Origin of the sequence: Chryseomicrobium aureum (genome assembly GCF_016909155.1) — a bacterium.
GTDB classification, from domain to species: domain Bacteria; phylum Bacillota; class Bacilli; order Bacillales_A; family Planococcaceae; genus Chryseomicrobium; species Chryseomicrobium aureum.
Genome location: NZ_JAFBFG010000001.1, coordinates 114835 through 230177 on the forward strand (window position 1 = coordinate 114835; position 115343 = coordinate 230177).

The following is a 115343-nucleotide window of genomic DNA, read 5'->3' on the forward strand; positions in this document are numbered from 1 at the left end:
ATAAACTATTCGATGCACTTACGTATCGAGACGAGTTATCTATGCGCTTACGCATCCTCTACACATACGCGCACATGCGTCATGATGAGGACACAGCAAACAACTCATCACAGGCTATGGAGAGCCGTATTAAATCGCTATATGTAAAAGTATTGACAGCACTCTCTTATTTTGTTCCTGAGCTTCTTGAATTGTCCGATGAAAAAGTGGCGCAGTATTTGCAAGAACACGAAGAGTTGCAGCTATACAAACAGCTACTTGATGAAATTGCAAAGCAACGTCCACATGTTTTATCGAAAGAACAAGAAGAGCTAGTTTCAAAATTTGCAGAAGTTAGTGCTGCCTCGGCAGATACTTTTGGGAAGCTAAACAATGCCGACCTCGAATTCCCAGTGGTCAAAGATGAAAACGGTAAGGAAGTTCAACTGACACATGGTCGCTACATGCGCTTTTTAGAAAGTAAAGATCAACGAGTGCGTGAAGAGGCGTTTAAAGCGATGTATGCCACTTATGGCCAGTTCAAAAATACATTTGCTTCAATCCTTTCAGGCAACATTAAAGGCGATAACGTTCAAGCGTCTATTCGAAATTATAAAAATGCTCGCGCTGCTGCTATGGCAAGTAATCATATTCCAGAGACTGTTTATGACAATTTAGTATCGACAATCAATGACAATGTGCATTTGTTGCACCGCTATGTAAAACTTCGCAAGCAAGTAATGGGGTTAGACGAGTTGCATATGTATGACCTGTTTGCACCTCTTGTAAAAGAAGTTGAAATGGAGTACAGCTATGAAGAAGCCGCACAAACGATGGTAGAGAGTTTTGCGCCACTTGGTGAGGACTATGTGTCTATCGTCAAACAAGGTCTTAAAGATCGCTGGGTGGACGTAGAAGAGACAAAAGGAAAGCGGTCTGGTGCATACTCATCAGGTGCATATGGGACGAACCCTTACATTTTGATGAACTGGCAAAATAACGTGAATAACCTGTTCACACTTGCGCATGAGTTTGGGCATAGCATGCATTCCTATTACTCACGTCAAGAGCAACCTTATGCATATGGAGATTATTCTATCTTTGTGGCAGAAGTGGCTTCTACAACTAATGAAGCACTATTGAATGATTACTTATTAAAGACAATAGATGATCCGAAGAAAAAGATTTACTTGTTGAACCACTGGTTGGAAGGATTCCGTGGGACAATCTTCCGTCAAACGATGTTTGCTGAATTCGAGCACCTTATCCATGAGTTGGATCAACAGGGCGTTCCGTTAACAGCGGAGAAACTGACAGAAGAGTATTATGCCCTTAACAAGAAATATTTTGGAGACGATATGGTGGTAGATGAAGAAATCGGCTTAGAATGGGCTAGAATTCCTCATTTCTACTACAACTATTATGTTTACCAGTACGCGACAGGCCTTAGTGCTGCAACTGCACTGAGCAAGCAAATTCTTGAAGAAGGCCAACCCGCAGTCGATCGTTATATCAATAACTTCTTAAAAGCTGGATCATCAGATTATCCAATTGAAGTATTAAAAGCTGCTGGAGTAGATATGACTAGTTCAAAAGCTGTTGAAGATGCATGTAAAGTATTTGAAGAAAAATTAAGTGAGCTTGAAAAATTGCTTGCAAATCAGTAAAAAAGAGACCCTTTCTACAAGAAAGGGTTTTCATTTTGACGATATTGTGAAATACCCTTCACATCGATTGAAATGTACGGACAACCATGATAAATTAAGGATGTGAAATAATTCACATAAAACATACACCCCTTTGTTTAACGTGAACATTTCTCCCATCCCCTTTGTAAGTAGAAAAAGACCTTGTCAACGGTAGGTTGAACAAGGTCTTTTTCCTATTTTAATGATTTCCACTTCGTAATACCTCCAACTACTACACGATCGACTTCACGTTGAAGATATTTCTTTTTCATCTCATATTCTACTTGTTTCTCATGCATATTGTAATATATAGCAATCTCTTTAGAAGATAGCGATATAAATTGGTCTAATAAGTTTTCTACTTCTGGAGGATCTTGTTTGGTAATAGAATCTCCTACAAGTTCCGATAAGATGTGCTCATAAATTTCATAGGAATAAGTGCCGGAAATTTTAATGCCTTCGTCTTCGATGTTTTCATTAAAGACAACAATGGATGGAAATTGATCGATTTCCATTTCACAAGAGATGGAAAGATCACTTTGAAACGATTTTGCACATTCAGTAGACCGAATATCTTGTAAAAATTCTTTTACATCAATTGCAGAGTCTTGTGCAATTCCTTTTAGCGTAGTTAGCGAATTTACATTTTGTCTGTATACAAAATAAGCTTCTTGTAAGTTCGATAAAAATCGGTTAGCTACACGTTTTCCCTGAAATTCTGCAGCTTTTACAGCAATGCTTGGAAGAACAGGATGTTCAATTTCCATGATTGGCTGGTCAGATTGGATAGGGGCCGTGCAAACATTTCCTGAATTCAGCTTCGATAGATTGGTGCTTAAAATCACACGAAGACTAAAATAATGACCATAATCAATTTGTAAACGTTTGAGCGTCAATTGAAAACGCCAGGAATCTGGGCACAAAGGATCGAGAAATGCATAAATTTCAAGCGGGCGTTGCATACAACTTGTAGCAGTCTGCTCGAAATTTGGCTGAGATTTTGTCACAGCACATCCTCCTTATCACTTGGTGTATTGACCATATGATGTGCAGTCAAAACGAGTCTCTTATAATATTGGTCACGAAAAGGTCCTTCAAGGCCGACATCATCCATTGCTCTCTCCATACACAGTAGCCATGCTTCAGCACGTTCAGGTGTAATCGGGAATGGATTGTGGCGCATACGCATCATAGGGTGTCCATGCTCGTTTGTATATAAATCTGGGCCACCAAGGTATTGGGTCATAAATTGTTTTTGTTTTCTTGCCGTCTCAGTCAGATCATCTGGAAAAATGGGTTTCAATAATGGATGTTGACCGACATATCCATAAAAAACATCAATCAGTTGAGACAATTTTTCAGCCCCAATTTGGTCATAGGGAAGTATCGGTTTGTTGGTCATTGGTGAAACTCCTTTTATTAGTACTGTCTGTCTATTCTACCAACCTAGTACTGTTTTCTCAAACATTAGACCCTAGTCATAGCTTCTTTCATGCGAACTAGCTTCTTTTTTGCAGGTCGATAAGGAATAGAATGTTCTTGTAAAAACGCATGAAATTCACGCTCTCCGTCTTGAATGACAGGCACTTCAAATTCAAGCTCATAATCGTGTGTATGTAGAAATTTGGAAAAGTCGACCATGATGACGCCACTCTTATAAGGCATTTCATGGCGCAGTGTCTCCATAGATCCGATTGATTGTAACGGTTCTGAAAATTGTTCGTGAAGATACGATAAGTCTCCTGTCTGCTTAAATTCTTCGTATTGCTTTTTAGATAGGGACCAGTTCTGTTCGAGTGTTTCGAGTTCAGTAGTTGGCGTTTTTACAGTTACTTCATACTGACCATTTTTTGTCCGGATACGGAGGCCCTTTTTTTGCTTTGAAAAGCTGCCGGTTGTTGTGTCCAAATAGTCATTGAATTGAGTGTAAGATGTGAACGAATAAGAGCTAAGTAAATGCGTATACTCCTGTTCCGTCAGCATCGTTTTAAATTCAATTTCGTTATGCATTTCCATTTGATCACCTCTTACAACCATTATACCGCTAGTTTCATAGAGTATGCTAAAATAAGCCTATAGTAAGCAGAAAGGGTGTTTGAATTGGAAACACTAAACGTATTAGCAGTTATGCATGAACAATCTAAATGGACAGTAACTACCGATTATTTAACTGCGAGCCATTCAGCAAGTGGGCGCATGATAACAGATACAGATCGTATGAGTTTTGTATACTTATTAGAAGCAGGGGACGAATACTGCTATTTGCACTTCGACCATAAAGACTGGGGAGCGCTAAGTTTAGTCAGCAAAGAACCCGCTCCTGTTTTTGTAACCAATGGAGAGTTTACAATAGAGCTCACTCACTTTTTTGAAGAGCTGACATCTCTCTTGTATTCAATTGAAGGAAATGAAAATTATGGTCATCGCTTTGTAGAGGAAGTTGAAAAGACATTTCAACAATTTTACGTACAACAAAACTAGAGGGGGGTGTGACGCGTGGGACAATGGGAGCAATTTCTAGACCCTTATAAACAAGCGGTTAATGAATTGAAGGTAAAATTAAAAGGAATACGCGCACATTATACGGTACATAATGCCACCTCACCAATCGAATTTGTGACAGGTCGCTTGAAACCGCTCGCAAGTATATATGACAAAACATTAGAAAAGCGCATCCCGTTTGTTCCGTCCGAGCAACTTGCGGCTGAGATCCCAGACATTGCAGGTGTTCGGTTAATGTGTCAATTCGTAGATGACATTGAACATGTTGTAGAATTGATTAGTAAACGACATGACATGCGAGTCGTAGAAGAACGGGATTATATTTCAAACAAAAAGCAAAGTGGGTACAGATCCTATCACCTGATTGTTGAATATCCTGTTCAAACAATGCATGGAGAACAAAAGATACTTGCAGAGATTCAAATTCGAACTCTTGCTATGAACTTTTGGGCATCTATAGAGCATTCATTAAACTACAAATACAAAGGGGACTTCCCTGAAAATATAAAAAGTCGTCTTCAATCGGCAGCAGAAGCGGCATTTCGATTAGATGAAGAAATGTCCTTGATACGAAATGAAATTCAAGAGGCGCAAGTTTACTTTACAGAATACAAAGAACAGTCCACGCTAGGCTGGAAAGAGCGGAAGAGGGAGGAGTCAGAATGAAGTTTGCCATACAGTCAAGAGGCGACGCTTTGTCAAACGAACTACGTGACACGGCCATGCGCTACTTGAAAAGCTTTGAACTAGAGTATGATGAAAATCAACCAGATATCGTGTTATCCATTGGTGGAGATGGTACATTGCTTCACGCTTTCCATAAATACCGCTCTAGCTCATCACAAGTCGCCTTCGTTGGGCTTCACACAGGACATCTTGGCTTTTATGCAGATTGGAAGCCTACAGAAATTGAAAAGCTGGTTATCAGTATCGCAAAAGAAGAATTTAAATTTATCGAATACCCCCTTCTTGAAGTGACGGTCGACTACCAGTCCAGTGAAGACCCTGCCACGTATTTGGCATTAAACGAGTCCACTGTGAAATCACCAGATGTGACGCTAGTGATGGATGTGTTTTTAAACGAAATGCACTTTGAGACATTCCGCGGAGATGGTCTTTGTATGTCCACACCATCCGGTTCTACTGCATACAATAAAGCTTTAGGGGGAGCCATTGTGCATCCCTCTTTAGAAGCGATTCAGTTATCGGAAATTGCTTCGATTAACAACCGAGTGTTCCGTACAGTCGGCTCACCGCTCGTCTTGCCAAAACACCATACATGCACACTTAAACCAGTGAAAGCCGTTGATTTCATGGTGACTGTTGACCATCTTCAATTGCTTCATAAAGACGTATCTTCTATCAGTTACCGTGTGGCAGACGAGAAAGTACGTTTCGCCCGTTTCCGTCCTTTCCCGTTTTGGAAGAGAGTCCACGATTCCTTTATCGATGCGGATCATGAAGACTAATTTTAGCTATCAGTTCCTCCACGCAGGCGAAGATACCTACTTGCGGGAAGTAATAAAAATGCACGGCATTTCAAAACGTGCTTTGACTGCCATCAAATATAGTGGAGGAAAGCTAGTAGTGAATGGCGAAGAGAAAACAGTGCGAACAATCATCCGTGATGGTGATCAAATTGAAGTCATTTTCCCTGAAGAAGAGCTGAGCGACGGACTCATTCCGGTACAAAAAGAGCTTACCATTCTTTACGAGGATGATCACATTTTGATTGTAAACAAGCCATCCGGTTTACCCGCCATTCCTTCAAAAGATCATCCAAACGATTCACTGGCGAATCGTATTGCGGGGTATTACAAACAACAAAATTACAAAACTACAGTCCATATGGTCACTCGTCTAGATAAAGATACGACGGGTCTTGTGCTAATCGCCAAGCATCGTCATGCCCATCATCTGTTGAGTGAGGCAATGCAGCGTGGAGCTATTCAAAAACGCTATCGCGCAGTAGTGGAAGGAATTCCTATTCCACTTTCAGGAGAGATTACGGCTAAGATTGGGCGAGAAGATCACTCCATCATTAAGCGCTGTATTTCAGATGATGGAAAAACAGCACGTACAAGCTATGATTTCATTCGTACATTTCGAGTTGAAACTCAAGATTATGCGTATGTAGAACTCTATTTGTGGACCGGGAGAACGCACCAGATTCGCGTTCATATGGCCCATATTGGATGTCCTCTAGCTGGTGATGATTTGTATGGAGGGTCCCTACGGCTCATTCCGCGCCATGCTCTTCATGCTCACTCACTATCGTTTACACATCCAATAACGAGAACTGATTTCGTCATCGAATGTCCTCTGCCCGATGACTTTACCCACATACTCGAAAGGGGACATGTGTTATGAATGAAGAAACAAAAGAACAAGTGCTAGAACTTCAACAACAACGGCTACTCGATTACTTACAAAACGATCAGATTGATTTATTTCGCGATGAATTTATGGATTTGCACCCCTATGACCAATCTGTATTTTTTGATAAAGTCGATCCAGAAATTCGCAAACAAATTTTTCATTTTCTATCACCAGAAGAAGTAGCAGAAATTTTCGAGGCCAACAATTTTGATGATGACGACTATCAAGAGTTGCTTGAAGAGATGGAACCTTCCTATGCTGCTGACATGCTGTCTCACATGTATGCCGATAATGCCGTTGACGTGTTAAATGAACTGGATAAAGAGCAAGTTGTAAGCTATTTAAGTATGATGGATGCGGAATCCGCACAAGAAATTAAAGATTTACTCCACTACGATGAATATACGGCCGGTTCTATCATGACAACGGAATACGTTGCGATTCCTGAATCGTCTACCGTCCGATCGGCCATGACAATCTTACGAAGAGAAGCTCCAGACGCTGAGACGATTTATTACTTGTTCGTCGTGAATGATGACCATTTTTTAACGGGAGTTATTTCGCTACGTGATTTGATTATTTCAGATGAAGATACGTTAATCAAAGACATTGCCAACGAACGAGTTGTAAGTGTGCCGGTCACAGAAGACCAAGAAGAAGTCGCGCGAATGATGAAAGATTATGACTTCCTTGCACTACCAGTCGTCGATCATCGTGGTTACTTATTAGGAATTATCACAGTCGATGATATTATTGATGTTTTAGATGAAGAAGCATCGGATGACTACTCGAAGTTAGCGGCTGTTTCAGATATGGACACGTTTGATAAAAATCCATTACAAGCTGCCAAAAAACGCTTACCTTGGCTTATAATTCTTTTGTTTTTAGGGATGTTTACTGCAAATATTATCGGTATGTTTGAAGCGACTTTAGATCAAGTTGCCCTGCTTGCTGTTTTTATTCCATTAATTGCTGGAATGGCTGGTAATAGTGGGACACAAGCTCTGGCCGTTGCGGTTCGAGGTATTGCGACAGGTGATATTGAAGAACAATCAAAATTAAAGTTGTTATTCCGGGAAGCGGGGACTGGCTTGATTACGGGTGTAATCAGTGGAATTGTTGTCGTGTTGTTAGTGTATTTCTGGAAAGGGGATATTTTGATTGGGCTACTTGTAGGAGCAGCAATCTCATCTTCAATCTTAGTTGCTACAATCGCAGGCTCTTTTATTCCGCTGTTGATTCACCGCATGAAGATTGACCCAGCCGTTGCCTCTGGTCCATTCATTACAACAATCAATGATATTATTAGTATTTTAATATATTTGGGTCTAGCAACGACATTTATTCCAGGACTATAAAAAAAGGCTCCTGCGGGATCTCACGGCAGACTTTGATCCCACTGGAGTCAACCCCTCCATTCCACTCAACTTTACTTTAAGATGTGGAGCCGACTGTTCAGAAATAGTGCAAGATGACAGCGTGGCCCGTGAAGCGCTCTCTGCTTCATGGGTTGCGATGGCTTCTTGCGGGATTTCTAGGAGGCGCAACTCGATTTCTTTTTAGATGTGGAGAACGCCGGCATACACCAATTTGGGTGTATGCCGGTTTTTTGTTTGCGAACTGAGCGGTCGTTCTTCTACCGAAAACATACTTTCTTCTACCGAAACTGAGATTTATTCTACCCAAATCCATATTTGTTCTACCGAAGTTATATTATGGAAACTATTTTCAAATTTAGCACACAAAAAAGTAGGCGCTCACTCGAAATAACCGAGGAGTACCTACTTTTTTTAATCGATTTCTTTTATCATCGTTTTGTGGGGAATACCGGCATCCATAAATTCTGGAGATGAAATGGTATAGTGGCGTTTTTCATAGAAAGGAATCGCAGAAGTCTGAGAGTTCAACTTTAACTGACGGCACCCTTGCAATTTCGCTTCTTTTTCAATTTCATCCATTAGCGAATTCCCGATATGTTTCCCGCGATAGTCTGGCAATACGCATATGCGTTCAACTTTCGCGATAGCATCTGGTAATAAACGAAATCTACCTGCACCTATAGGGCGCAATTCATCATAAGCCACAAAATGAACAGCACTGTCTTCGAACTCATCTACTTCTAAATCCGGCGGAACAGCTTGCTCTTCGATAAAAACTGTTCTACGCACAGAAAGTGCATCTTCATAGTGTTTTTTTGACTGAACTTTGTGAGCAACAATCATGAATTATTCTCCACTTAAGCGGAAAGTTTCGTGAACCGTCCAAGAACCATCATCCAATTGATACAACAAATGAATTCGATCAATGACTTCTTCAAACTTTGCACCAATCATTTTAAGTTGTGGATAGATATCGTCATGTTCACTAGACGTCATTTTTTGAGCAATTGTAATATGAGGCACAAAAGCATATTGCTCAGAATCTTGGTAGTCCACTTCCGTTAATTTCTTATGCAACGATACTAATTCTTCCGTTGGTTCCACTTTGAAATAGATGGCGTTGGTTACAGGAGCGAAAGAGCTGATACCCGTAGTATTTAATTTAAATGGTTTTTGAGAAGCAGCCACCTTAGCCACTTTAGCTGCAATTGTTTTAATTTCTTGATCATCTGCTTCAAATACGCCTTTTAAAGTCATATGCGGTGTGATCAACGCATAATGTGGGTCATATCGCTTTCGATATGAATTCGCAAAATCTTGAACTGCTTTTGATGGAAATGCAACGATACCGAATTTCATAGTCGATCCCTCCATATCTTATGGTTCTTTTATTAGTATACCAAATAATTTGTCTATTTCGTATAATTCATCAAGATTGCCCGATTCATATCTTTTTGCCATGTCTTCCATGTATGTCCACCAGATTGTTCTTCATAACGATAGGTGAATCCTTTGTCTTCAAATAGTGTTGATAATTCGCGGTTGTCTTCTAAAAAGTTCTTTTCGACACCATCACCTGTAGCAACAGCTGTTTCATCAAGACCGATTACATGATCAATGCTGAAATGAGTCGCCGAAGTATTTTTCACAGTTTCTAAAACAGCATCGTTTACATAAGGAGAGTGCAGAATTACTTTTCCGAATGTATGGGGATATGAACATGCCGTCATTAAGGAGACCGTTGCTGCTAATGAATCACCAATTAATCCTCTACCCATGCCAATTTGATAGGTTGGAAACTGTTCATCCAAATAAGGTACAAGCTCCTGTGCCAGAAATCTCATGTAAGCTTTGTTTTGATCACCATTTGGATGGTATTTCGACCGTCGATCTTTTACGTTTTCATAAGGAACGCCTACAACAATCAAGTTTTCAATTTCTTCTTCATGCAATAATTCATCGACTACACGAGAAATACGGCCTAGCTGAAAGTAATCTTTCCCGTCTGAAGCTATCAATAGTGAATATTTATATAAAGGTGAATAAGTAGCTGGAAGATAGACTAGTAGCGACACTTCTTGTTGGAGTGCTTCGCTATATAGTGATCTTTCTTCGATTTTTCCTCTTTCCATCGTCTCACTCCATTCGTACGTTGTATTCAAATTGTATCAAATCCTCACAAAATAGTATAATGGATGAACAATTAGGAGGTTAGAATTATGGATTCAAATTCACAACGCACACGTGTCCATTCCGACACGGTCTACCAAGCAACGAAAGATGCATTAAATCGTCGAGGCGTGACAATTGAGGATATTGCGAAAATCGTCTATGAAATGCAACTCCCATATAATGATGGATTTACTATGGAACACTGCGAAGAATCGGTCAAATCGGTTTTAAAAAAGCGTGAAATGCAACATGCCATTTTAGTAGGGATTGAATTGGACGAACTAGCGGAAAAGAAAATGTTGTCTGAACCGCTACAATCAATCGTCGAAAGCGATGAAGGGTTGTTTGGAGTAGATGAAACGATTGCTCTAGGTTCTGTCTTCACATACGGAAGTATCGCTGTAACGACTTTCGGCCATTTGGATAAAAATAAAATTGGAATCATCTCTCAGCTTGATACAAAAGCAGGGGAGCAAGTTCACACATTTTTAGACGATTTAGCAGCAGGTGTAGCAGCAAGCGCGGCTTCTCGAATTGCACATAGAACGCGTGATCTTGAGGAACAAAATGAGACGTTCCGTGATATCACACCAGAAGAGACAGCGCCAGAATCAAAAATTGATGGGGCTACAACTTAGATTTAGATGTGGAGCCGACTGTTCAGAAATAGTGCAAAGTGAGACGTTGAGCTCCACTACGGGGCTGCTTTCCGTGGGCGCTGCGAGAGCTTCCTCGTCGCGGGCTCCTGCGGGATCTCACGACAGACTGGAATCCCACTGGAGTCAACCCCTCCATTCCACTCAACTTTACTTTAAGATGTGGAGCCGACTGTTCAGAAATAGTGTAAAGTGAGACGTTGAGCTCCACTACGGGGCTGCTTTCCGTGGGCGCTGCGAGAGCTTCCTCGTCGCGGGCTCCTGCGGGATCTCACGACAGACTGGAATCCCACTGGAGTCAACCCCTTCATTCCTCTCAACTTTACTTTTAGATATGGAGAGCGCAACTCTATAGTAAACCTAGATAAAAGGAGTTTCTCAAAATTCGAGAAACTCCTTTTTTGGATGTAATCCGCTAGTTTATTGTTGAGATTTTCGGAAACCAGCATCTCGGGCTTCTTGCTCAGAACAAAACCATTCTTCAGGATTCGTCTGTGAATAAAATCGTCCATCAGGCACATGATAGATTTTTTCACCTTGACGATTAATGTTTCCTTTAATCATGCATTCTGAACCTTGCTGGTCATAACTTGCTGCATCAAAACCACGATCCGTTACATAATAATCGTACTCCCAAATACCAATGCCTTGTTCTCTAGCTTCTTGTTGCTCTGCTTCAAGTGCATCTAAGTGTCGAGTGCTTGGCGGGTAGACATAGGCTACACGTGCTAGTCCGGCAGCAATTAAGGCATCTTGTACGCGCTCGCCATCTGCATACACATAGGCGAGCAGCCGCCCATAATCATCGTATTGATTCCCAATATCTAGCTCTATAGTCAGCTCTTTTCCCTCTAAGAGTTCCGCATTGAGCAACTTTGCTTCTTCACCAAAAGGCTGTTTTCCCAATCGAGGATGATTGGTTTCAGGGGTATCCACTAACAAATAACGTACCGTTTCTTCTTTACCATTCCATATAATGCGAATCGTATCTCCATCGACGACCTCTACCAGTTCCGCTGAGGATTGTTCGACTGGCTCATCAAAAAATGTGCACCCACTAACAAATAGGGTCACTAAGAGCAAAAAGCCATATTTCCAAATTAGTTTCATAGTTATCACCTGCTCAAGAATACCATACGATTAAAACAAAAAGACACCCTTAGGAGTGTCTTTGTAAATCATCTGATTCGTCTAGTTGCGAAAAGTAGATAAATTGCTCTTCTTCAAGTTCTAACATGCGATCTTTATTTAGTCCAAGTGAAATAGGACCTGTAAATACTTCTTCCCACCAGTTTCTCGTTTCGTTCATCGTATTTCCTCCTATTCATACATCTATTTTATATCTTGTTATTGGTATATGTAGTTGTCTGAAAATTACCCCTAAAAGTTACAAATTAAACGCTGAATGCTTAAAAATAAGTCCAAAGACTTAGGAGTGAATGTTGATTCATTGTATGCAATGAAAATTACTCGTATACTAAAAATAAGACCAAGACGGGAGGAATACGATGAATTTCACAGAACAACAAGTGAGCCAGTGGATCAAAGAACAGCAATTCAAAGTATACAAAGGTGAGACGAAACCAGTAGAATTTCGATTAGAACAGCTTGATTTATTAAAAAGTGCTATTAAGAAATTTGAATCTTCCATAGTAGAAGCGCTCTATAAAGATTTACGAAAGGGAGAGTTTGAGGCATACATAACAGAAATCGGTATTATATATGAATCTATTTCGTATATGAAGAAAAACTTAGCAGAATGGGTAAAGCCTCAAGCGGTTAAAACACCAACAGTGTTACAGCCTGCGAAAAGTTATACCGTACGTGAACCATATGGAAGTTGCTTAATCATCGCCCCGTTTAACTATCCGTTCCAACTTGTCATGGAGCCTTTGATTGGTGCTATTGTTGGGGGGAACACTGCGATTGTGAAGCCTTCCGAAGCCACTCCTCATGTTGCAGAAGTGGTTAAACTATTAATAGAAGACACGTTTTCACCGGATTATATTCGTGTAGTTGAAGGTGAAAAAGAGGAAACTTCCGTTTTGATTCATGCTCCCTTTGATTTAATCTTTTTCACGGGAAGTGTGCAAGTAGGAAAAGTGGTTATGAAAGCAGCAGCTGAGAGATTGACGCCTGTAGTTCTTGAGCTAGGTGGAAAATCACCTGCAATTGTAGACCATACTGCTAATCTTGATGTTGCAGCTAAGCGCATAGTGTGGGGTAAGTTCATGAATTCAGGTCAGACCTGTGTGGCACCGGATTATCTGGTCATTCATGAGAATGTGAAAGAGGCGTTCATTCAAAAAGTGAAAGAGACGATTGCCACTTTCTATGGAGACAATGTACAAACTAGTCAAGACTTCAGTCGGATCGTCAATACAAAACAGTTTGATCGTTTAGAAGCATTACTAGAAAAATCTCGTGAAGATTTGATTCATGGAGGAGCTACAGATCGAGAAGATCTTTATATCGAGCCTTCATTGTTTGAAGTGGACAGTTTTGAACACGCGTTGATGGAAGATGAGTTGTTTGGTCCATTACTGCCAATTTTGACGTATTCAGATTTAAGCAGAGCCATCTACGACATTCGCAAACTACCTAAACCTCTTGCTGCTTACTTCTTTAGTGAGCATGAGCGGGCTCAAGATTATTTTGTCGAAGCATTCCCGTTTGGTGGAGGCTGTATCAACGATACGATTTCCCATGTAGGGAGCGTCAGTCTTCCATTTGGAGGAGTAGGCACATCTGGAATGGGTGCGTATCACGGAAAAGCAAGCTTTGATCAATTTACACATCAAAAGTCTATTTTCAAAAAGAGCACGAAACTTCCTATGAATTTGTTGTATCCACCATACAGATCGAAAGTTAAATTAGTGCGCTCAGTTTTGAAATAACAAAAAGCTAGTCCGAAATTCATTCGGACTAGCTTTCTTCATTTTCAGGAGGGGATACTTTTTTGAAGTGTAGGAAGAAGGTCGTTCCTTTTCCTAATACAGAATCCACTTCAATTTTCCCGTTTACATCTGCCATGATCTTTTCACTGATTAACATGCCAAGGCCCGTTCCTTCCGCCTTAGTCGTATAAAACGGATTGTAGAGATTTTCTAAAACTTCCTCCGTCATTCCTGTGCCCGTATCTCGAATCACGACGATATAATCTTCATGATTCTTTGAATAGCTATAAATATGAATCTCACCAGAACTTTCAATAGATTCAATAGCATTTTTAATAATATTTATAAATACTTGTTTAACATGGGATTCATCTCCCCGTAACCACATGTGATGCGCGTTCCACTTATGGTGGAGTTTGATTGATGAAGAATCTAAGTTTGGTCCAAATAAACTTACTACATCGTTTAATACAGATCTTAAAAAGAATCGTTCATTTAACGAAGGAGAGGGTTTAGAGAGTTGTAAAAATTCACTCACGATGTATTCGATCCGCTTGATTTCACTTTCAATCAATTTCGTATAGCGGTAACTGGGTGAGTTTTTATCTGAATTCATCATTTGAATGAAGCCAGATATAACTGTCATCGGGTTCCGAATTTCATGGGCAACACCCGCCGCAATTTCACCAGCTAATTGCAGTTTTTCTGTTTGCAATTTCAATTTTTCAGTCTCTTTTTTAAAACTAATGTCTCTGGAAATTACAGACATTGCAATGATTTTGCCGCGTTTATCATGAATTGGAGACAGTGTGAGCAGGACGTCAATCATTTTGCCATCTTTTCTCATATCTGTTGTTTCAAAATGAAAGACATTTCCTTGACGAATCTTTTCAGTCCGTTCTCTAGCGGCAGCCTCAGATTCTTGTGACACAAAAAAGATTTCGCGACCGAGAAGTTCTTCTCTTGAGTAGCCATACAATTCTTCGAAAGCAGGGTTCAAGTCGATTAAACGGTTTGAAAGGTCGAACACGGCAATGCCGTCTTTTGCAGTATCAAAAAATAATCGTAAATAGCCATCTTGACTCAATAGCTGATTTTTCATCAAACTGTTTTGAGAATTGATAGACTGAAGAATCTTTCTCTCGACCCACATATAGAGGATCGTTGTACTCAACAACATGAAGAAAAAGAACAATACCAGTTCAACATCATGCCGTGACAGTTGATTGGAGAAATTGCTTGAAAGCTGAGTAAAGATAAAAAATAGTTCTACATATGTAACCGCGATAACAAGGAAAATGACAGGGAAGACTTGAAAAAATGTCGCGATGAATATCGGATACGCTAGAAAAATCACATAAGAATATGTCATTTCAGTTGTATACTCGAGCATGATGTAACAATTCAGTGTCAAAATAAACAAATACGGGGCCCAGTTGGGTAATTTCTTTAATCGAATCAGTGCGACTAAAAAACAAACGTAAATAATAGAATAAATATAAAAATAAATGGAATGTATTTGAGAATGAAAAAGTGCAAATATCGTATGAATGATAACAAATATACAAATTAGACTCGCAAAATAGCGAATGCGAAGCTGTAGTTGACGCTGTTTATCCATAGTAGCCTCCTTTCAGAGTAGTAGAATGATGCTACAAGAAGTGTAGCAGGAATTATATCGGTTGACTATACGTTCTGGTATGATTGGAGAAGCAACGAATGGAGGGTACGTCATGAAAAAAGTATATGTATTACTTGAAGAATTAGTTACAATTCCAAGTCCAACGGGTTATACAAATAAAATCATGGGATGGGTTACTACCTATTTGAAGGAATTAGACTATGAAATTGAACATACAAATAAAGGATCCTTATTAATCAAACTTCCTGGAGAAAATACAACACAGGCGCGTCTACTTACGGCTCATGTAGATACTTTAGGGGCGATGGTGAAAGAAGTGAAGTCTGATGGACGTTTGAAACTCACTAAGGTGGGTGGCTTTATATGGAACTCTGTTGAAAACGAAACATGTACCATTCATACTCGGGACGGTAAAGAATATTCTGGAACGATTTTAATGCATCAATCATCCGTTCATGTTTATACAAAATCGGGTCAAACCGAACGTTCGGATGACACTATAGAAGTGCGTCTGGATGAAGTCGTGACTTCTCGTCAAGATACTGAAAATCTTGGAATAGCTGTAGGCGATTTCGTCAGTTTTGCACCACGCTTCACGAAGACAGCCTCTGGATTCATTAAATCACGTCATCTAGACGATAAAGTGAGTGTTGCATTACTCCTCACATTAGCTGAAACGTTACAAGGCAAAAAGCTACCGGTCGATACCTATTTTTATATATCTACAAATGAGGAAATCGGCTACGGCGGTAACTCGTCAATCCCTGCTAAAGTACAGGAATATCTTGCTGTAGACATGGGGGCACTTGGAGATGGTCAATCTTCAGATGAGTATACGGTCTCGATCTGTGCAAAAGACGGCTCTGGTCCCTATCATTACGAATTCACTTCTCACCTCATTAATTTGGCAAAAGAAAACGACATACCTTATAAAGTAGATATCTATCCTTATTATGCTTCTGATGCCTCTGCTGCTGTGTCTGCAGGTGTGGACGTGAAGCATGCATTGTGTGGTGCAGGTATTGAATCTTCACATGCGTATGAACGAACTCATGAAAAATCTATCACAGCAACGTATCAACTCCTAGAAAAGTATTGTCTCTCACCATTAGTGTAACTTGCTATATACGGCAAAAATACGTATGATTAGATAGGCAAAAATGAAGGAGAATATACAATGAATACAAAAGAAGAAATACAAAGAAGACGGACATTTGCCATCATCTCTCACCCGGATGCTGGAAAAACGACGATGACTGAAAAACTACTTTATTTTGGTGGAGCGATTCGTGACGCGGGTACAGTCAAAGGAAAGAAGACTGGAAAGTTTGCGACATCCGACTGGATGGAAATTGAAAAGCAACGTGGGATTTCTGTTACTTCATCCGTGATGCAGTTCGATTACCGCTCGAACCGAATTAACATACTGGATACACCGGGTCACCAAGATTTCTCGGAAGATACGTACCGCACGTTGATGGCTGTCGATAGCGCAGTGATGATTGTCGACGCCGCAAAAGGAATCGAGGCACAGACACTAAAACTATTTAAAGTGTGTCGTATGCGTGGAATTCCAATCTTTACATTTATCAATAAGCTCGATCGACAGGGAAAAGAACCATTAGAGTTAATGGAGGAAATCGAAGAAGTCCTAGAAATTGATTCATATGCAATGAATTGGCCAATCGGGATGGGGAAAGAATTCTTAGGAATTTACGACCGCTACAACAATCGAATTGAACAGTTCAGAACGGATGAACAAGACCGCTTTTTAGAAGTAGATCAAGAGGGAGAGCTCGTAAATGCTCATCCAATGAAAGAAACTTCTTATTATAAGCAAGCAATGGAAGATATTCAGCTTTTAGCTGAGGCCGGAAATGACTTCGATGAAGAGCGCGTTAGAAGAGGAGAACTTACACCGGTATTCTTCGGAAGTGCTTTAACAAACTTTGGTGTTCAGACATTTTTAGAGACCTATCTAGATTTTGCACCAAAACCACAAGCGCGTTTAACAAATGATGGAGAAGTTGTTGAGCCAGACTCAACTGATTTTGCTGGTTTTGTGTTTAAAATTCAAGCCAATATGAATCCTGCACACCGTGACCGAATTGCGTTCGTACGAATCGTATCTGGAGAATTCACGCGTGGCATGAACGTGACATTAGCTCGAACTGGAAAATCTTTTAAAGTTTCATCGTCTACTCAGTTTTTGGCAGATGACCGTGAAACGGTGGATTCAGCAGTTGCTGGAGACATCATCGGTTTGTATGATGTGGGGAACTACCAGATTGGGGACACCGTAGTCGGTGGGAAGAAAGCTTTTGAATTTGAGAAGCTTCCACAGTTCACACCTGAGCTCTTTATGAAAGTCACAGCTAAAAACGTAATGAAATCTAAACACTTCCATAAAGGGATTCTTCAGTTAGTACAAGAAGGGGCTATCCAGTACTACAAAACGTTGCATACGGAAGATGTAATTCTTGGAGCGGTAGGCCAACTACAGTTCGAGGTATTTGAGCATCGCATGAAGAATGAATACAATGTTGAAGTGCGGATGGAACCAATTGGTTCAAAAGTAGCCCGGTGGATTGAAAATGAAGAAGAAGTAAAAGAGTCAATGACAGGTCCGCGGAGTATGTTAGTGCGCGATCGTTTTGACCGTTACGTATTCTTGTTTGAAAATGATTTTGCTATGCGCTGGTTCCAAGATAAATACGAACATTTAAAGTTATACAACTTATTATAAGAAATGCGAACAACTTTTGACGAAGTTGTTCGTTTTTTTTTCTCTTTCAAGTACTCCAATTTGTAATCTTCCCGTAATAAATCTATGATTAAAGTAATGCACTTGGAAGGAGTCCGTTTTATGAACCTTAGTAAATTTTCAATTCGAAGACCAGTCTTTACATTGGTAACGATGCTGGTCATTCTCATACTGGGAGGTGTGTCTTTAACACGCATACCCGTCACGTTAATCCCAAACCTTAATCCACCAATCGGTGTAGTCGTTACAAATTATTCAGGTGCTTCACCTATTGAGGTGAATGAAAAATTAACAAGACCGCTTGAATCCCAATTCAGTACGCTTCCAGGTATTGAAACGGTAAGTAGCACCTCACAAGAAGGTGCAAACTTTATCCTGCTTCAGTTTGACTGGTCTACAAATATTGACGATGTGCAACTCGATATATTACAACGGATTGATTTAGTCCCTTTACCTGAAGGTGCACAGCAACCACGTTTTTTAAAGTTTGATCCAGCACAATTTCCTGTCATTCAACTTGCCATCAATTCGACAGGAGAAGAAAATATTGCAGACCTTGCAGATGAAATCGAACAGCAACTTTTACGAACGGAAGGAGTTGCAAGTGTAAGTATTTCAGGGACTGTAGTGGAAGATATCTTAATTGATACAGATCCTGCTCTATTAGAAGAACAAGGGCTGACTTTGCAAGACGTTGTACAAGCGATTCAAGTATCCAATGTCTCGTTACCAGGGGAACCCATTCAAACAGAAGATAACCAAAGTTTAACGACACGCGTTGTTTCAAGTGTGACTTCTGCTGAAGATGTGGCTGCTCTAGCGATTACTGTGAATCCACTAGATGGTGAATCAATTACAGTCGATGATGTAGCGGACGTCCGAATTGGTGAGCGAAATCAATCAACAATCACTCGAGCGAATGACGAGCCAGCGATTTTAGTATCGGTCTTCCAAGAATCCAGTGCGAATACAGCGAGTGTTTCAACGAACTTCCAAGAAAATTTAGATGATCTATTGAGTCAACCAGAGTATGAAAATGTTCAAGCCAATATACTTTTTGATCAAGGAGATTATGTAAAATTAGCGATTAATAATATCGGTCAGTCTCTCCTATTTGGTGCAGTCTTTGCGATGTTAGTATTGTTTGCCTTCTTAAGAGGTATACGGAGTCCTATCATAGTAGGTGCTGCTATTCCGTACTCTGTCGTCGTAACGTTTGTATTGATGTACTTTACCGGCTTCTCTTTGAATATCATGACACTCGGAGCACTCGCACTAGGAATTGGAATGCTTGTGGATAACTCTATTGTCGTTATTGAAAATATCGAACGCCATATGGGTCTAGGAAAAGATAGAAAAGAAGCAGCACTTGAAGGTACAAAGGAGATGGCTGGAGCGATTACAGCGTCTACTTTAACAACTATTGCAGTATTCGTACCAGTGATTTTCTTGTCTGGACTAATTGGCCAGTTGTTTACAGAGTTTGCTTTAACGATATCCTTTAGTTTATTTGCATCTTTAGTAGTCGCATTAACTATTATTCCAATGGCGGCAAGTCTTCTATTGAAAAAACCTAAAGGTAATATAGAAGCAAAAAGAAGACGCTCGCGCACATACAATAATTATGAAAAATCAATTAAATGGGCACTACGAAATCGTTTTGTGTTAGTAGGAGTTACGACAATTCTAATTGCTCTCTCTGTATTTGGCTTATTCCGTGTAGGAACAGAGTTCTTACCTGCTACAGATGAAGGATTTGTGACCGTCCAAGTAGAACTTCCGAACGGAGCTTCTGTGGATGCTACGGAAGAGGTTGTCACTGAGATAGAAGAATTATTTAAACAGCAAGAGGATGTAGAAGTCTATACTTCTTTAATCGGCAGCACGCAACAAGGTCAATCTCAAGGATCAGGCTCACAAAATGAAGCCGAGATTTATGTGAAATTAACAGAACTTGATCAGAGAGATCGCTCTGTCTTTGCTTTTGTTGATGAAGTGCAACCGGTTGTAGAGGAACAAATAGGAGAGCGTGCTGAAGTAGAATTTGCACTTCAGACAGCAGCAGGATCAACACCGAACTCATTAACGTTTACAATGACTTCGTCGGATAATCAAGCTTTAGAAGCAGCCGTAGCACAAGTAGAGTCTGACATCCGAGAGGATGAATTTGTGACGGAAGTTTCAAGTGATTTATCTGAAACTGTAGATGAAGTAGTAATTTCAATTGATCGAGACCAAGCTCTCGATTATGGATTTGTACCTGCGCAAGTTGCACAGACCGTTACAGATGCAACTCGTGGTGTATTTGCCACGCAAATTGTCACCGAGCAAGATGATGTGTTTAGTGTCTTTGCTCAGTATCCAGACAATACGTACGAGTCAGCAGGAGAACTTGCAAACTTTAATTTGCGTGCGCCATCTGGTGGATTCGTAGCACTTGATGAACTAGCAGATATTTCAACTGTGTCTTCACCTGTTTCAATTCGTCAAGTCGATCAACAACGCGCTGTAACTGTCAATTTAACGTATGCATCTAGTCAAACATTAGGCGATATGTCTGCACGTGTAGATCAAATTATTGCAGACGCAGAACTACCTGAGTCTGTCGAAGTCACGTTTGGTGGAGATCGTGAGTTGTTGGAAGATGCAGCGGCAGACATGATAATGGCGATTATTTTGGCAGTTGTTTTAGTGTACTTGGTTATGGCAGCTCAATTCGAATCGTTTAAGTATCCATTTGTCATATTATTTACTGTTCCATTAATCATTATAGGTATTGGGATAGGATTATTTGTTACATCAACACCACTTAGCATTCCGGCAGTAATTGGTGTGTTAATACTCGTCGGAATAGTTGTAAATAATGGAATTGTATTAGTAGACACGATTAACTCAAGAAAAGCGCAAGGCATTCCTTCTTATGAAGCAATTGTCTCAAGTTCTAAAGATCGTATTCGTCCAATATTGATGACCGCATTAACAACAATTCTCGGTCTTGTACCATTAGCTCTGGGTATTGGCGAAGGAACGGAGATTAACCAACCGATGGCAATAGCTGTAATCGGAGGTCTCGCATCGAGCACATTCTTTACACTTTATATCGTCCCAATCATCTATAGTTTCTTAGATACCGAGACGAGAAGAAAGTCTAACCATCCTGTATAATTTTTGTTTACAAAAAAAGTGGATATGCTATACTATTCCCATAACAAAATAGACCTTGACTCTTTGTCAAAGGGGAGTAGCTTTAGGGGAGACCCTAATTCATAGTCGTCATCTCGTGGCTTGTGCCATTGGTTATGAATGGTAGATTACATCTGCTTAGCAAGACCTTTGCCTTTTATTAGGCATAGGTCTTTTTTGTTTCAAAAAATAAGGACTGAGCGAGATGGAAATACTATTAGAATATGGATGGGTACTTCTTGTACTAATCTTGTTAGAAGGTCTTTTAGCTGCTGATAACGCAGTCGTGATGGCCGTAATGGTAAAGCATTTACCACGAGAGCAACAAAAGAAAGCTTTGTTTTATGGATTAATGGGAGCTTTTATCTTCCGATTCGCTGCATTATTCCTAATCACATTCTTAGTGAATATCTGGCAGGTGCAAGCACTTGGAGCAGCTTATTTACTTTTCATTTCCATAAAACATATATGGGATCAAAGAAGGCACAAGGAAGAATTAGCGGACACGCATAAACTTGAAACAAAAGGCTCAGGATTCTGGATGACTGTATTAAAAGTAGAACTGGCCGATATCGCTTTTGCAATCGATTCGATGCTGGCAGCTGTAGCGATTGCTGTTACACTTCCTGAAGTCGGCAATAGTGTAATTGGTGGGATCAACGGTGGCCAATTTGCTGTTATGTTCTTCGGTGGGATAGTCGGATTAATTATTATGCGTTTTGCTGCACATAAGTTTGTTCAGCTACTTGCAAAGTTTCCTTCCCTTGAAACTGCTGCTTTCTTGATTGTCGGCTGGGTAGGAGTGAAACTATTGGTTCTTACACTGTCACATCCGGATATTCAAATTCTTGATGAGCACTTCCCACACTCGACAGAATGGAAACTTATCTTCTGGTCTGTACTAGTAGTGATTGCAGTTGGTGGTTATTTGCTTGGTGTTCGACAAAACCGAAAAGTAGAAGCGTAAAAGAAAAAAATAGGAGAATTCCTATCTTTTTTTTCATCAGTTTTCTATACTAGGAGAAAGGAGACATAAGCATGAAACAAGTACCTATTCCATCTACTAAAAGTTTTACTCCTGCACAAATCATTGTTTCCTATTACTTTATAGCGATTGCGATTTCTGTAGGACTGCTCTCTTTACCGGGAGTAAAAGAAGTAGACGCAAGTTTATCGTTTATTGACAAAGTATTTGTAGCAGTTAGCGCAGTCAGCGTGACAGGCCTTTCACCAGTAAATATTGCAGATACTTTCACTTCATTTGGTTACGTCATTATTATGATGATTCTTCAGCTTGGTGGTATTGGTATTATGTCAATCGGTACGTTTATCTGGTTGCTTGCAGGAAAAAAAATCGGATTACGTGAACGACAGTTAATTATGATTGACCATAACCAACCAACATTAGCTGGAGTCGTCAAGTTGATTCGAGAAATTGTGAAAATTCTTCTTCTCATTCAATTGGTTGGAGCTATTATTCTATCGCTTTATTTTATGCAATTTTATGACGATACACGTTTTGCCATATTAAATGGTGTGTTTTCTACTATTTCAGCAACTACAAACGGTGGATTTGATATAAATGGAGATTCACTTCAAGCCTTTCGCAGTGATTACTTTGTGCAAACTATCCATATGCTCTTGATTATTTTAGGCGCCATTGGTTTCCCTGTTTTAATCGAAGTAAAAGAGTTTTTATCAAATAAAAATAAGACGTTCCGCTTTTCTCTTTTTACTAAAATCACTACAGTTACATATGGTGCATTGTTGATAATCGGAGCCATCGGAATTTTTATCATCGAATATTTTAATACATTCCGCTATTTAAGTTGGCATGATGCAGTTTTTGGTGCACTCTTTCATTCTGTTTCTGCGCGTTCAGGTGGACTCACAACGATGAATGTGGAATTATTCAATCAAGGAACAAACTTTTTTATGTCTTTCTTAATGTTTATCGGAGCTTCTCCTAGCTCTGTGGGTGGAGGAATACGAACAACAACATTTGCGATTGCCTTACTTTTTTTAATTAACTTTTCACGAGGGAAGAACCAAATTCAAATCTTTGGTCGAGAAATTCATTTAATTGATGTTTTCCGATCCTATGCAGTGATATTGCTTGCGGCAATGATGGTGATTTTTGCTACAATTCTTTTAACAATTACAGAACCAACTATTCCAATACCCGCGCTGATCTTTGAAATTACAAGTGCGTTTGGAACGTGTGGAATGTCACTCGGGGTTACCGATGAGTTATCGACCGTAGGAAAAGTGACAATCATGTTGCTAATGTTTATAGGGCGAGTCGGCATTATCTCGTTCCTTTTCACTCTAGGAGGTAAATCGAATTCAACCAAATTCCATTATCCAAAAGAGCGCGTAATTATTGGCTAATAAAAAACCAGATTCCTTTTTAGGAAACTGGTTTTTTTTCTGTTCGGGCTTCAAAATGTACATGTGGTGTATCAAAAAAGTATAGAATTGGAGCTATCCCATCATTTGTCATCATTTCTGTAACAAACGCTTTTTTGAAAAGTTCACGCTCGAATATCTGATTGGTGAGGAGGTAATCATAGTTTTCCCGACTTCGTAAAACCTCATGTAACAATTCTGAACGTTGTTGCTGATTGATTGTCTCGTTCCACCAAACACTGCGAGGAATAAACTTTTGATGGGCGAGATAGTCGAATTTCATTTCAGACAAAATCGCATCGTCCCATAGATTTTCTGATAGTAGAAAGCTTTGCAACCGAGTAAACAAGTCATCGAACTGATGACCAATTCTAGACCAATTATGACCTTCCCAATATCCGCCAAATTTTTGGAAGAAATCAAATGGAGATTCAAAACTATGCGTTACAAGATACTCGATTGTTCGCTGGAACTTTTGACTATTCCAATACTTTTCTAAAATATCTTCTACTTGTTTAATTTTTATAATTTCATCAAAGGATAATACAGAATTCCCTACAATTTCGTAAGGCGCCTGATCTACATACTGATAGCCATATTTTTCAGCATCAATTCGTAATCCGGTTCCTCGCAATAATTTCAGAAACCCTAATTGTAATTCTTCTGGACGAAGTGCAAACACATCATTAAACGTTTTACGGAAAGAATTGTAGTCTTCTTCCGGCAGACCAGCGATTAAATCAAGGTGTTGATCAATTTTGCCACCATCTCGAACCATCGTTACAGTACGCGTTAACTTTTCGAAATTTTGACGACGTTTCACCAAATCATTCGTGTGATCATTTGTTGATTGCACGCCGATTTCAAAACGGAATAAACCCTTAGGTGCATGATCATTCAAATATTGAATTACTTCGGGACGCATAATGTCTGCTGTAATCTCAAACTGGAACACTACACCTGGTTGATGTTCTGTAATGAGGAACTCGAACATCTCCATAGCATAGCTTCGAGAGATGTTAAAAGTCCGGTCGACAAATTTAATTACTTTAGCGCCATTTTTCATCAAGTAGCGGATATCCTCTTTGACATGCTCACGTGCAAAGTAACGAACGCCTACTTCAATGGATGATAGGCAGAATTGACATGAAAATGGACATCCACGGCTAGTCTCGATATAAGTCACACGTTTGCCTAACTCTGCAATATCGGCTGGGTCACGGTAAGGAGATGGGGAAGTACGAAGATCTAATTTAGCAGGTAGAGCGTGCATCTTAAATCTGCCATCCACCATATAGGCAATGCCTGCAACTTCTTCAAGTTCGCGAGTACCCGACTGATACTGGAGAAATTGTTTAAATGTCTCTTCTCCTTCTCCAACTACAATGTAATCTACTTCAGGATGATTTTTTAGCCAATGATTTGTGTCATAGGAGACTTCAGGACCACCCAATATGATTGTAGTCTGCGGAGAAATCAACTTATACATAGCCACAACTTTTAGCGTTTCTTCGATATTCCAAATATAGCAACTAAATCCGAGAACATCAGGCTTGTATTGATGAATCTCACTTACAATAGCGAGTGTAGGGTCCTTGATAGTAAATTCTTTTAACTGAATCGAAAACTCATCTTCAGAATAAGCCTTAAGGTGTCGAATGGCTAAGTTTGTATGAATATATTTTGCATTTAATGTCGTTAATAATATGTTCATGGAATCTTCCTTTCATCCTTATTATTCTATCAGGCAGACCCTGTCGACAATATAGGAAAATAATACTATGCGCATTCAGACGCAGAGATAAGTATTCATGACCCAGGGAACTGGGATAGATTTAGAGAACTTACAGCAATACTTCCATCCATTCTTCACGACTAAGAAGAGTGGTACAGGTTTGGGGCTTGCCCATGCTGCACGCGTAATGGAAGAAATGAAGGGGAGAATCGAAGTAGCCAACAACTTAGCTGGAGGCGCAAGTTTTTATTTCTATTTTCCTAGTGTAGTAAAGAACTGATTTTGACATCTTATTCCTTACCCTCTATAATTGTACTCAGCGTAAATGGAGATGGGTGGGACAAATTATGGTATCTGAAAATGAGCGTTTAGAAGCTCTCAAGTTATTTATTGTACTTTCTAGATCTCACAAAGTACTTCATGAATCTACAAATCAATTTTTTCAAGATAATGGTCTGAATCCAACAGAATTTGCAGTGTTGGAGCTGCTGTATCACAAGGGGAGACAAGCATTACAAAAAATTGGAAGTGAGATATTGTTAGCGAGTGGATCGATTACGTATGTAGTGGATAAGTTGGAGCGTAGAGGACTCATTAATCGAATTGCGAGTGAGGAAGATCGTCGTGTAACATACGCTGAAATTTCACCACAAGGAAGAGCCTTTATGGAAGAGCTATTCCCTAAACACGAGATTCAACTTGTTGAGTTGCTAAATGTTTTAACCTCTGAAGAAAAGCAAACATTAACAACATTATTGAGAAAGCTAGGACTTTCCATAAAAAATCTTTCAGAATAAAATGCACCCAACCGGTTTTAAACCGGAGGGTGCTTTTCTTTTAGTTTGATTGAAGTGTTGAGAGCATTTCGAGATAATCACCGGTCTTCATAACATCACTTACATCATAAATGATAACACGAACCATATGTGCTTCTGTCTCAAACACATAACCCGTCACCTTCCCATTTTCTACCGCTATTTCATATCCAATAGGCATATCGACATTTGGGAGCTTCGCAGGAGTAGAAATCTCCATTAAAGTGGCAGTACTATCGGAAGCTTGGACAGTTTGCTTTAGTGTGTCAACAAGTGCTGTTCGGTCAGCTTCTTCTTTCGCAAATGTTTCAATCCGCATAAACACGGAATCATTCTCATCAAAGAATAGTACATCACGATTCGGCTCTTCAGCAGTCAATGTGTACCCTTCCATTACTTCGATAGAGAATGGTTGATTATCACTACTGACTCGCTCACCAATTGTCACTTCTTCCGTACCTTCAACTTCCGTTGCTTCCTCTTCTTCAGTAGATCCTTCTTCAGAATCCGTTGAAGTTTCCTCAGAGCCAGATGTTGCTTCTTCTGTTTCTTGTTCTGTTTCAGTAGAAGATGTTTCCTCTGAAGTTCCACATGCAGCTAATAATAGAATAAGTGCGAGTGTAATGGCGAAAACCTTAATTCCCTTCATTTTCATCACTCCTTTACTTTAGTAGACGAGCCTTTTGATTAAATGTTTCATTGAATTGGTAATATGAGAAACAATAAAACGAGGGCTGTACTATGCGTTACAATTAATAAAGGCATACTTTTCTTCCATTCGTAGAGGAACCCCCAGAGTATACCTACAACTAGTCCTGCTATAGCACCATAAATAAAGCCTCCCACTACTAGTGCTCCGGCAAATAAAAAGGCTGCTGCAAGCACAGCATAAAACGTAGGAAGGTACTTCTTTAAATACTGTTGGACGAATCCTCTCCAAAAGAATTCTTCTGCTGGAGCGATAATAAAAAATAGTAAGATGAAATGCCAGATGTTCGTGGGTCCATAGCGATCTAAAAATCGATGAATCTCACTCACGGATGTGAACGGAGAAACATCTAGTAGCCAATAGCTTGCTACAAAAAACAAATAAGTAAGTGTTCCATACCCAACACCTAACAAAAGATACTCAAGCGTCTGTACTTCATCTTCAATTTTAGCGTATAGTAGTGAAACACCCATCAAAAATAGAATGGTAAACGAATAAAAGTACCAAAATGTTGAGGCATTTTGAAATGTAAAATAAAATAAGCTATAGGCTATGGCAAGAATTATGAAAACCTTATAAAATTGTAGTGATTGCAACTGTATTCTCCTTTCATAAGTATAGGAAGAAAGAAAACCGCAAAACCATAATGGTCAGGCGGTTTATTGATCTTCGGAGCCGTGAATGATTTTGTAACGTTTATGGTTTATGACTGTTTTTTCTTCCATTTCAAGTTCATCAAAGTTCTCCATGAACGTTAAGTCAACAATAACAGAATTTTCATTCACTTTTTCAACGATTCCTTGTAATCCATCTTTAAATTCTATGATGTTTCCAACTTCAGCAATTTTCAACTAAAAATCCCCCTTCTCTATACTCACAGTTTGCCTTAAACAGAAGGCTACGTAAAGGGAAAACTCTAAAAATAAGTCAAGAGGTGTAGTATGAAACGTTTTGAGCAGTTAAAATCAGGAGAATTGAAGGAAGTAATCCTATCGAAAGATGAATTTTTAAAACTACGTGAACAGTTAGTTCAGCGTCCAGATTTCAAACATTTTATTGGTACAGCGTATCCTGGAGGTAAAGTGAAATTTATTTGGAGTGAAATGCAGAGAACTTAATTGAAATCTGATTTCCAAATAGTGTACACTGTTAAAAAGTGGATGGGAGGTGCACAATGACAAATGGGTTAATGACACGAATGGAAAAAGTCAGACAGGACATGATTCAATGTGCATCTGAAAAAGGTCTAACTGATGAATCTACTATTCGACTAAGTGAAGAATTAGATCAACTCATTAATGAATACTATAAAGAATTTAAAAAAAATCTTGAAAAATAGGTTTAATACATACGCTCTGTGGAAATACTAGTAAAGAACACAGCAACATTCTCATTTCCCCCTTTTTAGAATCATTCAAGCAATTGAATGGTTCTCTTTTTTTGTAGTGTATACTTAAAGAAATACGTTGGTTGAAAGGGGACTTATGATGAATATAGGGTTTATTGGAACGGGTGTAATGGGAGCAAGCATTTGCAAGCATTTACTAAAGGCAGGACATACCTTACATATTTATACACGAACAAAATCAAAAGCAGATGAACTTATCGAGTTAGGCGCGGCCTGGTATGCAACGCCCGTAGAAGTTGCAAACCAATCCGAAATTGTATTTACAATGGTTGGGTATCCGAAAGATGTCGAACAAGTTTATAAAGAAAAAAATGGATTATTTGAATCCGCTAAAGCTACTACCTTTATAGATCTGACAACGTCTACACCTCAACTTGCTGAAGAGTTGGCAAAAGTCGGCGAAGAAAAAGGATTTACAGTAATAGATGCACCTGTTTCAGGCGGAGATATTGGAGCGCGTGATGGTGTGCTCTCCATTATGATTGGTGGAGATGAAAAGACGGTGATGGATCTATTGCCAGTCTTCGAGTTATTTGGCAAGAATATTGTGTATCATGGGGAGCCCGGCGCAGGACAACATACAAAGATGTGTAACCAAATCGCCATTGCTTCTACTATGATTGCGGTTTGTGAGTCCCTTTCATACGGAAAGAAGGCAGGCCTTAACCTTTCTAAAGTACTTGAATCGATTACGCAAGGAGCAGCAGGTTCTTGGTCATTAACAAACTTAGGTCCAAAAATGATAGCTGAAGATTATGCACCAGGATTTTACATCAAACATTTTGTCAAAGATATGGGCATCGCTTTAGATGAAGCCTCTCGTATGAATATAGATCTGCCTGGACTTGCGCGCGCTAAGTCTATTTATGACGAGCTGATTGAGCAAGGGTTCGAAGAGGAAGGCACTCAAGCAATTATTCGATACTACAAAACACAGTGGTAAAAAAAACAGTCCCTTCTCTTTGATTAACTCTAAAGAGAAGGAACTGTTTTATTTTTTGAATGGATTTTTTTGAGTACGTCGATATTCTGAAGGAGAAGGTGTTAATTTGAAAGGCAACGGCAATTTTTTTTCAGAAGGACTACGTTTTGAAGTGGTCGAAGGGGTACCTACATACTCTATAAGTATTTGTTTTGCTTGAAAGAGACTCATCTTCACATCTGGATTTTGGTAAGTAAAGTCCAATTTACCGAGATGAGGAAGTAATTTATCATCTGCACTGGATGGTATATGAAATAAATAGTTAGCAAATGAGACTAATGTTGTAGAGTGCTGTTTGCTATTCTTAGGATTCTCGGAAAAATGTAAGCCTTCCTTTTTTGCATACTTTTGATGTAAAAGTTTATTCACTACGTTTTGCTTTAGTTGATAAAGTGGTTTTTTGTCTTGGGCTGTTTTAGCATGTCGGTTGACAATATAGAGTGCTTGGGCAATCTGTACTTGTTGGTCCTTGGATAACTTCATGTGAAAACCACCTCCTATTTTCAGTATACCAGAAAATAGTGGCAAGCTTTTACATTCTCCTGTAGAATTATGAGTGAATATTCATTCAATTTGGAGGGGTAGATATGGGGAAAACGTTTATCATTACTGGTGGCTCATCGGGTATGGGGAAATATATGGCGCAAAAACTGCTTCAAGAAGGGCACAATGTAGTTATTACAGGCAGAGATTTAGAACGTTTAAATGGAGTGAAAGACGAATTCTCATCTATTGGAGAAATTGATAGTTTCCAGATGGATGTGCGGGATCCTGAGCATGCAAAAGCTATGGTGGCGTTCACAGTAGAGCGATTTGGGAGTGTCGACGGGCTAGTAAATAATGCGGCCGGTAACTTTTGGGTAGCTGCTGAGAAATTAAGTCCAAATGGGTGGAAAGCTGTTATTGATATCGTTTTGAATGGAACCTTCTACTGTTCGCATGCTGTCGGAAATTACTGGATTGAAAACAATAAAAAAGGGTCTATCTTAAATATGTTAGCTACATACGCATGGGGAGCAGGTGCAGGTGTTATTCACTCCGCGGCAGCCAAAGCGGGAGTCATGTCACTCACGCGTACATTGGCTGTTGAATGGGGGACAAAGTACGGCATACGCGTCAATGGAATTGCACCTGGGCCCATTGAGCGGACTGGTGGAGCGGACAAGTTGTGGGAGTCAGAAGAAGCTGCCCAGCGCACGTTAAAATCTGTTCCACTAGGTCGTTTAGGAAAACCTGAAGAAATTGCAGAGCTTGCGAACTTTATTTTATCCGATAAAGCGGAGTATATGAATGGGGAGATAGTGACATTAGACGGTGGGCAATGGTTAAATAGCCATCCATTTTGACGAATGTTTCGTATTCCATTTTTTTCTGTGATATGATGAAAGAGCAGAAAAAAGGAGTAGATCGAAATGCTATCAGTTAGCTCTAGAGATTTTCTTAAGCTGCCGATCAAAGACTTCATTATTCCATCTGATAAAGTAGCACATGTCCAAATCGGCAATAACACAGAGCACGCTTTGCTTGTTCTGACCAAGACTGGCTATTCATCTATACCTGTACTTGATATGAGATATCGGATGCATGGTATGATAAGTGTTCAACAAATTACAGATGAAATATTAGGTCTAGACCGGATTGAATACGAGCGGCTAGAGACATTAAAAGTAGACGATGTCATGACACGGGATTTTGTCAAAATCTATGAACGTGATACATTTCAACGTGCACTAGATTTGTTGATTAATCATCCGTATGTTTGTGTTGTTGACGATGAAGATACTTTCCTTGGTATTATGACGCGACGTGTGGTTATGAAACAATTAAAAAAACAATTGTATTTGTCATTAGAATAGCCAAAAGACCCTGCATAGGGTCTTTTTATATGTCAAATTAAGGAGGAATGTGTGTGTATTCCGATTATGAAATCATTTCTATCCTTTCAAAAGAGCAGAACATGCGCAGAGCCGCTGAAAAGCTGTTTCTAACACAGCCAGCACTTTCACTTCGTTTGCAAAATATCGAAAAAGAGTGGGGAACACAACTCTTCATTCGTTCTCAAAAAGGGTTAATGCTCACACCCTCTGGAGAAATTGTAGTCGCATTTAGTCAAGATGTATTGCAAAAGAAAGAATTGGCGATGGAACAAGTTCAGTTGTTGTCGTCAAAAGTGCACGGAACGCTAAAAATAGCATGTGCGTCGATTGTGGGCCAAAACTGGCTCCCAACGGTGTTGAAAAAATATGTTCAAACGTATCCAGAAGCCAAAATCTCTCTTCACACCGGGTGGAGTTCAGAAATTGTTCGTTCACTTGTTGAGGGTGAAGCACATATTGGAATTGTACGTGGGCAAACAGAATGGAAAGGGAAAAAGATTCATCTATTCAAAGATACTCTTTATTTAGTCGACCAGGACATGACATCACTGGAGGAAGTAAAAAAATCCAATAAACCATTTATCCAATTTAAAAGTGATTCGAGCTATTACCAAGAAATTCAGCAATGGTGGCAAAAAAACTTTTCTATGACACCTAAACAACAAATTGTAGTCGACCAAATCGAAACGTGTAAACAAATGGCACTAAATGGTTTGGGCTATGCGATTTTGCCATCTATTACCTTATCAGATTATGATCAAATCAATAAAATCCCACTCAATCATGAAGATCCAGCATTTGAATTGACGCGCGACACATGGTTGATTGGCTATGAGGCCGCATTCGAACTTCCTCAAGTTGCAAGTTTTGTTGAGATGGCAAGCAATGAAAAAGAGCATGGTACCTTTTAAAGGGGACCATGCTCTGTTTGTGTTGCTTGCAGATTGATGTCTTTTTTCTTCATCCAAATATACGTCATAAAGAATGTACCTAACAAGACGATGGCACCGACAGTGAACGGTAAATTGTAATCAAAATCAAATAAAATTCCCGCTAACGCTGGACCTACCATATTACCAAGACTCATATAAGCATTGTTCATACCCGCTGCAAATCCTTGCTCGGCTCCTGCAAGTTTCGAAACGACCGTGTTAACAGCTGGTCGAATTAAAGTTACAGCAATTGAGAATAATGTAGCGACCAATAAAATACTGAAGAATTGATTCACAAATAACATGCCATAGAGTGTTACAGCAGCAAATGCCAGGCTACTTAAAATAATTGTCATTTCACCAAAGCGCTTGAATAGACGATCAATTAAGAACATTTGAATGACAACACCGACAAATCCACCAGCAGTCAGAACAATTGCGATTTGCTCTGGCGTGAAGTCAAATTTGTAATTCATGTAAAGAGCAAACGTTGCTTGGAAATTCGCAATACCAAATGAAAATACGAAGATGATGAGCAACATGACGAAATATGGAGTATGAAAAGATCGTCTCATTTGTTGTACGATATTTTCGCGTTTTTTGTCTGGCGCCGCTACTTCTTTATTACGGATGTCAGGTAATACGAATAATGAAACTATCATGGCAACAATCGCGGTTCCCGCTGAAACATAGAACGGGAAGTTTAGACTTATTGCTGAGAATAGGCCACCGATTCCTGGTCCAATCATAAATCCTAAACTCATCGCTGCACCAATGTAGCCCATACCTTTTCCTCGTTCTTCATATGTTGTGATATCTGCTACAAACGCCATTGTAGGTGGAATCAGGAAGGCTCCACCAATCCCACTAATGAAACGTGCAGCATAAAGCATCCATTCATGTGTAGCAATTCCAAACCATAACTGAGAGAAACCAAAGAGAGCTAGACCGATGACGATTAATTTTTTTCGTCCATATTTATCGGAGAGGTCTCCAGCGATAGGTGAAAACACAAATTGAGCAAATGCAAACGCTGCAATAATCAGTCCAAGCGCCTGTCCAGCAGCTCCGAACGTTTCGAGATAGCGTGGCATAATCGGTACAATCAATCCAATACCTGCCATTATGATAAACATATTAAACATTAAGAGGTAAATGACAAATGGATTTTTCTTCATATATATTCCTGCTTTCCTGTGATTCTATATAGCGAAAGTATAGCATAGGACATCGCATTGCGAAAATTTCGTGACTCAAAAAAAGCCCCCTTCGTGTAGGAAGGGGACAGAGAATTAGTTACGATTCATACTCATTTTAAATTCTAAGAAATACTCATTGTATTTTCCAAGCATGACAGGGCCTAGATTACGATAAACCTCAAGTTCTTCGCGCATGTCCTCTGTTGGGTAGAAGCGTGTATCGCCTGTTATTTCTGGGTCCATCAAATCAAGCGCAGGCAAGTTTGGAGTAGAATACCCTACATAGTCTGCATTTTGCGCAGCTATTTCTGCATCTAGCATAAAATTAATGAATGCATGAGCGCCTTCCACATTTCCAGCTGTTTTCGGAATGATCATGTTATCAAACCATAAATTAGACCCTTCTTGTGGAACGCTGTAATCGATATCTTCGTTCACATACATAATATCTGCTGCTTGACCAGACCAGACAAGAGCAATTGCAGCTTCGCCACGACGCATCGTTTCAACGATTTCATCCCCGATGATTGCTTTTACATTAGGTCCGAGTTCTTTCAGTCGATCGGTTGCTTGTCGAAGCTCTTGTTCGTCTGTTGAGTTCAATGAGTAGCCAAGTGTATTCAGCCCCATGCCCATCACTTCTCGGGCACCATCGACTAAGATGACTTGTTGTTCAAGTTCTGGTGACCATAAATCACTCCAACTCTCAAATGTTTGACCATCTAATAGTGTCGGGTTAAATGCAATCCCAACTGTTCCCCAGAAATATGGAATGGAGTACTGATTTCCAGGATCAAATGGTAAATCTAAAAAGTAAGGATCAATATTCTCGAGGTTCGGAATCTTTGATTGATCAATCGGAAGGAGAAGGTCTTCTTCTTTCATTTTTTCAATCATGTATTCAGAAGGTACAGCAATGTCGTAACGTGTGCCACCTTGCTGAATTTTTGTAAGCATAGCTTCGTTTGAATCAAATGTTTCATAAATCACTCGAATTCCAGTTTCTTCTTCAAATTGAGTGACCAGCTCCGGATCGATATATTCTCCCCAGTTGAAAACAGTAATGGTACCACTACTTGCTCGACTAGATGTATCCGTTAACTGACTGTTGATATAAATCAGGACAGCTACGGCTACTAGTAAGACTCCTGTTATTTGGAGTAATGATTTCATTTTGGCACCCCCGTTTGGAATGGCGTTTTTGCCCGATTCACAACAAAGTAATAGCCAAGGACAAGAATGAGCGTCACGATAAACAATAGTCCAGATAATGCATTAATCGTTAAAGTAATTCCCGCGCGAGCCATAGAATAAATTTCTACAGAAAGTGTAGCAAACCCATTTCCAGTAACAAAGAATGTCACAGCAAAATCGTCTAGTGAATAGGTGAGGGCTAAGAAAAAGCCTGCGAAAATACCTGGACGAATGTACGGAATGATGACCCGTGTGAAGACATCACGACGAGTAGCACCTAAATCACGTGCAGCATCGACAAGAGTAGAACTCATTTCTTGTAGCTTAGGCAACACCATAATTACGACAATCGGTACACTGAATGCAATATGAGAAATTAAAACCGATGCGAATCCTAAACGAACGCCAATCATCGTGAAAAGAATCAAGAAAGAAGCACCAATAATAACATCTGGGCTAACAATTAATACATTATTAAGTGATAAAAGCGACTGGCGAAGGCGTTTATTCGTGATATAAACGATTCCAACTGCGCCAACTACCCCAATTGCAGTAGATATCAGTGCGGATAACAAAGCGACAATAATTGTATTGACGACAATGCTTAGTAAACGCGTATCTTGGAAAACAGCAGCATAGTGTTCCCAAGTAAATCCTTCAAAATTCGACATGTTTCCAGCACTATTAAACGAATAGAATATTAAATAGAAAATAGGTGCATATAAAATCACAAACACCAGTGCTAAATAGACTTTTGCGAGCTTACTAGTAGTTCCCACGCTGATTCACTCCTTTCTCACGGTCACCGGTAAGAACCATAATAATGACCATAAAGACAATTAAGAAGACGGCAATCGTTGAACCCATTCCCCAGTTTTGAGTTACTAGGAATTGTTGTTCAATTGCGGTACCGAGCGTGATTACTTTGTTTCCAGCAATAAGCCGCGTAATCATAAACAGTGAGAGGGCAGGAATGAATGTCGCTTGAATTCCTGCTTTTACTCCACCAAGCGCAAGTGGCCAAATGACTTTGCGGAATGTAACCCATTGACTAGCACCTAAATCACGGGATGCATCTAACAGAGCTGGATTCAATTTATCGAGCGCATTAAATATTGGTAGAATCATAAAAGGAATGAAAATATAGACCGATACAAAGATGAAACTAAAATCGGTATATAGGATTTGTTGACGCTCCAATCCTAAAAATGATAAGAAATTGTTGATAGAACCGTTCATTCCGAAAATCCCAATGAATGCATAGGTCTTCAATAATAAATTGATCCAAGAAGGAATGATAATTAATAAAAGCCATAATTGCTTTTGTTTTGTTTTCGTAATCCAGTATGCAGTAGGGTAAGCAATCAGAAGCGTGAAAACCGTGATTAAAAAGGCGTACCAAAATGAGCTCAAAGTAAGTGATAGATAAGTGCCTGTAAAGAAGTTTTGATAATTCTCTAATGTGAAGTTCCCTTGGATATCAAAGAAAGAGTAATAGCCGACTAAAACAATTGGTGCTACTACAAATAAGACCATCCATAAATAGTAGGGGACCATCAAAAATGTACGTGACTTAGTTTCCATTGGCAGCTACCTCGTAGGATTCAAGGCGTCGATCAAAGTCTTCTTCAGATTCATTCAAACGCATAATGTGGATTGCTTCTGGATCAAAGTCGAGTCCAATTGTCGAGCCGACCTCTGCTTTTCGAGTGGAGTGTACGAGCCACTCGTTTCCATCTTGATCATAAGTCGAGAGCTCATAGTGAACACCGCGGAACAGTTGTGTATCCACACGAACATTCATCTTTCCTTGATCGACAGCTTTGATTTCCAAATCTTCAGGACGAATGACAACATCAACTTTCTCACCAGGAGTTAAGCCTTTATCGACGCACTCGAACTCTTTCGTTCCAATTTGAACACGATAATCGGCAATCATAATACCTTCGACTATATTTGATTCTCCAATAAAGTCGGCAACAAATCGATTGATTGGCTCGTCATAGATGTCGAGAGGAGTACCACTTTGAATAATTTGACCTTGACTCATTACGAAAATCTCATCGGACATTGCAAGGGCTTCTTCTTGATCATGTGTAACAAAAATAAATGTTTTGCCTAGACGTTGTTGCAATTCACGTAGCTCATATTGCATCTCTGTGCGTAATTTCAAGTCAAGTGCGGATAATGGTTCATCAAGTAAGATGATTTCTGGATCGTTAACAATCGCACGCGCGATAGCAACACGTTGACGCTGGCCACCTGACATCTCACTGATTTCGCGTTTTTCGTAGCCCTCGAGATTGACGAACTTTAAAGCTTCTTTAACTTTTGTATCGATTTCTGCTGCTTTTAGTTTTTTGATTCGAAGACCAAATGCAATATTTTCGAATACATTCAAGTGAGGGAAGAGCGCATAATCTTGAAAAACAGTGTTGACCTGACGATTGTTTGCTGGAACGTCATTGATTTTCTTTTCATTTAAATAGATATCTCCAGACGAGGGCTGAATAAAGCCAGCAATCAGACGTAGGATGGTTGTCTTACCGCAACCAGATGGACCTAATAATGTGTAGAACTTTCCACGTTCTAACTCAAAATTAATTGTATGTAAAACAGGTTCGTTCGTTCCATATGATTTACTAACATTTTCGAAACGAATGATGGGTGCGTTTGACACGGCGTTACCTCCATATTGACAAAGATTAAGGTTCATTTTATCATAAATTTCTTTCGATAACGAAAGTTTTTGATGTATGATGTATTTAGCTCGATTGAGGAAGTGGGGAGCATAATGAAAAAAGAATTTGTAGTCATTGGACTAGGTCGTTTTGGTGGGAGTATAGTCAAAGAATTAATCGAACAAGGTGCCGATGTAATGGCCATTGATATCGAAAGTGAGCGTGTGGATGAGTTTGCACCGATAGCTACACAAGCTGTAGTAGCCGACACGACAGATGAGGCAGTGTTGAAGTCTTTAGGGATTCGCAACTTTGATCATGTGATTGTGGCAATTGGAGACAATATCCAATCAAGTATTTTAACTACGTTGATGTTAAAAGAGTTAGGTGTAAAAAAAATCACAGTGAAGGCACAAAATAATTATCATGAAAAAGTTCTCGTTAAGATCGGTGCAGATAATGTAGTGCATCCCGAGCGTGATATGGGAATTCGAATTGCCAACAACATTTTATCGAATAACGTGCTAGATTATTTAGAGCTATCTGATGAACACTCTATTATGGAGCTTATTGTGAACTCTAAACTTGCTGGGAACACGTTAATTGATTTAGATATCCGTGCAAAATATGGAATTAACATCGTTGCCATCAAAAGAGGGGACTCTATTATTGTTTCCCCACAAGCGGATGAATTTTTACAGGTAAATGATATTCTTATCATTATTGGTGCAGATGTGGATATCAATCGATTTGAAAAGAAAGTATTTAACTAAAAAAACAGTGATTTGTCGCAAGTGGACAAATCACTGTTTTTATTAAATTTCCATAATAACTGGAAGAATCATTGGTTTACGTTTTGTTTTATCATACAAATGTGGTCCGAGTACATTGCTGATTTCAGACTTCAAATCATCCCAACCTTCAGGATTTTCTTTAGCAAGGCTACGAAGATGGCGATTGAGCATCTGTTGCGCCTCATTGATCATCATGCCTGACTCTCGCATATAGACGAATCCTCGAGAAATCAAATCAGGCCCTGAAACAATACGTTTTTTCTTCATATCTGCAGTCACAACAACGATGACCAATCCTTCTTCAGAAAGGACTCGACGGTCACGAAGGACAATGTTTCCAATGTCTCCGATGCCACTTCCATCGATATACACATCCCCTGAAGGAACTCGTCCTGCAACAGAAGCTTCCTCTGCTGTTAAAGCGAGTACATCTCCATTTTCCATAATGAATGTATTTTCTTCTGGAATGTCACAGTCCACAGCTAATTCACTGTGAAGTTTCAACATACGGTATTCCCCGTGAATCGGCATAAAGAATTTCGGTTTCATTAAACGAAGCATTAGTTTTTGTTCTTCTTGTGAACCGTGACCAGACGTGTGGATATTGTTCAATGAACCATGAATTACTTCAGCACCAGCACGGTACAACAAGTTGATGGTACGATTGACGCTTCCACGGTTCCCCGGAATTGGGGAAGACGAGAAGATGACTGTATCTCCTGGTTGAATCTGGATCTGGCGGTGTGTACCGTTTGCGATACGAGATAAGGCAGCCATTGGTTCGCCTTGAGAACCAGTACAGAGAATTAGCACTTCATTCGCCGGTAAGCGGTTCAGTGTGTTCGTATCAACAAATGTTTCTTTTGGGGCTGTGATATAGCCGAGTTCACGACCAATAGTGATTGCATTGTCCATACTCCGACCAAATACTGCAATTTTTCTACCGTAGCGAACTGCTGCATCTGTTACTTGTTGAAGTCTATGGATATTAGAAGCAAAAGTAGCAAAGATGATGCGTGTATCCACTTTACGGAAAATACTGTCCATACTTTCTCCAACTTTACGTTCAGACATTGTAAAGTTTGGAACCTCAGCATTTGTTGAATCAGAAAGTAAGCATAGAACGCCTTCTTTCCCAATTTCAGCCATCTTTGTTAAATTGGCAGGTTCTCCTACTGGTGTGAAGTCAAATTTGAAATCACCCGTATGTACAATATTTCCAGAAGGAGTTTTTACAACTAAACCATAAGCATCTGGGATACTGTGTGTAGTTAAATAAAACGATACAGAAGTCTTTCGGAATTTAATAACATCTTCTTCCGAGATTTCCGTCATTTTTGTTTGGCGTAAGATACCATGCTCTTCTAATTTATTGCGAAGAAGGCCTAATGCAAGTTTACCGCCATAAACTGGCATGTTCACTTGCTTTAACAAATAGGGAATACCACCAATATGATCTTCATGACCATGGGTGATAAAGAGTCCTTTGATTTTATCTTGGTTACGCACAAGATATGTGTAATCAGGAATGACATAATCAATTCCCAATAAATCGTCTTCTGGGAACTTGATACCTGCATCGATTACGATAATCTCATCTTGAAATTGAACAGCATACGTATTTTTTCCGATTTCCCCTAGTCCGCCTAGAGCGAAAACAGCTGTTTGATCATTTCGTACAAATTTCATATATTATTCTTCAACCTTGTAGTTCTCACTAGCTTGCTCGTACGCCAAATGCGCACCTTCAAGTAGTTGTACGAACTCGATCATAATTGGACGTTCGCTAAGCTTAGCACGCACTTCTCGTTCTGATTCTGCCTCTACGTATAGACATTTTGTGTTTTCGCGGACTGGAACTTGTGTTGCGTTTTCTTGGTACATTACTTTGAAAATCATGTTTATTCTCCTCTTTTACGTTCAGATTCATTACAATTCTCTTTATCTTAGCATGTGCAACTTTGAAAATAAAGAAAACCCCTCTAAAAAAATTCTAGAGGGGTAAAGGTTAGGCAACTGTTTTTTTACCGAGAATTTCGCCGAGACGTTTGAGCATTTTCCGTCGTAAACGTTTCAACATTGTACTCACTCCTTACTTATTCATTATAAGCGAAAAGTACAACATAGTAAAGTATTTATTCGGAAAAGTCAAATAATTCACTCGTAATTATCTATTTCTTTTGGTTTTCTCTCATACGGTACAGAATTGGGCACCTGCTCATAGGGATTTTCCTTATTAATATGATCATAAAACATAATGCCGTTTAAATGATCCAGTTCATGTTGGAAAGCGATTGCTTTTAATCCTTTTAGTCTGAATGTCATCACATTGCCTTCACGATCAGTACCTGTCACTGTGATGCGTGCATAACGAGGAACATACCCTTCGATTTCCTCATCGACAGATAGACAGCCTTCTCCTGATGTAATATAGGTCTTCTCGATGGAATGACTTTTAATTTTAGGATTAATAAACACTTCGCTAAGTAATTCGTCATTTTCCTGTATGTGAAGAGCAAACATTCTTACTGGACGATTCACCTGTGGTGCGGCAAGTCCGATTCCCGGTCGCAACCCATATTTTTCAGACAACTCGCTGTCTTGGCTCATGATCACGTAATTTAAGAGGTCGTCTGCCAATCGTTTATGCTCGTTTGAAAGTGGAAATGGAACCTCTTTAGCTTTTTGTCGTAGAGTGGGGTGGCCATCTCTTATAATTTCGTTCATAGTAATCATAGAAATCAATCCTTTCTAACCTAGAGTATACCAAATTCTAAGTCAATGTTCTTATTGAAAATAATTGGGTAAATCGGTATAGTGATGGAAGTAATGGAGGTCGTAAAATGAAAAAATGGGTAGGGTTAGTATCAGTTAGTGCTTTGTTATTAGCTGGGTGTACATTCGGGGATTCAACAGAGCAACAACTTTCAGAAGTACTACAACAAATGCATACGGCAGAGGAAGAGTATCGCTCTGTACAAGACCCTTTAAATGAAGCTGAGCAAAAAGAATACGCACTTTTTGAAGAAGTATTGGCACTTGAACAAGAACAAACAGATGAACTTACAGAAAAGCTTGAAGAACTCTCTGCACTTGTTGCAGAAAGAAGAGACCTTTTATCGACTGAGAAGCAATCTATTGATGCAGCTTTAGAAGCAAGTGATTTCAGCACATTAGATATCCCGGAAGAGAATCAATCCTATGTGACTCAAATTGACGAAGCTTATGATGCACGATATGCTACATACGAACAATTATATGCTGAATATGAGAAGTTACTTGCTTTACAAGAGAATTTGTATACGGAAATGGCTAGAGAAGATGTAGCGATTGATCAAATTCGCGATCTTGTGCAGCAGGTGAATGCACAAAATGAAGTGGTGCAAACACACGTCACTGCAATGAATGAACAGACAGAACAATTTAACCAAACTACAGATGAAGTGTTTGAATCATTGCAAAATGAGGAATAAGAATAGATAGAAATGAAAAGCAGCTCTTTTTTGGGGCTGCTTTTGTGTTATATAAATAACTTCACAGTCTCAATCTGATATAATACAGATTGAATTTGTGACTGATACAGACAACTATTATTTATTTTTTTCGAACTTTTTTGTATCGGTTCAAACGATTGACCACGCTATTTAGGTGGGCTATACTAGGGATTGATACTGACGTGTATTACTCGGAAGTGATTTTATTTTAATACAGACTAAAAGGAGAGTTGTTTTATGGCGGAAAGCAAAAACAATCATTTCGATCCAGTAAACGTACTTCATGAGATCGAAGAGAAATTCGAAATGGTACAAGTTTTAGACGAAGAAGGAAATGTAGTCAATGAAGATTTAATGCCTGACTTATCAGACGAACAATTAGTCGAGTTGATGTCTCGTATGGTCTACACACGTATATTAGACCAACGCTCGATTTCTTTGAACCGTCAAGGGCGTCTTGGCTTCTACGCACCTACTGCTGGACAAGAAGCATCTCAACTTGCATCTCAATTTGCTCTAGAAAAAGAAGATTTTATTTTACCTGGATATCGTGACGTACCTCAAATCGTATGGCACGGTCTACCACTTTACCAAGCATTTTTATTCAGCCGTGGTCACTTCATGGGGAACCAAATTCCTGAAGGCGTAAATGTATTCCCACCACAAATTATTATTGGTGCACAATACATCCAAGCTGCGGGTGTGGCAATGGGCTTCCAGAAGAAAGGTCAAAAGGCTGTCGCTGTAACTTACACAGGTGATGGTGGATCTTCTCAAGGTGATTTCTACGAAGGCCTAAACTTTGCTGGAGCATACAAAGTGCCAGCAATCTTCTTTGTGCAAAACAACCAATTTGCAATTTCAACACCACGCTCTCTACAAACAGCTGCGAAGACAATTGCTCAAAAAGGTGTAGCTGCTGGTCTTCCTTCTATTTTAGTGGATGGTATGGATGCATTAGCTGTCTATGCTGTAACAAAACAAGCACGTGAGCGCGCGATTGCAGGTGAAGGCCCAACATTTATTGAGGCACTTTGCTACCGTTATGGCCCACATACGATGGCTGGGGATGACCCAACTCGTTACCGTACATCTGAAACGGATTCTGAGTGGGAAAAACGTGATCCACTTATCCGCTTCCGCACATTCTTGATAAACAAAGGTCTTTGGACGGAAGAAAAAGAAAACGAAGTAATCGAACGTGCAAAAGAAGAAATTAAAGAAGCAGTTAAGAAAGCAGATGCTGCTCCAAAACAAAAAGTTACAGATTTGATCGATATTATGTATGATGAAAACCCATATAATTTAGACGAGCAAAAAGCGTACTACACAGAAAAGGAGTCGAACTAAACAATGGCACAAATGACCATGATTCAAGCAATCACAGACGCATTGCGTTGTGAATTAAAAGATGACGAAAACGTTCTAGTATTTGGAGAAGACGTTGGCGTAAATGGTGGGGTATTCCGTGCGACTGAAGGACTCCAAAAAGAATTCGGTGTAGATCGCGTATTTGACACGCCACTAGCAGAGTCTGGTATTGGTGGACTTGCAGTCGGACTAGCTATGACAGGATTCCGTCCAGTTCCAGAAATTCAATTCTTCGGGTTCGTATTTGAAGTGATGGATTCAATCAGTGGACAGCTTGCGCGTATGCGTTTCCGCACAGGTGGAAGTTTCCATGCACCTGTAACAATTCGTTCTCCATTCGGTGGAGGCGTTCACACACCTGAAATGCACGCAGATAGCTTAGAGTTGCTTATGACGTCAACACCAGGTGTAAAAGTTGTCATCCCTTCAACGCCATATGATGCAAAAGGACTTTTGATTTCTTCAATCCGTGACAACGATCCAGTTATTTTCTTAGAGCACATGAAATTGTATCGTTCATTCCGAGGAGAAGTGCCGGAAGAATCGTACACAATTCCACTTGGAAAAGCAGATGTAAAGCGCGAAGGTACTGATATTACAATTATTGCTTATGGTGCAATGGTCCATGAAGCCTTAAAAGCAGCTGACGAGTTAGAAAAAGATGGCAAGTCTGCTGAGGTCATTGACTTACGAACAGTGCAACCATTAGATATCGAAACGATTATCGCTTCTGTTGAAAAAACAAATCGCGCTATGGTTGTTCAAGAAGCACAAAAACAAGCAGGGATTGCTGCAAATGTTGTAGCTGAGATCACAGAACGTGCGATTTTAAGCCTAGACGCACCTGTGCTCCGCGTAACTGCTCCAGATACAGTGTATCCATTCTCTCAAGCTGAGACTGTTTGGTTACCAAACTATAAAGACGTAGTAGCAACGGCTAAGAAAGTACTTGAATTTTAATTAAGAAAGGATGACGCGTAGTGGCATTTGAATTCCGCTTACCAGATATTGGAGAAGGTATCCATGAGGGAGAAATCGTTAAATGGTTCGTAAAAGCTGGCGACGAAATCAACGAAGACGATATTCTATGTGAAGTACAAAACGACAAAGCTGTCGTTGAAATTCCTTCACCTGTTAAAGGGAAAGTCGAAGAAGTGTTGGTTGAAGAAGGGACGGTTGCCGTTGTAGGTGACGTACTTGTTCGAATTGACGCTCCTGGTTATGAAGACTTGAAGTTTAAAGGCGACGATAAAGAGGACGCACCTTCTAAAACTGAAGAACAGGTGCAAGCAACTGCAGAAGCAGGACAAGACGTAGACAAAGCGCCTGCAGCTGAATCGAAAGAAACTGAAAAACAAGAAACGAAAGAGCAGCCAGAACCTGTTGAGCAAAAAGAGAAACCAAAAGGTTCTGAGCGCATCATTGCAATGCCTTCTGTACGCAAATTCGCTCGTGATAACGGTGTGGAAATTAGTGAAGTTTCAGGCAGTGGGAAAAATGGTCGAATCATGAAAGAAGATATTGAAGACTTCATGAATGGGGATCAATCACCTAAAGCTGAAGCTTCAGGACCAGCTGCAGAGACGGAAGCTGCGACTGAAACTGCTAAAGAAGAAGCACCTAAAAAATCTACTCCACAAGTTTCTGAAGGTGAATTCCCAGAAACGCGTGAGAAAATCTCTGGAATCCGTAAAGCTATCGCGAAAGCAATGGTTCACTCGAAGCATACCGCTCCTCACGTAACGCTTATGGATGAAGTAGATGTGACAGAACTAGTTGCACACCGTAAGAAGTTTAAAGAAATCGCTGCTGAAAAAGAAATTAAGTTGACGTACCTACCATATGTCGTAAAAGCATTGGTAAGCACGCTTCGTGAATTCCCAGCGTTGAACGTTTCTTACGATGATGATGCACAAGAAATTGTACACAAACACTATTACAATATTGGAATCGCAGCAGATACTGAAAAGGGTCTACTGGTTCCAGTTATTAAAAATGCAGACCGTAAATCGATGTTTGCGATTTCAGATGAAATCAACACACTTGCGACGAAAGCACGTGACGGCAAATTAAGCCCACAAGAAATGAAAGGTGCTTCATGCTCGATTACAAATATCGGATCAGCTGGAGGCCAATGGTTTACACCAGTTATCAACCATCCTGAGGTAGCAATTTTAGGAATTGGTCGAATTTCTGAGAAGCCTGTCATTAAAAATGGTGAAATTGTAGCTGCACCTGTGTTAGCATTATCATTGAGCTTTGATCACCGTATGGTGGATGGTGCAACTGCCCAACATGCGCTGAATCACATCAAACGATTACTGGGTAACCCAGAACATCTATTAATGGAGGCGTAAAAACTATGGTAGTAGGAGATTTCCCAATCGAAGTAGATACACTGGTCGTTGGATCAGGCCCTGGTGGTTATGTTGCAGCCATTCGTGCAGCACAAACAGGACAAAAAGTAACAGTTGTTGAAAAAGAGCACATCGGTGGCGTATGTCTAAATTTTGGTTGTATTCCTTCAAAGGCGTTGATTTCTGTAGGTCACCGCTTTGAACAAGCGAAACACTCAGATAACATGGGTATCACTGCTTCTGAAGTGAAAATTGATTTCTCTAAAGCACAGGAGTTCAAAAACAGCGTAGTTAAGAAATTAACAAACGGTGTTTCTGGTCTATTAAAAGGCAATGGTGTTGAAGTTGTAGACGGTGAAGCTTACTTTGTCGATGCAAACACTGTGCGCATCATGAAAGAAGACAGCGCGCAAACTTACAAATTCAAACATGCAATCATTGCAACAGGCTCACGTCCAGTTGAAATTCCGACTTTCAAATATTCAAAACGTGTGATTAACTCAACAGGTGCATTAGCACTTGATGAGGTACCTGGTAAGTTAGTAGTAATCGGTGGTGGATACATTGGGACAGAATTAGGAACTGCTTATGCAAACCTAGGTTCTGAAGTAACAATCATCGAAGGTGGAAACGACATCTTAGCTGGTTTTGAAAAACAAATGACACAAATCGTGAAAAAAGCTCTTAAGAAAAAAGGAGTCGAAGTAGCGGTAAAGGCGTCTGCTAAAGGTGTTGAAGAGACAGATACTGGCGTAAAAGTTACTTATGAAGTTGGCGGAGAAGAAAAAACAATCGAAGCTGACTATGCTTTAGTAACTGTTGGTCGTCGTCCAAACACGGATGAAATCGGTCTTGAAGAAATCGGCATCAAATTCGGTGAGCGTGGTTTGATCGAAGTAGATGAGCAGTGCCGTACAAGTGTAGACAATATCTATGCAATCGGTGATATCGTGGCAGGTCCTCAACTTGCACACAAAGCTTCTTACGAGGGTAAAGTGGCTGCTGAAGCAATCGCTGGAGAAAAATCAGTTGTGGATTACCTTGCAATCCCAGCTGTATGTTTCACAGATCCAGAATTGGCAACAGTTGGTCTTTCTGAAGAACAAGCAAAAGCGGAAGGGTACGAAGTGAACGCTGGGAAATTCCCATTCGGCGCAAACGGTCGTGCACTTGCTCTTGATGCAACAGATGGCTTCGTGAAACTTGTTTCACGTAAAGAAGACGGATTACTACTTGGTGCTCAAATTGTAGGTCAAGGTGCATCAGACATGATCGCTGAACTTGGTCTAGCAATTGAAGCAGGCATGACGGTGGAAGACATCGCTATGACAATCCATGCTCACCCAACGCTTGGTGAGATTTCAATGGAAGCTGCTGAAGTTGTAATGGGTCACCCTATCCACATCTTAAGCAAATAATTTCCTAAACCCTACCTGAAAAGGTAGGGTTTTTTGGTATACTGGCTACAGAAAGGGTGTGTCATCTATGAAAAAACAGCTGATCGGCGTTGCTGCACTTGGATTATTACTTGCAGCTTGTAGTGATGAACAGACGGCAGAACCTGAATTTCAAGAGCCCGCTCAGGAAGTCAAGCCAGAGGAACCTGAAGAGGTGGAGGAAGTTGAAGAAGTAGGGGGCGAAGAAGACGTGGTCGAGCCCGTTGCTGCTGAACCGTTGTACAAATTGAATGAAGCAAACTGGACGTTGGTACCTATTGAGCAAGCGGAAGAAAAAGTAGTACTTCTTACAATTGATGACGCACCGGATACATATAGTCTTGAAATGGCAGAAACCCTTGCCCAACTTGAAGTACCTGCCATCTTTTTTGTAAATGGCCACTTTTTAGATACGGATGAAGAAAAAGAAAAGTTAAAGAAAATTCATGAACTTGGATTTGCTATCGGCAACCATACACAAACTCATCCAAATTTGAAAAACAGCTCGGAAGAACAGCAACAACAAGAAATTCTTGCATTAAATGACACCATCGAAGACGTGTTGGGAGAGAAACCACAATTCTTCCGAGCACCTTTTGGGGTCAATACAGACTTTAGCCGTGAGCTAGTGAAGCAAGAAGGCATGTTATTGATGAATTGGACGTACGGATATGATTGGGAGAAAGACTACATGGAAGCTTCCGCACTTGCAGATATTATGGTCAATACACCGTACTTAACGAACGGTGCAAACTTATTGATGCATGATCGGGAATGGACGGCAGGGGCGCTAGAGCAGATTGTAACGGGCCTTCAGGAGAAGGGTTACGGGTTTGTAGACCCGGATGAAATTCAAGGTGTGGAATAAAATTAAAACCAGCATTTCTCAAATTGAGTGAGGAATGCTGGTTTTTTTTCGTGGCGGCGTTCTCCACGTCTAAATCTAAAGTTGAGTGGAATGGAGGGGCTGACTCCAGTGGGATTACAGTCTGCCGTGAGATCCCGCAGGAGCCTGCGACGAGGAAGCTCACGCAGCGCCCACGGAAAGCAGCCCCGCAGTGGAACTCAACGTTTTAAAGGAGTTTCGACTCTGAATGAAATCGAGTTGCGCCTCCTAGAAATCCCGCAAGAAGCCATCGCGGCCCATGAAGCAAAGAGCGCTTCACAGTCCACGCTGTCATCTCGCACAATTTCTAAACAGTCGGCTCCACATCTAACAATTAGTTTCCATAATATGACTTCGGTAGAAGAAATGTGGATTTGGGTATAATAAATCTCAGTTTCGGTAGAAGAAAGTATGGTTTCGGTAGAAGAACGACCGCTCAGTCCACCAACAAAAAACGAGCATACACCAAAATCTGTGTATGCCGGCGTTCTTCGCTTCTAAATCTAAAGTTGACTGGAATGGAGGGGCTGACTCCAGTGGGATTATAGTCTGCCGTGAGATCCCTCAGGAGCTTGCGACGAGGAAGCTCACGCAGCGCCCACGGAAAGCAGCCCCGCAGTGGAACTCAACGTTTTACTTTGTACAATTTCTGAACAGTCGGCTCCACATCTAACTGGAATCGAGTTACGCCTCCTAGAAATCCCGCAAGAAGCCATCGCGGCCCATGAAGCAAAGAGCGCTTCACGGTCCACACTGTCATCTCGCACAATTTCTGAACAGTCGGCTCCACATCTAACTGGAATCGAGTTCCGAACGCCAGAAACACGCTCCGGAATCCGCCTCACCCGCAAAGGCCGGAGAGCGCCTTCACGGGCAAGCCGGATTTCCTCGGAGTTTCTAAAGCGGCGTTCTCCACATCTAAATCTAAAAAATCGCTTTCGTCTCTTTAATCACATGAATCATCTCAAGCGTATCGTCTTCCGGCCCTTGAACCGGTAAACCTGCTTCAATATTCATTGCGATATAGTCGATATTATCTTGCGTAATGATTTCCCCTGGAATGAATATTGGAATACCTGGTGGGTACACCATTACAAACTCTGCAGAAATGCGTCCTGCCGCTTCTGATAACTTCATTGTTTCTGTTTTTGCATAAAATGCATCACGCGGAGACATCGCAAGAGCCGGAATTTCTGGCAAAGTTACTTCTGTTTCTTTAATTTCAGCGTCTGACTCAAATGCAGCAGACATACGTATCAAAGCATTGATCAACAAATTGACCTCTTTGCGTGAGTCACCAAGTGTGATCAAACACAAAATGTTATACAAGTCGGAAAGCTCAACTTCGATGTTCGCTTTTTCACGCAGCCATTTTTCTGCATCGTAGCCCGTGATACCCAAATCTTTTACACTGATCAAGATTTTAGTAGGGTCCATATCATAAGTTGCTGATGTGCGTAACTTCTCGACTCCTGCACAGTACAAGTGAGGGATAGAATTAATACGTTTTCGTGCATCTTTAGAAATCTTAATCGCTTGATCAATCAAATCATATCCATGAATCGCAAGTTGACGTCTTGCCGTATCTAAAGACGCCAGCAGTGGATAGGAAGTAGATGTTGTTGTTAACATCGATAATATCGATTGAACACGTTTTGATGACACAAGTCCTTCACGAACGTTCAACACAGATGTTTGGGTCATCGAACCACCTAATTTATGAACAGATGTCGCAGCCATGTCGGCTCCAGCTTCCATTGCAGAAATCGGGAGTTTATTGTGGAAGTGAATGTGAACGCCGTGTGCTTCATCAACAACGACCGGAATATCACGAGAATGAGCCAGATCGACAATGCGCTTTAAATCCGCTGCAAATCCAAAATATGTCGGGTTAATGACGAGTAAGCCACTAGCATCAGGGTGTGCATCTAGAGCGCGTTCTACAGATTCTGCAGAAATCCCGTGAGAGATTCCCAGTTCCGTATCGACTTCTGGATGAATAAAGACTGGAATTGCGCCTGCAAATACAATTGCAGACATAATGGATTTGTGAACATTACGAGGAACTAATAACTTATCTCCCGGTCCACAAATTGTTAATATCATTGTCATGATGGCACCACTTGTCCCTTGAACAGAGAAAAATGTGGCGTCAGCACCAAACGCTTCTGCGGCTAAATGTTGGGCATCTTTAATGGCACCTTTAGGAGAATGAAGATCATCCAGAGGGGCAATATTAATCAAATCGATCGACAATACATTATCGCCAACGAACTCTCGAAATGCCGGGTCAATTCCTTGTCCTTTTTTATGACCAGGAATGTGGAACTGAATCGGATGCCTGTTACGGTGCTTGAGAAGAGCATCGAACAGGGGAGTTTCTAATTGTGACAACGTGCTAACCACCTTTATTGTTGAAATAGAAAACAAGTGAAGTATAGCATTTCCATGCTACTAAAGAAAGTAAAAAATTGATAGACTGAAAGAGGGAGGGATAGAGATGAAAACACGTGTTACAGAATTGCTAGGGATTGAATTTCCAATCATTCAAGGGGGGCTTGCCTACCTTGCCTATTCCGATTTATGTGCTGCCGTTTCAAATGCTGGTGGACTCGGACAAATCACGGCCATGAGCTTGCCGGGGCCGGAAGAGTTACGAGCAGAGATTAAGCGCGTTCGTGAGTTGACGGACAAACCATTTGGCGTAAACTACGCAATCGGGCAGCACGGACGTCCGTTTGAGCATATGCTACAAGTAGCAATTGATGAAGAGGTTCCTGTAGTGACCATGACAGGAGGAAATCCTGCGCCACTATTTGACATGTTACGAGATGTCCCTGTTAAGAAGCTCGTTCTAGTAGCGGCTGTTCGGCAAGCAGTGAAAGCGCAAGAATTAGGTGCAGATGCCGTAATGGTCGTTGGGCAAGAAGGGGGAGGGCATCTTGGACGCGATGACGTTTCTACTCAAATACTAATTCGTAAAGTGACAGATTCGGTTCATATACCTGTAATCGCTTCAGGCGGAATCGCGGATGGATATGGAATTATGTCAGCCTTGGCACTTGGTGCAGAAGGTGTGGAGATGGGAACACGCTTTATTGCAACAAAAGAATGTGTGCATGCATCAGAAACTTATAAACAAGCGATTCTCACAGCGGGTGAGCAAGACACGGTCGTTATAAAGCGTAGTATCGGTGCGCCGGCACGTGCCTTGAAATCTGAATGGACAGAGCGCATCCTTGCTATTGAGAGTGAGACGCCAGAATATGAAGCTCTTAAAAACTATATTAGTGGGGAAGCAAATAAAAAGTTTATATACGAAGGACATGCGCATGAAGGCTTTGGCTGGGCGGGACAAGCGGTTGGCTTAATTGATGATGTGCCATCCGTCGAAGAACTTTTTGAGCGTATTTCGAAACAAATCAATGATGTAAAAGAAAGATGGTGTAACTGATGGCAAATGAGTATAGCTATCCGCTGGAATTCGACTGGACGACAGAAGAAATCGTTGCTGTGATCGAGTTTTATCAAGTCGTCGAGGCAGCTTACGAAAAAGGGACAACGCGTGATACTGTGATGACACACTATAAACGCTTCAAAGAAGTGGTGCGTTCAATCGCTGAAGAAAAAACTTCATTCCGAGAGTTTGAGGGAGTGAGTGGGTATGCTGCATACCCAGTGGTGAAAGCTGCAAAAGAAGGGCAAGAAAAAATTAAAATCATGAAAAAGAACTAAACGGCACAAGCCGTTTAGTTCAGTGAAGTCATTTCACGATAGAGTGGAAGTAACTCCTCAAATGTTTCATCGACAAACTGATAAAACTCTTTTTTCGACAGGGCAGCTGCTTCATCGACGTTTAGGTGACGTCCGATGACGAGCTCGCCTTTTTTTATTGTGCGAAGACGTGTCAAATAGTGACTCGTCGTGGGTTTTGTAATCGGTTCAGCATCTGGTTTCATGTGGTCACCTGCAATCAAGAAATCGCTCGGCAAGGATGTAATCAAAGACGTTTTTTTACCGAGACGATCCGCAATTGCCGATTTAGTCGGCGCTTCATAAATCACAGCGAGAATGACAAAGAGGTGACTTTCCCATAATCCGATTTGAAAGTGTGGCAATGCTTTGTAGCCGCGCTTATAAGGTGCAAAGGCTACCCAACTATCTTTAGGTGGATTGACCGTTCTGCGTGCATGCTTGGCGACATGTGGAAACATTTCGTGACCAAGCTTTGCAGCAAGTTCATCCGAAAAATGAGCCCCTAGCTCATGAAATTTCGGTCGAATATGTGTCTCAAGTCCCTCCATTCTAGCCTCGAGTCCTTCTTTTTTAAATACGTTGAAATCTTTTTTTGTCCAATAACTCATGAAAAAACTCCTTTCCTCTAGGTTTAGTTTATATGACATCCGGGTAAAAATCTTGTAACAAGTATTCGACAGAAAGGGGGACTTACAATGCGCCAAGTCATTCACATTGTTCGAAAAGATGAGATAGACAAACAGAGAAAGCAAATGCTAGAGCTAGATCTTGATTATTTCTTAGCTTCCTTGCATGATGCTATCGAGAGACAAGACAAAAAAGAGATAGAAGGCGTAAAACACCGACTTTTCGAAATCACAAATGAACTGAAGGAGTTATCGACCTAATGAAGAGCTTAATAACGTAAAGCACCCACTGCAACTTTAATGCCAGAGGGTGCTTTTTTTGTTACACTAAAACCACGTACAGGAGGTGGAGAACAAATGAATTTATCCCAGCTAGATGCACTTGCTCAAGACATCATCATTCGAGCAGGAGAACGCATCAAGCAATCACTACATAAAGAAATGACAATCACTGAAAAAAGTTCTCCTTCAGATCTTGTCACCAATATTGACATGGAGACAGAACAATTTTTTGTGAAAGAAGTGAGTGAAGCTTTACCTGAACACCGTTTACTTGGTGAAGAAGGATTTGGTGATACCATTACAGATTGGGACGGCTACGTTTGGATTGTAGATCCTATCGATGGAACAACAAATTTTATTAATCAACAGCGCAATTTTTGTATAACGGTTGGTATCTATAAAGACGGAGTAGGCGAACTCGGCTATATCTATCAGGTGATGACAGGTGAACTGATTTCAGCCATTCGTGGCCAAGGTGCTTATCAAAATGGAGTTCTCTTGCCTCAGTTAAAAAATGTAGAATTTGAAGATAGTTTACTAGGCGTCAATGCTTCTTGGGTAGCACCAAACCGTCACATTGACCATCACCAAGTCGCGAAGCTTATCAAACGTGTTCGTGGTACAAGATCTTATGGGTCAGCTGCACTTGAGATTAGCTATGTCGTCACAGGAAGGTTGGATGCGTACTTCTCGATGCGTCTTTCAGCATGGGACGTAGCAGGTGGAATGGTCATTGCAAACGAAGTGGGAGCACTTTGTGGAACGCTTGGTGGCGGGGAATTTGATCTGTTGAAAAAACAGCCGTTCATTATTGCTAATCCTGCTTTATTCGAGGAACTCGTTAAAGATTATTTAATTTCATAGAAAAAGCTGCCAAAGTCGGCAGCTTTTTTTAATCGAGTAATCCTTTTTCTCGGTACTCTTTTTTAGTTTTAAAACCAAGGCCCATTACTACAGCAAGTGCTAAAATTGCAAGAATGACAAAAGGAACACTGCGGAATGAAACAGCTATACCAATAGAAGCCATCGCTAAAATAGCAAGGATTGAATATAGGACGAATACCCATTTAATCGATTTCATCGGACTTTTCCTCCTTAAGGGAAAAACTCAAAGGTGTTTTTTATATGCTTTCTGTGCTATAATATCACAGTTATGGACTCGAAAAAAGAATATGGAGTGGAAAAATGACTAATACTCGTCAAGATTTACGTAATATCGCTATTATTGCTCACGTTGACCATGGAAAAACAACGTTAGTAGACCAATTGTTGAAACAATCAGGTACGTTCCGTTCAAATGAACATGTAGAAGAACGTGCAATGGACTCGAATGACATTGAAAGAGAGCGCGGAATCACGATTCTTGCTAAGAATACCGCGATTCAGTATAAAGATACAAAAATCAATATTCTAGATACACCTGGACACGCCGATTTCGGTGGAGAAGTAGAACGTATCATGAAAATGGTAGATGGTGTTCTTCTTATTGTAGATGCATACGAAGGCTGTATGCCACAAACTCGTTTCGTATTGAAGAAAGCTCTAGAACAAAACCTGCAACCAATCGTTGTAGTAAACAAAATTGACCGTGACTTTGCTCGTCCGGAAGAAGTGGTTGATGAAGTTTTAGAACTATTCATCGAACTAGATGCAAATGATGACCAATTAGAATTCCCTGTAATTTTTGCTTCAGGCATGAACGGTACTGCGAGTCTTTCATCAGACCCTGCAGATCAAGAAGAGAACATGCAGGTGATTTATGATGCAATCATTGAAAAAATCCCAGCACCAGTAGACAACAGTGACGAAGGACTTCAATTCCAAGTAGCACTACTTGACTACAACGACTATGTTGGACGTATTGGAATTGGTCGCGTATTCCGCGGAACAATGACAGTAGGTCAACAAGTTTCACTAATGAAACTTGATGGAACTGTGAAAAACTTCCGTGTGACGAAAATGTTTGGTTTCATGGGCTTAAAGCGTATTGAAATTCAAGAAGCAAAAGCTGGAGATCTAATTGCGGTTTCTGGAATGGAAGACATCAACGTTGGGGAGACGGTTTGTCCGATTGAACAACCAGAAGCACTACCAATTCTGCGTATTGATGAGCCAACTCTTCAAATGACGTTCCTAGTAAACAACAGTCCTTTTGCAGGTCGTGAAGGGAAATGGGTTACAGCTCGTAAGATTGAAGAACGCTTGCTTGCACAACTTGAGACAGATGTTTCTCTACGTGTAGAAGAAACTGATTCTCCAGATGCTTGGGTCGTTTCAGGTCGTGGTGAGCTTCACTTATCGATTTTAATCGAAAACATGCGTCGTGAAGGATTCGAGATTCAAGTTTCGAAACCAGAAGTTATTGTACGTGTAATTGACGGCGTCCGTATGGAACCTGTTGAGCGCGTTCAAATTGATATTCCGGAAGAGCACGTTGGTTCTATCATTGAATCAATGGGTGAACGTAAAGGTGAAATGCTTGATATGATCAACAACGGATCAGGTCAAGTTCGTTTGATCTTCATGGTTCCTGCTCGTGGATTAATTGGATACACAACTGATTTCTTAACACTTACACGTGGATACGGAATCATCAACCATACATTTGATAGCTACCAACCAATGGCGCAAGGCCGTGTTGGTGGACGCTCTAAAGGTGTTCTTGTTTCTATGGAAACTGGAAAAGCATCGGAGTATGGGATTCTTGGAGTAGAAGACCGTGGTACGATCTTCGTAGAGCCAGGTACAGATATTTACGAGGGTATGATTGTTGGAGAGCATACGCGTGATAATGACTTAACTGTCAACATTACAAAAGTAAAAGCTGCAAACAACATCCGTTCTGCAAACAAAGAAGCAACAACTACGCGTAAAAAGCCACGTATTATGACACTTGAAGAAGCGTTAGAATACTTGAATGACGATGAGTACTGTGAGATCACACCTCAATCGATTCGTTTACGTAAAAAAGTGCTGGATAAGAACGAACGTGAGCGTATTGCTAAGAAATTGAAGTACGCGGAGCAATCCTAGGAAGGAGAGACTCTAAGTGGAAGAACAAGAATTTGTCTTTGGTCGGATGTCAGCACTATCCCGGTTCATATACGAGCAGATGCCTAACTTTGATGTGGCAGGGTATGTCTTGTTTTTTATCATTTTCGCCTTGTCTGTTCTCGTTTATAAACTTGGATTCGCCAAAAGATTACGCTTAGGACAAAACATTGTGATCTATCTATTTTTGTTCATTGGCTGTCTAGTACTGACGTTTTTGGCATTTTTCCTGCCAATCGTCGAGGGCTTGATTGTCGCTGCGATGATCTTAATCATCTATAAAATCCGTATGCGTCTTGAAAAGCGAGGCACGACGGCATAACAAAAAACCTCGGAGAAATTTTTCTCCGAGGTTTTTTAAAATTCATTTTCAGCAGGGTGAGAACTTCTAAAGAATCGAAAGTTTCCAGTTGCTACTCGTGCTTCTGTCTTCACACGAATACGTTCGTCACATTCCGGACACATATAGGTCGTGATTGAACGATTTCGCAATTTCTTTGCTAGTGGCAGATCATCTTCTAAGCGGTCAATACGGTCACAAATCACACATTTCACACGCATCCTATTCCACCCGGAAAGCACTAACATACTTGAGAGGGGCGTTCAGATTGCTTCCATCTTTATGAAGCAGATAAACAGGACCATCTTCTTTTAATGGCTTTCCTTCCTTGGAAAATTGGACAAGCAATGTCGGTAGGTCTGCCAGTGAATAACGAACTTCTGAGCCCTCTGTTTCAATGACCAAGTTTGAAGCGTCTGGAGCTGGTTCGGCATTTTTGATAAATGACTCTAGCGGCATAGCGTATGAATTCGTGAGTAATTTTGTACGCTCGTATTTCTTCTCGGACTTTAAAGTAGGTGGAAATACGGCACCTTCTGTAATCTCACGAGACCACTGCTTTGATGTTACATCTGTGTACTCATCTTCTTGATTCACTTCTTGATACTGCTCACTAAAAAACTCATCTAGATCGACTTTACGATCATCAAAAATCCATACTGTAGGATCAATTGTGATTGGAAATTTCACAGCACCTTTTACTGGAATAATCATATCCATAGTTTTTCCCTCCAAGTTCTATCTGTAGTTAGTATACCGTGAAAGGAAAGAGGAACAAAGTATTTTTCCTTAACTGCACCTCGTCTCTGCTTGCAATTTTAGTGGTAGAAAGATACACTTTAAGAAGGCAAACTAGAATTTTTAGATGGGGGCGTCCTCATATGGATATACAAATCGAGCAGTCGTATCGTGACAAGGCCCTATCGCTTTTGAAAAACGATGCTGATAAAATTGCTCAGTTGATTAAAGTGCAACTGGACAACCTAACAATGCCGCAATGTCCTCTTTATGAAGAGGTATTAGATACGCAAATGTTTGGTCTCTCTAGAGAGATTGACTTTGCTGTGAAGCTTGGCCTGATTCAACGAGAAGAAGGCAAAGAAATTCTCGCGTCACTTGAAAAGGAAATGTCACTTTTACACGAAACATATACTGATCGTAAATGAACTCAAACAGTCCGTGTTTGAGTTTTTTTACTACATAAATTCTGCACACAAAATCTATTACGAACAAGAGCAAGGTGACTTCTAAATGAAAACTTATTTGAAACGTTATTTTAGTTATACAGATTTTTCAATTGTCTTTGTCTATTTGGTGTTGTGTATTTTCGGACTCGTCATGATTTACAGTTCTTCATTTTATTGGGCAGTAGAAAAATATGACTGGGCCCCCGACCACTTTTTCCAACAACAAAAAACCAATCTGCTACTTGCAGTGCCCGTCTTCTTCTTCATGTCCTTATTTCCTTACAAACACTTTAAAAATAAATATATGATGATGTTGATGGTCAGTGTGATGTTCCTATTGCTCATACTCGTGCACTTTATCGGAAGTGGAGGAGCAGCTGGTTCGCAGAGCTGGTTATATATAGGACCGATCAACCTTCAACCTTCTGAAGTAGCAAAGATTGTGCTCGTATTGTATTTCTCAGGTTTGTTTGCTAAGAAGATTCAAAAAGGGACTTTAAATGATTTAACGAATTCAATCTATCCGCCAATTATCATCATGGCAGCAGCGGTCGCATCCATCATGTTAGAGACAGATGTAGGGAACTCTATGATCATTACATTTGTATGTATTACAGTGATTGTTGCAAGCGGCGTAAAATTTAAAGTGTTCTCAAAATTACTCGGCTTAATTTTTGGCGCTTTTCTGATAATTGGTATTTTGCTATACTTTTTTAGAGAGTCAATAATTACACCAAAACGTCTTGGTCGACTCGAAGCATTTTTTAATCCATTTGCCTATGAGGATTCCTTCGGCTACCAGATTGTAAACGGCTACTTAGCGATTGGTTCTGGTGGGCTTACAGGCCTTGGTCTTGGAAACTCCAATCAAAAATATGGCTACTTACCTGAGCCTCATACGGATTTCATTATGGCAGTGATTGCAGAAGAACTTGGGATTATAGGTGTAGGGATTATTTTACTCGGCATTTTCTTCCTAGTATTTAAGGGCCTCTCGATTGCACTTACGGGTCGTGATCCACATGGACGAATGATAGCAGCTGGAATCGCATCCATTTTTGGCTTCCAGACATTTGTGAATTTAGGCGGAATGCTAGGAGTTATTCCACTTACAGGTGTGCCATTACCTTTCATCTCGTATGGAGGGACCGCACTGATCTTATTTTCAGCAGCACTTGGAATTTTAGTAAATGTATCGATGTTTGCACGGTATGAAAAATCTAAAAATTGATGCAAAGGGTGGCGATGAAACATGGGTAAAATTAATAAGATTTTAGTAGCAAACCGCGGAGAGATTGCAATTCGAGTATTTCGAGCTTGTACCGAACTAGGTATTCGTACAGTTGCCATATATTCTCGCGAAGACAGCGGCTCATTTCATCGCTTCAAATCAGATGAATCGTATCTGGTGGGAGATGGGAAAAAACCAATTGATGCGTACTTAGACATCGAAAACATTATTGAAATCGCGAAAGAAGCTGGCGTGGATGCTATCCATCCAGGGTACGGTTTCTTGTCTGAAAATCTAGAGTTCGCGAAACGTTGTGAAGAAGAGGGAATCATCTTTATTGGCCCGACTTCAAAACACCTCGATATGTTCGGGGACAAAGTGAAGGCACGTGATCAAGCGATTCAAGCAGGTATCCCTGTCATTCCAGGCAGTGATGGTCCAGTCAGCTCTCTAGAAGAACTAGAAGCGTTCGGTGATACATACGGCTATCCACTTATGATTAAAGCAGCACTCGGCGGGGGTGGTCGAGGCATGCGTGTGGTACCTACAAAAGAAGATTTACAGGAAGCATATGATCGTGCGAAATCGGAAGCAAAAGCAGCTTTTGGTTCAGATGAAGTGTACGTTGAAAAATTTGTCGACAAACCAAAACATATTGAAGTACAAATACTAGGGGATCGCCATGGCAACTTGATTCACTTGTATGAGCGCGACTGTTCTATTCAACGTCGCCATCAAAAAGTTGTTGAGATTGCGCCATCTAACGCACTTAGCAATGAGTTGCGTATGGAGATTTGTGATGCGGCTGTCAAACTGATGAAAAACGTTGATTACGTCAATGCAGGTACGGTTGAATTTTTAGTGACAGATGATGAGTTTTATTTCATTGAAGTAAATCCTCGTATTCAAGTAGAGCATACAATCACTGAAATGATTACGGGAATTGATATCGTGCATGCACAAATAAAAATTGCCTGCGATCTAAGCTTAGACAGTGAAGAGATGGGTATACCAGCACAAGACAAAATTCCATTGTTTGGGTACGCTATTCAGTCGCGAGTAACGACAGAGGATCCATTAAACCAATTCATGCCAGATACAGGAAAGTTAATGGTGTATCGTTCTGGTGGTGGTTTTGGAGTGCGTCTTGATGCCGGAAATGGCTTCCAAGGTGCTGTTATTACGCCTTACTATGATTCATTATTAGTAAAAGTCTCCACTTGGGGGATGACATTTAAAGAAGCGGCTGCGAAGATGGACCGAAACTTGCAAGAGTTCCGAATCCGAGGAATCAAAACCAATATTCCGTTTTTAGAAAACGTGGTCAAGCACCCGAATTTCATCGAAGGAAAGTTCAATACAAGTTTTATCGATACGACGCCTGAATTATTTTTGTTCCCATCTCGTCAAGACCGCGGGACAAAATTATTATCTTATATCGGGAATATATCAGTGAATGGATTCCCAGGAATCGAGCGCAAACCGAAGCCTGTGTTCCATATTCCGCCACAAGCGAGCCAAAAATTCGATGTATCCTCTCTTTCTGGTACGAAGCAGCTCCTTGATCAACATGGACCAGAGGCGGTCGTGAAGTGGATCAAAGAGCAAAACGATGTGTTGATTACAGATACTACTTTCCGTGATGCGCACCAATCATTACTAGCGACACGTGTGCGCTCATACGATATGTATCAAATCGCCAATCAAACAGCTCATGGCATGAAAGACGCCTTCTCGTTAGAGATGTGGGGCGGAGCAACATTTGACGTTGCGTATCGTTTCTTGAAAGAAGACCCATGGGAGCGCCTTTTAGTTCTTCGTGAACGCATTCCAAATGTATTGTTCCAAATGTTACTTCGTGGTGCGAATGCTGTCGGGTATAAAAACTATCCAGACAATGTCATCCGTGAATTTGTTCAAAAATCTGCAGATGCAGGAATTGATGTTTTCCGAATCTTTGATAGCTTGAACTGGATCAAAGGAATGGAAGTAGCGATTGATGCGACTCGTCAAGCGGGCAAGATTGCAGAAGCAGCCATTTGTTATACAGGCGACATATTAGACGACAGCCGTCAAAAATACACGGTTCAGTATTACAAAGATATGGCGAAAGAACTTGAGGCTGCAGGAGCTCATATTTTAGCGATCAAGGATATGGCGGGGCTTTTAAAACCAGAAGCTGCGTATCGATTGATCAGCGAATTGAAAGAAACAACGGATTTACCGATTCACTTGCACACACACGATACAAGTGGAAACGGAGTCTTCCAATACGCACGTGCTATCGAGGCTGGTGTAGATATCGTGGATACAGCATTAGGGTCGATGAGCGGACTCACGTCTCAACCTTCAGCTAGCTCACTTTCTTATGCATTAAAAGGCATGGATCGCACAGTACGCACAGATGTTGGGGAACTTGAGCAATTGTCTCAGTACTGGGAAGAAGTACGAAAATACTACAGCGACTTCGAAAGTGGCATGAAGAGCCCGCACTCTGAAATCTATGTGCATGAGATGCCAGGTGGTCAGTACAGTAACTTGCAACAGCAAGCGAAAGCTGTTGGACTGGGCAAGCGCTGGGAAGAAGTAAAAGACATGTATTCTCGCGTCAACTTGTTATTTGGAGATGTCGTCAAAGTTACCCCGTCCTCTAAAGTAGTGGGAGACATGGCACTCTTTATGGTACAAAACGATTTAGATGAATATACAGTGTTAACAAAAGGGCAGTCACTCGACTTCCCAGACTCGGTCATCGAGTTCTTCGAAGGATACATTGGACAGCCATATGGCGGTTTCCCGGAAGAGTTGCAGCTTGTCATCTTAAAAGATCGTAAACCAATCACAGTTCGTCCAGGTGAGCTTTTAGAGCCTGCGAATTTCGAGGCCGTTCGCGATGAATTGTTCAACAAGTTAAACCGACCAGTAAGCAGCCATGAAGTGCTTGCACACATTCTTTATCCAAAAGTTTTTGAAGAGTATCGTGCGACAGTGGATCAATTTGGGAACGTTTCAGTTCTCGATACGCCAACATTCTTGTACGGAATGAAACTTGGAGAAGAGATTGAAGTGGAAATCGAAAAAGGGAAGACGCTGATGGTCAAACTAGTTTCAATCAGTGATGCGAACCTTGAAGGGCAGCGAACAATCTACTTTGAGCTAAATGGGCAACCACGTGAAATTTATATTCAAGATGTCAATGTGGAAGTCAGCCATGTAGCGAAGCGTAAAATTGAGCCGGGCAACGAGCAGCATATCGGTGCAACGATGCCAGGAACTGTTTTAAAAGTCGCTGTGGCAAAAGGAAGTAAAGTGAAACGTGGGGAGCACCTGTTGATCACAGAAGCCATGAAGATGGAAACGACGGTTCAAGCACCGTTTAATGGAGTGATCCAAGAAATCCATGTAGTAGCAGGCGAAGCCATCTCACCAGGTGACTTACTAATCGAAATTGAAAAAGCTTAATAGAACTATAAAAAGCACCGCTTCTTGTGAACTGTACAAGGAGCGGTGCTTTTTTTGGAAGTAGCCTATCTAGATAGTGTTTAAAAAATTTAGAAGTGTCATTCTTGAAAAGAGTGCAGGGGTGACTCCAGCGGGATTAAAAGCGGAAGCTGAGACCGAGGCTCAGCCCGCGCCCGCGGAATGCTTCCCCTGCACGCCCTAAACAATTAAAAAAGAGAGATTCTCAATTGCGAGAACTCTCTTTCGATTTTTTACTATTTATTAATCGCGCGTATAATACGCTCGGCTTCGTGAAACAAGAAGTATCATGTAACAAAGGAGTCCGAACAATAACGTAATAAACAATGAGTGGAACAGAGCCACATATAAGTTTAAGCGAGTCAAAACAGATAACATGCCCGTCGTTGCTTGAAGAGCAACCAATGTAAAAGCAATAATCCATCCGTAGTAAATCACTTTCTGAGACTTATAATTCTTAATGGCATAAATCATAATGTACAGTAACCAAATGAAAATCAACGCTGCTGCAGCTCGGTGGCCCATTTGTACCCATTCGTACATATTGCTAGGGAGTGCAAATTCATCATTTCGACAAAGCGGCCAATCGCGGCAGATCAAACTCGATTCTGTATGGCGAACTAAAGCGCCTGTATAAATGACGACATAGGAATAAAGCGTAACACCGATTGTATGCCATCTTAACTTTTTATCGATCACTATTTTGCTAGAAGCAAACTTCTTATCTACTTCAAATACCAATAATGTTAATAAGAAAACTGCTGCAAATGAAATTAATGAAATTCCAAAGTGAAGAGCAAGGATGAAATCACCTTGTCCCCATAATACTTGAGCCGCACCGATAAGTGCTTGTAACACTAGGAAAAAAACAGAAGTGATTGCTAAAAATTTTGTCTCACGCACATGTCCGATTCGTCGCCAAGACCAAATCGCAAGAGCGAGAATAAGAACGCTGACAGCTAATGTGACCGCGCGGTGTGAAAACTCGATTAATACTTCGGCTGTAATTTCTTTTGGAATCAAATTTCCGTTACAGTCTGGCCAGTTCCGACCACAACCAAGACCACTTTCAGTCTTTGTAACGAGAGCCCCTCCAAGCAAAATCATCAACATACCAAGTGTCGAGAGTACCGAGAGGACTTTTAATAATGGATGTATTTTCACTGCTTCACCTTCATTTCTATACCTTGTCTGCTCTTTAGATGATAGCGAAAAAAGCACTAAAAAACAACGAACAAACAGGTACCATCCTGTGACGGCTATATGATTTCACACTTTGTTCATAAATTCGTACCTTCCTTTTCACAACTCGACAACAGAAATCCATTACTATTAAGATGTTATGACAAAATGACGATGTAGGCCATAGATTTGTGAAATTCTCGGAACACGCTAGAAATTCATACGGTTTTTAGTTATAGTTAAGAGTAGCAGATTATGCTTACATGAATGAAAGGAGGCGCAACATGTCGAACAGTACGACATTAGCTACAACGTCTGAGCCGACTGTCGAATCGACAACGTGGATGCAAGATTTTTTAGCACTTATTAAAATTGGCATTGTGAATTCCAATTTGATTACTGCATTTACAGGTATGTGGTTGGCTTTTCAATTGACGGGACGTAGCTTTATACAGGAATTTGATCTAGTACTGCTGACAATTGGAGGATCTGCACTCATAATTGCTGGTTCGGCAGCGATGAATAACTGGATTGACCAAGACATTGATCCAATTATGAAGAGAACACGCAAGCGTCCAACAGTAACAGGTCGTTTTTCAAGTTCGTTGGTTCTGACGATTGCTCTGACTTTGCTCGTTGTAGGCGAAATATTGTTATTTATGGCATCTACATCTGCTGGTGTTTGGGGACTTGCCGGCATCATTAGTTATGTCGTGCTCTACTCTATGTGGTCAAAACGGAAACATGTCAGCAATACAGTTGTAGGAAGTATTTCAGGAGCTATTCCACCATTAATCGGGTGGGCGGCAATTGAACCTGTGATTGGCTGGGAAGCTTGGGCATTATTCTTAATTATGTTCATCTGGCAACCACCGCACTTCTATGCACTTGCTATGAAGCGAACAGAAGAATACCGAGCAGCTGACATTCCAATGTTACCAGTAGTAAAAGGCTTTAAACGCACAAAGCGCTCCATTTTAATTTGGGTACTTGCATTGTTACCAGTTCCTTTCTTACTAAGTTCATTAGGAACAGGGTTTTTAATCCTTGCAACAGCTCTCAATCTTGGATGGCTATGGCTTGCTCTAAAAGGCTATCGTACGCAAGATGATTTAAAGTGGGCAACAAAAATGTTTGTTTATTCCCTAAACTACATGACGATCTTATTCGTATCGATTGTGATCTTTGCAATCTTTATCTAATAAGAACCATGTAGAGCACATCCGTAAGCGAAGAACATTACAACTATGAAAGTGGGGTTTGATTTAGCGATGATGAAAGGGCTAAAAAAATGGCGACTCTTTTCAATGCTAGCGGCGCTTATGTTTTTCCTAGCTGCCTGTGGCCAAGAGCAAATTTCAACTTTGACTCCACGAGGTCCAGTAGCTTCTGAACAATTTAACTTATTGATTCTTTCTACTGCAATTATGACCTTCGTAATTATTGTCGTTGTTGTTGTCTATGTAATGGCACTCATGAAATTCAGACGCTCAAAAGTTGGGGAAGATACAATTCCTGAACAAGTAGAAGGAAACACTAAACTTGAGATTCTTTGGACAGTTATTCCAATCATCTTACTCGTTATTTTGGCAGTTCCGACTGTGTATTATACATATACACAAGCTGAAGTAGCTGGAATGGAAGAAGTAGACGAAGAAGGTAACAAAACAGCATTAACTGTAAACGTAAACGCACACCTTTACTGGTGGGAGTTTGAATATCCAGACTTAGGCATCGTAACTTCACAAGAGTTAGTCGTTCCTACTGGAGAACGCGTTTACTTCAATTTGATGGCAGCAGATGTGAAGCACTCCTTCTGGATTCCATCAATCGGTGGTAAGTTAGATACAAACGTTGAAAACATGAACAAATTCTACTTAGAATTTGATATTGAATCTGAAGGCTTAAAAGATGGCGTTTTCTACGGAAAATGTGCTGAGCTATGTGGTCCGTCTCACGCACTAATGGACTTTAAAGTAAAATCTGTTAGCCGCGAAGATTTCGACGCGTGGGTAGCAGCTGCGAATGAAGAACCATCTGCACCTGAATCTGATCTAGCAGTTCAAGGTGAAGAGTTATTCGTTCAAAACGGTTGTATCGGATGTCACGCAGTATCTGCAGTTGGCGGAGCTGTTGCACAGGGACAAGGTCCAAACGTGGCGACATTTGGCGATCGTAACCGAGTAGCTGGTTACTTAGATTACACGGAAGAAAACTTAAAAGACTGGATCAAGAATCCACAAGAATACAAGCCAGGAAACAATATGCCTGAGTACCCTAACTTATCAGATGAAGAGTTAGATGCTTTAGCTGCGTATTTAATGGGCTTATCAGTAGAAAATAAGCAATAGTCGAAGGAGGTAGGAACTGTGAGCGCAATCGCACAGAAAAAAGGCTTTGGCTCCGTATTATGGGACTGGCTTACAACAGTTGACCATAAGAAAATTGCCATCCTTTATTTAGCATCAGGTGGATTCTTCTTCATTGTCGGTGGTATCGAGGCAATGCTGATTCGTATCCAGTTAGCTGTACCGGGTAACGACTTCTTAAGTGCCGGTCTATACAATGAAATCCTTACTATGCATGGTACGACAATGATTTTCCTTGCTGCCATGCCGATATTATTTGGATATATGAATGCCGTAGTTCCACTTCAAATTGGAGCACGTGACGTTGCATTCCCATTCTTAAACTCACTTGGTTTCTGGTTGTTCTTCTTCGGAGGAATTTTCCTTAACCTATCTTGGTTCATGGGAGGAGCGCCAGATGCTGGATGGACATCGTATGCATCGCTCTCGCTTTACTCACCTGGAAATGGTATTGACTTCTACGCACTTGGACTTCAGGTCTCTGGGGCCGGTACGTATATTGCCGGGATTAACTTCCTAGTAACAATCATTAACATGCGTGCACCTGGTATGACATATATGCGTATGCCACTATTCACGTGGACAACGTTTGTCGCATCTGCACTTATTTTATTCGCATTCCCACCACTTACAATCGGTCTTTTCTTCTTGATCTTTGACCGTATGTTCGGTGCGAACTTCTTTGATCATACAATGGGTGGAAACACAATTATCTGGGAGCACTTATTCTGGATCTTCGGTCACCCTGAGGTATACATCCTGATTTTACCGGCATTCGGTATTTTCTCTGAAATCTTTGCCATCTTCTCACGTAAACGTTTATTCGGTTACTCAGCGATGGTATTTGCAACAGTTCTTATCGGTTTCTTAGGATTCATGGTATGGGCTCACCACATGTTCACAGTAGGTCTTGGGCCAACAGCAAACGCAATCTTCGCTGTAGCGACCATGGCAATTGCGGTACCAACTGGTGTGAAAATCTTTAACTGGCTCCTCACAATTTGGGGCGGTAGCATCAAAGTCACAACACCAATGCTTTACGCTTTAGGATTTATTCCTTCATTCGTAGCAGGTGGTGTAACAGGGGTCATGCAGGCAGCTGCACCACTTGATTACCAATTACACGATTCATACTTCATCGTAGCTCACTTCCACTACGTAATCGTAGGTGGGGTAGTACTAGCAATCTTAGCGGGTCTGCACTTGTACTGGCCGTTAATGTTCAACCAAATGTTAGATGAGAAACTTGGAAAAATCACATTCTGGTTATTCTTCTTCGGTTTCCATGCAACATTCTTTATCCAACACTTCTTAGGATTAATGGGTATGCCACGTCGTGTATTCACATTCGTAGGAGATCAAGGTTGGGACGCATTCAACGCAATCAGTTCTGGTGGTGCCGTATTCATGGCACTTGGAGTTATCGTGTTAGTGGTGAACATCGTGAAAACTGTTGTTCAAAACAAACCGGCTGGAACGGATCCTTGGGAAGATGGACGCACACTTGAGTGGGCGATTCCACAACCAGTTCCATTCTACAACTTCAAACGTACACCACTTGTTCGTGGTCTAGATACATTCTGGATCGAGAAACAAGAAGGAAATAAAGAAGGTATGACATACGCTGAACCACTTAGCGATATTCACATGCCAAACAACTCATTCATTCCATTTGTAATGTCACTTGGTCTGTTCATCGCATCATTTGGTGCACTTTACAACGGTGAAAAAACGTGGGCTGTTCCGGTACTAGTAATCGGTCTAGCAATCACAGTTATCTCTATGGGTGTCCGTTCATGGAAAGATGACCACGGATATCATATCCATAAAGAAGATTTAATGGATGACAAAGGGGGTAAATACTAATGGCTGAAGAAATTAAATATACCCCACAAACGTGGCCGGAACATCCGGAAACGGCTAATCTTGAAGGTAAAAATAAGTTCTTAGGTTTCTGGTTATTCCTTGGTGGAGAGACTGTTCTCTTCGCATCTTTATTCGCAACATACTTAGCGTTGAAGGATAAAGGTCCAGAAGGTATGACATTCACAACACAGTCTTTGTTTAGTGAAGGATTACCTCTTGTATTCCTTATGACGATGTTACTTTTAACATCTTCTTTAACATCTGTTTACGCAATGTACCACATGAAGAACTTTAATTTCCGTGGTATGCAAACATGGATGGCAATCACTGTATTACTAGGTCTAGGATTCTTGGCTCTTGAGATCTACGAGTTCTATCACTATGTACACATTGGTTTCTACTTCTCACAGAGTGCTTTCTCTTCTGCATTCTTTACATTAGTTGGAACACACGGTCTTCACGTAGTGATTGGTTTAGGATGGATCATCCTTCTTATGCTACGTAATGCAAAACGCGGATTGTCTGTATACAATGCGCAGAAGTATTACACAGCTTCACTATACTGGCACTTCATTGATGTTGTGTGGGTATTCATCTTCACAGTAGTTTACTTGATGGGAGTGATGGGTTAAGATGGGTCACGATACACATGTTGTTGTAGCGAAAAACAAGACACAATATGAATACGCGCGTCGCAAACGTTCACATCACATGCAAATGCAAGTCGTTACTTTTGCGATTATGATTTTCTTAACATTTATCGCTTTTGCAACAGTAGCTGCAGGCATGTCTGCATTTTATGTAGCACCTGTCATCTTGCTGCTTGCAGCAGTACAAGTAGTCCTTCAACTTTATTATTTCATGCATATGAGTGATAAAGGCCATAACATGGCTGCGTTCTTCTTATACAGTGGCGCATTGTTCGGCTTCACATTTATCATCACATTCTTAACGATTGTTTGGTGGTAAGTGAGAAAGGCCCCCGGTTTTGGGGGTCTTTTTTTATTTATAGGTACCTGTCCCAAACACTATTCTGACATTCATGACTATTCATTCATCATGCAAATTGACAGCTGATTTTTGCGTTATTGTATACATATTTATAAATTGTGTTGGAATTGTTTGGGGGACAGGTACCTTTTGGGAACTGCTGGGATTTATTTATTTCACTTCATTTGATTGGGTGACAGGCACAGATTCTTCCAAGACTAGAGTTGAGTGGAGGGGCTGCTTTCCGAGGGCGCGTCGTGAGTCTCCTCGGCTGCGAGAAGTGCAAGCTTCTCGTATGCCAAGAGGAGGCTCCGGTATGCTCCCCCTGGAACTCACTACCGTAGCGTCAGAGATTGACGACATTAAAAGTTCTAGAGTGGAGTTCTCCACATCTCGGGTTATCGGGTTTCGACTTCGAATGAAATCGAGTTGCGCCTCCTAGAAATCCCGCAAAAAGCCATCGCATCCCATGAAGCAAAACACGCTTCACGGGCTCCGCTGTCATTTCGCACAATTTCTGACCAGTCGGCTCCACATCTAATAAGAATGTTCACTCCCTGTTCATTGATGTGAACGCATTTCGGGGCTATAATACAAGTAGTGACTGCATAAGGAGAGGTGAGATACCTTGTCAATTTCAGAATTCGGTTTTGTCGCAAACTGGAGTCCCTATCTATTTGTTATTCTAGCTCTACTCACAGCGGGCTATTTCTATATCACCGGACCAGGACGTCATCGCTTTGCTGTGTCTGAGCCAGTAACATCTTCAGAACGTTCATACTTTGTAGGGAGTATGCTACTTCTGTACATCGTCAAAGGATCACCTGTTGACTTGATAGGTCATATTTTATTCTCGGTACATATGGCACAAATGGCTATACTGTTACTATTAATTCCGATTCTCCTGATGAAAGGGATTCCATGGTGGATTTGGGAGACGCTTCTCAGCAAACCGCTTTTTGCAAAACCCTTTAATTTTGTAACAAAGCCATTGCTAGCGCTAGTTGTATTTAGTGTATTCTTTTCTTTCTACCACATTCCATTAATTTTTGATCAAATCAAAATGAATGAAATTTTACACACCGTAGTGACATTCGCGTTATTCTTATCTGCCATCTTTATGTGGTGGTCTGTGGTCGATGTGACGAAAAATCAAAAAACGCTACATGGGCTCAAAAAAATTGGATTTATTATAGGAAGTGCCGTATTAATTACACCCGCTTGTGCGCTTATCATTTTTGCAAGTGACCCGATGTATGCTACTTATACAGATGCAGATGCTTGGCAAAAAGCGATGGAGCTTTGTGTTCCAGCATCGACTCTTTCCCAATTATCTTTATCTGGACCAGAATTATTTACAAGCATGTCAGCTCATGAAGATCAACAGCTTGGCGGAATCATTATGAAAATTATCCAAGAGCTCATTTATGCTGTATTGTTATCGAGTGTATTTTTTGCTTGGTACCGTAATGAGCAAGACCGAGCAGATGAAATTACAGAACAAGCTATTCGCGATCTTCAAACGAGAGTATAAAGACTTAAAGGAGAATTGGAATGACGCTACCCTTATTGCCAACAATCAGTACATTTTTTATTGTACTCAGTGCTATACTAGTCGCAATTGGCTGGTACTTGATCAAGCAAAGAAAAATTGAAGCACATAAAAAAACGATGCTAGCTGCTGCTGCATCGGCATTAACATTCTTTATTATTTACGTATCGCGCACACTTTTTGTTGGAAACACAGCATTTGGTGGACCAGACGATATCAAAATTTATTACACGCTATTTTTAATCTTCCATATTATTTTGGCGACTACAGGTGCTGTGTTTGGTCTTACCACACTTTACTTAGGTCTCAAAAACAACATCGAAAAACATCGCAAATGGGGACCAATTACATCAGTAGTCTGGTTTTTTGTAGCTATTACAGGAGTCGCTGTCTATTGTCTTCTTTACGTATTCTATACGGGTGGAGAAACGACTTCACTTTTTAAAGCAATATTAGGGAATTAATAAAAAGCCTTTCCGATCACTTTGATCGGAAAGGCTTTTACTATAGTTTGAAATCTAATTTAATAATGCCAGCTTCTTTAGCTGTCGTGAAAATGATAACGACCAATGGGCCTACGATAAAGCCTACCAAGCCAAATAATTTAGCACCAATAAACATAGCGATTAAAACAGCAAGTGGGGAGAGTCCCATTTGAACACCCATAACTTTAGGTTCGACTGTTCGGCGAATGATCAGAAGAATAATTCCTAAAATAGTTAATTTTGTTCCAAGTGCGATATTTCCCATCGCGAATGCGCCAATTGCCCAAGGCGCCATAATAATAATGGAGCCGAGTATTGGAATTACATCAATTACCCAGATAATAAGGGCCATCACTAATGCATATTCCGGAATAATAATATATAAGCCAACTAAACTAGCAAATAAAATGATGAAACTCACCATTACTTGGGCTTTCATAAAACCAAAAATAACGCGTTTAATTCCAGAATACATAAATAAGATTTTATCTGCAGTTTCGTTAGAGAAGTAACTAAAAAACTTCCCACGCAAGTTTGGTAGATCTAACATAAATAAAAAGAGAGCAATTAAAAACACAATAAAACTTACAAGCAAATTTGGAATTCCAGCCAACAAGCTTGTGATGTTGTCGTAATTGACAATTGCTAAAAGTGAAAGTTGTAAACTATTTAAAGTGGCATCGACTTCAGTTTGAATGGACTCCACGACTTCGAGGGGAAGACCTGCAGTTAAATCAAAAAGTTGATTTTGTAAATTGATCCATATAACACCCAAATCGTTTAAGTAAGAAGGGAAGGCTTTTGACCATTCGATAATGCGTGAAATTAATGAAGTAATCATAAAGTAAAATAAGAGGATAAACAATCCGAACGTTAGTGTGTAATTCACTATTACGGAAGTTTTGCGGCTCAACTTAAAGCGATTTTGTGAAAAATGTACAAGTGGTTCAACAAAAATGGCAACAAGTAATGCCAAAATGATAGGTACCGAGACCGGCAAAATGACAAGTGCGAGAATAGCTAAGATAGTTAGTAAAATAATATTTCGTACTAGTGTACGATCGATTCGTTTCACTTTCACTGCATGCGCTCCTTTAGAAGTAGGTAAGAAAAAAGAGTAGAGTGACCTCTACTCCTTTCAAATTATGCGCGAATCTCAAATGCTTGTAAGTCAGCACGGATAGCTGCAAGCGTTTGTTCACATGATTTTAGTAAGTGTTTTGGGAACACTTCATCTTCTCCGTATTCAACACCGTGTGGATAGTAGTGCTTTCCAACAACCGGCTTCATTAGAGTCATCATCGCATCGTGTGCACCGACATCTCCATCCGTTGTATACGTAAACACGCGAAGGTAATATGTGCCCTCACGAATTACAAACTTCTTGTCATACGTAGCACGCTCATAGTCCCATGCACCAGCACGAACCATTCCATGTTTGTTCATAATGTCATCCAGTAGGTTCAAATCCACTACTAAATTCTCTAGACCAGTATTTTCAAAATACATGGAACACCCTCCTTTAGGTTTTCACCCTATTTCTTCTACTTAATAGTATAGGAAAATATGATCTGATGCAATGACAACATTGTGTCAGAACAGCGCTCACTGCTATACTAAAATGAAAAGGGAGGAGAGCAGATGAACAATTTAGCGAAGTTATTTATAGCAGCAGTTATAGTTGTCTTTGCTTTCGTCTTATTTGATCAACCGGTTCAAGAAAATGAGCTTTTAACAGAAGAAAGACAAACAGGACAAGTATTGCCTCAAGAGAATTTGACAGACTCAACTCCTGATTACAATGTTTTTTCGCGACCGAAAGAAGGAGTCTCGACTTTTGTAGGGAAACCAATTGAAGAATGGCGAAAGGCTTATGGTGATCCACTTCGAATCGAACCTTCTTTGTATAATTATGAATGGCATATTTATAAACATGATGTGATCAGTTATCAAATGGTGGGTGTAGAAGATGGCATCATTAATCAAGTATATGCTGCCGGAGAAGATGCACAGGTCAATCCTTATAAGGTGGGGCAATCACTCGAAGAGATTTATAGGTTCACATTAGTGCTTCCTGAAATCGGACTGGAGTTAAATGACAGCACCTATGTCCTGTCATTGAGTCCTTCCGATACACAACGCCGAATCTTGGTTCAATACGAAGGTTTATTCGCCCAACTCTACATTGATACTTTCGACAATCAATTAGAAGGGGTGCGTTTTATTACTCCTGAAGTATTGTTGATGCACCGTGCATACGACACCTACTACGAGGGGGAAATGGTCGAAACAACGTATCCAACGTCAGCAATTCAAAATGCTGTGGACCGAGCTGCTGAACGAGAATTGTTCGACTTGACCAATTTGTATCGTATGCGTCATGGCGTCGAAGCTTTAAATACGTATCCTGCGCTTGCTCAAATTGCTAGAGAATATAGTCAAGAGCTTGCAAAGAGTGAGATAGTGATGCAAGAGGAATTTGAGCTTTCTAAATACGAAGACAAACTGGAAGAGTTTGAAATCCCATTCAAAAGAGCTGGAGGGAATAGTGCCGCCCTCTACAGAGATCCTATAGAAGCCATCAATGGTTGGATCAATTCAAAAGTGCATAGAGAAACGATTCTTGAACCTACTTATACGCATCTTGGAGTAGGAGTCTTTTCAGAGTATTACACGCAAAATTTTATAGAGATTGCTCAAGAGGAGTCCGAATAACAGTACCGCCGCCATCTGTCATAAATGACCAAATGGTGAGCGGTATTTTAATAGTACGATTGTGATTGGATATGGAGGGGACAGAGACAGCAAGAAGAGGGGAACGATTGGTTGCATCGCATCAAAACAATGCAAGAGAGTTATATTCACTTTAGACAATCCACGTTTTGAAGAACCTTTACAGCCACTGCTAGACATGAAAAAAAACGCACCAGACGCACTTGTCATGCCTGACAGAAAAGTGGCGATTTGGTACGCGCTCGAGACGAGTAATGTAGGTGAACCTATAATAATTGCTGGAAAAGGGAACGAACGAGAAATTGCGTATCGTGGTGTTTCCATTCCTTTTCATGATAAAGCCATTATTTTTGAGTGGGCAGGTCAATCACAAAGAATGAGCCTGTAGCATACGCGATTCTTGTCCCTTTTGCATCATATGCAGAAGCTTCCAATACAAGTGTTTGACGACCTTTATGTAAGTAAGAGGCAATGCTATATACAGACGGCTCAGTTGTTGCTTTCGTATAATGAATCGTCAAATTCGTGGTAACAGCGCCTTTTCCTTGCGGGCGTAAATCTTTGTTCACTAAGAAGCCCATTGCATTATCGATTAACGTTGCTACAATTCCTCCGTGTGGCATTCCGAACGAATTGACCGTTAAAGGTGTGATCGGCATGTCTACTCGGCACGTCTCATCTGGAAAGGATATATCAAACTGGAATGCTGCATTGACAAATGTCGTATAACGACCTTGACGTTTTTCTTCAAGACTGTTGACGAATGTCTCCAGTAAGTTTCTTTCAGTCTCTGTAGCTTGTTCTAAAAAGCTTTGAATGGTAGAAGTTGTATGCAAGTTGGTTTTCCCCTTTATAAAAATTTGGTATGATGAAGCGGGAGGGATCATCATGCAGATGACATCTGACTGGCTTACGATCTTGGATGAAGTAGATGAACTTAACACGTTCGTCATGAACTCTGAAATCGTGTCAGCTTATTATAAAGCCCACACGGACGTGTACGCGTCCCCAGAAGTGGCGAAAGTAGTTCATGAGTTTTCACGTCTGAAAGAGACGTATGAAGAAGTTCAACGATTTGGAAAGTATCACCCAGATTATAAAACTATTAATTCCAAAATCCGCATCAAAAAACGAGAGATGGACCTTATTCCACAAGTTGCAGAGTTGAAAGCGGCTGAAAATGATGTTCAAGATTTGCTAGATGAACTCAGTCTGCTTATTGCTCACGCGGTTTCAACAGATATTAAAGTACCTGTCAGCAACCCTTTCTTTCAGAGTGCGACAGGCTCGTGTAGTACGGGATGTGGAACGGGATCTGGTTGTGCATGTTCTGCTTAAAAGCTCCTACGGGGGCTTTTTTTTAATGGCCTTCTCCTTGAATGAGTTGCACGGCCACTTCTGGACTGTCGGTCACAATTCCATCCGCTCCGTTTTCAAGTAGACGCTTCATGTCTTCTTGTTGATCAATGGTCCAGTAATGCACTTTAATATTTAGTGAATGCAAGAATCGAATAAAGCCGGCGGTGTCTAAGCGAATTGATTTATGTTTCGTAGGTAGCTGGAATACATCCGCTTTTGGGTGATAGAGATGTTTGAACTGACTCGTGTATGCGGTATATGCTTTTCGTACTTCTTTTTCACCTGCCCCTAACGCTACCCGGTTTTGTGCGTACAGATTGAAGCGGTCGATTTGTTCGTCGAAGAAACTCGTCACTACAACACGGTCCAGTGCTCCAGCTTCTTCTATAACGCGCCATAATTTAGAAGGCATCAGTGAGCCTTCATAAGAGGTAGGGGCGTCTTTCATATCCATATTTATATAGAGAAACGGAAAACGATCCAACAGTTCTTGTAACGTTAGGATTCTTGCTTTTTCAAGTTCCTCGGATGAAAATTTTGCGCGGTCTACAAACTTTTCACTAAAGTCGATGGATTGAATCTCATCAAGCGTCATTTCACTGACTAAGCCTGTAGCTCCGCTTGTGCGATCTACAGTGTCATCGTGAAAGACGATAATTTGTTCATCTTTTGTCATACGTAAATCAATTTCGAAGCCGTGAACACCCAGTTCTGCGGCTTTTTCAAACGCAAGCCAAGTAGATTCAGGCGCATTATTAGAGCCACCTCGATGAGCTAATACAATCGGTTGTTCTGTTGCAAGTACAGATTTCTGCGAGCGTGGTTGCGGTTTGGAGAGTACTTTCGTTCCCGCCCAAGCTGTACCAGCTGCCGCAGCAACAACTAAAGCTATGGTTCGTTTACGTGTCATAAAAATTGCCTCCAATACATTCAGTTTTCAGAATTTCCCTGCTGTGGTAGACTAAACTTACTATGAATTCGTCATTTGAGCAAATTTAGAAGAGGGGGATCTGTATGATTCCAAGACAAGGGTTAATCGTCTATGTTAATCATTTAAAGCATGCGAAGACACTTCGTAAATACGGACATGTCTACTATATTTCTAGAAAATTAAAATACGTAGTGTTGTATATGAATCAAGAAGATATCGAGTCTGTTACAACAAGACTTTTAAAACTTCCGTTCGTTAAAAAGCTAATGCCTTCAGAGCGACCATTTATTAACACGGAATATGAAAACTCGAAACCTGATAAAGCGAAAGAATACGATTATAAAATCGGATTATGATAAAGGCGGCAGCAAATGGTTTAGACGCATTATCGCAATGAGTGCTTGATGGTAATGATCAATCGATCCAAATTCACTAGAATGTTTTACTTCAAGTGTGACGGGTACGACATCAAGTTCGTGCAAAGTACGTTCGAACATGAGCTGTCTTTCGGTTTTCGGCTCTTGAAAAGGGATACCTTCCCGACAACTATATATAGGGATAAATGGTACGTCTCCAGCTGGTTTCAATGCCAATGCCAAGGAGACACTTTTTTTGTCATTTTTCTTGCCATGTAAAATAAACGCATGAAGAATTCGATGTTTGTTTGTTTTTGCTAGTTCACAAAGCTCAAACACATCCCCATACCCTTCGCCTAACTCTATCAATCGCTGAATCATGAAAATCGTCCTTTCTTGGTACAGTTCTTATGTTAATTTACTAAATATCGCACAACTTGGAAAGGGGAAACACGATGCGTATCGTTTCCGGAAGTCGCAAAAGTATACCATTAAAAGCAGTACCAGGGGATGCGACACGCCCTACGACAGATAAAGTAAAAGAATCTTTATTTAACATTCTTGGACCTTATTTTGAAGGAGAATTTGTTCTCGACTTATTTGCTGGATCGGGTTCTCTTGGTTTAGAAGCACTTAGTAGAGGTGCAAACTATGCAGTCTTCGTTGAAAAAAACGGGAAAGCCGTAAAAGTTCTTCAAGAAAACGTAGAAAAAGCACGCTTTACTGAACAAGCTGAGATTATGAAAGGTGATGCACGGCGCGTTTTAGAGGATTTGCAAGAGCGAGGAGTTGCATTTGATTTAATTTTTCTTGATCCTCCTTATGCGCAAATCAAGTTGTATAGTTTGGCAGAAACGATCATAGAGATGGGGTTGTTGAAAGAAGATGGTCTCATTATTTGTGAACATGCAAAAGAAGTAAACGTAGAAGATTTCATTCCGTCTGCTAGTTGTTACCGTAAAGAACAATATGGAAGTTTGAGCATCTCATTCTTTGAACATAAAAGGAGTTCGACACAATGAAAATTGCAGTAGTTCCAGGTTCGTTTGATCCTATCACCAATGGTCATTTAGACATCATCACGCGAGCATCGGTGATTTTTGACAAAATCAAAGTAGTCGTTTTAAATAATTCATCGAAAAACCCACTATTTACTGTAGAAGAGCGTATGAACCTGATTGAACAATCTACAGCACATCTTGGAAATGTCGAAGCGGACACCTTTTCAGGTTTATTAGTAGATTATGCGAAACAAGAAAATGCACAAGCTATTATACGCGGATTACGCGCTGTATCGGATTTCGAATATGAGATGCAGATCACGTCAATGAACCGAAAGTTAAACGATCAAGTGGAGACATTGTTCATCATGACTAAAAATGAATATTCCTTCTTGAGTTCTAGTATTGTAAAAGAAGTTGCCAAATATGAAGCACAGCTCCATGAATTCGTCCCTGCACCTGTTGAAAAAGCACTGCGCGAAAAATTTACGAATTCGGAAGCCTAGTGCTTCTTTTTTACGTCAAAAAATAAAGAGCACTCACTAAAACAATCATCGTATAAATTCTGGCTATAAAGTAAGGGAAAAATGATATCCCAGAACCTCTAAGTAACAGCAAGTTCTGCAAGTGAATGCTCATTCCAGTAAAACCAAGAACTAGTCCATAGTAAGGCAATGTAGCGCCAGTAACCGATGCTTGCTCAATACCAGCAGATAGTTCAAGTAGACCATAAAGAAGAGTGGCCATAGCATCTGGCAAGACAAAGGTTTGAATGACTACTTCAGCAGCTGAACTACTGACAATGACGGACACAGCACTAATGGTTAATGTCTCAGCTATTGATTGAAAAAATGGAGCTGTGGTAGCCGAACGCTTAGCAACAGGAGAAGTTGTAGATGTTTTGCGAAGCATCCATAAACCCACTATACTCAAATTAATACTATGGATGAGCAGAAGAAGTTGAAAGCCGATTGTTCGATCACCTAAACTTTCTAAACCTACAAATGCCAGTAGTAACATTGGACTTGGGAATTGTAAAGCAGCCAGAAGCAAAGACGGGGATTTTAGATAGCCTCGTTCCAATGACTGTTTCATGAAAGGAATGAGTACAGTTAAAAAAAGAGTAACGCCTTTAGAGGCGCCACCAAAGGATGCAGAAGGAAACAGTAGACCAAGAAACATCAGTGTAAGGCAACTGACCTGCACAATGTGGTGAATGGGCTTCGCTCCTTACTCAAGTTACTAGAGGGGGAAAAGAGATGAAAAGATGGGCAGGTCCAATTGGAATTGTACTAGCCTTACTAGTTTTGTTTTATCCGCTGGATTATTATATTTCAAAACCCGGTGGCGCATACGAACTGTCTCCAATTGTAGAAGTAGAAAATAAAGATGCGGGAGATACGGGTGAATTACGTCTATTGACAATCGCTTTATCTAAAGCAACGCCCGCTACTTATATTTATCAGTCATTGAAAGATCCAGACCATTTAATGAAAGCTAATCAAATTCGGCGAGAAGATGAAGATGATGAAGCCTACGAAGTGCGTCAGTTAAAACTGATGTCGAATTCACAACTCAATGCTATACAAGTAGCATATGACAAAACTGACGAACCATATGAATTGATAAACAATGGATTATTCATCTATTCAGTTGTCAAAGGAAGTCCAGCAGACGGTACGCTTCGTCCTGGAGACCGGATCCAAGCGATTGACGGGAACGCGGATGTGAGTGAACAAGCGCTTCAAGAATTTATTTTAACAAAAGAAGTCGGCGATACGATTCAATTATCAATTGATCGTGACGGAGAGAAACGAGATGTTGAAATTACTTTAGGAAGCATCCCAGAGATTCCAGACCGTCCGGCTGTTGGAATTTCCTATCAACAAGATCAAGAGATTACGACAGAGCGTGAAGTGTCATTCCAATCTGACGAAATTGGGGGGCCATCTGCGGGATTAATGTTCACGTTAGAAATCATGAATCAATTACTTGAAGGCGACTTAACAAAAGGGTATAGCATCGCAGGGACTGGTGAGATTCTGGCTGACGGCCGAGTGGGTCGCATCGGTGGAGTGGATTTAAAAGTCGTAGCGGCAGCTGAAGAAGGTGTCGATTTTATGTTTGCACCAGATGATGAGATTTCAGAAGACCTTCTTGCAACGAACCCAAACCTATTGAGTAATTATCAAGCCGCCATAGAAACAAAAGAAGAACTAGGTTTAGATATTGAAATTGTGCCTGTCAAAACAATCGACGACGCACTTGATTACTTAGAAAAGCTGCCCCCTAAATCCTAAGGGGCAGCTTTTTATATTCTTGACCTACTTGGTTATGAAGCTGTTTAGATGAGTACCCTAAGTAATAGACATCCGAAGATCGGGTATCGTGGGCAAGGAAAAGTGAATCGCTACTGGCTAGACGAGAGACGAGCGGCAGCTCAAAGGCTTTTTTGTGGTGATTCAGGTACGCCTGTCCAGCTGATGTCATGCCGAGGAGTCGAACAGCGTCTGGCATCTCTTTCGTGCGTTGTGATTCCAGAAATCCTGTATAAATATGGGTCATCATACGTTGGAGTCGAGTCCATGTATAGCGCTTTGATTTTAACAACTGCATAAACTCCTGATAACTTGTGGCTGTCTTCGCATGTTTATGAATTGCAAATTCTATACCCTCTGTCACTTCAGCATGCTCTCTTAATTGATCGGGTGTTTTTGAAAGGATGGCATAGCGTAATGTCGGCCAAAATTGTTCCCAACTCGCAAATTGTTGGTAGGTGTTATACCATTCATTCAATAATCGGTAGGTAGCTGCTGGTACGTGATCGCCTGGAATACTCATCGTCTTAAACAACGAATGGCGAATACCAGTCGCACTCGCTATTGTTTGGCCTTCTTCGATAAAATCATGATACCCAGCCCCGATACGCTGAATAGTGACAGGTTGAATCGGTTTTCCTTGTGCGGCTTCTACGTAATGATAGCCGAGAATATTGTTAGGTTGCGCTAAGTCAACAGACGTTTCTGAATGAGGATGTAAGCTTTGAAAAGCATCTTGTAACGCCATAGGATAACTTTTTCCTTGGGAGAGGGAATGCTTAATTTGTGAATTATAGTACTCTCGATTGGTAGCAATTAGATGATATGTCGTGATAAAATCTTCAATTTCTCCGTGCTCACTTCCGAATACAAAGGAGTCACATTTTAATTCATTGGCCAGATGAATGGCTCCTTGTGCGAACTCCGTTGCAGATGCGGTAGCAAACCGGTATGGCAACTCGACGACAATATCGACACCACTAGATAGTGACATTTTTGCTCGCGTCCATTTATCGACTAGAGCAGGCTCACCCCTTTGCAAGAAGTTGCCGGACATTACTGCAATAACAATGTCTGCGCCTGTAACTTTTCTAGCTTGTTGAACATGATAAGCATGTCCATTATGAAAAGGATTATGTTCTACAACGACCCCTGTTGCTTTCAATTTTCATCGCTCCTTCGTATACTAGTAACAGTATACGCGCAGGGAAAACAGGTGACAAGAAATTATCTTGACATCTATTTCTGCACGTTATATAATCAACTTTGTTGTCTTGAGGTGATAAACGTATGAAATGGACAATTCATCAATTGGCGAAATACCGTCGTAGTCATATGGAAATTGACGAAGAAGTTCAGCTTCCTGAACTGATGAAGCGAAATCCTGAGATTCGGCACGTATCACCCGTACATGTAAAAGCCCGTTGTACAGTTGGTGCAACGAGTTTAACTTGCCACTTTCATTTAGAAGGACACCTCATTTTACCAAGTTCTCGGACATGGGAAGATGTGGAGTTTCCGTATTCGATCGATTCAACAGAAGTGTTTGATTGGTCAGAGCATGCTGAGGAAAGCGATAATGTCCATCCTGTTGAAGGAGAAGTCATCAACGTTGACCCGGTATTGGAGGAACTGATTCTTTTAACCATTCCTCTTCAAGTTTTTAAAGAAGATGCAGACGAGCCGAGACCTGAGGGTGGAAGCTTTTGGAGCTATGCAACGGAAGAAGAACTGAAGGAAAAGGAAGCTGGCGAACAAAAAACGGATCCAAGACTTGCTGAATTAGCTAAGTATTTTGATCAAACAGACGAATAGATCTGTAAGGAGGTGCCATCAATGGCTGTACCATTTAGAAGAACTTCTAAAACTGCAAAAAGAAAGCGTCGTACGCATTTCAAACTATCTGTACCTGGTATGGTAGCATGCCCAAACTGTGGTGAAGCGAAATTGGCTCACCGCGTATGTAAGTCATGCGGACACTACAAAGGGAAAGAAGTTGTAAGCAAATAATTCAGTATTTGCGACACACTTAATACTGATAACTTTCTGAGTTATCCGTATAATAAAGACTAGCAGAGAGGCCATGGCTCTCTACTAGTCTTTTTTCTATGGGAGGAATTTTTCATGAGCTTTCGTATCACAAAGTTAGATGGAATTGTTCAGTTTCAAATTACACGACCTGAAATACATAATGCCGTCAATCATGAAGTGGTAGACGGATTTGCTCTATTTATTGAGCAACTCGCCCAGGAAGATGTGCAGTTTGGGGTTGTCACGGGTGAAGGGGACAAGGCGTTTTGTAGTGGGGGGGATTTATCTGTGTTCCACTCTCTACGTACGGAGCAACAAGCTCTTGAAATCCACGAACGAATGGCGACCCTTTTATACAAATTAGCCACTCAACCTGTACCGGTCATTGCGCTTGTGAACGGCACCGCAATCGGTGGCGGTGCTGAGATCGCATCTGCTTGCGATTACCGGTTGGTTAGTCAACATGCACGAGCGGGCTTTGTACAAGGGACCCTCGCTATCACGTCTGGGTGGGGCGGTACGACATTCCTTCAGCTAAAGGGCATTCCTTACGATAAATTATTGAAATTTACAACAGAGGCAAAGCCACTACCCGCAGATGAACTAAAAGATCTGGGGTGGGCGACTTCCGTTTATTCAGGCGACAAGTGGGCCGCAGTAGCTGACTTTGTAAAACAGATGAAGCAATTGCATCCGTCCGTTGCAAAGTCTTATAAAACTCTTTTAACAACTGAGTTGCGTAAGCCTGAAGTATATGAACGAGTGCTAGATGAGGCGCGCATGTGTGCAAAGTTATGGGAACTGGATGCACACCACGAAGCGGTAGACCGATTTTTAGCACGTAAGAAATAAAAAGTGCGGACAATTTGAATTAATTTGTCAATTCATAGTTGAAATCGCTTTCATGTTTCGTATAGACTTAGAACGTGTGGGAAGGGGAGAAATGTTTTGAAACGTATACTTATTGCGAATCGGGGAGAAATCGCAAGTCGTATCATACGTACATGCGAAAAAATGGGGATTGAAACAGTGGCTGTCTATTCAGAAGCTGACGCAGAGATGCCTTTTGTCAAGCAGGCAACAGTCGCGCATCTGATAGGGCCAGCACCTGTTAACCAATCCTATTTAAATAAAGCAGAAATACTACGTGTTGCAAAAGAAGAGCAGGTAGACGCTATTCATCCTGGCTATGGGTTCCTCTCTGAAAATGCAGAATTTGTTCGGGAGATTGAAGCAGCAGGAATTCGCTTCATCGGTCCCTCTGCTGAGACCATTGATAAGATGGGCGACAAAATTGCTTCACGGGAGACGATGAAACTGGCTGGGGTGCCAGTTGTCCCTGGGACTGAAGAAGGATTGGCGACTGCTGAAGATGCCGTGACATATGCTAACTCGATCGGATATCCCGTCATGCTTAAAGCATCGGGCGGCGGTGGTGGTATTGGCATGGTGAAATGTGAAAATGAGCAAACGCTCGCTCAACAATTCACTGGCATCAAAACACGCGCGAAAAACTACTTTGGCAATGATGCTGTGTTCGTAGAAAAGTTTGTCGAGCCGGCACGTCATATCGAAGTTCAAATTTTTGGAGATGCAACAGGTAACGTCTATCACTTGTTTGAACGAAATTGTTCTGTGCAACGACGCAATCAAAAAGTCATCGAAGAAGCGCCGTCACCTGCATTATCGGACGCAACAAAAGCAAAACTTTATGAAGCGGCAGTTAAAGCAGCGCAGGCCGTGAACTATAAAAATGCTGGAACTGTCGAATTTATTATGGACGCAGATGAAAACTTCTATTTCTTGGAGATGAATACACGTCTTCAAGTAGAACATCCGATAACAGAGTTGATTACAGGACAGGATTTAGTTGAATGGCAATTACTAACAGTAATGGGCAACGAGTTACCAATTCGTAGTCAAGATGACTTGTCAGTGGCAGGTCATGCGCTCGAGTTTCGTCTCTACGCAGAAGATTCAGAGCGCTTCATGCCATCACCAGGGGAATTAGAGACACTTGAGTTTCCACAAGGCGAGGGGATTCGAATCGACGGGGGCTATGCGCAAGGTACCTCTGTCACACCTTATTACGATCCAATGATTGCGAAAATCATTATCTCAGGTGATTCCCGCGAACAAGCAATCGAGCGTGCGAAAGATGCTCTTGCACAGGTCCAAGTTGAAGGGGTTAAATCGAACTTGTCGTTCTTTAAAGACTTCCTGACATTTAGAGAGTTCGAGCAAGGAAGTTATGCAACGAATGTAATCGATCACTATAGAAAATACAAACTGGAGGAACAATCATGAAAACATTACTTTCAACAATGGCAGGAACAGTATTCACAGTAAATAAAGCAGTCGGAGAAGAAGTCGTCACAGGAGACGTCGTTTTAGTTCTTGAATCAATGAAAATGGAGATTCCTGTGGAGTCTGATCAATCGGGAAAAATCACGCAAGTACACGTAAACGAAGGGGATTTTGTAAACGAAGGGGACACGCTCGTCACATTCGAATAAGACAACAAGGGGGGAGATGGGTATGGTCACAAAACCATATAATGAGCGTTTAGAAGAAAAGGTGTCGACAATCTTTGCGGGTGGAGCTTCAAAATACCATGAAAAAATGAAAGAGCAGGGCAAGATGTTTGTTCGTGATCGTCTCGCGCTGTTATTTGATAATGGCGAGTATAAAGAAGACGCAAAGTTTGCAAATAGTGAGGCAGGCGATCTTCCGGCAGATGGCGTGGTCACGGCGATGGGGAAAGTCGGCGGCCAAATGGTGTGTGTCATGGCGAATGATTCGACAGTCAAAGCTGGTTCATGGGGTTCACGAACTGTGGAGAAGATTATTCGCATCCAAGAAGTCGCAGAAAAAAACCGTTTGCCACTTCTCTATTTGGTGGATTCGGCAGGTGCGCGTATTACGGATCAGTTAGATATGTTCCCGAACCGTCGCGGTGCAGGACGTATTTTCCACAACCAAGTGCGTCTATCAGGTTTTATACCACAGATTTGTTTATTGTTCGGCCCATCCGCTGCAGGTGGTGCATATATTCCGGCGTTCTGTGATATTGTCATCATGGTCGATGGGAACGCATCGATGTATTTAGGTTCACCACGTATGGCCGAAAAAGTAATCGGGGAGAAAGTAACGCTCGAAGAAATGGGTGGGGCGCGCATGCACTGTTCAGTTAGTGGATGCGGAGACGTGTTAGCTGACAATGAAGAACATGCGATTGAACTTGCCAAATCATATCTTGCGTTCTTCCCAGCCAACTTCTTGGAGCAGCCTCCGGTTGTAGATGCTGTGAAACCAAAAGCGGGGCGCTCGCTTGAAGAGATTATTCCAGAAAACCAAAATGCACCATTTGATATGTACGAAGCCATTGATCAATTGATTGATGAAGGGACTTTCTTTGAGATTAAAAAGTTGTTTGCGTCCGAGTTGATCACGGGTCTTGCCCGCATTGACGGTAAACCTGTTGGTATCATTGCGAATCAACCGAAAGTAAAAGGCGGCGTGCTATTCATTGATTCAGCGGATAAAGGCGCGAAGTTCATCTCGTTATGTGATGCGTTCCATATTCCACTCTTGTTTTTAGCGGATGTTCCAGGATTCATGATTGGAACAAAAGTTGAGCGTGGTGGCATTATTCGTCACGGGGCGAAATTGATTGCAGCAATGAGTTCGGCTACTGTACCTAAAATCTCTGTAGTTGTCCGAAAAGCGTATGGAGCTGGGTTGTATGCAATGGCTGGCCCTGCATTCGAACCAGATGTCTGTTTAGCGCTTCCGACAGCCCAAATTGCTGTCATGGGTCCAGAAGCAGCAGTGAATGCAGTGTATTCAAACAAGATTGAATCCATTGAAGATCCAAAAGAAAGACTTGCATATGTACAAGAAAAACATGCAGAATATAAAAAGGAAATTGATATTTACAAATTGGCATCTGAGATGATTGTCGATGAAATCATCCCGCCATCTGAGTTGCGTCAAGAGCTTGTGGATCGTCTAGCGCTGTATGCGACGAAACACATTCCTGCACCACCACGTAAACATCCAGTATTTCCTGTTTAAATAGTCTACCCTTTAGGGGTAGGCTTTTTTCTAACAGAGAAGAGGTGAGTCTATGCACATTGCAGTTGTGGGAGCTGGAGCGATTGGATTACTTGTCACGAAGTTGCTAGAAGATAGTGGACACTCAGTAGTGGTGTACTCACGATCTGAAAAGTCGTTCCCTGTCCTCTATCAATCTCCAGAAGGTTCAGTAGAACTTGTCTCATTTATGGGGACACAAGATACCACATTACTTAATGAAGTTGACCTCGTTTTTGTTGCGACAAAAACGTATCATTTAGAGAGTGTTTATCCGCTTTTACACAATAGAACCGGGCCAATTGTATTTTTACAAAATGGACTCATTCGTAAGCAGGTTGAGGCCGCATTAGGAAAAGACTATTGCTTATTTGGAAGTATTGATCACGGGGCAGGCATTGAAGAAGACCTGTTGGTGCATACCGGCAATGGTTCTATTCGTGTCGGTGACAATCCGCTGTATGAACCTTTCATAAAGCAATTGGCTCCAGTTGTATCGTGGGCGGATGATATTGACCGGGTGCTAATGCGAAAAGCTGTATTGAATACGTTAATCAATCCATTAACTGCTTTGTTAGATGTACCCAATGGTGAACTGGCTGTAAATGATTCGTTGCAACAAGCGGTCATTGCTCATTACGATGAACTAGTGGTGGCATTTCCGACTTTAGAAGACTATGTACAATTGGAGGAAGTGTTTGAATTGATCAAACGCACAGCTACCAATTCTTCTTCGATGCGTCGAGATATCAAGGCTGGCAGAGAGACAGAAATTTCAGCTATTGTCCTGCCGCTACTCGAGCAAGCAGAAGCTCGAAATGCATACTTGCCTATCACTTCTTACCTCTATTCCATGATTCAATCTAAAAAGGAGTGAGTTCCATTCAAACGATTTTATCTATATTGATTGTTTTTCCGGTGATAGTGTTTGTCGGGGCATGGTTCATTGGCCGGCTACTTCGAATCCGGAAAAGAAAACGTTTAGGAATAGCCGCAGATGTGACAACAGTCGTATTATATTTTGCGGTTGCTGCAGTCTATGACTGGCTATCCGTCCCAAACGCTTGGACAAATCTTCTCTTGCTTCTTTTATTTATTGCTATCCTAGTTGTCGCTATTTTATGGAAAAACAAGAGTGATGTAGGACCACAAGTCATCATGCGCTTACTTTGGCGCATTTACTTCTTAGTTTTATCAACATTGTACTTTTTAGGTTGGGTGATTGGTCTTGTTCGTTCTATCTCTCAATATGTAAGCGGATAGTTTTAATTAAAGATAGTTGTTTGCTATACTCGTATACGTATTGAATTCAGAAGAGGTGTCCTTATGAACGTAACCACACATCCGCAGCCAAAAGCATCGGATTTTTATTCTACATATATAACAAAATTTAATCAGGTCGAGAACTACTTCGCATACCCGTGGGGAGAAACGGAATGGGAGCGTCGTTTTCAAGAACTGCGGTTTTCAGAAGAAAGACGAGGAATGCTCGTCGAAGCGATTCAAGACTCTATGAAAACTGTTTCATTGAGTACTAGCCAAAAAGAGTCGCTACAGTTGCTTTCAGAAGGTGCAGCAGTCACCATTACAGGACAACAAACGGGCTTACTAACTGGACCCTTCTATTCGATTCACAAGGCAGTCACAGCTATTGATTTAGCAAAGCAGATAACAGCTAAAACAAATAAACCAGTAGTGCCGGTTTTCTGGATGGCAGGTGAAGACCATGACATCTTAGAGGTAAATCATTTCTTCATTGAAAAAAATCGAGATGTTTCAAAGCTCTCATTAGCGGTTGAACAGCTCTCAACTGAAATGGTAGCAGATAAACAAATCGATGCTCAAGAGTTGCGAGGTCTACTTAGTCAAGCCTTTCATGAATTGCCGGAGACAGCGTATACAAAAGAATTGTGGGACTTTCTAGTGACGCTTTCAGAACAACACGGCTCTTATAAAGAATTCTTTTTACAAGCGTTCCAGCATTTCTTTAAAAATTATGGTCTAGTGTTTATCAATTCTTCTGACCAAGGGATGCGTCATCTAGGAAAGCCATTTACAAAACTGTTAATTGAACGAAATGATCAATTAAGACGTGCAGTTTACGATGCGGAACAGAGATTAGCAAGCGAAGGGTTTGGCTTCCCGATTCAGTGCCGAATTGAAAATGCTCATTTGTTCTATGTAAAAGATGCCCATCGCTACTTACTTGAAGCGACAGAAACGGGATTTACGAACAAAGAACTCGGACAATCTTGGACGAAACAGCAACTACTTGATGAAGTGGAAATGAATCCTGAATGTATTAGTCACAACGTAGTGACGCGTCCACTCATGCAACAGTTCTTGTTCCCTGTGCATACGTTTGTCGGAGGTCCGGGAGAAATTGCTTACTGGGCATTGTTAAAAGACGCATTTGAAGTGATGGATTTAAAGATGCCCATTGTCGCTCCGCGCTACAGTGTTACGGTTCTTCCTAATTCAATCGAGAAAAAGATGCAAGATTTTGGAGTGACAGTCGAAGATGCATGGGCAGGTCATCTTCCGAGCCAGATGCATGCGTTTATTGATGCGCAAAAAAATGAACAAGTTGTGGCATCGATTCGCGAGATGAATGCGTGGCTTGATGCCAAGTATGAAGAGCTCCAATCTACACTACATGAGGAGTCTATTAAGATAGATCCTTTACTTGAAAAGAACAAAGCGCTTCATAAGCGACAATTTACATTTTTAGAGCACCAAATCGAAGATGTGTATTTGCAACGATTTGATACTCATGTTGCTGCTTATAAAGCGATTGAAAATGAATTAGTACCTACTGGGTCACTTCAAGAGCGTATTTATTCACCACTTGCCTATTTGAATAAGTACGGATTTGGATTGATCGATGAGTTACTGGCAGTACCTTATAAATTAGACGGCAAGCATTACGTTGTGCATATGAGTTAACGAAGTCGCCCTTGTGGCGGCTTTTTTGTGTCTCAAAATCAAGTCATCTAGTATTTTTGAATTTTTTTATCTACTTTCTAGAAAATTGGTGGAGGAAAGTGGGGGATTGTGGTATGTTTAATTCATAAAGTGGGGTGAGTAGCATGTTCATGGGAGAATATCAGCATTCGCTCGATGCAAAAGGCCGCCTGATTGTGCCAGCGAAGTTTCGCGATCACTTAGAAGGCAACTTTGTCATCACACGCGGACTAGACAATTGTTTGTTCGGATACCCTATGGATGAATGGCGAAAACTCGAAGAAAAACTCAAACAGCTACCAATGACCAAAAAAGATGCTCGCGCATTTACTCGCTTTTTCTTTTCTGGTGCTACCGAAGTCGAAATTGATAAACAAGGGCGCATTATGTTACCTGCGAATCTTCGCGAGTACGCAAAGATGGAAAAAGAATGTGTCGTACTTGGTGTATCCAGTCGCTTTGAAATTTGGGCAAAAGATGCTTGGGACGGCTATGCAGAGGAATCAGAAGAATCCTTTAATGAAATAGCTGAAAACATGATTGACTTTAACATTTAGCCGAAGGAGAGGATCGTTTGTTCAACCATACAACCGTATTACTTACTGAGACAGTCGATGGTTTAGCGATTCGACCAGAGGGAATATACGTAGATTGCACATTAGGTGGCGCAGGCCACAGTGAATACTTAGTACAACAATTATCCGATGCGGGTCACTTGTATTGTTTTGATCAAGATACAACCGCAATTGAAAATGCAAAACAAAAACTTGCACTCTACATACATCGTGTAACATTCATACACTCAAATTTCCGGAACTTAAAAGAAGAACTTGAAAATCTAGGCGTAACAGAAGTGGATGGTATCCTTTATGACTTAGGTGTCTCATCGCCACAACTGGACACACCAGAACGTGGTTTCAGTTACAATCATGACGCGCCTCTTGATATGCGCATGGATCAAACAAGTGAATTAACTGCCTATCACGTAGTCAACGACTGGCCTTATGAAAAGCTCGTCAAAATTTTCTTCCGTTACGGAGAAGAGAAGTTTTCTAAACAAGTAGCACGAGAAATTGAACGTGCACGTGAGAATCAACCAGTCCAAACTACATTTGAATTAGTCGATTTAATTAAACGCGGAATTCCAGCTGCAGCGCGTCGTACAGGTGGACATCCAGCGAAACGAATCTTTCAAGCGATTCGCATTGCAGTAAACGATGAACTAGGAGCGGCGGAAGAGTCATTAGAAAGTGCCCTTACGTTACTCAAACCGGGTGGCCGTATCTCCGTTATTACATTCCATTCACTTGAGGATCGTTTAGTGAAGACAATGTTTAAAGAAGCATCTAGTCTTCCAGAACTTCCACCGAATCTTCCAGTTATTCCAAAAGAGATGCAGCCGAAGATGAAGCTCATTACGAGAAAACCCATCTTACCATCGGAGGAAGAACTATCTGTAAACAATCGTTCACGCTCTGCGAAACTACGAATTATTGAAAAACTTGACGAGAAAGGGAGTTATTAAATGGCGCTACGACAGTATCAAAGCCAACCGCAACACCAACCGCAAAATCCTGCCGTACCACATACATACAAAACCCCTGTCAAACGTATTTCAAAAGGGGAAAAAATGCTGGCTGCTCTATTCGTTGCTGTCTGTGCCGTCTTGATGGTTTTCATTGTTCAAACACAAACCGAAGTTCGAGCAGTGGATGTACAGATTCAACAAATGGAACGACAAATTGATACAGTAAACCGTGAAAACACTGACCTTGAAATCCAAGTCGCTGAACTTTCAAGCTACGAGCGTATCTGGCTAAAAGCGAAGGAACTGGGCTTAACATTAAATGAGAACAATGTGAAGGTTGTGTCTGGTGAATGAACAAAAAAGTACGTTTTCAATGGGGAGCCTTCCTGCTATTTCTGCTATACGGGGGGCTCTTTTTCCTATTATTAGGTAGATTTATCTACATACAAGTCACGGGAGAAGTAAATGGTGAGGTATTGCAACAACGTGCGGAAGAAAAATATAGTCGCGCGCAAGTGTTAGAAGCGCATCGTGGAACTATTCAAGACCGGAATGGCAATGTTCTAGCAGAGGATACGTTGACATACAAACTGTATGCGGTAGTTAGTGAAGAGGCTACTGCGCACGCATATGATCCACGCCACGTGCTGGATGTTGAGGAAACTGCGACACGTTTGAGTGAACATCTCGACTTACCAAAAGAAGAAATCGCCACACGCTTGCAAGATGGAATTACAAACGAGCGCTATCAAGTAGAATTTGGAGCAGAAGGACGTAATATCTCCCACCAAGAGATGAAAGCGATTGAAGCGCTGAATTTACCAGGTATTAATTTTGAGAAAGATTTGAAGCGTCTCTATACAAACGGGCGATTCGCATCCCACTTAATTGGCTTTGCAATTAAAGAAGATGTGGAAGAAAACAAAACGCGTCTTGTCGGAAAAATGGGACTTGAGCGCATCTACGATGAAATTTTGACGGGTACGCCTGGTCGTGTCGAGTACAAAACAGACCGAGGTGGTATGTTGCTTCCTTCATCTGAAAAATTGATTACAGAACCGCTGCACGGAGCTGACGTCAAATTAACGAATGATCGAACGATTCAAAACTTCCTAGAAGAAGCTGTATCAGATGTGCAAGAACAATATGAACCTGAAAAAATTACAGCTCTTGTCGTCAAAGCCGATAGTGGCGAAATTCTAGCGATGACGCAACGACCAACATTCGATCCTAATACACGTGAAGGACTCACTACGAACTGGTTAAATGAAAGTGTGGAAAACACGATCGAACCCGGATCAACGATGAAAATTTTCACATTAGCTGCTGCCATTGAAGAAGGCAAGTGGGATCCGAATGCTTGGTATAAATCAGGATCCTATAAATTGCTCGACCGTACCATTTATGATCACAATGTCGTCGGGTGGGGAAGTATTACTTATTTAGAAGGCTTCCAACGTTCTTCTAACGTTTCAATGGCCTATTTGCTTGAGAAACTAGGAGATGAAACATTCATCAACTACATTAAAGAGTTTGGTTTTGGGGAAAAGACGGGAATTGACCTACCGAATGAGGCGACAGGTATTATCAGTGACCGCTACCCGATCAACCGTCTAACAACAACGTACGGTCAAGGTACAACTGTCACACCGCTTCAGCTTATTCAAGGTATGACGGCTATAGCGAATGAAGGAACAATGTATCAACCGTATATCATTGATGAAATTGTAGATCCAAACACAGGTGAAAAACTACTCAACCATGAACCCGTTTCAAAAGAGTCACCTATCTCAGCTGCTACTGCAAACCAAGTGAAAGACATCCTTGCGAGTACTGTTACGAGTGAAAAAGGAACTGCGCAAAAGTTCAAACTGGATTCGTACACATCTGCTGGAAAGACAGGTACTGCTCAAATTCCAGATTCAAATGGAAACTACTTATGGGGGCGTCAATTGTTCCTTTATTCATTTTTAGGAATGGCACCTGTCGAAGACCCAGAATTAATCGTCTATGTAGCTGTGCATAAACCTAAAATTGAAGCTACAGAAGTGGGATCGGATCCGACTTCCTACATCTTTAACTATGTCACAGAGAATTCATTAAAATACATGAATATCTCACCAGATGAAACAGTAGAACGTCAGCGCATCGAATTAGAAGATTATGCAGGCCAAGACGTTGCGACAGTTCAATCAACACTGCAAGCACAAGGCTTGGAAGTTGTGACAGTTGGTGCAGAAGGTGCAGTAACTGAACAATTCCCAACAGAAGGAACACCTGTTGTCACGGGTACGAAAGTATTTTTGAAATCTCAAGGCGAGAGCGGTTTACCGGATATGACAGGATGGTCCTCTCGTGAAGTGCGCGTATTCAAAGAATTTACCGGGTATCCAATTGAAATGACAGGAAGTGGATTTGTGATTCGTCAAAGTGTCACACCGGGAACTGTGTTGAACCCTGACACACCTTTAGTTATTGAACTTGGCAGTCCTGAAGAAGTGTATACGAGTGAACCGATAGAGGTCGAAGGAGAACCTATTGAAGAACCGGTTGAAGGGGAATAACCTACTCCTGTAATCATATAGTGCTTCAGGAGGGAATTTTATTTCTACTGGTCGTACAAAATTTCTCGCAATTGCGGTAATTATGGTCTTTCTAGCCATTCTGTTGAAAGTGCTGTATATTCAATTTTGGCAGTATGGATTCTTGAATCAGAAAGCGTATAGGTCGAAAACGGGTAGTATGTTGATGGGGACTATATTGTGTCATTTATCGGTTTTGCTCCGATTGATGAACCTGAGTACTTGATCTACATCGCAATTGATGGACCTAAAGGACCTAGTCAGTTTGGCGGAACGATTGCAGCCCCGATTGTAGGGGAATTGTTTGAAGTGCTGGCTAAAGATTCTCCACGTATCCATGAAAAAGAGCGGTCGTGGGATGAAATGCGAGAACTTGAAGTCCCGAACTTGATCGGCCAAACTAAAAAAGAAATTACACCACAGTTACACCAATTCAACTTGATTTGGCATGGAGATGGAGACCAGGTGATTGATTAACTTCCAAAAGCGGGTAGCTCATCAAAACCGCCTTATACACTGCATCTCTACACGAATTAATTAAAGGAGTCTCACTATGTCATTACTATTTATCACACTAACCATTGCGCTAGGATTTATGATTTCAGCACTACTTGCCCCTATTTTTATTCCTTATTTAAGAAGAATGAAATTTGGTCAAAGTATCCGTGAAGAAGGGCCACAATCACACATGAAAAAAGCAGGAACGCCGACAATGGGGGGCTTGATTTTTCTTGTGGCAATTGTTGTAACAACGCTCGGAATATCGTATTTCACGGATACACTTACAACACAGACGGTTGTTCTATTGTTAGTTTTAGTTGGTTTTGGAGTACTTGGTTTTCTTGATGACTTTATTAAAGTCGTGATGAAGCGAAACCTTGGTCTGACATCACTTCAAAAGCTGATTGGTCAAATCGTTTTCTCTATTGCAGCTTATTTCTTACTGCAGTTAGGACCTTTTGATACATCGATTGCAATTCCATTTACATCTTGGTCTATAGACTTTGGACTAGTTTATGTAGCATTTATTGTTTTTTGGCTTGTAGGATTCTCTAATGCTGTCAATTTGTCAGACGGTCTAGATGGTCTTGTGAGCGGGACAGCTTCTATTGCATTTGCGACATTTGGAATACTTGCAGTGCTTTACAATCAAAACGATGCAGCAATTTTTGCGTTTTCAGTTACTGGGGCACTTTTAGGATTCTTACTGTTCAATAAAAACCCTGCCAAAGTATTTATGGGGGACACAGGCTCACTAGCTCTAGGTGGAGCATTAGCGATGCTTTCAATCATTCTAAAACTTGAGCTTCTCCTTCTGCTGGTCGGAATTATTTTCGTAGTGGAAACGGCGTCAGTTATCTTGCAAGTAATAAGCTTTAAAACAAGAGGAAAGCGTATTTTCAAAATGAGCCCAATCCATCATCACTTTGAACTTTCGGGTTGGTCGGAACAAAAAGTTGTATATGTATTCTGGACAGTTGGATTTGTTGCAGCTCTTGTTGTCCTAATGCTGGAGGTCTTTGTATGAACCATATAAAAGAATTACGTCACCAAAAAGTGCTAGTTTTAGGGCTTGCCAAAAGTGGGACAGCTGCAGCTGAAATGCTTCATGAGTTGGGGGCATTTGTTACAGTCAACGATGCAAAACCTTTTGAACAAAACGACCATGCACAACAGTTATTAAAACAGGGAATGACAGTGATTTGTGGTAGTCACCCTGAAAATTTATTGGACGAAGGATTCTCTTTGATTGTCAAAAACCCTGGTATTCCTTACTCAAATCCTGTCTTGCAGGAAGCAAAAAAGCGAGAAATTCCAATTTGGACGGAAATTGAGCTTGCGTATCGTATTAGTGAAGCACAAATGATTGGTATCACTGGATCAAACGGAAAAACAACGACAACAACTTTAGTTGCAGAAATGCTAGCAAAAGGCCCACTACAACCGCTTGTTGCAGGGAACATTGGTACAGTTGCGACGTCTGTTGCTAAGGATGCTACAAAAAATAATATTATCGTAACAGAGCTGTCATCTTTTCAACTCATGGGTACGGTAAAATTAAAACCTTCGATTGCGATTATTACGAATATCTATGAAGCGCATCTTGATTATCATTCTGATTTGGAAGAGTATATTGACGCAAAATTGACAGTTGCTAAAAATCAGACATCTGAAGACTTCCTGATTTACAACGCAGAACAACCAGTTCTTGCAGAGCGGGCAGAAAAGTTGAATACGACACTCCTACCGTTTTATGTATCTGCCAAAAATGCAAATGGGATCAGTGCAGATGCAGAATGGGTGTATTGGAAAGGCGAACCTCTTTATAAGAGAGAAGAGATTCGTCTGCCAGGAAAACATAACCTAGAAAATGTATTGGCAGCGACTGCTGCTGCACTTCTAGTCGGTGCACCACTCGAACAGATTCGTGATACTGTTTCTACATTTGCAGGAGTAAAACATAGAACACAATATGTTGGCGAATGGAACGACCGCCTGTTCTACAATGATTCAAAAGCAACGAATGCATTGGCGACAAAAAGTGCTTTAGAAGGTTTTACACGACCTGTCATTCTTCTTGCAGGCGGAAAAGAACGGCACCATTCCTTTGATGAGCTGATTCCTTATCTACCATCCATCAAGGCTATTTGTCACTTTGGAGAAACTTCTGAGCGTCTGCAACAGTTTGCAAAAATGCATGACGTACTTGCCTTTCCGTTCGAGAATTTAGCAGATGCTTTTTCAAAAGCAGTGGAGTTGTCGGCACCGCAAGATGTGGTTTTGCTATCACCGGCTTCTGCAAGCTGGGATCAGTATGAGAGCTTTGAAATCCGAGGAGATGAATTTATTCATTTAGTAGACCAACTGATAGCGAAAGGATGACGAAGTGCTCTATGAGCAAGCAAAGACTACACTTTTCTTTATAAGTGGGATTTTAACGACTCTTGGCATTTTTTACATTGCCAGTGCCGGCAGCTATTGGTCGGCCGTCCATTATTCATCAAGCTTGCCGTTTTGGGTGAAGCAGTGCGTGTTTGCATGTATTGGAGTTTTTGCTTTCTTCTCTGTTAGGCGAGTGCGTCTCACCAAAAGCTTGATCACCATTTTATATGGGCTAGGTATTCTTGTTGCGTTGACCGTATGGATTCCTGGCCTCGGAATTGTCCGAAATGGGGAACGAGGATGGGTGACACTCGAAGGTTTCTACTTTCAACCGGCAGAATTTACAAAAATCACGACGCTACTTTATACAAGTGCTCTTATTTACAAGAAAACTTCCCATTGGAAAATTGGCGTAGTCATTTTGCTACCTTGTGTACTTTTTATGATACAGCCTGATTTTGGCTCCACATTTCTCGTTGTAGCGACATGTAGTGCCTTGCTTTTTCTTTCTGGTATTTCCATCCGACTTATTTTTTCAGGAGTAGTATGGGGAGTTTGTGGTACTTATGATCGTACAAACAACTGTCAATTTAGGTGTTGTCACCGGTCTATTGCCGGTTACGGGTGTAACGTTACCTTTTATCAGTTACGGCGGCTCGTCACTCGTTACATGCTGGATGATTACAGCACTGATTACTACACTTTATATACAAGGAAGGGAGGCGGAAGAATGGAAAAACTAATCGACATCGAAGATCGTATACCTGCCCTTAGAAGAAAAAGAAAACGCAGAATGACATTTACCTTTTCTATTCTTCTGTTTCTTTTCTTTACGGTATTGCTCCTAGTACTCTATTTGCAATCTTCTATTAGTAAGATTCAGCAAATTACAGTAGAGGGGACATACATAGTAGACGAGCAACAATTACTGGATGCCTCATCATTAGAAATCGGTCAGTCGTTATGGTCATTTCGTGCGTCTGCCATAGAAGACCTCTTAGTAGAGTCTCCTGGAATCGAACAGGCAGAAGTCTCCCGTAAAAGATGGTCTGAAGTTGTCGTTACAGTATCGGAATATCAGCCCGTTGCATTTCGACAAACTGATGATTCTCTATTACTTCTGGAAAACGGAGAAGAGATGAGCGCACAATTTGCAGGCAGTCTTTTTGGACCTGCATTACAAAACTTTGACAATAAAGAGGTAGAACAAAAGTTGATTTCGGAGCTGGGGAAACTAACGCAACAAACTCGCCTTTTAATTTCTGAAATTGCTTCTACACCTAGTGCGTCGGACCCTAACCTAGTAACCCTTTACATGAACGACGGCAATACAGTTATTGTCAGTGCCCTTGATTTCTCTGAAAAATTATCGTTTTATCCCTCTGTACTTCAACAAATTCCTGTTGGAGAAAAAGGGATTGTCGATATGGAAGTCGGTACGTTTTTTGAAAGTTATTCTAGTATTTACGGCGGGGAAGGAGAAGAAGTAGAACTCGATGAACAACAAGAAAACGAATAGAGGCAAGATTTTACTTTCTCTCGTCAGTCTCACGCTCGGATTTATTTTGGCATTTAGCTACAGTCTTTCTCAACAACGGTCTGCTGAACAAGTGGATTTAATCACCTTTAACCAAACAGAAGAAGTTCGAGAGCAGTTGATTCAGCAAAAAGAGCGAAATAAGGAATTGTCAGAAGAACTCCAAGCTGTACAGACAAAGATACGAGAATATGAACAACAGGCAGGTAGCAATACCTCGTCATTAGAGGAACTTGTAAAAACTGCTGAGGCGTTGCGACTACTTACAGGTGAAGTCGCTGTAAAGGGACCTGGATACAAGGTGGAGTTGCAAGATGGGGAATATGATCCAAATCAAGTCAATCCAAACGATTACATCGTACATGAGGGACATGTCTACATGGTGATCAATGAGTTGAAAATTGCAGGGGCAGAGGCCATCAGTGTAAATGGTAAGCGAATCCACGAGACCAGTTATATTCGGTGTACAGGACCCGTTATTACAGTAGACGGTGAGACCTTTCCCGCGCCATTTGTGATTGAGGCAATCGGAAATCCGGAAACTTTAGCAGATGCCGCAGAATTATCAGGTGGAATTTTAGACCAGTTACGAACAGAACAAATTCGTATAGAAACACAAAAATTGAGTGAGCTCGTGATGCAATCGATGCACTCCGGGTCATAATAGGAGAGGTTGTATGAAAAAAGGAATTTCACGTTTCACACTCATCCTCTTTATCATCGGCTTTATGCTCGCTGTGCAATACAATTCGATTCAAAGTCCTGAGGAAAGAGATACGCGGGATATTTGGGAGATTCGTAAAGAGTTGACAACAGAAGCGACGTATCATTCTGAACTGCTTACACGAATTCGTGAGGCGCAACAACTTGCAGCGCAATACGAGACAGAGTCTGCTGAGCGACCTGAGCGTCTGGTTGAGCAGACAATCGGTCAGTTGCGAGAAGAAATCGGATTAGATCCTTACACAGGGCCAGGCGTCGTTATCACAGTCAATCCTTCTGCTGAAGCTATAGCATTTGGGTTTACTATCAATCCGTTGTCGCCTGAGCTGTTGGTTCGGTTTGTTAATGAAATGAATCGTTTCCAAGCAAAAGCAATTGAGATTGATGGAAAGCGCCTCATTTATAGCAGTGCGATCCGCGATATTAATGGACGAACTACAGTAAATACATTACCGATTGCTTCTGCACCATTCGAAATCAAAATCGCCACAGACTCCCTAGAGACCACGGAGCGAATGATAGCTCAAATACGTGCAAGTGGTTTAGCGGATGATTTTTATATTGAAAACTATGAACTTGCGATTGCAGAACCGGTGAGTGAGTTGACTTTAGTTGGATATGATCAGCCAGTGGCTGTCACACATCTTACAGAATGGAAGGAAGGGAATTAATTATGTGGCTACCACTGCTAGGTCTGTTACTTGGTATAGTTCTTGGTTTTATGACAGACTTTCAAATTCCTGCTGCATATGAAAATTACCTTTCGATTGCAGTTTTAGCAGCCCTCGATACACTCTTTGGAGGGATTCGAGCACAACTGCAACAAGTATACGATGACAAAGTATTTGTCTCAGGGTTTTTCTTTAATATTGCGTTAGCTGCAGCACTCGCTTTTTTAGGCGTGCACCTAGGAGTAGACCTATATTTGGCAGCGATTTTTGCTTTCGGTGTTCGTTTATTTCAAAACATTGCGGTTATTAGACGAATCTTGCTTTCTCGTTTTGCAGAAAAAAACGTCTCTACAAAATAAAATAATTGTTTGACTAGTAAGAAACATTTAGACTTTACAAGGTCTTTACTCTAAAATGAGAAGTATATACCTTTTTAGGAGGTGCCACATAGTGAATTCATCAGAATTATACGTATCACTGGACATTGGTTCATCATCAATTAAAGTGGTAATCGGAGAAATCAATAATCAAATTATTCATATTATCGGAGTAGGCAACGCAAAATCGACAGGTATCCGTAAAGGAGCCATCGTAGATATCGATGCCACAGTACAATCTATTAAAAAAGCAGTACAAGAAGCCGAACGTATGGCAGGGATGGAAATACGTGAAGTTGTACTAGGGATTCCAGCGAGTCAAGCATCCATTCACCATGTGAAAGGTGTCGTGGCTGTCCAGTCGGAAGACAAAGAAGTAACAGGAAAAGATTTAGAGCGCGTGCTCGACTCAGCAAAAGTGATGTCGATTCCACCAGAGCGAGAATACCTGAACATAATTCCCGTGCAATACGTGTTAGACGGAGTAGAGGAAATAAGCGACCCACGAGGTATGATTGGTACACGCCTTGAAGTCGATGCCAACATGATCACAACATCTAAGACAATTTTACATAATCTCCTGCGCTGCGTAGAGCGTGCAGGTCTACAGATTCGTGAAATTTACTTACAGCCATTAGCAGCTGGTCAATTTGCGCTCTCAGAAGATGAGCGTAATCATGGCACTGCTTATATCGATATCGGTGGTGGAGCGACAACGATTGCGGTATTCCGTGATGGACACTTGACGCACACATCTACTATTCCTGTCGGTGGCGATCATATGACCAAAGATTTGAGCATTGTTTTAAAGACACCAACGGAACATGCTGAAGAAATCAAACGTCATTATGGACATGCATTTTATGATGATGCTTCTGAAGATGAACTGTTTGAAGTTCCAGTCATTGGAGCAGATATGCGTGAACAATATTCTCAGAAATACATCTCTGAAATTATTGGTGTTCGACTTGAAGAACTTTTTGAGATGATTATGGAAGAACTTTACCGCATCGGTGTACGCGACTTACCGGGTGGTATTGTACTGAGTGGTGGCGTATCTAAGCTTGAAGGATTAGCCCAACTTGCACGCCACGTGCTACAGACACGTGTCCGTATTTACACGCCAGATTATATCGGCGTACGTGAGCCGCAATTCTCTACTGCGATTGGACTTATCCAGTACATTTATAAAGAGGATTTATATTATGGTTTGTCGAATACTACATCAAGTGCAGTAGCTGCTCGTCAAGACACAGCTACCCTGTCCAAGCCAAAACAAAAAGCAAAACCGAAAAAAACAGAAGATCAAGAGCCAAAAGAAAGCGGCATGACAAAAATCAAACAATTTTTCGACCGGTTCTTTGAATAAAAAACCGGCAATCTACTATAGGAGGCAATTGCATGTTACATTTTGAAACGAATGATGAATCTTTAGCAATTATCAAAGTAATTGGAGTCGGTGGCGGCGGAAACAACGCGGTTAACCGCATGATTGAACACGGTGTACAAGGTGTAGACTTTATTGCCGTGAATACAGATGCACAAGCATTAAATATGTCAAAAGCACCAGTGAAACTGCAAATTGGTGGAAAATTGACACGTGGTCTTGGTGCAGGTGCAAACCCAGAAGTCGGTCGTAAAGCTGCTGAAGAAAGCAAAGAGCAAATCGAAGAAGCACTTCGTGGAGCAGACATGGTATTCGTTACTGCTGGAATGGGTGGTGGAACGGGTACGGGTGCGGCACCTGTTATTGCTCAAATCGCAAAAGAATTAGGCGCATTAACAGTAGGTGTTGTGACACGTCCATTTACATTCGAGGGTCGCAAACGCTCAACTCAGGCCGTTGGCGGGATTTCTATGATGAAAGAAGCGGTTGATACGCTGATTGTCATTCCAAATGATCGTCTACTTGAAATCGTAGATAAAAATACACCGATGCTTGAAGCTTTCCGTGAAGCGGATAACGTTCTTCGTCAAGGTGTACAAGGTATTTCAGACTTGATTGCTGTTCCAGGACTTATCAACTTAGACTTTGCAGATGTAAAAACAATTATGTCTAATAAAGGATCTGCGTTAATGGGGATCGGGATTGCTTCTGGGGAGAACCGCGCAGCAGAAGCAGCTAAAAAAGCAATTTCAAGTCCACTTCTTGAAACGTCCATCGATGGAGCAAAAGGTGTCTTGATGAATATTACAGGTGGATCGAACTTGTCCCTATTTGAAGTGCAAGAAGCTGCAGATATCGTGGCAAGTGCTTCTGATGAGGAAGTCAACATGATTTTCGGTTCTGTAATTAATGATGATTTAGAAGACCAAATCGTTGTAACTGTGATTGCAACTGGTTTTAACGAGGAGATTCTTACACAACGTCAGCCACGTATGGCAGGCGGTGGTATGAAGCGCCCTGCAGCAACTCCTGCGCCGCAAGCAGCACCACAACGTGAAACACGTTATGAAGAAGAGCCAGTGCAAGAACGTCCGCAACAGCCTTCATTTAAGGAAGAAGACGCTTTAGACATTCCGACTTTCTTACGAAACCGTAATCGTCGATAATAAGTTTAAGGTATATACAAATCAGTACTTTTTCTTGGTTTATCCGAGAAAAAGTACTGATTTTTTTGTCGTGAAAAAGAGAGGTATTTACGCTTACTCTGACAAGTTTAGCACCATCAAGAATTTACCAACAGTCTCCGCTTTGGACAATCGGAGCCGTGATTTTTGCTATCTGTTGTCTACGAATCGGCCGCAGTACTCTGTTGTCATATCACACAAAAAAGTGCATACAGTGCTTTGCAGCATGACCTTTAACCCGTCCTTACTATGACGAGTTTTTTTGTCGTGAAAAAACGCCAGCACTCATATACTAAAGGGAGGTGATAGTGTGTATTTTTCGGATTTACAAAAAAATTACTGATCGAACAAGTTCCCGTCAACTAATTGGTTATATTCAAGATGCGATGATTAATCCGCAAACTGGGAAAATCGAAGGCTACTATGTCAGTGCTTCTTCAAAGTTCTTTCAAAAGCCTGCAGATGCGAAATTGATAGCTGTACATGAAATCTCTTCCGTTGGTTCTGATTTCATCTTTGTCAACCGTACGAGCATTGATTAAACGCTTCTAGATTGGTACAATTAACAAAACACTAAGTAAAGTTGGGTACCGTATGATACAGCAGCAACTTAAAAACATTCATTCACTAATAGAACAAGCAAAACAAACGCCTGCTCATCAAGTTGAAATCATTGCCGTGACGAAACAATTATCTGTCGAACAAACACGAATCGTTCTTGATGCTGGCCTACAGCATTTAGGTGAGAACCGACCTCAAGGTTTTTTACCAAAAGTGGAAGCGTTTGGACACGAACCAGTTTGGCACTTTATAGGCTCACTCCAGACTCGTAAAGTACGAGATGTCATTGACCATATTGATTTCTTACATTCACTTGATCGAATGAGTTTGGCGCAAGAAATCCAAAAACGTGCCACAAAACCTGTGAAATGTTTTATTCAAGTCAACGTTTCCGGTGAGGACTCGAAACATGGATTAGCGGTAAAGGATGTTCGGGACTTTATAGAACAAGTTAAACCAATGGATAAAGTTGAGCTGGTCGGCTTAATGACCATGGCACCGCTAGAAGCGAGTCGTGAAGAAATTAAACAACAGTTCCATCAATTGCGTCTGCTTCGTGATGAACTTCGAGAAAATCTTGGACCTGAATTTAAAGAGTTATCTATGGGGATGTCAGGCGATTACGAACTAGCCGTTGAAGAAGGTGCAACCTTTATCAGAATAGGAACAGCACTAGTAGGAAGTTTAAAGGAGTGAGACGATGAAAAAATGGTTCAATTCATTTTTTTTACTGGATGAAGAAGAAGAGCAAGATATGCAACAGACAAAACAAAAAGAACAACCAGCAGCACAACCGAAACAACAACCTGTGAAATCTGTGAGAGAACGTAAAATCTCAAGTGCTCCACAAACTTCACCTCAACTAGTGAGTATTCAAAATGTACAAAAATCTTCAAAAGTGATTTTAATTGAACCGCGTGTTTATGCGGAAGCGCAAGACATCTCAGAACATTTAAAAGGCAAACGGGCAGTTATTGTGAACTTGCAACGAATTGATAAGGAGCAAGGAATCAGAATCATCGACTTTTTAAGCGGAACAGTGTACGCTTTAGGTGGAGATATACAGCGTATTGGCACAGATATATTCCTGTGTGCACCAGATACCATAGAAGTAGACGGAGCTATATCTGACTACTATTATGATGAACATCAATAAGTAAGGAGAATTGCCTTTCATGTCAGTTGCATTTTTAGTTTCAATTTTATATTCAGTCATGAATATTTACCTTTTCATGATTCTTGGCTACATCATCATGTCTTGGATTCCAAGTTTACAACAGTCTGCAATCGGAAATTTTTTAGCTGCAGTTGTTGAACCATACTTGTCAATCTTCCGCCGTATCATTCCACCAATTGGAATGATTGATCTATCACCGATTATTGCAATTTTCGCTTTACAGATTGCGTTTCGAGGATTAACTCAAGTACTATACTGGATTTTCTAATAAGCAAAGATGCGCCCCACGAGCTATAAAGCCGTGGGGCGATTTTTCAATGAGGAGAGAACACCTATGGACAGCATCTTCCAGCATTTTCGAAAAGAAGAACAACCATTTATTGAAGCCATGATTAGCCTGACACGCGATGTCGAGGACCGCTATGCGCCAAAACTGACAGATTTTCTTGATCCTCGTCAACGCTTTATCGTTGAAACGCTTTATCGTCAACGAGACTTGATAGGGTTCACATTTGGTGGATTTGATGGTGCAGAAAGACAACGTATGCTCGTTGCGCCATCGTATTACGAAGCAGCACTAGAAGATGCACAAATTCAATTAGTGAAAGTATCCTATCCGATTAAATTCGTAACATTAAAACATTCCGATGTTCTCGGATCATTGATGTCGCTGGGACTTGACCGTTCAAAATTTGGTGACATCCGGTTGCAAGATGGACTTGTTCAAATTGCTGTCGCAGCTGAAATCGTTGATTACGTAAAAACAAACTTAACGTCTATTGGAAAAGTAAAAGTCCAAGTTGAAGATCTCTCTTCAGATGAAGTTGTCTTTATCGAACCGGAAACATATGTCGACGAACTACATATCGTGAGTTCCATGCGATTGGATACAGTTTTGGCGTCCGCTTGGTCGATTTCTAGACAAAAGGCCGCTGCATTTATTAAAGGTGGCAAAGTGAAAGTCAATTGGTCGGTAGTCGAAGATATCGCGTTTCAAGTGAACGAATCGGATATGGTTTCACTCCGAACATTCGGTCGTTTCCAGGTAGGATTGATTGAGGGACGTACAAAAAAAGAAAAAATTCGCTTACAACTCGCGAAGCTCGAGCAAAAAAGTTGAATTTTTATGAAATTGTACTGATTTCCTAGTCCGTGAACGGTATAATACTAGATAGCCATACTTGATAAAGGAGCTGTAAATATGCCATTAACACCTTTAGATATTAACCAAAAAGTCTTCAGCAAATCATTTCGTGGGTATAGTGAAGATGAGGTCAACGAATTTCTAGAGCAAGTAATGAAAGACTTCGAAACACTGATCCGTGAAAAGAAAGAGTTAGAAGCACAATTGAAATCTACTACAGAGCGTGTCGGTCATTTTACAACAATTGAGACGACGCTTCAAAAATCTATCGTCGTTGCTCAAGAAGCGGCTGAAGAAGTACGACGCAACTCGCAAAAAGAAGCGAAACTCATCGTCAAAGAAGCTGAGAAGAACGCAGATCGCATTTTAAACGAATCGTTAACAAAAGCGCGTAAAATCGCTCTTGAAATCGAGGAGCTAAAAAAGCAATCTAAAGTGTTTAGAAACCGCTTCAAGATGCTAGTGGAAGCGCAACTTGAGTTGATCAATACAGATGACTGGGACCACTTGATGGAAACAGATGTTGATACAACGTCGCTTGAGCGCATCACAGCTGAAGAAGTTTGACGTCTTGACGATACATACAACACTCTTTATAATTAGCACATAGAAAAAAGGCACTGACAAAGACGGCAGTTTTAAAAAGAAAACAAGCGATTCAGGGATAGTGAGAGCCTGGACGGACCTTTAAAACAATGCCTATCACTTTTGAGCCGGACTAGACAACTAGTCCCGTTCGACCACGTTACGGTCATCTAAGTGGCAGAGCAATCTGCAATTAGGGTGGTACCGCGATGATCTTCGTCCCTTTCCAAGGGGCGGAGATTTTTTGTTTGTCAAAAAAAGGAGAGATAACTATGGATTATAAATCAACGTTACGCATGCCAAAAACAGACTTCCCCATGCGTGGAGGTCTTCCAACGAAAGAACCTCAAATCCAAGAAATGTGGAAAGAAAAAGAAATCTATGCCAAAAATTTAGAGCGCACAAAAGACCGTCCAAAATTCATTTTGCACGATGGCCCTCCTTACGCGAACGGAGATTTACACATCGGTCACGCATTGAATAAAGTGTTAAAGGACATGATTGTACGTTATAAATCGATGTCTGGCTTCCAAGCGCCATATGTTCCAGGTTGGGACACGCATGGTCTACCAATTGAACAAGCGTTAACGAATAAAGGTGTAAAGCGCAAAGAAATGACAGTTGCTGAGTTCCGTAAACTCTGTGAAGAGTATGCATATGAGCAAATCAATAACCAGCGTGAGCAGTTCAAGCGTATCGGTGTGACAGGGGATTGGGATAATCCATATGTGACACTAGAGCCGAAATTTGAAGCACGACAAATCCAAGTCTTTGGTGAAATGGCGAAAAAAGGCTATATCTATAAAGGATTGAAACCCGTTTATTGGTCACCTTCATCAGAATCGGCACTTGCTGAAGCGGAAATTGAATACAAAGACAAGAAATCACCTTCAATCTATGTGAGTTTCGAAGTGACGGATGGTAAAGGCGTTTTAGATGCAGGCGTTCGCTTCATCATCTGGACGACGACACCTTGGACAATTCCTGCAAACCTCGGAATCTCTGTTCATCCTGACTTCACGTATGTACAAGTACGTGCGAACGAAAAATCATTTGTCATCGCAAAAGACTTGTTAGAAGAAGTGAGCAAAGAGCTTGGATGGGAAGCCTATGAGGTCGAGCAAACTTTCGAAGGAAAACAATTCGACCGCATTGTTGCGAAACACCCACTCTATGACCGCGAGTCACTCGTTATGCTTGGCGAACATGTGACGACTGAGTCTGGTACAGGCTGTGTTCATACAGCACCAGGACACGGGGAAGATGACTTCCACGTAGGAAAACAATATGGTTTAGACGTATTGTGTCCAGTAGACGATCGTGGTGTCATGACAGCAGAAGCTCCAGGATTTGAAGGGTTGTTCTATGACGAAGCAAATAAGCCGATTACGCAAGCTTTAGACGAAGCGGGCGCTTTAGAGAAACTAACATTCTTCACGCATTCGTATCCACATGACTGGCGTACAAAAAAACCCGTCATCTACCGTGCGACAACCCAATGGTTTGCATCTGTTGAAGCATTCCGCGGTGAGTTGTTACAAGCAATTCGTGATACTAAGTTCACACCGGCATGGGGTGAGACTCGTTTATTCAACATGATTCGTGATCGAGGCGACTGGAATATTTCTCGTCAGCGTGTATGGGGTGTTCCAATTCCAGTGTTTTACGCTGAAAACGGAGAGCCAATCATCGAAGAGCAAACAATCCAATACGTTTCAGAATTATTTAGAGAACATGGCTCTAACATCTGGTTCGAGTGGGACACAAAAGATTTATTACCAGCAGGCTACACGCATGAGGCTAGTCCAAATGGAAAGTTTACGAAAGAGCTAGATATCATGGACGTTTGGTTTGACTCTGGTTCTACACACCAAGGTGTGTTGGCAGAACGTGAAGACCTACAGTTCCCAGCAGATCTTTACTTAGAAGGGTCAGATCAATACCGTGGATGGTTTAACTCTTCATTAATCACTAGTGTGGCGATGTTTGGACATGCACCATATAAAGGACTTCTAAGCCACGGATTCGTTTTAGACGGTGAAGGGCGTAAGATGAGTAAATCGATTGGGAATGTCATCATCCCAGCGAAAGTAATGAATCAGCTAGGTGCAGATATCCTTCGTTTATGGGTAGCATCTGTTGACTACACGGCAGATGTGCGTGTATCAGATGCGATCTTGAAACAAGTATCTGAAGTGTACCGAAAAATCCGGAACACATTGCGCTTTTTACACGGAAATGTGCACGACTTTAATCCGCAAACTGACCGTGTAGCTGTTGAAAACATGCGTGAAGTAGATCAGTATATGTATGCAAAATTACAACAGATGATTCAAACAGTGATAACTTCTTATGAAAACTATGAGTTCTCGACGGTTTATCACACAATCAACAACTTCGTGTCAACAGAACTAAGTGCATTCTACTTAGATTTAGCAAAAGACGTTGTGTATATCTACGAACAAGACCATAAAGACCGCCGTGCAATGCAAACAGTGATGTACGATGCACTTGTTGCACTAGTGAAACTATTAACGCCAGTTCTTCCGCATACAACAGATGAGCTATGGGGCTATATGGACTTTGAACAGCAAGAAAGTGTTCAGTTGACAGATATGCCACAAGCACAAGAAGTGCCAGGAGCCAAGGAACTTGTTGCGAAATGGGAAAAAGTTCTCGATGTGCGTGATGATGTGTTAAAGGCACTTGAAATGGCACGTGCAGAAAAGCAAATCGGGAAGTCACTCGAAGCACACGTTCAACTATTCGTAAAAGACAGCGTGAAGGACTTGTTCATGGACGATTCCATCGATTATGCACAACTGTTCATCGTATCTGGTTTCACACTTGCTGGAACGACTGAACAAGCTCCAGACGGGGCTGTACAGCTAGATCATTCAGCTGTTGTGGTTTCTGCTGCTGAAGGTGAAAAATGTGAACGTTGCTGGACGATTTCAGAAACAGTTGGTCAACATGCAGATCATCCGACACTATGTGCTCGCTGCGCTGAAGTTGTTTCAAAGTAATACACTACCTCTCCTTGACGGGAGAGGTTTTTTCATGCATCGAGGCGACTTAAAATGTGGTACACTTAACTACATGAAAATGGAGGGTTTGACTGTGTGGATTTTTTATTTAATCGCAATCATCATCATTGGTGTTGACCAATGGACAAAATGGCTCGTCGTAAAAAATATGGAGCTTGGCGAACGTATCTCAGTTGCTGACCCATACCTTGGTCTGTTATCTCACCGTAACCGAGGAGCGGCATGGGGGATATTAGAAGGCCAAATGTGGATATTTTATATTATTACAACCATTGTTGTGATCGGAATCGTTTACTATTTTCATACGCATGCAAAAAATCAGCCATTGTTCCAACTTGGCTTGATGGTTTTATTAGGCGGCGCAATCGGGAATTTTATTGACCGACTGTTTCGTGGGGAGGTAGTGGACTTTGTTGATGTCCTCATCCCCCTCATCAACTATGACTTCCCGATATTCAATGTTGCAGATGCAGCACTTACAGTTGGGGTAGTCCTTATATTTATTTTTATCCTTTTGGATGAAAGAAAGCAGAAAAAGGTGAAGAAATGAAAGAAATCGAAGTAATCATTACAAGAGAACAAAATAGAGAGCGTTTAGATAAGCTTTTGTTGCCGGTTGAAGCTGATTGGTCTCGAACACAGATTCAAAACTTGATGAAACAAGAATTAATTTTAGTCAATGGCGAAGCTGTAAAGTCAAATTACAAGGCATCCGAAGGTGATGTTATTACCATAAAGATTCCAGACCCGGAAGTATACGAGATTGAGGCAGAAGATTTACAACTCGAAATCGTTTACGAAGATGCAGATGTTGCTGTCATCAACAAACCTAAAGGGATGGTCGTCCATCCGGCTCCAGGGCACTTGACTGGAACACTCGTTAACGGTTTAATGCACCAGATCAAGGATTTATCTGGAATCAATGGTATTATGCGTCCTGGAATCGTCCACCGTATTGACAAAGACACAAGTGGACTACTCATGGTTGCAAAAAATGACAAAGCTCACCAATCACTCGTTGATCAATTGGTAGCAAAATCCGTTACACGCAAATATACAGCACTTGTGCATGGTCATATTGCACATGACAAAGGAACAGTAGACGCACCAATTGGACGTGATACGCGAGATCGTCAGAGTATGAATGTAGTCGATAAAGGGAAGCACGCTGTGACCCACTTTGAAGTAAGAGAACGTTTTGGCGCATATACGTTAGTAGAGTGCCGATTAGAGACTGGACGTACACATCAAATCCGAGTGCACATGAAATTTATCGGGCACCCACTTGTAGGAGACCCAAAATACGGACAGAAGAAAACAATGGATATCGGTGGTCAAGCGCTTCATGCAGGAGTTTTAGGCTTTATCCATCCTAGTTCTGGCGAGTACTTGGAGTTTGAAGTGCCACTACCAGAACCATTTGAACAATTATTATCTGAATTAAAGAAAAACTAGCCATCTGTCACTTTGTAGTGTACACTGACTAAGATAACTAAATAAGGGTCCTTTAAAGACAGTCCAGAGAGGCTGAAAAGGCATACGGCTTCAAATGCACATGAAAACTGCGGTTTTCTGTCATTTGATACATTTTGCTATGCATAGTCAACCTCTTAAGCGCTGCTTAAGAGGTTTTTTTGTACCCAAAAAGGAGGAAAAACGACATGGAAAAAGCAGTTTTACTCGATGACCAAGCGATACGGCGCGCTTTAACTCGCATCGCTCATGAGATCATTGAACGCAATAAAGGAATAGATGACTGCGTACTTGTTGGAATCAAAACACGAGGTGCATTCATTGCTAAGCGACTTGCAGAGCGCATCGCAGCCATTGAAGGGAAAGACATTCAAACAGGCGAACTTGATATCACATTGTATAGAGATGACCTCACCGTGAAAACGGATGATCAACAACCGCTCGTGAAACAAGTAGATATTCAACATGATGTGACAAATAAAAAAATCATCTTAGTCGATGATGTTCTCTATACTGGCCGTACAGTTCGCGCAGCAATGGATGCCATTATGGATGTTGGTAGACCCTCTCAAATTCAGCTGGCTGTTCTTGTTGACCGAGGTCATCGTGAGCTGCCGATACGGGCAGATTATGTTGGAAAGAACATCCCCACTTCAAGTGAAGAACGCATCGTCGTTCGAATGATAGAAAGTGACCAAGAAGACCGCGTACTTATCACGGAATAGAAAAGAGGAACTACGGTGTCAAAAGAAATTGGGATTCATGAACGACCAGTACTTCACAAATGGATAGTGTTAAGCCTGCAACATATGTTTGCGATGTTTGGCGCAACAATCCTGGTGCCAAAGCTTGTGGGCCTTAGTCCAGCAATCGCACTACTGACAAGCGGAATTGCAACAATCATCTTTATTCTTGTAACACGTTTTCAAGTGCCAGCCTATCTTGGTTCTTCGTTTGCCTTCATAGCACCCATTTTACTCGCAACATCTACAGGTGGTATTGGCAGTGCGATGATTGGTGCGATGTTCGTATCCCTTGTCTATGCGCTAACGGCACTTGTTATCTGGAAAACAGGTCATCAGTGGATAATGAAAGTGTTACCACCGATTGTTGTCGGACCGGTAATTATGGTCATTGGACTCGCGCTGGCACCTGTAGCTGTGGACATGGCCATGAACATCGATACAAACGGAGATGGTCTCCGCGATACCTACAGTATGCTGCATTTTTCGGCAGCATTAGTGACACTAGCTACAGCGATTATCGTACAGCTTTTCTTCCGTGGTTTGCTTGCTCTGATGCCAGTAATTATAGGAATTATCGTAGGATACATCTATTCCGTCATCATCGGAATTGTCGACTTCACAGTAGTAAAGTCAGCAAAATTCTTTCAAGTGCCTGAATTCTTACTACCAGGGATTGATTATGAATTTACTATCACCTCTCAACTCTTGTGGATCATGGTGCCGATTTCAATCGTAACTATCTCGGAACATATTGGTCATCAGTTGGTTTTAGGGAAAATTGTCAATCGCAATTATATCGAAAATCCAGGTTTGCATCGTTCACTGATTGGAGATGGGCTCGGGACTTTTGTAAGTGCGCTGATCGGGGGACCACCAAAGACGACATACGGTGAAAATATTGGAGTCCTTGCCCTGACGCGTGTGTTTAGTGTAGCCGTAATTCTTCTCGCAGCAGTATTCGCAATCATCTTTAGCTTTTTAGGACAGTTGATGGCCGTCATTGACACAATTCCAGCACCGGTACTTGGTGGAATATCCATTCTGTTGTTTGGGATCATTGCTTCTTCTGGACTAAGAATGTTGGTGGAGAGTCAAGTAGACTTCGGCGATTCACGTAACTTAATCATTTCATCGGTCATCTTGATCATCGGAATCGGCGGAGCAATGGTGAAGTTTTCAGAGGTCTTCCATATTGAAGGAATGGCACTCGCTTCAATCGTAGGTGTACTATTGAATCTACTCTTACCAAAATCACCACCCAAAACTGAATCATAACCTTTTAATTTCATCCGAGAGGTGAGAAAGGGACGGGAAGAACCACGGGTCTGTAGACTGCGTGTCTTTCCACATACCCTTTCCCACACCGGAAAGGGTTTTTTTATAGGAAAGGGAGAGAAAACATGCGCGCATTGACATCTATCGAACACCTGACAACAGACGAACTGCTCTATCTTGTCAAACGAGCACGACAATTAAAGGCAGGAAGTCCTCCACAAGTAAAGGACGGATTGGTTGCTGCAAACTTGTTTTTTGAACCAAGTACCCGCACCAAGATGAGTTTTGAAATGGCTGAACGAAAACTCGGATTGACGGTCCTACCCTTTGAAGCGGGATTTTCAAGTGCGACAAAAGGAGAATCACTCTACGATACAGTGAAGACACTTGAGGCGATTGGTGTGGATGTGCTTGTTATCCGGCATCCAGAAAACAACTACTACGAGCCAATCATTGATCAAGTCAAACCAGTGATTATCAACGGAGGAGATGGGACAGGAAATCACCCGACCCAGAGTTTACTAGATTTGATGACAATGCTTGAGGAGTTTGAAACATTAGAAGGAAAAACGGTGACAATCGTTGGGGACCTGGCGCATAGTCGAGTCGCACGTTCAAATGTTCACGTGTTATCAAAACTTGGCGCACAAATCCAATTTGTCAGCCCGCCCGAGTGGCAGGCAGAGTTTCAAGTCTTGTTTAGCTTAGACGAGGCGATTGAAACAAGTGATGTGATCATGCTTCTTCGGGTCCAACATGAACGCCATGATGGCACACAGTCGTTCACAAAAAAACAGTATCACGAAGAATATGGTCTCACTGAAGCACGGATGGCTGCGATGAAAGACAACGCAATCGTTTTACATCCTGCACCTTTTAATAGAGGAGTCGAAATTGCTGACGCTGTGGTAGAAGGTGACAAGTCACGAATCTTTGAGCAAATGAAAAACGGTGTTTACATGCGAATGGCTATACTAGAGTTTTTATTAAAGGAGGAAGCGGAATGAAACGACTTTATACGAACTTACAACGCTTAACAGATCAGGGGGATTTGATTCCAACAGATTTGTTAATAGAAGACGGGAAGCTAGTATCCTTTAACAACAGTGGACATGTAGATGAAACAGTTGATGGAAACGGCGCACTGCTCCTTCCAGGATTGATTGATGTGCACGTCCACCTACGTGAACCAGGCGGAGAACACAAAGAAACGATTGAAACAGGGACACTAGCAGCGGCAAAAGGCGGGTTTACAACAATCTGTGCAATGCCAAACACACGCCCAGTTCCCGACACAGAAGAAACGATGAGTTCGTTGATGAATCGTATCAAAGAAACTGCGCATGTGCGTGTACTTCCATACGGATCTATCACGATTCGCGAAACGGGCAAAGAACTGACCGATGCGAAACGGTTGAAGGAATCAGGAGCTTTTGCTCTAACGGATGACGGCGTAGGTGTTCAAACCGCTGGGATGATGTATGAAGCAATGAAACAAGCAGCAAAAGAGGGAATTTCAGTCGTTGCGCACTGTGAAGACAACAGCTTATTGTTTGGTGGTGTCATGCACGAAGGTACCAAAAACAAAGAGCTCGGCCTTCCAGGCATTTTATCGGCATCTGAAGCAGTCCACATTGCACGTGACATATTGCTCGCTGAAGCGACAGGTGCACATTACCACGTTTGCCACGTCAGCACGAAAGAGTCTGTGCGCGTCATACGGGATGCAAAGCGTGCGGGAATTCACGTGACCGCTGAAGTATCACCACACCACCTTTTGCTCTGTGAAGACGATATTCCTGAAAATAATGCAGAGTGGAAAATGAATCCACCCTTGCGTGCTCATGCAGATAAATTAGCCTTGATTGAGGGTCTAGAAGACGGGACACTGGACTTCATCGCTACGGACCACGCACCACACACGGCTGAAGAGAAATCACACGGTTTTGAAAAAGCACCGTTCGGTATCGTCGGACTTGAAACCGCGTTCCCGCTTCTCTATACGCATTTTGTAGAATCAGGAAAATGGTCTTTGCAGCAACTTGTAAGTTATTTTACATCGAAGCCTGCAGAAGTGTTTGGTCTTCCGTTCGGAACACTCGAACTAGGAAAACCTGCCGAATTTACACTAATCAATTTACATGATGAAAAACAAATTGACCCGACAACATTTGTCTCGAAAAGCACAAACACACCTTTTGGTGACTGGGCATGTAAGGGCTGGCCAGTAGAAACATGGTTTGATGGAAACTGTATCTGGAGGGAAAACCAATGAAACGTTATTTGATCTTAGAAGATGGCACAGTATTTGAAGGTACGGCTTTTGGTTCACAAAACGAGAGTACAGGTGAGGTGATTTTCACAACGGGAATGACAGGGTATCAAGAATTCATCTCAGACCCGTCTAACTGTGCACAGATCTTAACACTGACGTATCCACTGATAGGTAACTACGGAATCAATCCAGAAGATTTTGAAGCGATGGCCATCACACTTGCTGGAGTCGTTGTGCGTGAATGGACAGAACAACCTTCGAACTTCCGCTCAAATCGAACGTTCGGAGAGTTAATGGAGCAACGCAATGTACCAGGAATTTCTGGTATTGATACTCGCATGCTAACAAAACTTCTTCGAACACACGGCTCACTTCGAGGAAAGTTGACAGCTGCGGGTGAACAGCCAGATGTTGAAAACGTTGTAGCGGAGTTAAATGCATGGTCTCTTCCGCACGATGAAGTATCTCGTGTGTCAACACAACGCCCATATCCAAGTCCGGGCCGCGGGTGCCGCGTTGTCATGATGGACTTTGGTATGAAGCACGGTCTACTTCGCGAATTGAATAAGCGCGATTGTGACGTAACCATCGTGCCATATACTACATCTGCTGAAGAAATTCTTGCGATGCAGCCAGACGGCGTGATGTTATCAAACGGTCCTGGAGACCCAACAGATATTCCAGAAGCTATTGAAACTGTGAGAAAACTAATTCCGGAAGTACCGATGTTTGGCGTTTGTCTCGGTCACCAACTGATCTCGCTAGCAAGCGGGGCAACAAGCTTTAAATTAAAATTTGGGCACCGCGGTGCTAACCATCCAGTAAAAGATTTGACGACAGGTCGCACGGAACTTACTTCTCAAAATCATGGCTACGCGATCGACTTAAAATCACTTGAAAATACAGACCTAGAGCTGACACATATCGCATTAAACGATCAAACGGTCGAAGGCGTTCGCCACAAGCACTACCCAGTGTACTGCGTCCAATTCCATCCAGAAGGTTCCGCAGGCCCAGAGGATTCCGTCCATTTATTTGATCAATTCATTTCACTTATGACGAAAGCGGGGAAACAACATGCCTAAACGCCACGATATCAAAACCATCTTAGTCATCGGATCCGGTCCAATTGTAATCGGACAAGCAGCAGAATTTGATTACGCAGGTACGCAAGCCTGTATCGCACTTCGTGAAGAAGGCTACCGTGTCATCTTAGTCAATTCAAACCCAGCGACCATCATGACAGACACAGAGATGGCAGATAAAGTATACATGGAGCCTTTAACTCTCGAGTTTGTATCAAGCATCATTCGCAAAGAACGTCCAGATGCCCTGCTTCCAACACTCGGAGGCCAGACAGGCTTGAACATGGCGATTGAACTCCACGCATCGGGAATTCTTGATGAATTGAATGTGGAGATTTTAGGCACCAAGCTTGATGCAATTCATCAAGCTGAAGACCGCGACTTGTTCCGAAGCTTAATGAATGAACTTGGAGAACCAGTACCGGAAAGTACGATTATTCACAACCTTGCAGAAGCACAAGCATTCGTAGCACACATCGGATATCCAGTCATTGTCCGTCCAGCGTTCACACTCGGTGGTACGGGTGGAGGAATCTGTCACAACGACCAAGAACTTGCGGAAATCGTGACAAGTGGTTTGAAGTACAGCCCTGTAACCCAGTGCCTACTTGAAAAATCAATTGCAGGATTCAAAGAAATTGAGTACGAAGTAATGCGTGATTCTGCAGATAACGCAATCGTTGTCTGCAACATGGAAAATTTTGATCCAGTCGGGATTCACACGGGTGACTCCATTGTTGTAGCCCCCACTCAAACATTGACAGACCGCGAAAATCAAATGCTTCGTAATGTGTCACTAAAAATTATTCGCGCCTTGAAAATTGAAGGGGGATGTAACGTTCAGTTAGCACTCGATCCGCACAGCTTTCAATACTACATCATTGAAGTGAATCCGCGTGTCAGTCGCTCATCGGCACTTGCATCAAAGGCAACGGGTTATCCGATTGCAAAACTTGCTGCAAAAATCGCAGTCGGTCTCACACTTGATGAGATGATGAACCCAGTAACGGGCAAGACGTTTGCATGCTTTGAGCCAGCACTCGATTATATCGTCGCCAAGATTCCACGCTGGCCGTTTGATAAGTTCGAGTCAGCAAAGCGTAACCTTGGAACACAGATGAAAGCTACAGGTGAGGTTATGTCACTTGGTCGCTCTTTTGAAGAAGCGATTTTAAAATCAATTCGTTCTTTAGAAACGGGTCACATGCATCTTGAAATGAAGCATGCAGATCGTATCACGGACGAATGGATTGTTAAACGAATCAAGCGTGCTGGAGATGAGCGTCTATTCTTCATTGGAGAAGCACTTCGCCGCGGCATGACTGTCGAAGACATTCACGAGTGGAGTCAAATCGATTTCTTCTTCTTGAATAAATTAAAAGGCATTGTTGATTTCGA

At 41.3% G+C, this 115343-nt stretch carries 124 protein-coding genes and 1 pseudogene (2 of these 125 only partly in view); 90 read left to right on the forward strand and 35 right to left on the reverse strand.

Going from position 1 to position 115343, the window contains the following annotated elements; genetic code table 11:
- A protein-coding gene (gene pepF, locus JOD03_RS00625) for an oligoendopeptidase F (protein ID WP_204588884.1) crosses the window boundary here: on the forward strand, window positions 1-1646 show its 3' portion. Its footprint begins 166 nt before the window's first position; the window shows 1646 of its 1812 coding nt (coding positions 167-1812); the start codon falls outside the window, past its left edge; the stop codon is at window positions 1644-1646.
- Window positions 1647-1861: 215 nt separating this feature from the next.
- Here the strand turns inward: pepF and JOD03_RS00630 are convergent, their stop codons facing one another.
- The 3 genes from JOD03_RS00630 to JOD03_RS00640 form a co-directional block, all read right to left on the reverse strand.
- Window positions 1862-2674, reverse strand: coding sequence for a DsbA family protein (locus JOD03_RS00630; RefSeq protein ID WP_338032413.1), 813 nt, complete (start codon window positions 2672-2674; stop codon window positions 1862-1864).
- Window positions 2671-3069 (reverse strand): globin domain-containing protein, encoded by a 399-nt coding sequence (locus JOD03_RS00635; protein WP_204588885.1) that lies wholly within the window; start codon window positions 3067-3069, stop codon window positions 2671-2673. The genes JOD03_RS00630 and JOD03_RS00635 overlap by 4 nt, the downstream gene beginning before the upstream one ends.
- 65 nt (window positions 3070-3134) lie before the next feature.
- Entirely contained in the window at window positions 3135-3683 is a 549-nt protein-coding gene (locus JOD03_RS00640; RefSeq protein WP_204588886.1) for a CYTH domain-containing protein, read from the reverse strand.
- An 84-nt stretch (window positions 3684-3767) separates the two neighbouring features.
- On the opposite strand from JOD03_RS00640, the gene JOD03_RS00645 reads away from it, so the two are divergent.
- From JOD03_RS00645 to mgtE, 5 genes are read left to right on the forward strand one after another with little or no spacing between them, the layout of a single operon-like run.
- On the forward strand, window positions 3768-4148 hold the full coding sequence (locus tag JOD03_RS00645; protein WP_204588887.1) for a UPF0738 family protein: 381 nt from the start codon (window positions 3768-3770) through the stop codon (window positions 4146-4148).
- Window positions 4149-4163: 15 nt separating this feature from the next.
- On the forward strand, window positions 4164-4835 hold the full coding sequence (yjbM, locus tag JOD03_RS00650) for a GTP diphosphokinase (RefSeq protein WP_204588888.1): 672 nt from the start codon (window positions 4164-4166) through the stop codon (window positions 4833-4835).
- Window positions 4832-5638, forward strand: coding sequence for an NAD kinase (locus JOD03_RS00655; RefSeq protein WP_204588889.1), 807 nt, complete (start codon window positions 4832-4834; stop codon window positions 5636-5638). Before yjbM ends, JOD03_RS00655 begins: the two co-directional genes overlap by 4 nt.
- Window positions 5628-6539 (forward strand): RluA family pseudouridine synthase, encoded by a 912-nt coding sequence (locus tag JOD03_RS00660; protein ID WP_239584740.1) that lies wholly within the window; start codon window positions 5628-5630, stop codon window positions 6537-6539. The genes JOD03_RS00655 and JOD03_RS00660 overlap by 11 nt, the downstream gene beginning before the upstream one ends.
- Window positions 6536-7906: a magnesium transporter gene (gene mgtE, locus JOD03_RS00665; RefSeq protein ID WP_204588891.1), complete on the forward strand. Its 1371-nt coding sequence runs from the start codon at window positions 6536-6538 to the stop codon at window positions 7904-7906. Before JOD03_RS00660 ends, mgtE begins: the two co-directional genes overlap by 4 nt.
- 432 nt (window positions 7907-8338) lie before the next feature.
- Here mgtE and JOD03_RS00670 read toward each other — a convergent pair whose 3' ends face one another.
- The 3 genes from JOD03_RS00670 to JOD03_RS00680 are packed head-to-tail and all read right to left on the reverse strand — an operon-like array spanning window position 8339 to window position 10059.
- Entirely contained in the window at window positions 8339-8770 is a 432-nt protein-coding gene (locus JOD03_RS00670; protein WP_204588892.1) for a GNAT family N-acetyltransferase, read from the reverse strand.
- A gap of 3 nt (window positions 8771-8773) precedes the next feature.
- A complete protein-coding gene (locus tag JOD03_RS00675) occupies window positions 8774-9286 on the reverse strand; it encodes a 2'-5' RNA ligase family protein (RefSeq protein WP_204588893.1) in 513 nt (170 codons plus the stop codon).
- A gap of 53 nt (window positions 9287-9339) precedes the next feature.
- On the reverse strand, window positions 9340-10059 hold the full coding sequence (locus JOD03_RS00680) for an alpha/beta hydrolase (RefSeq protein WP_204588894.1): 720 nt from the start codon (window positions 10057-10059) through the stop codon (window positions 9340-9342).
- Between the two features lie 87 nt (window positions 10060-10146).
- Here JOD03_RS00680 and JOD03_RS00685 point away from each other — a divergent pair, with 87 nt between their 5' ends.
- Window positions 10147-10737, forward strand: coding sequence for a phosphatidylglycerophosphatase A family protein (locus tag JOD03_RS00685; RefSeq protein ID WP_204588895.1), 591 nt, complete (start codon window positions 10147-10149; stop codon window positions 10735-10737).
- Window positions 10738-11175: 438 nt separating this feature from the next.
- Here the strand turns inward: JOD03_RS00685 and JOD03_RS00690 are convergent, their stop codons facing one another.
- Window positions 11176-11865, reverse strand: coding sequence for a thermonuclease family protein (locus tag JOD03_RS00690; protein WP_204588896.1), 690 nt, complete (start codon window positions 11863-11865; stop codon window positions 11176-11178).
- A 49-nt stretch (window positions 11866-11914) separates the two neighbouring features.
- Window positions 11915-12064, reverse strand: a complete 150-nt coding sequence (locus JOD03_RS00695; RefSeq protein WP_204588897.1) for a hypothetical protein — start codon at window positions 12062-12064, stop codon at window positions 11915-11917.
- A gap of 199 nt (window positions 12065-12263) precedes the next feature.
- Between JOD03_RS00695 and JOD03_RS00700 the strand changes: the two genes are divergently transcribed.
- Window positions 12264-13652 carry an aldehyde dehydrogenase gene (locus JOD03_RS00700; protein ID WP_204588898.1) on the forward strand — a complete coding sequence of 463 codons (1389 nt, stop codon included), beginning with the start codon at window positions 12264-12266 and terminating at the stop codon, window positions 13650-13652.
- A 28-nt stretch (window positions 13653-13680) separates the two neighbouring features.
- On the opposite strand, the gene JOD03_RS00705 is transcribed toward JOD03_RS00700, so the two are convergent.
- A complete protein-coding gene (locus tag JOD03_RS00705) occupies window positions 13681-15273 on the reverse strand; it encodes a PAS domain S-box protein (RefSeq protein WP_204588899.1) in 1593 nt (530 codons plus the stop codon).
- A gap of 112 nt (window positions 15274-15385) precedes the next feature.
- Between JOD03_RS00705 and JOD03_RS00710 the strand changes: the two genes are divergently transcribed.
- From JOD03_RS00710 to JOD03_RS00730, 5 genes are all read left to right on the forward strand, one after another.
- Window positions 15386-16411 carry a M42 family metallopeptidase gene (locus JOD03_RS00710; protein WP_204588900.1) on the forward strand — a complete coding sequence of 342 codons (1026 nt, stop codon included), beginning with the start codon at window positions 15386-15388 and terminating at the stop codon, window positions 16409-16411.
- Between the two features lie 60 nt (window positions 16412-16471).
- Entirely contained in the window at window positions 16472-18040 is a 1569-nt protein-coding gene (locus JOD03_RS00715; RefSeq protein ID WP_204588901.1) for a peptide chain release factor 3, read from the forward strand.
- A gap of 120 nt (window positions 18041-18160) precedes the next feature.
- Window positions 18161-21223 carry an efflux RND transporter permease subunit gene (locus tag JOD03_RS00720; RefSeq protein WP_204588902.1) on the forward strand — a complete coding sequence of 1021 codons (3063 nt, stop codon included), beginning with the start codon at window positions 18161-18163 and terminating at the stop codon, window positions 21221-21223.
- A 223-nt stretch (window positions 21224-21446) separates the two neighbouring features.
- On the forward strand, window positions 21447-22208 hold the full coding sequence (locus JOD03_RS00725) for a TerC family protein (protein ID WP_204588903.1): 762 nt from the start codon (window positions 21447-21449) through the stop codon (window positions 22206-22208).
- Between the two features lie 71 nt (window positions 22209-22279).
- Complete coding sequence (locus JOD03_RS00730) at window positions 22280-23632, forward strand: TrkH family potassium uptake protein (RefSeq protein WP_204588904.1); 1353 nt, start codon at window positions 22280-22282, stop codon at window positions 23630-23632.
- Between the two features lie 19 nt (window positions 23633-23651).
- Here JOD03_RS00730 and JOD03_RS00735 read toward each other — a convergent pair whose 3' ends face one another.
- Window positions 23652-25364 (reverse strand): B12-binding domain-containing radical SAM protein, encoded by a 1713-nt coding sequence (locus tag JOD03_RS00735; protein WP_204588905.1) that lies wholly within the window; start codon window positions 25362-25364, stop codon window positions 23652-23654.
- A gap of 97 nt (window positions 25365-25461) precedes the next feature.
- Between JOD03_RS00735 and JOD03_RS00740 the strand changes: the two genes are divergently transcribed.
- Together JOD03_RS00740 and JOD03_RS00745 are read left to right on the forward strand one after the other, a co-directional pair.
- Window positions 25462-25665, forward strand: a complete 204-nt coding sequence (locus JOD03_RS00740; protein WP_204588906.1) for an ATP-binding protein — start codon at window positions 25462-25464, stop codon at window positions 25663-25665.
- 67 nt (window positions 25666-25732) lie between these two features.
- Complete coding sequence (locus tag JOD03_RS00745) at window positions 25733-26182, forward strand: MarR family winged helix-turn-helix transcriptional regulator (RefSeq protein ID WP_204588907.1); 450 nt, start codon at window positions 25733-25735, stop codon at window positions 26180-26182.
- A gap of 40 nt (window positions 26183-26222) precedes the next feature.
- Here JOD03_RS00745 and JOD03_RS00750 read toward each other — a convergent pair whose 3' ends face one another.
- The 3 genes from JOD03_RS00750 to JOD03_RS00760 form a co-directional block, all read right to left on the reverse strand.
- Window positions 26223-26849: a hypothetical protein gene (locus JOD03_RS00750; RefSeq protein WP_204588908.1), complete on the reverse strand. Its 627-nt coding sequence runs from the start codon at window positions 26847-26849 to the stop codon at window positions 26223-26225.
- Between the two features lie 47 nt (window positions 26850-26896).
- Window positions 26897-27505 carry a CPBP family glutamic-type intramembrane protease gene (locus tag JOD03_RS00755; protein WP_239584741.1) on the reverse strand — a complete coding sequence of 203 codons (609 nt, stop codon included), beginning with the start codon at window positions 27503-27505 and terminating at the stop codon, window positions 26897-26899.
- 63 nt (window positions 27506-27568) lie between these two features.
- A complete protein-coding gene (locus tag JOD03_RS00760) occupies window positions 27569-27760 on the reverse strand; it encodes a YkvS family protein (RefSeq protein ID WP_204588909.1) in 192 nt (63 codons plus the stop codon).
- A gap of 90 nt (window positions 27761-27850) precedes the next feature.
- On the opposite strand from JOD03_RS00760, the gene JOD03_RS00765 reads away from it, so the two are divergent.
- From JOD03_RS00765 to JOD03_RS00775, 3 genes are all read left to right on the forward strand, one after another.
- The gene (locus JOD03_RS00765) at window positions 27851-28027 is read left to right on the forward strand and encodes an abortive phage infection protein (protein ID WP_204588910.1); all 177 of its coding nucleotides are present in this window, start codon (window positions 27851-27853) and stop codon (window positions 28025-28027) included.
- Between the two features lie 56 nt (window positions 28028-28083).
- Window positions 28084-28248, forward strand: a complete 165-nt coding sequence (locus JOD03_RS00770; protein WP_204588911.1) for an aspartyl-phosphate phosphatase Spo0E family protein — start codon at window positions 28084-28086, stop codon at window positions 28246-28248.
- A 145-nt stretch (window positions 28249-28393) separates the two neighbouring features.
- Complete coding sequence (locus JOD03_RS00775) at window positions 28394-29260, forward strand: NAD(P)-dependent oxidoreductase (RefSeq protein ID WP_204588912.1); 867 nt, start codon at window positions 28394-28396, stop codon at window positions 29258-29260.
- Window positions 29261-29308: 48 nt separating this feature from the next.
- Here JOD03_RS00775 and JOD03_RS00780 read toward each other — a convergent pair whose 3' ends face one another.
- Window positions 29309-29782: a YkyB family protein gene (locus JOD03_RS00780; protein ID WP_204588913.1), complete on the reverse strand. Its 474-nt coding sequence runs from the start codon at window positions 29780-29782 to the stop codon at window positions 29309-29311.
- A gap of 104 nt (window positions 29783-29886) precedes the next feature.
- Between JOD03_RS00780 and fadH the strand changes: the two genes are divergently transcribed.
- The 3 genes from fadH (at window position 29887) to JOD03_RS00795 (ending at window position 32087) form a co-directional block, all read left to right on the forward strand.
- Entirely contained in the window at window positions 29887-30645 is a 759-nt protein-coding gene (gene fadH, locus JOD03_RS00785; protein WP_204588914.1) for a 2,4-dienoyl-CoA reductase, read from the forward strand.
- A 66-nt stretch (window positions 30646-30711) separates the two neighbouring features.
- Complete coding sequence (gene cbpB / locus JOD03_RS00790; protein WP_204588915.1) at window positions 30712-31155, forward strand: cyclic-di-AMP-binding protein CbpB; 444 nt, start codon at window positions 30712-30714, stop codon at window positions 31153-31155.
- A gap of 53 nt (window positions 31156-31208) precedes the next feature.
- Entirely contained in the window at window positions 31209-32087 is an 879-nt protein-coding gene (locus tag JOD03_RS00795; protein WP_338032414.1) for a LysR family transcriptional regulator, read from the forward strand.
- Here JOD03_RS00795 and JOD03_RS00800 read toward each other — a convergent pair.
- From JOD03_RS00800 to JOD03_RS00820, 5 genes are all read right to left on the reverse strand, one after another.
- A complete protein-coding gene (locus JOD03_RS00800; protein ID WP_204588917.1) occupies window positions 32084-33286 on the reverse strand; it encodes an MFS transporter in 1203 nt (400 codons plus the stop codon). The genes JOD03_RS00795 and JOD03_RS00800 overlap by 4 nt on opposite strands.
- A gap of 114 nt (window positions 33287-33400) precedes the next feature.
- Window positions 33401-34480, reverse strand: coding sequence for an ABC transporter substrate-binding protein (locus JOD03_RS00805; RefSeq protein WP_204588918.1), 1080 nt, complete (start codon window positions 34478-34480; stop codon window positions 33401-33403).
- Window positions 34477-35280, reverse strand: coding sequence for an ABC transporter permease subunit (locus tag JOD03_RS00810; RefSeq protein WP_204588919.1), 804 nt, complete (start codon window positions 35278-35280; stop codon window positions 34477-34479). Before JOD03_RS00810 ends, JOD03_RS00805 begins: the two co-directional genes overlap by 4 nt.
- Complete coding sequence (locus JOD03_RS00815) at window positions 35267-36085, reverse strand: ABC transporter permease (protein WP_204588920.1); 819 nt, start codon at window positions 36083-36085, stop codon at window positions 35267-35269. Before JOD03_RS00815 ends, JOD03_RS00810 begins: the two co-directional genes overlap by 14 nt.
- Window positions 36075-37181: a polyamine ABC transporter ATP-binding protein gene (locus JOD03_RS00820; RefSeq protein ID WP_204588921.1), complete on the reverse strand. Its 1107-nt coding sequence runs from the start codon at window positions 37179-37181 to the stop codon at window positions 36075-36077. The genes JOD03_RS00815 and JOD03_RS00820 overlap by 11 nt, the downstream gene beginning before the upstream one ends.
- Before the next feature lie 114 nt (window positions 37182-37295).
- Here JOD03_RS00820 and JOD03_RS00825 point away from each other — a divergent pair, with 114 nt between their 5' ends.
- Window positions 37296-37955, forward strand: a complete 660-nt coding sequence (locus tag JOD03_RS00825) for a potassium channel family protein (protein WP_204588922.1) — start codon at window positions 37296-37298, stop codon at window positions 37953-37955.
- Window positions 37956-37997: 42 nt separating this feature from the next.
- On the opposite strand, the gene rnjA is transcribed toward JOD03_RS00825, so the two are convergent.
- From rnjA to def, 3 genes are all read right to left on the reverse strand, one after another.
- Window positions 37998-39665 (reverse strand): ribonuclease J1, encoded by a 1668-nt coding sequence (gene rnjA, locus JOD03_RS00830; RefSeq protein WP_204588923.1) that lies wholly within the window; start codon window positions 39663-39665, stop codon window positions 37998-38000.
- A 3-nt stretch (window positions 39666-39668) separates the two neighbouring features.
- Window positions 39669-39875 (reverse strand): DNA-dependent RNA polymerase subunit epsilon, encoded by a 207-nt coding sequence (locus JOD03_RS00835; RefSeq protein ID WP_204588924.1) that lies wholly within the window; start codon window positions 39873-39875, stop codon window positions 39669-39671.
- 258 nt (window positions 39876-40133) lie between these two features.
- Window positions 40134-40712 (reverse strand): peptide deformylase, encoded by a 579-nt coding sequence (gene def, locus JOD03_RS00840; protein WP_204588925.1) that lies wholly within the window; start codon window positions 40710-40712, stop codon window positions 40134-40136.
- A gap of 107 nt (window positions 40713-40819) precedes the next feature.
- Between def and JOD03_RS00845 the strand changes: the two genes are divergently transcribed.
- The 6 genes from JOD03_RS00845 to JOD03_RS00870 all read left to right on the forward strand — a co-directional run bounded on the left by JOD03_RS00845 (window position 40820) and on the right by JOD03_RS00870 (window position 47502).
- Complete coding sequence (locus JOD03_RS00845; RefSeq protein ID WP_204588926.1) at window positions 40820-41449, forward strand: YkyA family protein; 630 nt, start codon at window positions 40820-40822, stop codon at window positions 41447-41449.
- 258 nt (window positions 41450-41707) lie between these two features.
- Entirely contained in the window at window positions 41708-42820 is a 1113-nt protein-coding gene (gene pdhA / locus JOD03_RS00850) for a pyruvate dehydrogenase (acetyl-transferring) E1 component subunit alpha (protein WP_204588927.1), read from the forward strand.
- A 3-nt stretch (window positions 42821-42823) separates the two neighbouring features.
- Window positions 42824-43801, forward strand: a complete 978-nt coding sequence (locus JOD03_RS00855; RefSeq protein WP_204588928.1) for an alpha-ketoacid dehydrogenase subunit beta — start codon at window positions 42824-42826, stop codon at window positions 43799-43801.
- A gap of 20 nt (window positions 43802-43821) precedes the next feature.
- Entirely contained in the window at window positions 43822-45198 is a 1377-nt protein-coding gene (locus JOD03_RS00860) for a 2-oxo acid dehydrogenase subunit E2 (protein WP_204588929.1), read from the forward strand.
- Window positions 45199-45203: 5 nt separating this feature from the next.
- The gene (lpdA, locus tag JOD03_RS00865; RefSeq protein ID WP_204588930.1) at window positions 45204-46616 is read left to right on the forward strand and encodes a dihydrolipoyl dehydrogenase; all 1413 of its coding nucleotides are present in this window, start codon (window positions 45204-45206) and stop codon (window positions 46614-46616) included.
- A gap of 67 nt (window positions 46617-46683) precedes the next feature.
- Entirely contained in the window at window positions 46684-47502 is an 819-nt protein-coding gene (locus tag JOD03_RS00870; protein WP_204588931.1) for a polysaccharide deacetylase family protein, read from the forward strand.
- Window positions 47503-48444: 942 nt separating this feature from the next.
- On the opposite strand, the gene JOD03_RS00875 is transcribed toward JOD03_RS00870, so the two are convergent.
- On the reverse strand, window positions 48445-49914 hold the full coding sequence (locus JOD03_RS00875) for an aminotransferase class I/II-fold pyridoxal phosphate-dependent enzyme (RefSeq protein ID WP_204588932.1): 1470 nt from the start codon (window positions 49912-49914) through the stop codon (window positions 48445-48447).
- A 100-nt stretch (window positions 49915-50014) separates the two neighbouring features.
- Between JOD03_RS00875 and JOD03_RS00880 the strand changes: the two genes are divergently transcribed.
- Together JOD03_RS00880 and JOD03_RS00885 are read left to right on the forward strand one after the other, a co-directional pair.
- Complete coding sequence (locus tag JOD03_RS00880) at window positions 50015-50974, forward strand: nitronate monooxygenase (RefSeq protein ID WP_204589363.1); 960 nt, start codon at window positions 50015-50017, stop codon at window positions 50972-50974.
- Complete coding sequence (locus JOD03_RS00885) at window positions 50974-51255, forward strand: UPF0223 family protein (RefSeq protein ID WP_204588933.1); 282 nt, start codon at window positions 50974-50976, stop codon at window positions 51253-51255. The genes JOD03_RS00880 and JOD03_RS00885 overlap by 1 nt, the downstream gene beginning before the upstream one ends.
- Window positions 51256-51269: 14 nt before the next feature.
- Here the strand turns inward: JOD03_RS00885 and JOD03_RS00890 are convergent, their stop codons facing one another.
- Window positions 51270-51884 carry a YktB family protein gene (locus JOD03_RS00890; RefSeq protein ID WP_204588934.1) on the reverse strand — a complete coding sequence of 205 codons (615 nt, stop codon included), beginning with the start codon at window positions 51882-51884 and terminating at the stop codon, window positions 51270-51272.
- An 87-nt stretch (window positions 51885-51971) separates the two neighbouring features.
- Between JOD03_RS00890 and JOD03_RS00895 the strand changes: the two genes are divergently transcribed.
- Window positions 51972-52163, forward strand: a complete 192-nt coding sequence (locus tag JOD03_RS00895) for a hypothetical protein (protein WP_204588935.1) — start codon at window positions 51972-51974, stop codon at window positions 52161-52163.
- A gap of 96 nt (window positions 52164-52259) precedes the next feature.
- A complete protein-coding gene (locus JOD03_RS00900; protein WP_204588936.1) occupies window positions 52260-53048 on the forward strand; it encodes an inositol monophosphatase family protein in 789 nt (262 codons plus the stop codon).
- Between the two features lie 28 nt (window positions 53049-53076).
- Here JOD03_RS00900 and JOD03_RS00905 read toward each other — a convergent pair whose 3' ends face one another.
- Entirely contained in the window at window positions 53077-53265 is a 189-nt protein-coding gene (locus JOD03_RS00905; RefSeq protein WP_204588937.1) for a YlaF family protein, read from the reverse strand.
- A 104-nt stretch (window positions 53266-53369) separates the two neighbouring features.
- Between JOD03_RS00905 and typA the strand changes: the two genes are divergently transcribed.
- Entirely contained in the window at window positions 53370-55217 is a 1848-nt protein-coding gene (gene typA / locus JOD03_RS00910) for a translational GTPase TypA (RefSeq protein WP_204588938.1), read from the forward strand.
- A gap of 16 nt (window positions 55218-55233) precedes the next feature.
- Window positions 55234-55557 (forward strand): YlaH-like family protein, encoded by a 324-nt coding sequence (locus JOD03_RS00915; RefSeq protein ID WP_338032415.1) that lies wholly within the window; start codon window positions 55234-55236, stop codon window positions 55555-55557.
- 35 nt (window positions 55558-55592) lie between these two features.
- Here the strand turns inward: JOD03_RS00915 and JOD03_RS00920 are convergent, their stop codons facing one another.
- Together JOD03_RS00920 and JOD03_RS00925 are read right to left on the reverse strand one after the other, a co-directional pair.
- The gene (locus JOD03_RS00920) at window positions 55593-55796 is read right to left on the reverse strand and encodes a YlaI family protein (protein WP_204588939.1); all 204 of its coding nucleotides are present in this window, start codon (window positions 55794-55796) and stop codon (window positions 55593-55595) included.
- Between the two features lies 1 nt (window position 55797).
- Window positions 55798-56295, reverse strand: a complete 498-nt coding sequence (locus JOD03_RS00925) for a peptidyl-prolyl cis-trans isomerase (protein WP_204588940.1) — start codon at window positions 56293-56295, stop codon at window positions 55798-55800.
- Between the two features lie 161 nt (window positions 56296-56456).
- Between JOD03_RS00925 and JOD03_RS00930 the strand changes: the two genes are divergently transcribed.
- The 3 genes from JOD03_RS00930 (at window position 56457) to pyc (ending at window position 61455) form a co-directional block, all read left to right on the forward strand.
- Window positions 56457-56741 carry an Fpa/YlaN family protein gene (locus JOD03_RS00930; RefSeq protein WP_204588941.1) on the forward strand — a complete coding sequence of 95 codons (285 nt, stop codon included), beginning with the start codon at window positions 56457-56459 and terminating at the stop codon, window positions 56739-56741.
- 85 nt (window positions 56742-56826) lie between these two features.
- Window positions 56827-57993, forward strand: a complete 1167-nt coding sequence (locus tag JOD03_RS00935) for an FtsW/RodA/SpoVE family cell cycle protein (protein ID WP_204588942.1) — start codon at window positions 56827-56829, stop codon at window positions 57991-57993.
- A gap of 21 nt (window positions 57994-58014) precedes the next feature.
- The gene (gene pyc / locus JOD03_RS00940; protein ID WP_204588943.1) at window positions 58015-61455 is read left to right on the forward strand and encodes a pyruvate carboxylase; all 3441 of its coding nucleotides are present in this window, start codon (window positions 58015-58017) and stop codon (window positions 61453-61455) included.
- Between the two features lie 261 nt (window positions 61456-61716).
- Here pyc and JOD03_RS00945 read toward each other — a convergent pair whose 3' ends face one another.
- Window positions 61717-62637: a COX15/CtaA family protein gene (locus JOD03_RS00945; RefSeq protein ID WP_338032416.1), complete on the reverse strand. Its 921-nt coding sequence runs from the start codon at window positions 62635-62637 to the stop codon at window positions 61717-61719.
- A gap of 302 nt (window positions 62638-62939) precedes the next feature.
- Here JOD03_RS00945 and cyoE point away from each other — a divergent pair, with 302 nt between their 5' ends.
- The 7 genes from cyoE to JOD03_RS00980 all read left to right on the forward strand — a co-directional run bounded on the left by cyoE (window position 62940) and on the right by JOD03_RS00980 (window position 69896).
- Window positions 62940-63857 (forward strand): heme o synthase, encoded by a 918-nt coding sequence (gene cyoE, locus JOD03_RS00950; RefSeq protein ID WP_204588944.1) that lies wholly within the window; start codon window positions 62940-62942, stop codon window positions 63855-63857.
- A 69-nt stretch (window positions 63858-63926) separates the two neighbouring features.
- Complete coding sequence (coxB, locus tag JOD03_RS00955) at window positions 63927-65006, forward strand: cytochrome c oxidase subunit II (RefSeq protein ID WP_204589366.1); 1080 nt, start codon at window positions 63927-63929, stop codon at window positions 65004-65006.
- Between the two features lie 18 nt (window positions 65007-65024).
- Window positions 65025-66890 (forward strand): cbb3-type cytochrome c oxidase subunit I, encoded by a 1866-nt coding sequence (locus tag JOD03_RS00960; protein ID WP_204588945.1) that lies wholly within the window; start codon window positions 65025-65027, stop codon window positions 66888-66890.
- Complete coding sequence (locus JOD03_RS00965) at window positions 66890-67522, forward strand: cytochrome (ubi)quinol oxidase subunit III (protein ID WP_204588946.1); 633 nt, start codon at window positions 66890-66892, stop codon at window positions 67520-67522. Before JOD03_RS00960 ends, JOD03_RS00965 begins: the two co-directional genes overlap by 1 nt.
- Before the next feature lies 1 nt (window position 67523).
- Window positions 67524-67859, forward strand: a complete 336-nt coding sequence (ctaF, locus tag JOD03_RS00970) for a cytochrome c oxidase subunit IVB (RefSeq protein ID WP_204588947.1) — start codon at window positions 67524-67526, stop codon at window positions 67857-67859.
- A gap of 649 nt (window positions 67860-68508) precedes the next feature.
- Window positions 68509-69414: a cytochrome c oxidase assembly factor CtaG gene (ctaG, locus tag JOD03_RS00975; RefSeq protein ID WP_204588948.1), complete on the forward strand. Its 906-nt coding sequence runs from the start codon at window positions 68509-68511 to the stop codon at window positions 69412-69414.
- Between the two features lie 20 nt (window positions 69415-69434).
- Window positions 69435-69896 carry a DUF420 domain-containing protein gene (locus JOD03_RS00980; RefSeq protein ID WP_204588949.1) on the forward strand — a complete coding sequence of 154 codons (462 nt, stop codon included), beginning with the start codon at window positions 69435-69437 and terminating at the stop codon, window positions 69894-69896.
- A gap of 40 nt (window positions 69897-69936) precedes the next feature.
- Here JOD03_RS00980 and ytvI read toward each other — a convergent pair whose 3' ends face one another.
- Entirely contained in the window at window positions 69937-70998 is a 1062-nt protein-coding gene (gene ytvI, locus JOD03_RS00985) for a sporulation integral membrane protein YtvI (protein WP_338032417.1), read from the reverse strand.
- A gap of 62 nt (window positions 70999-71060) precedes the next feature.
- A complete protein-coding gene (locus JOD03_RS00990) occupies window positions 71061-71426 on the reverse strand; it encodes a YugN family protein (protein WP_204588950.1) in 366 nt (121 codons plus the stop codon).
- 132 nt (window positions 71427-71558) lie between these two features.
- On the opposite strand from JOD03_RS00990, the gene JOD03_RS00995 reads away from it, so the two are divergent.
- Entirely contained in the window at window positions 71559-72632 is a 1074-nt protein-coding gene (locus JOD03_RS00995) for a CAP domain-containing protein (RefSeq protein WP_204588951.1), read from the forward strand.
- Between the two features lie 61 nt (window positions 72633-72693).
- Window positions 72694-73038, forward strand: coding sequence for a hypothetical protein (locus JOD03_RS13895; RefSeq protein ID WP_420837244.1), 345 nt, complete (start codon window positions 72694-72696; stop codon window positions 73036-73038).
- Here the strand turns inward: JOD03_RS13895 and JOD03_RS01005 are convergent.
- The gene (locus JOD03_RS01005; RefSeq protein WP_204588953.1) at window positions 72995-73486 is read right to left on the reverse strand and encodes a PaaI family thioesterase; all 492 of its coding nucleotides are present in this window, start codon (window positions 73484-73486) and stop codon (window positions 72995-72997) included. The two genes, JOD03_RS13895 and JOD03_RS01005, sit on opposite strands and share 44 nt — an antisense overlap.
- A gap of 52 nt (window positions 73487-73538) precedes the next feature.
- Between JOD03_RS01005 and JOD03_RS01010 the strand changes: the two genes are divergently transcribed.
- Window positions 73539-73988 (forward strand): YlbF/YmcA family competence regulator, encoded by a 450-nt coding sequence (locus tag JOD03_RS01010; RefSeq protein WP_204588954.1) that lies wholly within the window; start codon window positions 73539-73541, stop codon window positions 73986-73988.
- 22 nt (window positions 73989-74010) lie between these two features.
- On the opposite strand, the gene JOD03_RS01015 is transcribed toward JOD03_RS01010, so the two are convergent.
- Window positions 74011-74919, reverse strand: a complete 909-nt coding sequence (locus JOD03_RS01015; protein ID WP_204588955.1) for a glycerophosphodiester phosphodiesterase family protein — start codon at window positions 74917-74919, stop codon at window positions 74011-74013.
- A 104-nt stretch (window positions 74920-75023) separates the two neighbouring features.
- On the opposite strand from JOD03_RS01015, the gene JOD03_RS01020 reads away from it, so the two are divergent.
- Complete coding sequence (locus tag JOD03_RS01020; RefSeq protein ID WP_204588956.1) at window positions 75024-75296, forward strand: YlbG family protein; 273 nt, start codon at window positions 75024-75026, stop codon at window positions 75294-75296.
- Here the strand turns inward: JOD03_RS01020 and JOD03_RS01025 are convergent.
- Window positions 75291-75677 (reverse strand): DUF7147 family protein, encoded by a 387-nt coding sequence (locus tag JOD03_RS01025; RefSeq protein ID WP_204588957.1) that lies wholly within the window; start codon window positions 75675-75677, stop codon window positions 75291-75293. The genes JOD03_RS01020 and JOD03_RS01025 overlap by 6 nt on opposite strands.
- A gap of 74 nt (window positions 75678-75751) precedes the next feature.
- Between JOD03_RS01025 and rsmD the strand changes: the two genes are divergently transcribed.
- Window positions 75752-76318: a 16S rRNA (guanine(966)-N(2))-methyltransferase RsmD gene (rsmD, locus tag JOD03_RS01030; protein ID WP_204588958.1), complete on the forward strand. Its 567-nt coding sequence runs from the start codon at window positions 75752-75754 to the stop codon at window positions 76316-76318.
- Window positions 76315-76803 carry a pantetheine-phosphate adenylyltransferase gene (gene coaD / locus JOD03_RS01035; RefSeq protein ID WP_204588959.1) on the forward strand — a complete coding sequence of 163 codons (489 nt, stop codon included), beginning with the start codon at window positions 76315-76317 and terminating at the stop codon, window positions 76801-76803. Before rsmD ends, coaD begins: the two co-directional genes overlap by 4 nt.
- Window positions 76804-76813: 10 nt before the next feature.
- Here the strand turns inward: coaD and JOD03_RS01040 are convergent, their stop codons facing one another.
- A complete protein-coding gene (locus JOD03_RS01040; protein ID WP_204588960.1) occupies window positions 76814-77479 on the reverse strand; it encodes a hypothetical protein in 666 nt (221 codons plus the stop codon).
- Between the two features lie 77 nt (window positions 77480-77556).
- Between JOD03_RS01040 and JOD03_RS01045 the strand changes: the two genes are divergently transcribed.
- A complete protein-coding gene (locus JOD03_RS01045) occupies window positions 77557-78597 on the forward strand; it encodes a SepM family pheromone-processing serine protease (protein ID WP_204588961.1) in 1041 nt (346 codons plus the stop codon).
- Here JOD03_RS01045 and JOD03_RS01050 read toward each other — a convergent pair.
- Entirely contained in the window at window positions 78587-79780 is a 1194-nt protein-coding gene (locus JOD03_RS01050) for a nucleotidyltransferase (protein ID WP_204588962.1), read from the reverse strand. The genes JOD03_RS01045 and JOD03_RS01050 overlap by 11 nt on opposite strands.
- 125 nt (window positions 79781-79905) lie before the next feature.
- Here JOD03_RS01050 and JOD03_RS01055 point away from each other — a divergent pair, with 125 nt between their 5' ends.
- From JOD03_RS01055 to carB, 39 genes and pseudogenes are all read left to right on the forward strand, one after another.
- On the forward strand, window positions 79906-80430 hold the full coding sequence (locus JOD03_RS01055; protein WP_204588963.1) for a YceD family protein: 525 nt from the start codon (window positions 79906-79908) through the stop codon (window positions 80428-80430).
- Between the two features lie 21 nt (window positions 80431-80451).
- Window positions 80452-80625, forward strand: a complete 174-nt coding sequence (rpmF, locus tag JOD03_RS01060) for a 50S ribosomal protein L32 (protein ID WP_094941571.1) — start codon at window positions 80452-80454, stop codon at window positions 80623-80625.
- 114 nt (window positions 80626-80739) lie between these two features.
- On the forward strand, window positions 80740-81498 hold the full coding sequence (locus tag JOD03_RS01065; protein WP_204588964.1) for an enoyl-CoA hydratase/isomerase family protein: 759 nt from the start codon (window positions 80740-80742) through the stop codon (window positions 81496-81498).
- Window positions 81499-81594: 96 nt separating this feature from the next.
- Window positions 81595-82953: an acetyl-CoA carboxylase biotin carboxylase subunit gene (locus JOD03_RS01070; protein WP_204588965.1), complete on the forward strand. Its 1359-nt coding sequence runs from the start codon at window positions 81595-81597 to the stop codon at window positions 82951-82953.
- Entirely contained in the window at window positions 82950-83162 is a 213-nt protein-coding gene (locus JOD03_RS01075; RefSeq protein ID WP_204588966.1) for an acyl-CoA carboxylase biotin carboxyl carrier protein subunit, read from the forward strand. Before JOD03_RS01070 ends, JOD03_RS01075 begins: the two co-directional genes overlap by 4 nt.
- 22 nt (window positions 83163-83184) lie before the next feature.
- Entirely contained in the window at window positions 83185-84723 is a 1539-nt protein-coding gene (locus tag JOD03_RS01080) for an acyl-CoA carboxylase subunit beta (protein WP_204588967.1), read from the forward strand.
- Window positions 84724-84775: 52 nt separating this feature from the next.
- Window positions 84776-85618 carry a ketopantoate reductase family protein gene (locus tag JOD03_RS01085; protein WP_204588968.1) on the forward strand — a complete coding sequence of 281 codons (843 nt, stop codon included), beginning with the start codon at window positions 84776-84778 and terminating at the stop codon, window positions 85616-85618.
- Window positions 85615-86004 carry a DUF3397 family protein gene (locus JOD03_RS01090; protein ID WP_204588969.1) on the forward strand — a complete coding sequence of 130 codons (390 nt, stop codon included), beginning with the start codon at window positions 85615-85617 and terminating at the stop codon, window positions 86002-86004. Before JOD03_RS01085 ends, JOD03_RS01090 begins: the two co-directional genes overlap by 4 nt.
- A gap of 63 nt (window positions 86005-86067) precedes the next feature.
- Entirely contained in the window at window positions 86068-87687 is a 1620-nt protein-coding gene (bshC, locus tag JOD03_RS01095; RefSeq protein WP_204588970.1) for a bacillithiol biosynthesis cysteine-adding enzyme BshC, read from the forward strand.
- Between the two features lie 143 nt (window positions 87688-87830).
- Window positions 87831-88262 (forward strand): division/cell wall cluster transcriptional repressor MraZ, encoded by a 432-nt coding sequence (mraZ, locus tag JOD03_RS01100; protein WP_204588971.1) that lies wholly within the window; start codon window positions 87831-87833, stop codon window positions 88260-88262.
- Window positions 88263-88279: 17 nt separating this feature from the next.
- Window positions 88280-89230, forward strand: coding sequence for a 16S rRNA (cytosine(1402)-N(4))-methyltransferase RsmH (gene rsmH, locus JOD03_RS01105; protein ID WP_204588972.1), 951 nt, complete (start codon window positions 88280-88282; stop codon window positions 89228-89230).
- Window positions 89231-89587: a cell division protein FtsL gene (gene ftsL, locus JOD03_RS01110; RefSeq protein WP_204588973.1), complete on the forward strand. Its 357-nt coding sequence runs from the start codon at window positions 89231-89233 to the stop codon at window positions 89585-89587.
- A complete protein-coding gene (locus tag JOD03_RS01115) occupies window positions 89584-91797 on the forward strand; it encodes a penicillin-binding protein (protein ID WP_204588974.1) in 2214 nt (737 codons plus the stop codon). Before ftsL ends, JOD03_RS01115 begins: the two co-directional genes overlap by 4 nt.
- 198 nt (window positions 91798-91995) lie before the next feature.
- Window positions 91996-92292 carry a penicillin-binding transpeptidase domain-containing protein gene (locus tag JOD03_RS01120; protein ID WP_204588975.1) on the forward strand — a complete coding sequence of 99 codons (297 nt, stop codon included), beginning with the start codon at window positions 91996-91998 and terminating at the stop codon, window positions 92290-92292.
- 76 nt (window positions 92293-92368) lie between these two features.
- The gene (gene mraY, locus JOD03_RS01125; protein ID WP_204588976.1) at window positions 92369-93343 is read left to right on the forward strand and encodes a phospho-N-acetylmuramoyl-pentapeptide-transferase; all 975 of its coding nucleotides are present in this window, start codon (window positions 92369-92371) and stop codon (window positions 93341-93343) included.
- Window positions 93340-94698 carry a UDP-N-acetylmuramoyl-L-alanine--D-glutamate ligase gene (gene murD / locus JOD03_RS01130; protein WP_204588977.1) on the forward strand — a complete coding sequence of 453 codons (1359 nt, stop codon included), beginning with the start codon at window positions 93340-93342 and terminating at the stop codon, window positions 94696-94698. Before mraY ends, murD begins: the two co-directional genes overlap by 4 nt.
- A 4-nt stretch (window positions 94699-94702) precedes the next feature.
- Window positions 94703-95242 (forward strand): annotated as a pseudogene (locus tag JOD03_RS13900) (FtsW/RodA/SpoVE family cell cycle protein); the annotation flags it as partial.
- 22 nt (window positions 95243-95264) lie between these two features.
- A complete protein-coding gene (locus tag JOD03_RS13720; protein ID WP_239584743.1) occupies window positions 95265-95441 on the forward strand; it encodes an FtsW/RodA/SpoVE family cell cycle protein in 177 nt (58 codons plus the stop codon).
- Complete coding sequence (locus JOD03_RS13725) at window positions 95429-96217, forward strand: cell division protein FtsQ/DivIB (RefSeq protein WP_239584744.1); 789 nt, start codon at window positions 95429-95431, stop codon at window positions 96215-96217. The genes JOD03_RS13720 and JOD03_RS13725 overlap by 13 nt, the downstream gene beginning before the upstream one ends.
- Window positions 96195-96899, forward strand: a complete 705-nt coding sequence (locus JOD03_RS01140) for a DUF881 domain-containing protein (protein WP_204588979.1) — start codon at window positions 96195-96197, stop codon at window positions 96897-96899. The genes JOD03_RS13725 and JOD03_RS01140 overlap by 23 nt, the downstream gene beginning before the upstream one ends.
- Window positions 96900-96912: 13 nt before the next feature.
- Window positions 96913-97629 (forward strand): DUF881 domain-containing protein, encoded by a 717-nt coding sequence (locus JOD03_RS01145; protein ID WP_204588980.1) that lies wholly within the window; start codon window positions 96913-96915, stop codon window positions 97627-97629.
- 2 nt (window positions 97630-97631) lie between these two features.
- Window positions 97632-97988 carry a small basic family protein gene (locus JOD03_RS01150; RefSeq protein WP_204588981.1) on the forward strand — a complete coding sequence of 119 codons (357 nt, stop codon included), beginning with the start codon at window positions 97632-97634 and terminating at the stop codon, window positions 97986-97988.
- A gap of 91 nt (window positions 97989-98079) precedes the next feature.
- Window positions 98080-99375: a cell division protein FtsA gene (gene ftsA, locus JOD03_RS01155; protein WP_204588982.1), complete on the forward strand. Its 1296-nt coding sequence runs from the start codon at window positions 98080-98082 to the stop codon at window positions 99373-99375.
- A 32-nt stretch (window positions 99376-99407) separates the two neighbouring features.
- Window positions 99408-100559, forward strand: a complete 1152-nt coding sequence (ftsZ, locus tag JOD03_RS01160; protein WP_204588983.1) for a cell division protein FtsZ — start codon at window positions 99408-99410, stop codon at window positions 100557-100559.
- 326 nt (window positions 100560-100885) lie between these two features.
- Window positions 100886-101119 (forward strand): hypothetical protein, encoded by a 234-nt coding sequence (locus tag JOD03_RS01165; protein WP_204588984.1) that lies wholly within the window; start codon window positions 100886-100888, stop codon window positions 101117-101119.
- 52 nt (window positions 101120-101171) lie between these two features.
- On the forward strand, window positions 101172-101834 hold the full coding sequence (locus tag JOD03_RS01170; RefSeq protein ID WP_204588985.1) for a YggS family pyridoxal phosphate-dependent enzyme: 663 nt from the start codon (window positions 101172-101174) through the stop codon (window positions 101832-101834).
- 4 nt (window positions 101835-101838) lie between these two features.
- On the forward strand, window positions 101839-102294 hold the full coding sequence (locus tag JOD03_RS01175) for a cell division protein SepF (protein ID WP_204588986.1): 456 nt from the start codon (window positions 101839-101841) through the stop codon (window positions 102292-102294).
- A gap of 19 nt (window positions 102295-102313) precedes the next feature.
- Window positions 102314-102583 (forward strand): YggT family protein, encoded by a 270-nt coding sequence (locus JOD03_RS01180; RefSeq protein ID WP_204588987.1) that lies wholly within the window; start codon window positions 102314-102316, stop codon window positions 102581-102583.
- 66 nt (window positions 102584-102649) lie between these two features.
- Window positions 102650-103435: a YlmH family RNA-binding protein gene (locus JOD03_RS01185; RefSeq protein WP_204588988.1), complete on the forward strand. Its 786-nt coding sequence runs from the start codon at window positions 102650-102652 to the stop codon at window positions 103433-103435.
- Between the two features lie 81 nt (window positions 103436-103516).
- Window positions 103517-104026 carry a DivIVA domain-containing protein gene (locus JOD03_RS01190; RefSeq protein WP_204588989.1) on the forward strand — a complete coding sequence of 170 codons (510 nt, stop codon included), beginning with the start codon at window positions 103517-103519 and terminating at the stop codon, window positions 104024-104026.
- A 290-nt stretch (window positions 104027-104316) separates the two neighbouring features.
- Window positions 104317-107070, forward strand: a complete 2754-nt coding sequence (gene ileS / locus JOD03_RS01195) for an isoleucine--tRNA ligase (RefSeq protein WP_204588990.1) — start codon at window positions 104317-104319, stop codon at window positions 107068-107070.
- Window positions 107071-107149: 79 nt separating this feature from the next.
- On the forward strand, window positions 107150-107641 hold the full coding sequence (lspA, locus tag JOD03_RS01200; RefSeq protein WP_204589368.1) for a signal peptidase II: 492 nt from the start codon (window positions 107150-107152) through the stop codon (window positions 107639-107641).
- Complete coding sequence (locus tag JOD03_RS01205; RefSeq protein ID WP_204588991.1) at window positions 107638-108546, forward strand: RluA family pseudouridine synthase; 909 nt, start codon at window positions 107638-107640, stop codon at window positions 108544-108546. The genes lspA and JOD03_RS01205 overlap by 4 nt, the downstream gene beginning before the upstream one ends.
- 206 nt (window positions 108547-108752) lie before the next feature.
- Window positions 108753-109289, forward strand: a complete 537-nt coding sequence (gene pyrR / locus JOD03_RS01210) for a bifunctional pyr operon transcriptional regulator/uracil phosphoribosyltransferase PyrR (RefSeq protein ID WP_204588992.1) — start codon at window positions 108753-108755, stop codon at window positions 109287-109289.
- A 15-nt stretch (window positions 109290-109304) separates the two neighbouring features.
- Window positions 109305-110585 (forward strand): solute carrier family 23 protein, encoded by a 1281-nt coding sequence (locus JOD03_RS01215; protein WP_204588993.1) that lies wholly within the window; start codon window positions 109305-109307, stop codon window positions 110583-110585.
- 125 nt (window positions 110586-110710) lie between these two features.
- Window positions 110711-111592: an aspartate carbamoyltransferase catalytic subunit gene (locus JOD03_RS01220; protein WP_204588994.1), complete on the forward strand. Its 882-nt coding sequence runs from the start codon at window positions 110711-110713 to the stop codon at window positions 111590-111592.
- Window positions 111589-112860 (forward strand): dihydroorotase, encoded by a 1272-nt coding sequence (locus JOD03_RS01225; RefSeq protein WP_204588995.1) that lies wholly within the window; start codon window positions 111589-111591, stop codon window positions 112858-112860. Before JOD03_RS01220 ends, JOD03_RS01225 begins: the two co-directional genes overlap by 4 nt.
- A complete protein-coding gene (locus JOD03_RS01230; RefSeq protein WP_204588996.1) occupies window positions 112857-113945 on the forward strand; it encodes a carbamoyl phosphate synthase small subunit in 1089 nt (362 codons plus the stop codon). Before JOD03_RS01225 ends, JOD03_RS01230 begins: the two co-directional genes overlap by 4 nt.
- Window positions 113938-115343, forward strand: partial view of a carbamoyl-phosphate synthase large subunit gene (carB, locus tag JOD03_RS01235; RefSeq protein WP_204588997.1) — the 5' portion only. It continues 1792 nt past the right edge of the window; only the first 1406 of its 3198 coding nucleotides appear in the window; the start codon lies at window positions 113938-113940; its stop codon lies beyond the right edge, outside the window. The genes JOD03_RS01230 and carB overlap by 8 nt, the downstream gene beginning before the upstream one ends.

Coding starts and splice junctions, on each gene's coding strand:
- JOD03_RS00635 (WP_204588885.1), bottom strand. CDS start 3,069: ATGACCAACAAACCGATACTTCCCTATGACCAAATTGGGGCTGAAAAA.
- JOD03_RS00640 (WP_204588886.1), bottom strand. CDS start 3,683: ATGGAAATGCATAACGAAATTGAATTTAAAACGATGCTGACGGAACAG.
- JOD03_RS00655 (WP_204588889.1), top strand. CDS start 4,832: ATGAAGTTTGCCATACAGTCAAGAGGCGACGCTTTGTCAAACGAACTA.
- JOD03_RS00660 (WP_239584740.1), top strand. CDS start 5,628: ATGAAGACTAATTTTAGCTATCAGTTCCTCCACGCAGGCGAAGATACC.
- mgtE (WP_204588891.1), top strand. CDS start 6,536: ATGAATGAAGAAACAAAAGAACAAGTGCTAGAACTTCAACAACAACGG.
- JOD03_RS00670 (WP_204588892.1), bottom strand. CDS start 8,770: ATGATTGTTGCTCACAAAGTTCAGTCAAAAAAACACTATGAAGATGCA.
- JOD03_RS00675 (WP_204588893.1), bottom strand. CDS start 9,286: ATGAAATTCGGTATCGTTGCATTTCCATCAAAAGCAGTTCAAGATTTT.
- JOD03_RS00680 (WP_204588894.1), bottom strand. CDS start 10,059: ATGGAAAGAGGAAAAATCGAAGAAAGATCACTATATAGCGAAGCACTC.
- JOD03_RS00685 (WP_204588895.1), top strand. CDS start 10,147: ATGGATTCAAATTCACAACGCACACGTGTCCATTCCGACACGGTCTAC.
- JOD03_RS00690 (WP_204588896.1), bottom strand. CDS start 11,865: ATGAAACTAATTTGGAAATATGGCTTTTTGCTCTTAGTGACCCTATTT.
- JOD03_RS00695 (WP_204588897.1), bottom strand. CDS start 12,064: ATGAACGAAACGAGAAACTGGTGGGAAGAAGTATTTACAGGTCCTATT.
- JOD03_RS00700 (WP_204588898.1), top strand. CDS start 12,264: ATGAATTTCACAGAACAACAAGTGAGCCAGTGGATCAAAGAACAGCAA.
- JOD03_RS00705 (WP_204588899.1), bottom strand. CDS start 15,273: ATGGATAAACAGCGTCAACTACAGCTTCGCATTCGCTATTTTGCGAGT.
- JOD03_RS00710 (WP_204588900.1), top strand. CDS start 15,386: ATGAAAAAAGTATATGTATTACTTGAAGAATTAGTTACAATTCCAAGT.
- JOD03_RS00715 (WP_204588901.1), top strand. CDS start 16,472: ATGAATACAAAAGAAGAAATACAAAGAAGACGGACATTTGCCATCATC.
- JOD03_RS00720 (WP_204588902.1), top strand. CDS start 18,161: ATGAACCTTAGTAAATTTTCAATTCGAAGACCAGTCTTTACATTGGTA.
- JOD03_RS00725 (WP_204588903.1), top strand. CDS start 21,447: ATGGAAATACTATTAGAATATGGATGGGTACTTCTTGTACTAATCTTG.
- JOD03_RS00730 (WP_204588904.1), top strand. CDS start 22,280: ATGAAACAAGTACCTATTCCATCTACTAAAAGTTTTACTCCTGCACAA.
- JOD03_RS00735 (WP_204588905.1), bottom strand. CDS start 25,364: ATGAACATATTATTAACGACATTAAATGCAAAATATATTCATACAAAC.
- JOD03_RS00740 (WP_204588906.1), top strand. CDS start 25,462: ATGACCCAGGGAACTGGGATAGATTTAGAGAACTTACAGCAATACTTC.
- JOD03_RS00745 (WP_204588907.1), top strand. CDS start 25,733: ATGGTATCTGAAAATGAGCGTTTAGAAGCTCTCAAGTTATTTATTGTA.
- JOD03_RS00750 (WP_204588908.1), bottom strand. CDS start 26,849: ATGAAGGGAATTAAGGTTTTCGCCATTACACTCGCACTTATTCTATTA.
- JOD03_RS00765 (WP_204588910.1), top strand. CDS start 27,851: ATGAAACGTTTTGAGCAGTTAAAATCAGGAGAATTGAAGGAAGTAATC.
- JOD03_RS00770 (WP_204588911.1), top strand. CDS start 28,084: ATGACAAATGGGTTAATGACACGAATGGAAAAAGTCAGACAGGACATG.
- JOD03_RS00775 (WP_204588912.1), top strand. CDS start 28,394: ATGATGAATATAGGGTTTATTGGAACGGGTGTAATGGGAGCAAGCATT.
- JOD03_RS00780 (WP_204588913.1), bottom strand. CDS start 29,782: ATGAAGTTATCCAAGGACCAACAAGTACAGATTGCCCAAGCACTCTAT.
- fadH (WP_204588914.1), top strand. CDS start 29,887: ATGGGGAAAACGTTTATCATTACTGGTGGCTCATCGGGTATGGGGAAA.
- cbpB (WP_204588915.1), top strand. CDS start 30,712: ATGCTATCAGTTAGCTCTAGAGATTTTCTTAAGCTGCCGATCAAAGAC.
- JOD03_RS00800 (WP_204588917.1), bottom strand. CDS start 33,286: ATGAAGAAAAATCCATTTGTCATTTACCTCTTAATGTTTAATATGTTT.
- JOD03_RS00805 (WP_204588918.1), bottom strand. CDS start 34,480: ATGAAATCATTACTCCAAATAACAGGAGTCTTACTAGTAGCCGTAGCT.
- JOD03_RS00815 (WP_204588920.1), bottom strand. CDS start 36,085: ATGGAAACTAAGTCACGTACATTTTTGATGGTCCCCTACTATTTATGG.
- JOD03_RS00825 (WP_204588922.1), top strand. CDS start 37,296: ATGAAAAAAGAATTTGTAGTCATTGGACTAGGTCGTTTTGGTGGGAGT.
- rnjA (WP_204588923.1), bottom strand. CDS start 39,665: ATGAAATTTGTACGAAATGATCAAACAGCTGTTTTCGCTCTAGGCGGA.
- JOD03_RS00835 (WP_204588924.1), bottom strand. CDS start 39,875: ATGATTTTCAAAGTAATGTACCAAGAAAACGCAACACAAGTTCCAGTC.
- def (WP_204588925.1), bottom strand. CDS start 40,712: ATGATTACTATGAACGAAATTATAAGAGATGGCCACCCCACTCTACGA.
- JOD03_RS00845 (WP_204588926.1), top strand. CDS start 40,820: ATGAAAAAATGGGTAGGGTTAGTATCAGTTAGTGCTTTGTTATTAGCT.
- pdhA (WP_204588927.1), top strand. CDS start 41,708: ATGGCGGAAAGCAAAAACAATCATTTCGATCCAGTAAACGTACTTCAT.
- JOD03_RS00855 (WP_204588928.1), top strand. CDS start 42,824: ATGGCACAAATGACCATGATTCAAGCAATCACAGACGCATTGCGTTGT.
- lpdA (WP_204588930.1), top strand. CDS start 45,204: ATGGTAGTAGGAGATTTCCCAATCGAAGTAGATACACTGGTCGTTGGA.
- JOD03_RS00870 (WP_204588931.1), top strand. CDS start 46,684: ATGAAAAAACAGCTGATCGGCGTTGCTGCACTTGGATTATTACTTGCA.
- JOD03_RS00885 (WP_204588933.1), top strand. CDS start 50,974: ATGGCAAATGAGTATAGCTATCCGCTGGAATTCGACTGGACGACAGAA.
- JOD03_RS00890 (WP_204588934.1), bottom strand. CDS start 51,884: ATGAGTTATTGGACAAAAAAAGATTTCAACGTATTTAAAAAAGAAGGA.
- JOD03_RS00895 (WP_204588935.1), top strand. CDS start 51,972: ATGCGCCAAGTCATTCACATTGTTCGAAAAGATGAGATAGACAAACAG.
- JOD03_RS00900 (WP_204588936.1), top strand. CDS start 52,260: ATGAATTTATCCCAGCTAGATGCACTTGCTCAAGACATCATCATTCGA.
- JOD03_RS00905 (WP_204588937.1), bottom strand. CDS start 53,265: ATGAAATCGATTAAATGGGTATTCGTCCTATATTCAATCCTTGCTATT.
- typA (WP_204588938.1), top strand. CDS start 53,370: ATGACTAATACTCGTCAAGATTTACGTAATATCGCTATTATTGCTCAC.
- JOD03_RS00920 (WP_204588939.1), bottom strand. CDS start 55,796: ATGCGTGTGAAATGTGTGATTTGTGACCGTATTGACCGCTTAGAAGAT.
- JOD03_RS00925 (WP_204588940.1), bottom strand. CDS start 56,295: ATGGATATGATTATTCCAGTAAAAGGTGCTGTGAAATTTCCAATCACA.
- JOD03_RS00930 (WP_204588941.1), top strand. CDS start 56,457: ATGGATATACAAATCGAGCAGTCGTATCGTGACAAGGCCCTATCGCTT.
- JOD03_RS00935 (WP_204588942.1), top strand. CDS start 56,827: ATGAAAACTTATTTGAAACGTTATTTTAGTTATACAGATTTTTCAATT.
- pyc (WP_204588943.1), top strand. CDS start 58,015: ATGGGTAAAATTAATAAGATTTTAGTAGCAAACCGCGGAGAGATTGCA.
- cyoE (WP_204588944.1), top strand. CDS start 62,940: ATGTCGAACAGTACGACATTAGCTACAACGTCTGAGCCGACTGTCGAA.
- coxB (WP_204589366.1), top strand. CDS start 63,927: ATGATGAAAGGGCTAAAAAAATGGCGACTCTTTTCAATGCTAGCGGCG.
- JOD03_RS00965 (WP_204588946.1), top strand. CDS start 66,890: ATGGCTGAAGAAATTAAATATACCCCACAAACGTGGCCGGAACATCCG.
- ctaF (WP_204588947.1), top strand. CDS start 67,524: ATGGGTCACGATACACATGTTGTTGTAGCGAAAAACAAGACACAATAT.
- JOD03_RS00980 (WP_204588949.1), top strand. CDS start 69,435: ATGACGCTACCCTTATTGCCAACAATCAGTACATTTTTTATTGTACTC.
- JOD03_RS00990 (WP_204588950.1), bottom strand. CDS start 71,426: ATGTATTTTGAAAATACTGGTCTAGAGAATTTAGTAGTGGATTTGAAC.
- JOD03_RS00995 (WP_204588951.1), top strand. CDS start 71,559: ATGAACAATTTAGCGAAGTTATTTATAGCAGCAGTTATAGTTGTCTTT.
- JOD03_RS01010 (WP_204588954.1), top strand. CDS start 73,539: ATGCAGATGACATCTGACTGGCTTACGATCTTGGATGAAGTAGATGAA.
- JOD03_RS01015 (WP_204588955.1), bottom strand. CDS start 74,919: ATGACACGTAAACGAACCATAGCTTTAGTTGTTGCTGCGGCAGCTGGT.
- JOD03_RS01020 (WP_204588956.1), top strand. CDS start 75,024: ATGATTCCAAGACAAGGGTTAATCGTCTATGTTAATCATTTAAAGCAT.
- JOD03_RS01025 (WP_204588957.1), bottom strand. CDS start 75,677: ATGATTCAGCGATTGATAGAGTTAGGCGAAGGGTATGGGGATGTGTTT.
- rsmD (WP_204588958.1), top strand. CDS start 75,752: ATGCGTATCGTTTCCGGAAGTCGCAAAAGTATACCATTAAAAGCAGTA.
- coaD (WP_204588959.1), top strand. CDS start 76,315: ATGAAAATTGCAGTAGTTCCAGGTTCGTTTGATCCTATCACCAATGGT.
- JOD03_RS01040 (WP_204588960.1), bottom strand. CDS start 77,479: ATGTTTCTTGGTCTACTGTTTCCTTCTGCATCCTTTGGTGGCGCCTCT.
- JOD03_RS01045 (WP_204588961.1), top strand. CDS start 77,557: ATGAAAAGATGGGCAGGTCCAATTGGAATTGTACTAGCCTTACTAGTT.
- JOD03_RS01055 (WP_204588963.1), top strand. CDS start 79,906: ATGAAATGGACAATTCATCAATTGGCGAAATACCGTCGTAGTCATATG.
- rpmF (WP_094941571.1), top strand. CDS start 80,452: ATGGCTGTACCATTTAGAAGAACTTCTAAAACTGCAAAAAGAAAGCGT.
- JOD03_RS01065 (WP_204588964.1), top strand. CDS start 80,740: ATGAGCTTTCGTATCACAAAGTTAGATGGAATTGTTCAGTTTCAAATT.
- JOD03_RS01075 (WP_204588966.1), top strand. CDS start 82,950: ATGAAAACATTACTTTCAACAATGGCAGGAACAGTATTCACAGTAAAT.
- JOD03_RS01080 (WP_204588967.1), top strand. CDS start 83,185: ATGGTCACAAAACCATATAATGAGCGTTTAGAAGAAAAGGTGTCGACA.
- JOD03_RS01085 (WP_204588968.1), top strand. CDS start 84,776: ATGCACATTGCAGTTGTGGGAGCTGGAGCGATTGGATTACTTGTCACG.
- bshC (WP_204588970.1), top strand. CDS start 86,068: ATGAACGTAACCACACATCCGCAGCCAAAAGCATCGGATTTTTATTCT.
- mraZ (WP_204588971.1), top strand. CDS start 87,831: ATGTTCATGGGAGAATATCAGCATTCGCTCGATGCAAAAGGCCGCCTG.
- ftsL (WP_204588973.1), top strand. CDS start 89,231: ATGGCGCTACGACAGTATCAAAGCCAACCGCAACACCAACCGCAAAAT.
- JOD03_RS01115 (WP_204588974.1), top strand. CDS start 89,584: ATGAACAAAAAAGTACGTTTTCAATGGGGAGCCTTCCTGCTATTTCTG.
- mraY (WP_204588976.1), top strand. CDS start 92,369: ATGTCATTACTATTTATCACACTAACCATTGCGCTAGGATTTATGATT.
- murD (WP_204588977.1), top strand. CDS start 93,340: ATGAACCATATAAAAGAATTACGTCACCAAAAAGTGCTAGTTTTAGGG.
- JOD03_RS13720 (WP_239584743.1), top strand. CDS start 95,265: ATGATCGTACAAACAACTGTCAATTTAGGTGTTGTCACCGGTCTATTG.
- JOD03_RS13725 (WP_239584744.1), top strand. CDS start 95,429: ATGGAAAAACTAATCGACATCGAAGATCGTATACCTGCCCTTAGAAGA.
- JOD03_RS01140 (WP_204588979.1), top strand. CDS start 96,195: ATGAACAACAAGAAAACGAATAGAGGCAAGATTTTACTTTCTCTCGTC.
- JOD03_RS01145 (WP_204588980.1), top strand. CDS start 96,913: ATGAAAAAAGGAATTTCACGTTTCACACTCATCCTCTTTATCATCGGC.
- JOD03_RS01150 (WP_204588981.1), top strand. CDS start 97,632: ATGTGGCTACCACTGCTAGGTCTGTTACTTGGTATAGTTCTTGGTTTT.
- ftsZ (WP_204588983.1), top strand. CDS start 99,408: ATGTTACATTTTGAAACGAATGATGAATCTTTAGCAATTATCAAAGTA.
- JOD03_RS01170 (WP_204588985.1), top strand. CDS start 101,172: ATGATACAGCAGCAACTTAAAAACATTCATTCACTAATAGAACAAGCA.
- JOD03_RS01175 (WP_204588986.1), top strand. CDS start 101,839: ATGAAAAAATGGTTCAATTCATTTTTTTTACTGGATGAAGAAGAAGAG.
- JOD03_RS01180 (WP_204588987.1), top strand. CDS start 102,314: ATGTCAGTTGCATTTTTAGTTTCAATTTTATATTCAGTCATGAATATT.
- JOD03_RS01185 (WP_204588988.1), top strand. CDS start 102,650: ATGGACAGCATCTTCCAGCATTTTCGAAAAGAAGAACAACCATTTATT.
- JOD03_RS01190 (WP_204588989.1), top strand. CDS start 103,517: ATGCCATTAACACCTTTAGATATTAACCAAAAAGTCTTCAGCAAATCA.
- ileS (WP_204588990.1), top strand. CDS start 104,317: ATGGATTATAAATCAACGTTACGCATGCCAAAAACAGACTTCCCCATG.
- lspA (WP_204589368.1), top strand. CDS start 107,150: ATGGAGGGTTTGACTGTGTGGATTTTTTATTTAATCGCAATCATCATC.
- JOD03_RS01205 (WP_204588991.1), top strand. CDS start 107,638: ATGAAAGAAATCGAAGTAATCATTACAAGAGAACAAAATAGAGAGCGT.
- pyrR (WP_204588992.1), top strand. CDS start 108,753: ATGGAAAAAGCAGTTTTACTCGATGACCAAGCGATACGGCGCGCTTTA.
- JOD03_RS01220 (WP_204588994.1), top strand. CDS start 110,711: ATGCGCGCATTGACATCTATCGAACACCTGACAACAGACGAACTGCTC.
- JOD03_RS01225 (WP_204588995.1), top strand. CDS start 111,589: ATGAAACGACTTTATACGAACTTACAACGCTTAACAGATCAGGGGGAT.
- JOD03_RS01230 (WP_204588996.1), top strand. CDS start 112,857: ATGAAACGTTATTTGATCTTAGAAGATGGCACAGTATTTGAAGGTACG.